110 protein-coding genes, 2 pseudogenes and 1 riboswitch (1 of these 113 cut by a window edge) are annotated in these 114,466 nt (G+C 58.6%); of the genes and pseudogenes, 54 read left to right on the top strand and 58 right to left on the bottom strand.

Translation table 11 applies throughout. The features are described from left to right. On the bottom strand, positions 1-548 hold the 5' portion of the coding sequence (locus tag FJQ55_RS21640) for a zinc-dependent alcohol dehydrogenase family protein (protein ID WP_140832005.1). It extends 478 nt beyond the left edge of the window; 548 of the gene's 1,026 nt are visible here — the first part of the coding sequence; its start codon is at positions 546-548; the stop codon falls past the left edge of the window. Between the two features lie 134 nt (positions 549-682). Between FJQ55_RS21640 and FJQ55_RS21635 the strand changes: the two genes are divergently transcribed. The 4 genes from FJQ55_RS21635 to alaE all read left to right on the top strand — a co-directional run bounded on the left by FJQ55_RS21635 (position 683) and on the right by alaE (position 3,848). Next, positions 683-1,597, top strand: coding sequence for a LysR family transcriptional regulator (locus tag FJQ55_RS21635; protein ID WP_140831914.1), 915 nt, complete (start codon positions 683-685; stop codon positions 1,595-1,597). A gap of 289 nt (positions 1,598-1,886) precedes the next feature. Further along, positions 1,887-2,774, top strand: coding sequence for an alpha/beta fold hydrolase (locus FJQ55_RS21630; protein WP_140831912.1), 888 nt, complete (start codon positions 1,887-1,889; stop codon positions 2,772-2,774). A gap of 24 nt (positions 2,775-2,798) precedes the next feature. Continuing rightward, on the top strand, positions 2,799-3,332 hold the full coding sequence (locus tag FJQ55_RS21625) for a MarR family winged helix-turn-helix transcriptional regulator (protein ID WP_208758253.1): 534 nt from the start codon (positions 2,799-2,801) through the stop codon (positions 3,330-3,332). A gap of 63 nt (positions 3,333-3,395) precedes the next feature. Beyond that, positions 3,396-3,848 (top strand): L-alanine exporter AlaE, encoded by a 453-nt coding sequence (gene alaE / locus FJQ55_RS21620; protein ID WP_140831909.1) that lies wholly within the window; start codon positions 3,396-3,398, stop codon positions 3,846-3,848. A 169-nt stretch (positions 3,849-4,017) separates the two neighbouring features. Here the strand turns inward: alaE and FJQ55_RS21615 are convergent, their stop codons facing one another. The 11 genes from FJQ55_RS21615 to FJQ55_RS21565 are packed head-to-tail and all read right to left on the bottom strand — an operon-like array spanning position 4,018 to position 14,768. Continuing rightward, complete coding sequence (locus FJQ55_RS21615) at positions 4,018-5,187, bottom strand: thiolase (RefSeq protein WP_140831906.1); 1,170 nt, start codon at positions 5,185-5,187, stop codon at positions 4,018-4,020. Further along, on the bottom strand, positions 5,184-5,546 hold the full coding sequence (locus FJQ55_RS21610; protein ID WP_140831904.1) for a Zn-ribbon domain-containing OB-fold protein: 363 nt from the start codon (positions 5,544-5,546) through the stop codon (positions 5,184-5,186). Before FJQ55_RS21610 ends, FJQ55_RS21615 begins: the two co-directional genes overlap by 4 nt. A 5-nt stretch (positions 5,547-5,551) precedes the next feature. Then, positions 5,552-6,358, bottom strand: a complete 807-nt coding sequence (locus FJQ55_RS21605; protein WP_140831902.1) for an enoyl-CoA hydratase/isomerase family protein — start codon at positions 6,356-6,358, stop codon at positions 5,552-5,554. 4 nt (positions 6,359-6,362) lie between these two features. Beyond that, positions 6,363-7,148, bottom strand: coding sequence for an SDR family oxidoreductase (locus FJQ55_RS21600; protein ID WP_140831899.1), 786 nt, complete (start codon positions 7,146-7,148; stop codon positions 6,363-6,365). Positions 7,149-7,152: 4 nt separating this feature from the next. Further along, the gene (locus FJQ55_RS21595) at positions 7,153-9,099 is read right to left on the bottom strand and encodes an AMP-binding protein (protein ID WP_140831897.1); all 1,947 of its coding nucleotides are present in this window, start codon (positions 9,097-9,099) and stop codon (positions 7,153-7,155) included. A 1-nt stretch (position 9,100) separates the two neighbouring features. Next, a complete protein-coding gene (locus FJQ55_RS21590) occupies positions 9,101-9,823 on the bottom strand; it encodes an ABC transporter ATP-binding protein (RefSeq protein WP_140831894.1) in 723 nt (240 codons plus the stop codon). Then, positions 9,813-10,550 (bottom strand): ABC transporter ATP-binding protein, encoded by a 738-nt coding sequence (locus FJQ55_RS21585; RefSeq protein ID WP_140831892.1) that lies wholly within the window; start codon positions 10,548-10,550, stop codon positions 9,813-9,815. Before FJQ55_RS21585 ends, FJQ55_RS21590 begins: the two co-directional genes overlap by 11 nt. Then, entirely contained in the window at positions 10,540-11,487 is a 948-nt protein-coding gene (locus FJQ55_RS21580) for a branched-chain amino acid ABC transporter permease (RefSeq protein ID WP_140831889.1), read from the bottom strand. The genes FJQ55_RS21585 and FJQ55_RS21580 overlap by 11 nt, the downstream gene beginning before the upstream one ends. Further along, on the bottom strand, positions 11,480-12,355 hold the full coding sequence (locus FJQ55_RS21575) for a branched-chain amino acid ABC transporter permease (protein ID WP_140831887.1): 876 nt from the start codon (positions 12,353-12,355) through the stop codon (positions 11,480-11,482). The genes FJQ55_RS21580 and FJQ55_RS21575 overlap by 8 nt, the downstream gene beginning before the upstream one ends. Before the next feature lie 33 nt (positions 12,356-12,388). After that, complete coding sequence (locus FJQ55_RS21570; protein ID WP_208758252.1) at positions 12,389-13,564, bottom strand: ABC transporter substrate-binding protein; 1,176 nt, start codon at positions 13,562-13,564, stop codon at positions 12,389-12,391. 52 nt (positions 13,565-13,616) lie between these two features. After that, on the bottom strand, positions 13,617-14,768 hold the full coding sequence (locus FJQ55_RS21565) for a CaiB/BaiF CoA transferase family protein (protein ID WP_161597023.1): 1,152 nt from the start codon (positions 14,766-14,768) through the stop codon (positions 13,617-13,619). Positions 14,769-14,934: 166 nt separating this feature from the next. Here FJQ55_RS21565 and FJQ55_RS21560 point away from each other — a divergent pair, with 166 nt between their 5' ends. The 5 genes from FJQ55_RS21560 to FJQ55_RS21540 all read left to right on the top strand — a co-directional run bounded on the left by FJQ55_RS21560 (position 14,935) and on the right by FJQ55_RS21540 (position 18,734). Further along, positions 14,935-15,351 (top strand): hypothetical protein, encoded by a 417-nt coding sequence (locus FJQ55_RS21560; protein ID WP_140831882.1) that lies wholly within the window; start codon positions 14,935-14,937, stop codon positions 15,349-15,351. A gap of 4 nt (positions 15,352-15,355) precedes the next feature. After that, entirely contained in the window at positions 15,356-15,739 is a 384-nt protein-coding gene (locus FJQ55_RS21555; protein WP_140831880.1) for a MaoC family dehydratase, read from the top strand. Positions 15,740-15,766: 27 nt separating this feature from the next. Continuing rightward, positions 15,767-16,921, top strand: coding sequence for an acyl-CoA dehydrogenase family protein (locus tag FJQ55_RS21550; protein ID WP_140831878.1), 1,155 nt, complete (start codon positions 15,767-15,769; stop codon positions 16,919-16,921). A gap of 16 nt (positions 16,922-16,937) precedes the next feature. Next, positions 16,938-17,858 (top strand): SDR family oxidoreductase, encoded by a 921-nt coding sequence (locus FJQ55_RS21545; protein WP_246085237.1) that lies wholly within the window; start codon positions 16,938-16,940, stop codon positions 17,856-17,858. A 93-nt stretch (positions 17,859-17,951) separates the two neighbouring features. Then, positions 17,952-18,734 (top strand): IclR family transcriptional regulator, encoded by a 783-nt coding sequence (locus tag FJQ55_RS21540; RefSeq protein WP_140831876.1) that lies wholly within the window; start codon positions 17,952-17,954, stop codon positions 18,732-18,734. A gap of 84 nt (positions 18,735-18,818) precedes the next feature. Here FJQ55_RS21540 and FJQ55_RS21535 read toward each other — a convergent pair whose 3' ends face one another. Further along, positions 18,819-19,763, bottom strand: a complete 945-nt coding sequence (locus tag FJQ55_RS21535) for a LysR family transcriptional regulator (RefSeq protein ID WP_140831874.1) — start codon at positions 19,761-19,763, stop codon at positions 18,819-18,821. 122 nt (positions 19,764-19,885) lie between these two features. Here FJQ55_RS21535 and FJQ55_RS21530 point away from each other — a divergent pair, with 122 nt between their 5' ends. The 8 genes from FJQ55_RS21530 (at position 19,886) to pyc (ending at position 30,754) form a co-directional block, all read left to right on the top strand. Beyond that, complete coding sequence (locus FJQ55_RS21530; protein ID WP_140831872.1) at positions 19,886-21,049, top strand: acyl-CoA dehydrogenase family protein; 1,164 nt, start codon at positions 19,886-19,888, stop codon at positions 21,047-21,049. 2 nt (positions 21,050-21,051) lie between these two features. Further along, the gene (locus FJQ55_RS21525) at positions 21,052-22,152 is read left to right on the top strand and encodes a CaiB/BaiF CoA transferase family protein (RefSeq protein ID WP_140831996.1); all 1,101 of its coding nucleotides are present in this window, start codon (positions 21,052-21,054) and stop codon (positions 22,150-22,152) included. Between the two features lie 2 nt (positions 22,153-22,154). Further along, complete coding sequence (locus tag FJQ55_RS21520; RefSeq protein WP_140831869.1) at positions 22,155-22,991, top strand: HTD2 family dehydratase; 837 nt, start codon at positions 22,155-22,157, stop codon at positions 22,989-22,991. Then, positions 22,985-23,782: an HpcH/HpaI aldolase/citrate lyase family protein gene (locus FJQ55_RS21515; protein ID WP_140831867.1), complete on the top strand. Its 798-nt coding sequence runs from the start codon at positions 22,985-22,987 to the stop codon at positions 23,780-23,782. The genes FJQ55_RS21520 and FJQ55_RS21515 overlap by 7 nt, the downstream gene beginning before the upstream one ends. Positions 23,783-23,847: 65 nt before the next feature. Continuing rightward, on the top strand, positions 23,848-24,597 hold the full coding sequence (locus FJQ55_RS21510; RefSeq protein WP_140831865.1) for an electron transfer flavoprotein subunit beta/FixA family protein: 750 nt from the start codon (positions 23,848-23,850) through the stop codon (positions 24,595-24,597). A gap of 26 nt (positions 24,598-24,623) precedes the next feature. Then, entirely contained in the window at positions 24,624-25,553 is a 930-nt protein-coding gene (locus FJQ55_RS21505; RefSeq protein WP_140831862.1) for an electron transfer flavoprotein subunit alpha/FixB family protein, read from the top strand. 3 nt (positions 25,554-25,556) lie between these two features. After that, positions 25,557-27,221 (top strand): electron transfer flavoprotein-ubiquinone oxidoreductase, encoded by a 1,665-nt coding sequence (locus FJQ55_RS21500; RefSeq protein ID WP_140831860.1) that lies wholly within the window; start codon positions 25,557-25,559, stop codon positions 27,219-27,221. 26 nt (positions 27,222-27,247) lie between these two features. After that, on the top strand, positions 27,248-30,754 hold the full coding sequence (gene pyc / locus FJQ55_RS21495) for a pyruvate carboxylase (protein WP_140831858.1): 3,507 nt from the start codon (positions 27,248-27,250) through the stop codon (positions 30,752-30,754). Positions 30,755-31,215: 461 nt separating this feature from the next. Here the strand turns inward: pyc and trbI are convergent, their stop codons facing one another. From trbI to traI, 12 genes are read right to left on the bottom strand one after another with little or no spacing between them, the layout of a single operon-like run. Beyond that, positions 31,216-32,517, bottom strand: a complete 1,302-nt coding sequence (gene trbI, locus FJQ55_RS21490) for an IncP-type conjugal transfer protein TrbI (protein ID WP_140831856.1) — start codon at positions 32,515-32,517, stop codon at positions 31,216-31,218. 11 nt (positions 32,518-32,528) lie between these two features. Next, complete coding sequence (gene trbH / locus FJQ55_RS21485) at positions 32,529-33,008, bottom strand: conjugal transfer protein TrbH (RefSeq protein WP_140831854.1); 480 nt, start codon at positions 33,006-33,008, stop codon at positions 32,529-32,531. Continuing rightward, positions 33,008-33,862 carry a P-type conjugative transfer protein TrbG gene (gene trbG / locus FJQ55_RS21480; RefSeq protein ID WP_140831852.1) on the bottom strand — a complete coding sequence of 285 codons (855 nt, stop codon included), beginning with the start codon at positions 33,860-33,862 and terminating at the stop codon, positions 33,008-33,010. The genes trbH and trbG overlap by 1 nt, the downstream gene beginning before the upstream one ends. A gap of 17 nt (positions 33,863-33,879) precedes the next feature. Next, complete coding sequence (locus tag FJQ55_RS21475) at positions 33,880-34,542, bottom strand: conjugal transfer protein TrbF (protein WP_140831850.1); 663 nt, start codon at positions 34,540-34,542, stop codon at positions 33,880-33,882. A gap of 15 nt (positions 34,543-34,557) precedes the next feature. Then, the gene (gene trbL, locus FJQ55_RS21470) at positions 34,558-35,748 is read right to left on the bottom strand and encodes a P-type conjugative transfer protein TrbL (protein WP_140831847.1); all 1,191 of its coding nucleotides are present in this window, start codon (positions 35,746-35,748) and stop codon (positions 34,558-34,560) included. After that, entirely contained in the window at positions 35,742-35,975 is a 234-nt protein-coding gene (gene trbK, locus FJQ55_RS21465; protein ID WP_140831844.1) for an entry exclusion protein TrbK, read from the bottom strand. The genes trbL and trbK overlap by 7 nt, the downstream gene beginning before the upstream one ends. Beyond that, the gene (gene trbJ / locus FJQ55_RS21460; protein WP_425467573.1) at positions 35,972-36,721 is read right to left on the bottom strand and encodes a P-type conjugative transfer protein TrbJ; all 750 of its coding nucleotides are present in this window, start codon (positions 36,719-36,721) and stop codon (positions 35,972-35,974) included. The genes trbK and trbJ overlap by 4 nt, the downstream gene beginning before the upstream one ends. A 31-nt stretch (positions 36,722-36,752) precedes the next feature. Continuing rightward, a complete protein-coding gene (locus FJQ55_RS21455) occupies positions 36,753-39,215 on the bottom strand; it encodes a conjugal transfer protein TrbE (RefSeq protein ID WP_140831839.1) in 2,463 nt (820 codons plus the stop codon). A gap of 12 nt (positions 39,216-39,227) precedes the next feature. Further along, positions 39,228-39,527, bottom strand: coding sequence for a conjugal transfer protein TrbD (locus tag FJQ55_RS21450; RefSeq protein ID WP_140831836.1), 300 nt, complete (start codon positions 39,525-39,527; stop codon positions 39,228-39,230). After that, positions 39,520-39,936 carry a conjugal transfer pilin TrbC gene (gene trbC / locus FJQ55_RS21445; RefSeq protein ID WP_140831834.1) on the bottom strand — a complete coding sequence of 139 codons (417 nt, stop codon included), beginning with the start codon at positions 39,934-39,936 and terminating at the stop codon, positions 39,520-39,522. The genes FJQ55_RS21450 and trbC overlap by 8 nt, the downstream gene beginning before the upstream one ends. Then, positions 39,926-40,897, bottom strand: coding sequence for a P-type conjugative transfer ATPase TrbB (gene trbB, locus FJQ55_RS21440; RefSeq protein WP_140831832.1), 972 nt, complete (start codon positions 40,895-40,897; stop codon positions 39,926-39,928). Before trbB ends, trbC begins: the two co-directional genes overlap by 11 nt. Further along, complete coding sequence (gene traI / locus FJQ55_RS21435; protein ID WP_140831829.1) at positions 40,894-41,532, bottom strand: acyl-homoserine-lactone synthase; 639 nt, start codon at positions 41,530-41,532, stop codon at positions 40,894-40,896. The genes trbB and traI overlap by 4 nt, the downstream gene beginning before the upstream one ends. Positions 41,533-41,885: 353 nt before the next feature. Between traI and repA the strand changes: the two genes are divergently transcribed. From repA to FJQ55_RS21405, 6 genes are all read left to right on the top strand, one after another. Next, a complete protein-coding gene (gene repA / locus FJQ55_RS21430) occupies positions 41,886-43,082 on the top strand; it encodes a plasmid partitioning protein RepA (RefSeq protein WP_140831827.1) in 1,197 nt (398 codons plus the stop codon). 123 nt (positions 43,083-43,205) lie between these two features. Further along, positions 43,206-44,165: a plasmid partitioning protein RepB gene (gene repB / locus FJQ55_RS21425; protein ID WP_140831824.1), complete on the top strand. Its 960-nt coding sequence runs from the start codon at positions 43,206-43,208 to the stop codon at positions 44,163-44,165. A 174-nt stretch (positions 44,166-44,339) separates the two neighbouring features. Next, entirely contained in the window at positions 44,340-45,557 is a 1,218-nt protein-coding gene (gene repC / locus FJQ55_RS21420) for a plasmid replication protein RepC (RefSeq protein WP_140831822.1), read from the top strand. A 171-nt stretch (positions 45,558-45,728) separates the two neighbouring features. Continuing rightward, positions 45,729-46,637: a restriction endonuclease gene (locus tag FJQ55_RS21415; protein ID WP_140831819.1), complete on the top strand. Its 909-nt coding sequence runs from the start codon at positions 45,729-45,731 to the stop codon at positions 46,635-46,637. After that, a complete protein-coding gene (locus FJQ55_RS21410) occupies positions 46,637-47,170 on the top strand; it encodes a restriction endonuclease (protein WP_140831817.1) in 534 nt (177 codons plus the stop codon). Before FJQ55_RS21415 ends, FJQ55_RS21410 begins: the two co-directional genes overlap by 1 nt. Positions 47,171-47,518: 348 nt before the next feature. Further along, positions 47,519-49,360 (top strand): endonuclease NucS domain-containing protein, encoded by a 1,842-nt coding sequence (locus FJQ55_RS21405; protein WP_140831814.1) that lies wholly within the window; start codon positions 47,519-47,521, stop codon positions 49,358-49,360. 179 nt (positions 49,361-49,539) lie between these two features. On the opposite strand, the gene FJQ55_RS21400 is transcribed toward FJQ55_RS21405, so the two are convergent. Further along, positions 49,540-50,673 (bottom strand): site-specific integrase, encoded by a 1,134-nt coding sequence (locus FJQ55_RS21400; RefSeq protein WP_140831812.1) that lies wholly within the window; start codon positions 50,671-50,673, stop codon positions 49,540-49,542. A gap of 124 nt (positions 50,674-50,797) precedes the next feature. On the opposite strand from FJQ55_RS21400, the gene FJQ55_RS21395 reads away from it, so the two are divergent. From FJQ55_RS21395 to FJQ55_RS21350, 10 genes and pseudogenes are all read left to right on the top strand, one after another. Then, positions 50,798-51,751: a DUF1403 family protein gene (locus FJQ55_RS21395; RefSeq protein WP_246085236.1), complete on the top strand. Its 954-nt coding sequence runs from the start codon at positions 50,798-50,800 to the stop codon at positions 51,749-51,751. Positions 51,752-51,753: 2 nt separating this feature from the next. Further along, on the top strand, positions 51,754-52,440 hold the full coding sequence (gene scpB, locus FJQ55_RS21390) for an SMC-Scp complex subunit ScpB (protein ID WP_140831807.1): 687 nt from the start codon (positions 51,754-51,756) through the stop codon (positions 52,438-52,440). 31 nt (positions 52,441-52,471) lie between these two features. Continuing rightward, a pseudogene (locus tag FJQ55_RS23765) lies at positions 52,472-52,585 on the top strand (cytochrome b); the annotation flags it as partial. A gap of 72 nt (positions 52,586-52,657) precedes the next feature. After that, positions 52,658-52,737, top strand: a riboswitch (Fluoride riboswitch). Between the two features lie 95 nt (positions 52,738-52,832). Next, positions 52,833-54,650, top strand: coding sequence for a voltage-gated chloride channel family protein (locus tag FJQ55_RS21385; protein ID WP_075627910.1), 1,818 nt, complete (start codon positions 52,833-52,835; stop codon positions 54,648-54,650). 10 nt (positions 54,651-54,660) lie between these two features. Further along, complete coding sequence (gene crcB, locus FJQ55_RS21380) at positions 54,661-55,050, top strand: fluoride efflux transporter CrcB (protein ID WP_075627911.1); 390 nt, start codon at positions 54,661-54,663, stop codon at positions 55,048-55,050. After that, on the top strand, positions 55,047-55,484 hold the full coding sequence (locus tag FJQ55_RS21375; protein WP_075627912.1) for an EamA family transporter: 438 nt from the start codon (positions 55,047-55,049) through the stop codon (positions 55,482-55,484). Before crcB ends, FJQ55_RS21375 begins: the two co-directional genes overlap by 4 nt. A 217-nt stretch (positions 55,485-55,701) precedes the next feature. Next, complete coding sequence (locus FJQ55_RS21365) at positions 55,702-56,508, top strand: universal stress protein (RefSeq protein WP_075627914.1); 807 nt, start codon at positions 55,702-55,704, stop codon at positions 56,506-56,508. Positions 56,509-56,684: 176 nt separating this feature from the next. Next, positions 56,685-57,107, top strand: a complete 423-nt coding sequence (locus FJQ55_RS21360) for a nuclear transport factor 2-like protein (protein WP_140831805.1) — start codon at positions 56,685-56,687, stop codon at positions 57,105-57,107. Positions 57,108-57,164: 57 nt separating this feature from the next. Further along, entirely contained in the window at positions 57,165-57,671 is a 507-nt protein-coding gene (locus FJQ55_RS21355; protein WP_075627972.1) for a sigma-70 family RNA polymerase sigma factor, read from the top strand. After that, entirely contained in the window at positions 57,668-58,447 is a 780-nt protein-coding gene (locus tag FJQ55_RS21350) for an anti-sigma factor family protein (RefSeq protein WP_075627916.1), read from the top strand. The genes FJQ55_RS21355 and FJQ55_RS21350 overlap by 4 nt, the downstream gene beginning before the upstream one ends. A 99-nt stretch (positions 58,448-58,546) precedes the next feature. Here FJQ55_RS21350 and FJQ55_RS21345 read toward each other — a convergent pair whose 3' ends face one another. From FJQ55_RS21345 to FJQ55_RS21320, 6 genes are all read right to left on the bottom strand, one after another. Further along, positions 58,547-59,923, bottom strand: a complete 1,377-nt coding sequence (locus tag FJQ55_RS21345) for a YncE family protein (RefSeq protein ID WP_075627917.1) — start codon at positions 59,921-59,923, stop codon at positions 58,547-58,549. Continuing rightward, positions 59,920-60,321, bottom strand: coding sequence for a DUF305 domain-containing protein (locus FJQ55_RS21340; protein WP_075632868.1), 402 nt, complete (start codon positions 60,319-60,321; stop codon positions 59,920-59,922). Before FJQ55_RS21340 ends, FJQ55_RS21345 begins: the two co-directional genes overlap by 4 nt. Positions 60,322-60,741: 420 nt before the next feature. Continuing rightward, the gene (locus FJQ55_RS21335; protein ID WP_075632869.1) at positions 60,742-61,362 is read right to left on the bottom strand and encodes a DsbA family protein; all 621 of its coding nucleotides are present in this window, start codon (positions 61,360-61,362) and stop codon (positions 60,742-60,744) included. A gap of 65 nt (positions 61,363-61,427) precedes the next feature. Next, positions 61,428-62,570: a TDT family transporter gene (locus FJQ55_RS21330; RefSeq protein ID WP_078057769.1), complete on the bottom strand. Its 1,143-nt coding sequence runs from the start codon at positions 62,568-62,570 to the stop codon at positions 61,428-61,430. Positions 62,571-62,633: 63 nt separating this feature from the next. Then, positions 62,634-63,260, bottom strand: a complete 627-nt coding sequence (locus tag FJQ55_RS21325; protein WP_075627920.1) for a uracil-DNA glycosylase family protein — start codon at positions 63,258-63,260, stop codon at positions 62,634-62,636. 5 nt (positions 63,261-63,265) lie between these two features. Beyond that, entirely contained in the window at positions 63,266-64,144 is an 879-nt protein-coding gene (locus FJQ55_RS21320; protein ID WP_140831803.1) for a LysR family transcriptional regulator, read from the bottom strand. 126 nt (positions 64,145-64,270) lie between these two features. On the opposite strand from FJQ55_RS21320, the gene FJQ55_RS21315 reads away from it, so the two are divergent. Together FJQ55_RS21315 and FJQ55_RS21310 are read left to right on the top strand one after the other, a co-directional pair. Next, positions 64,271-65,032: a substrate-binding domain-containing protein gene (locus tag FJQ55_RS21315; RefSeq protein WP_140831800.1), complete on the top strand. Its 762-nt coding sequence runs from the start codon at positions 64,271-64,273 to the stop codon at positions 65,030-65,032. A gap of 30 nt (positions 65,033-65,062) precedes the next feature. Then, entirely contained in the window at positions 65,063-66,034 is a 972-nt protein-coding gene (locus tag FJQ55_RS21310) for a malate dehydrogenase (protein WP_075627923.1), read from the top strand. Between the two features lie 114 nt (positions 66,035-66,148). Here FJQ55_RS21310 and FJQ55_RS23755 read toward each other — a convergent pair whose 3' ends face one another. The 4 genes and pseudogenes from FJQ55_RS23755 to FJQ55_RS21295 form a co-directional block, all read right to left on the bottom strand. Continuing rightward, positions 66,149-66,430, bottom strand: coding sequence for a hypothetical protein (locus FJQ55_RS23755; RefSeq protein WP_236769788.1), 282 nt, complete (start codon positions 66,428-66,430; stop codon positions 66,149-66,151). A gap of 171 nt (positions 66,431-66,601) precedes the next feature. Beyond that, positions 66,602-66,985: pseudogene (locus FJQ55_RS24025) on the bottom strand (TniQ family protein); the annotation flags it as partial. A 20-nt stretch (positions 66,986-67,005) separates the two neighbouring features. After that, positions 67,006-67,884 carry a TniB family NTP-binding protein gene (locus FJQ55_RS21300; protein WP_140831798.1) on the bottom strand — a complete coding sequence of 293 codons (879 nt, stop codon included), beginning with the start codon at positions 67,882-67,884 and terminating at the stop codon, positions 67,006-67,008. Between the two features lie 6 nt (positions 67,885-67,890). Continuing rightward, positions 67,891-69,555, bottom strand: coding sequence for a Mu transposase C-terminal domain-containing protein (locus FJQ55_RS21295; protein ID WP_078057771.1), 1,665 nt, complete (start codon positions 69,553-69,555; stop codon positions 67,891-67,893). A 69-nt stretch (positions 69,556-69,624) separates the two neighbouring features. On the opposite strand from FJQ55_RS21295, the gene FJQ55_RS21290 reads away from it, so the two are divergent. Beyond that, positions 69,625-70,710: an RHE_PE00001 family protein gene (locus FJQ55_RS21290; protein ID WP_425467570.1), complete on the top strand. Its 1,086-nt coding sequence runs from the start codon at positions 69,625-69,627 to the stop codon at positions 70,708-70,710. 77 nt (positions 70,711-70,787) lie between these two features. Here the strand turns inward: FJQ55_RS21290 and FJQ55_RS21285 are convergent, their stop codons facing one another. The 9 genes from FJQ55_RS21285 to FJQ55_RS21245 form a co-directional block, all read right to left on the bottom strand. Then, complete coding sequence (locus tag FJQ55_RS21285; RefSeq protein ID WP_140831792.1) at positions 70,788-71,309, bottom strand: ubiquitination-like system serine protease family protein; 522 nt, start codon at positions 71,307-71,309, stop codon at positions 70,788-70,790. After that, positions 71,306-72,652: a HesA/MoeB/ThiF family protein gene (locus FJQ55_RS21280; RefSeq protein ID WP_140831790.1), complete on the bottom strand. Its 1,347-nt coding sequence runs from the start codon at positions 72,650-72,652 to the stop codon at positions 71,306-71,308. Before FJQ55_RS21280 ends, FJQ55_RS21285 begins: the two co-directional genes overlap by 4 nt. After that, positions 72,649-73,032: an E2/UBC family protein gene (locus FJQ55_RS21275; protein ID WP_077981958.1), complete on the bottom strand. Its 384-nt coding sequence runs from the start codon at positions 73,030-73,032 to the stop codon at positions 72,649-72,651. The genes FJQ55_RS21280 and FJQ55_RS21275 overlap by 4 nt, the downstream gene beginning before the upstream one ends. Next, positions 73,032-73,775 (bottom strand): multiubiquitin domain-containing protein, encoded by a 744-nt coding sequence (locus tag FJQ55_RS21270; protein WP_140831788.1) that lies wholly within the window; start codon positions 73,773-73,775, stop codon positions 73,032-73,034. Before FJQ55_RS21270 ends, FJQ55_RS21275 begins: the two co-directional genes overlap by 1 nt. Positions 73,776-73,873: 98 nt before the next feature. Beyond that, positions 73,874-77,221, bottom strand: a complete 3,348-nt coding sequence (locus FJQ55_RS21265) for a UvrD-helicase domain-containing protein (protein ID WP_140831787.1) — start codon at positions 77,219-77,221, stop codon at positions 73,874-73,876. Between the two features lie 4 nt (positions 77,222-77,225). Continuing rightward, a complete protein-coding gene (locus tag FJQ55_RS21260; RefSeq protein ID WP_140831785.1) occupies positions 77,226-77,792 on the bottom strand; it encodes a hypothetical protein in 567 nt (188 codons plus the stop codon). 2 nt (positions 77,793-77,794) lie between these two features. Then, positions 77,795-78,553, bottom strand: coding sequence for a sigma-70 RNA polymerase sigma factor region 4 domain-containing protein (locus tag FJQ55_RS21255; protein WP_140831784.1), 759 nt, complete (start codon positions 78,551-78,553; stop codon positions 77,795-77,797). Between the two features lie 668 nt (positions 78,554-79,221). Continuing rightward, the gene (locus FJQ55_RS21250; protein WP_140831783.1) at positions 79,222-80,244 is read right to left on the bottom strand and encodes a dCTP deaminase/dUTPase family protein; all 1,023 of its coding nucleotides are present in this window, start codon (positions 80,242-80,244) and stop codon (positions 79,222-79,224) included. Continuing rightward, positions 80,244-81,284 (bottom strand): adenylosuccinate synthetase, encoded by a 1,041-nt coding sequence (locus FJQ55_RS21245; RefSeq protein ID WP_140831781.1) that lies wholly within the window; start codon positions 81,282-81,284, stop codon positions 80,244-80,246. The genes FJQ55_RS21250 and FJQ55_RS21245 overlap by 1 nt, the downstream gene beginning before the upstream one ends. A 96-nt stretch (positions 81,285-81,380) precedes the next feature. Between FJQ55_RS21245 and FJQ55_RS21240 the strand changes: the two genes are divergently transcribed. Beyond that, a complete protein-coding gene (locus FJQ55_RS21240) occupies positions 81,381-81,989 on the top strand; it encodes a hypothetical protein (RefSeq protein ID WP_246085235.1) in 609 nt (202 codons plus the stop codon). A 392-nt stretch (positions 81,990-82,381) separates the two neighbouring features. Here FJQ55_RS21240 and FJQ55_RS21235 read toward each other — a convergent pair whose 3' ends face one another. Continuing rightward, a complete protein-coding gene (locus FJQ55_RS21235; RefSeq protein ID WP_140831779.1) occupies positions 82,382-84,166 on the bottom strand; it encodes a UvrD-helicase domain-containing protein in 1,785 nt (594 codons plus the stop codon). Beyond that, positions 84,163-86,439, bottom strand: coding sequence for an ATP-dependent nuclease (locus tag FJQ55_RS21230; RefSeq protein WP_140831777.1), 2,277 nt, complete (start codon positions 86,437-86,439; stop codon positions 84,163-84,165). Before FJQ55_RS21230 ends, FJQ55_RS21235 begins: the two co-directional genes overlap by 4 nt. A 387-nt stretch (positions 86,440-86,826) precedes the next feature. Here FJQ55_RS21230 and FJQ55_RS21225 point away from each other — a divergent pair, with 387 nt between their 5' ends. The 3 genes from FJQ55_RS21225 to FJQ55_RS23750 all read left to right on the top strand — a co-directional run bounded on the left by FJQ55_RS21225 (position 86,827) and on the right by FJQ55_RS23750 (position 90,094). Beyond that, the gene (locus FJQ55_RS21225; protein ID WP_140831774.1) at positions 86,827-87,960 is read left to right on the top strand and encodes an HNH endonuclease; all 1,134 of its coding nucleotides are present in this window, start codon (positions 86,827-86,829) and stop codon (positions 87,958-87,960) included. Then, positions 87,950-89,287 carry a hypothetical protein gene (locus tag FJQ55_RS21220; RefSeq protein WP_140831772.1) on the top strand — a complete coding sequence of 446 codons (1,338 nt, stop codon included), beginning with the start codon at positions 87,950-87,952 and terminating at the stop codon, positions 89,285-89,287. Before FJQ55_RS21225 ends, FJQ55_RS21220 begins: the two co-directional genes overlap by 11 nt. A 282-nt stretch (positions 89,288-89,569) precedes the next feature. Next, on the top strand, positions 89,570-90,094 hold the full coding sequence (locus FJQ55_RS23750) for a hypothetical protein (RefSeq protein WP_246085234.1): 525 nt from the start codon (positions 89,570-89,572) through the stop codon (positions 90,092-90,094). Positions 90,095-90,913: 819 nt separating this feature from the next. Here the strand turns inward: FJQ55_RS23750 and FJQ55_RS21210 are convergent. Beyond that, positions 90,914-91,705: an alpha/beta fold hydrolase gene (locus FJQ55_RS21210; protein WP_161597022.1), complete on the bottom strand. Its 792-nt coding sequence runs from the start codon at positions 91,703-91,705 to the stop codon at positions 90,914-90,916. A 99-nt stretch (positions 91,706-91,804) separates the two neighbouring features. Here FJQ55_RS21210 and FJQ55_RS21205 point away from each other — a divergent pair, with 99 nt between their 5' ends. Continuing rightward, a complete protein-coding gene (locus FJQ55_RS21205) occupies positions 91,805-92,698 on the top strand; it encodes a LysR family transcriptional regulator (protein ID WP_140831767.1) in 894 nt (297 codons plus the stop codon). Between the two features lie 90 nt (positions 92,699-92,788). Here FJQ55_RS21205 and FJQ55_RS21200 read toward each other — a convergent pair whose 3' ends face one another. Then, complete coding sequence (locus FJQ55_RS21200; RefSeq protein WP_281285519.1) at positions 92,789-93,391, bottom strand: TetR/AcrR family transcriptional regulator; 603 nt, start codon at positions 93,389-93,391, stop codon at positions 92,789-92,791. Positions 93,392-93,482: 91 nt separating this feature from the next. On the opposite strand from FJQ55_RS21200, the gene sdhC reads away from it, so the two are divergent. The 4 genes from sdhC to FJQ55_RS21180 all read left to right on the top strand — a co-directional run bounded on the left by sdhC (position 93,483) and on the right by FJQ55_RS21180 (position 96,587). Continuing rightward, positions 93,483-93,872, top strand: coding sequence for a succinate dehydrogenase, cytochrome b556 subunit (gene sdhC / locus FJQ55_RS21195; protein WP_140831762.1), 390 nt, complete (start codon positions 93,483-93,485; stop codon positions 93,870-93,872). A gap of 690 nt (positions 93,873-94,562) precedes the next feature. Next, entirely contained in the window at positions 94,563-95,204 is a 642-nt protein-coding gene (locus FJQ55_RS21190; protein WP_140831760.1) for a DUF2239 family protein, read from the top strand. 22 nt (positions 95,205-95,226) lie between these two features. Continuing rightward, a complete protein-coding gene (locus tag FJQ55_RS21185) occupies positions 95,227-95,682 on the top strand; it encodes a DUF1330 domain-containing protein (RefSeq protein ID WP_140831757.1) in 456 nt (151 codons plus the stop codon). Next, complete coding sequence (locus FJQ55_RS21180) at positions 95,679-96,587, top strand: alpha/beta fold hydrolase (RefSeq protein ID WP_140831755.1); 909 nt, start codon at positions 95,679-95,681, stop codon at positions 96,585-96,587. The genes FJQ55_RS21185 and FJQ55_RS21180 overlap by 4 nt, the downstream gene beginning before the upstream one ends. Positions 96,588-96,650: 63 nt before the next feature. Here FJQ55_RS21180 and FJQ55_RS21175 read toward each other — a convergent pair whose 3' ends face one another. Beyond that, positions 96,651-97,112, bottom strand: a complete 462-nt coding sequence (locus tag FJQ55_RS21175) for a cupin domain-containing protein (protein WP_140831752.1) — start codon at positions 97,110-97,112, stop codon at positions 96,651-96,653. A gap of 95 nt (positions 97,113-97,207) precedes the next feature. On the opposite strand from FJQ55_RS21175, the gene FJQ55_RS21170 reads away from it, so the two are divergent. Genes FJQ55_RS21170 through FJQ55_RS21160 form a run of 3 tightly spaced genes read left to right on the top strand, consistent with a single transcriptional unit; the run spans position 97,208 to position 99,032 of the window. Next, positions 97,208-98,074, top strand: a complete 867-nt coding sequence (locus FJQ55_RS21170; RefSeq protein ID WP_208758250.1) for a LysR family transcriptional regulator — start codon at positions 97,208-97,210, stop codon at positions 98,072-98,074. Next, the gene (locus tag FJQ55_RS21165; protein WP_208758249.1) at positions 98,056-98,496 is read left to right on the top strand and encodes a type 2 periplasmic-binding domain-containing protein; all 441 of its coding nucleotides are present in this window, start codon (positions 98,056-98,058) and stop codon (positions 98,494-98,496) included. The genes FJQ55_RS21170 and FJQ55_RS21165 overlap by 19 nt, the downstream gene beginning before the upstream one ends. A gap of 2 nt (positions 98,497-98,498) precedes the next feature. After that, the gene (locus FJQ55_RS21160; protein WP_208758248.1) at positions 98,499-99,032 is read left to right on the top strand and encodes a GNAT family N-acetyltransferase; all 534 of its coding nucleotides are present in this window, start codon (positions 98,499-98,501) and stop codon (positions 99,030-99,032) included. Here FJQ55_RS21160 and FJQ55_RS24020 read toward each other — a convergent pair. The 4 genes from FJQ55_RS24020 to FJQ55_RS21140 all read right to left on the bottom strand — a co-directional run bounded on the left by FJQ55_RS24020 (position 98,923) and on the right by FJQ55_RS21140 (position 101,386). Next, on the bottom strand, positions 98,923-99,444 hold the full coding sequence (locus FJQ55_RS24020; RefSeq protein WP_425467572.1) for a winged helix-turn-helix transcriptional regulator: 522 nt from the start codon (positions 99,442-99,444) through the stop codon (positions 98,923-98,925). The genes FJQ55_RS21160 and FJQ55_RS24020 overlap by 110 nt on opposite strands. A gap of 155 nt (positions 99,445-99,599) precedes the next feature. Then, positions 99,600-100,463 (bottom strand): MBL fold metallo-hydrolase, encoded by an 864-nt coding sequence (locus FJQ55_RS21150; protein WP_140831743.1) that lies wholly within the window; start codon positions 100,461-100,463, stop codon positions 99,600-99,602. Positions 100,464-100,483: 20 nt separating this feature from the next. Further along, positions 100,484-100,810: a hypothetical protein gene (locus FJQ55_RS21145; RefSeq protein WP_140831740.1), complete on the bottom strand. Its 327-nt coding sequence runs from the start codon at positions 100,808-100,810 to the stop codon at positions 100,484-100,486. Positions 100,811-100,816: 6 nt separating this feature from the next. Further along, positions 100,817-101,386, bottom strand: a complete 570-nt coding sequence (locus FJQ55_RS21140) for a sugar ABC transporter (RefSeq protein ID WP_246085231.1) — start codon at positions 101,384-101,386, stop codon at positions 100,817-100,819. A gap of 127 nt (positions 101,387-101,513) precedes the next feature. Here FJQ55_RS21140 and FJQ55_RS21135 point away from each other — a divergent pair, with 127 nt between their 5' ends. The 3 genes from FJQ55_RS21135 (at position 101,514) to FJQ55_RS21125 (ending at position 104,452) form a co-directional block, all read left to right on the top strand. Further along, entirely contained in the window at positions 101,514-102,440 is a 927-nt protein-coding gene (locus FJQ55_RS21135) for a LysR substrate-binding domain-containing protein (protein WP_140831987.1), read from the top strand. A 137-nt stretch (positions 102,441-102,577) separates the two neighbouring features. Further along, a complete protein-coding gene (locus FJQ55_RS21130) occupies positions 102,578-103,318 on the top strand; it encodes a hypothetical protein (protein WP_140831738.1) in 741 nt (246 codons plus the stop codon). 225 nt (positions 103,319-103,543) lie between these two features. Next, positions 103,544-104,452 (top strand): 3'-5' exonuclease, encoded by a 909-nt coding sequence (locus FJQ55_RS21125; protein WP_246085229.1) that lies wholly within the window; start codon positions 103,544-103,546, stop codon positions 104,450-104,452. A gap of 270 nt (positions 104,453-104,722) precedes the next feature. Here FJQ55_RS21125 and dinB read toward each other — a convergent pair whose 3' ends face one another. The 3 genes from dinB to ligD form a co-directional block, all read right to left on the bottom strand. Next, the gene (dinB, locus tag FJQ55_RS21115) at positions 104,723-105,823 is read right to left on the bottom strand and encodes a DNA polymerase IV (protein ID WP_167507777.1); all 1,101 of its coding nucleotides are present in this window, start codon (positions 105,821-105,823) and stop codon (positions 104,723-104,725) included. A gap of 118 nt (positions 105,824-105,941) precedes the next feature. After that, on the bottom strand, positions 105,942-106,715 hold the full coding sequence (locus tag FJQ55_RS21110) for an SOS response-associated peptidase family protein (protein WP_140831736.1): 774 nt from the start codon (positions 106,713-106,715) through the stop codon (positions 105,942-105,944). A gap of 60 nt (positions 106,716-106,775) precedes the next feature. Then, a complete protein-coding gene (gene ligD / locus FJQ55_RS21105) occupies positions 106,776-107,843 on the bottom strand; it encodes a non-homologous end-joining DNA ligase (RefSeq protein ID WP_140831734.1) in 1,068 nt (355 codons plus the stop codon). A 282-nt stretch (positions 107,844-108,125) separates the two neighbouring features. Between ligD and FJQ55_RS21100 the strand changes: the two genes are divergently transcribed. From FJQ55_RS21100 to FJQ55_RS21090, 3 genes are read left to right on the top strand one after another with little or no spacing between them, the layout of a single operon-like run. Further along, on the top strand, positions 108,126-108,878 hold the full coding sequence (locus FJQ55_RS21100; RefSeq protein ID WP_140831733.1) for an ImuA family protein: 753 nt from the start codon (positions 108,126-108,128) through the stop codon (positions 108,876-108,878). Beyond that, positions 108,799-110,310, top strand: coding sequence for a Y-family DNA polymerase (locus FJQ55_RS21095; protein WP_167507776.1), 1,512 nt, complete (start codon positions 108,799-108,801; stop codon positions 110,308-110,310). Before FJQ55_RS21100 ends, FJQ55_RS21095 begins: the two co-directional genes overlap by 80 nt. Then, positions 110,307-113,564 (top strand): error-prone DNA polymerase, encoded by a 3,258-nt coding sequence (locus FJQ55_RS21090; protein ID WP_140831731.1) that lies wholly within the window; start codon positions 110,307-110,309, stop codon positions 113,562-113,564. The genes FJQ55_RS21095 and FJQ55_RS21090 overlap by 4 nt, the downstream gene beginning before the upstream one ends. 40 nt (positions 113,565-113,604) lie before the next feature. Here FJQ55_RS21090 and FJQ55_RS21085 read toward each other — a convergent pair. Next, on the bottom strand, positions 113,605-114,466 hold an 862-nt coding region (locus FJQ55_RS21085), incomplete at its 5' end, for a DUF3800 domain-containing protein (protein ID WP_208758246.1).

Here is a 114,466-nt window from a genome sequence, read left to right as displayed (position 1 = left end):
TTAGCGATCTGGAGGCCAAAGAGGGCAACGCCACCCGTGCTGGGAATCAAAACTATGTCACCAGCCTGAACACCTGCGCGTTCCACTAATGCGAACCAGGCAGTTACGCCAGCGCATGGCAGGGTAGCTGCATGCACCATATCGAGCGTCGTGGGTGCGGTAACAAACCACTCCTCCGACATGGCGATGTATTCTGCGAGAACGCCCGGATAGTAGCCGCCGAGAGTACGATAGGCCGGGGTTCGCGCATTCCCCTGGCGCAACCCATCGATCCAGTCCGGCGTGAAGGTCGAGATGACGCGGTCACCTTCCGCAAAGCGAGTCACGCCCTCACCTACTCCCACCACTTTACCGGCAAGGTCCGACCCAGGTGTGAACGGGAACTTGAGCGGCAATCCCCTGCCCGTTTCGATCACCATCTTATCACGGTAGTTCAAGGCTACGGCCCCTACCCTGACCAGCACTTCCTTCGGCCCCGGTTCTGGGACCGGGACCGATTTCAACTCGAGCCTGTCTCGCCCGATTTCGTCAATCTCCCAACGAAGCATTTGTTTATCCACCAGACGACTCCTTGTTTGCGCAGTTCGCGGCCCACATCTCGAAACACCCGGAAGCATTACATGATCGATTATTGATGATAATCCGCTATAATCTGTATAGGTAGTTGTGCTGGAGAGCATCAATGAAGGGTGGGGATTTTATTGAGCTGACGGCGTTTCTCTGTGTGACGGAGGAGCGAAGTTTTCGACGGGCAGCCACTCGGATGGGGATGTCGCCTTCGGCGCTAAGCCACACAATTCGTGCGCTTGAACAGCGGTTGGGTGCCCGCCTGTTGAATCGGACAACCCGAAGTGTGGCGCCTACCGAAGCAGGACTGAAATTGTATAGCCGCGTGCGCCCCGCCATAGATGAGATCAATGACGCTTCAAAGGACGTCGGTACTGCTCAAACAGAACCCCGCGGGCTGGTGAGGATCAACTTGCCCCGGATAGCAGCCCGGCTGCTGCTTACGCCAATGCTTCCGGATTTTGCTGTGAGATATCCCGATGTCCGCTTGGAACTGGTTATCGATGACGGCATTACGGATATCGTCCGGGAAGGTTTTGATGTCGGCATAAGGTCGGGCGAGCTTGTACAACAGGACATGATCGCGCTCCGGCTCACACCCGACCTCAGAATGATCGTTGTCGGATCGCCAGCATATTTCGCAAAAAGAACAGTACCGCGGCATCCCCGTGAACTGCGTGAGCATCGATGCCTTGCCTATCGGTGGGACAAAAGTGGCGCGTTGCAGCGATGGGAGTTCCAGGGTCCTGACGGCGTAATTGTCATCAACGTCGACAATGTGATCACAGCAAATGAGACGGATTTTCTCTTGGATGCGGCCAGGTCTGGATTCGGTCTCGCGAATATCGGTGAGAATCTCGCTGCGCCATATATCAACTCCGGAGAGCTCGTTCAGGTTCTTGTTGACTGGACAAAACCGCTTGCGGGACTTCATCTTTACTACGTCAACAAGCCGCACATGCCTGCAGCGCTCAGGGCTTTCATCGACGCGATAAAATCCGCAAGCAACGCTCATATGCATGTTGAATGACATCCCAGCCGTCCGGTCGCCAACGGCTGTCATGAATCCCTCCATCGGCTGTTTCTATTCTTCGCGAAGGATGTGAAGGTTCTAGTCAATGGCATCGATGATATTCACGGCTGAAATGGGATCGGCTGTCTTGACCGACTGGAGAAGCAACTGCGGCGCCACTGCAGATTCTGCGGAAAGTATCCCATGCGCTCCATTTTGCCTGATCTGCTTATTGACAACCATGTTGTCTATCGCGATAGTTAACCAGGTTGTCCATCTCACCTCCCCCGAACAATGGAGCTCCCTTATGTTTGCTGCATCCAAAAACTCCGCATCATTAGAGACATCGGCGACGATCGAAGAAGTCGAACACAAATACGTCCAATTAAACGGCAAGACCCTTCATTACGTGATCGCCGGCGATAAGGGGTCTCCCATCATACTCGTTCACGGGTTTCCCGAATCCTGGTGGGCATTCCATAAGTTAATTCCTCTTTTGGCGCACGAGCATCGAGTTATCGCTGTCGACCTGCGTGGTTTTGGCGATTCCGATGTTGCTGATGATGACTTCACAAGTCGCGACGCGGCCGACGACCTGTGCCATCTCATCAAACATCTCGATCTCGGCCCGGTTCATTTACTGGCCCAGGACGTGAGTGGTCAGGTAGGTTATCGAGTCGCTGCTGAACACGGCGAACTTATTCGCACGCTGATCGCGATCGAGACCGGCCTGCCAGGTTTTGGAGCAGAGATGTTGGCGAATGTGCTCGTAGGGGGTGCTTGGTACATCGGCGCGATTGCCGCTGACGGCGTGGCAAACTCCATACTTTCCGGGCGAGAGCGCGAGCTGATCACTGGTCTCGTCTATCCTTCCTACAATCTCGGCGAGGCGCTGTCCCAAGCCGATGGAGAGGAGTTCGTCCGCGCCTACGCCAGACCGCATGGACTGAATGGTTCTGTGGGTCTCTATCGCTCTCTCCTCAGGGACGGTGAAGCCATGAAAGAGCTCGCCGTGACGCAACTTAAGATGCCAGTTCTCGCTGTCGGTAGCTTTGGCGGCCCGTTCACCGAGACTACCATGCGGCAAGTGGCAGAGGATGTGACGTCGGTGCATATTGATGGGGCCGGTCATTATCTGGCACAGGAAGCGCCGGACCGGCTGGCCGAGGCAGTCCTGCGGTTTTGCGCCACTTAAGGGTTGGTCTGCGTCTTTGTTGGCTTGCTGAAACTCGCCAGCAGAGTAAAAGCCAGTCAACCGATTTTTATGGGAACCGCGATGTCTAATCTAGGGGTCGATCTGGCTCTTTTGCTGCTTGGCGGGTTCCGCAAGCTTGTCGACGAGGCGATGAAAGAACTCGCCCATCGAGGCCACCCGGACTTCAGACCTGTCTATGAGTACGCGCTTCTGGCCATAGACGCAGGAGCGTCGAATGCCACCGATCTGGGGCGGCGCCTCTCGGTTTCGAAGCAGGCGGCTGCGAAAACCATCGCGGTGCTTCAGCGGCGCGGATACATTTCGGTCGAGCCTGATCGCGGTGATGCTCGCCGCAAGAAATTGCGCATCACGGAACTAGGTTACGAAGTCATGCAAATGGGCGCGGAGGTCTTCCAAGATCTTCGCAATCAATGGGCACATGAGATCGGGATTGGCAAGCTCGAAGCGCTTGAGGCAGAGCTAAGGTTGCTTGTCGGTGCTCCGTCTGTGCGTATCGACACGCCGGGCTGGATGCTTCAGGAGGATCAAAGCGGGTAATCTTTGCTCACGCCTCCAGCCGAAACAGAAAGATTCAGATGAAAGTTGAGGAGGATCACAGTTGTGCCCGGAGTATTGAAACGGCATCGAGCTTACATCGCAGACACGACCGCCTTGGTCGTGTTCTTCACCGCAACCGGCGTGATTAATGAACGTTTCATTGCCGGGATGGCTTGGAACGAGGTCGCTCAAGCGCGATTCATAGGGGCTTTGCTTATGCTCCCGGTGGGGAGACCCTATGGCCTATGGCGTGACTGGATGATGGCTCATGCAAGCGAAACGAGAGTGTCACAACTGTTTTGGGACAGCCTAGCGCTTCTAAGCTTCCAAGTGCCAATATACGCGGGCATTATCGCCTTCAGTGGTGCATCAGGAGGTGGCCTCGTTCGGGGGATCATCGGGGCCGCGCTCATGATGATTTTGCTCGGCAGACCCTATGGAGCTTTCCTGAACGTTGTTCGTCACGCGTTTGGCCTTCCGCCAGGGAACTTGAAACCGATGTCGCTCAACACGTGAACTTCCCCGTGGACGCCGTGGTTTCGCTAGAGGAACCGGAAGTCGGTCAGGACCCGGTCCAGCCGGACGAGAATGACCAGAAACGAATCCATAGGTGAGCGGTGCCGACGTTCGCGCTTCGCAACACGATCTGCGCCATCCGAGGCTAGAGCTGCTTTGAAATCGGCCGTTACAGCGTCGCGGACGTCCCGAGTATCGCCGTCGACTGACTTGAGATCGTCCCGCCGTTGCCATGCACCAAAGCCAGGTCGGCTCCCTTGACCTGACGGTCACCACACTCGCCGCGCAACTGGCGGACTGCTTCGACCGTTATGAAGGCGCCGTACATGCCGGGATGAATGCACGACAATCCACCGCCGTTCGTATTAACGGGAAGCCGACCGCCTGGAGCGATTCCCCCGTCGGCGACGAAGCGGCCTCCCTCGCCTTTTGAGCAAAACCCGAGATCCTCAAGGAACAGAATCGTGTTAATCGAGAACGCATCGTAGAGTTCGGCGACGTCGATATCCTTGGGCAGGAAGCCGGCCATCTTGAAGGCTTCGCGACCCGACTCCACCGCAGCCGTCTCGGTCAGACTCGGCAGGGAAGATCCCTGCCGCCCATGGACGCGCGTGGCATTTCCGAGCACATGGATTGGCGGATGCGGCAGATCCTTCGCCCGATCGGCGCGCACCATGACATAGGCAGCCGCACCGTCGCTTACCATGCAGCAGTCAAGCGCGCTCAGCGGGTCCGAGATCATCCTTGCGGCAAGAACTTCCTCCCGCGTCAGAGGATCGCGGCGCAAAGCCTCAGGGTTGAGCCGGGCCCAGGCACGGGCGGCGACGACGACATCAGCAAGGTTTTCGCGCGTCGTACCATATTCGTGCATGTGCCGCGCCGCCGCCATCGCGTAGGTACTGAGCGGATTGAGCGGCTCGTAGGGATACTCATAGGGCTGTGGGTCGAAGTCGCGCCGCACGCCGGCGATGACCTTGCGGCTGATCGATGATGTTCTCTGCGTACTGCCGTAACAGACCAGAACGGCATTGCACTGGCCGGAATTTAGAGCGTGAATCGCGGGCATCATATGCGCCACGAAGCTCGACCCGCCGAGCATGGTAGAGTCTATGAAAGACGGCTTAATTCCGAGATATTCGATCACCGGCATCGCCCACATCGGCGCGAGAACGCTTGCCGTGGTCAGTCCGTCGATGTCGCGCATCGCCAAACCGGCATCGGCAATGGCGGTTTGCGCCGCCTGTGCGAGGATCTCCATCTCTGTGAACCCCTCGGCTGCGCCAAGCCCCGCTTGGCCGACACCGACAATGGCAACCTTTCCACGCAGATCCCAACTCATTGCTGATCCTCCGGACGATAGAGAACGGTGTCGCCCGCCGGGCCTACGCCGGAAAAACGCACAGGCATGCCGATGCGAACCTCCCCCGGATCGCATCCCACAATCTGCGTCATCAGACGCACCCCTTCGCTCAGATCGACCAGCGCGACGTTATAATCCCCACCGGCCTCGGGTTTCCGGCGAACGGTCGTTGCGGAATAGACGACGCCCGATCCCTCCGGTGCAAACCATCCAAGCGGGCCACCGCAATTGGGGCAGTGCGTGCGCGGATAGAAGACCGCGGCGGTGCAATCGTCGCAGCGCTGGATACGGAACTGACCTTTGCCTAACAGGTCGAAATACTCGGCTTGGGGGCCCATCGTGGTTACATTCCTGATTTTTTAGAAAATGAAGGGGCTCGGCGCTCCCGAAGCGACTGCAGGCCTTCGCCCAGATCTTCACCAGCAAATCCGAGCATCTCGAGCGCCAGCGAGGCATCGAAGCTGGGGCCTGCGAGCCGTAGCCAGTTGTTGAGCGAATGTTTCGTCCATTGCAGGGCCGAGGGCGATCCCGCAGCGAGCCGCCCGGCAATCTGCAGCGTTTCGGCTTCGAGCGCATCATCCTCCACACATAGAGCGACGAGCCCCATGCGTTCGGCCGCCTCGCCCGTCACAGGCTCGTTCAAAAGCAGGTGGTACTTGGCCTTAGCCATGCCGCACAGCAGCGGCCAGATGATCGCGGCATGATCACCTGCGGCCACGCCAAGCCGCACATGGCCATCTACCAGCTTTGCCGATTTCGCCGCCACCGGGATGTCGGAAAGCAATGCTGCTGCAAGCCCCGCACCGACTGCGGAACCCTTAATCGCGGACACAATTGGCTTGGGGCAATCAATGATGCCAAAGACAAGATCGCGGGCTTCGCGGAACATTCGCGCCCGCGCCTCGGGACGGGCGGCCAGATCCTCGACCACTGCGAAATCGCCGCCGGCGGAGAACGCACGGCCTTCGGCGGCGAGGAGCACGGCGCGCGTGTCGTCGTCGCGCGCGATGACCCGCCATATATCGGCGAGTTGCCGGTGCCCTTCCTCGTCGAGTGCATTCAGCCGGTCGGGGCGGTTCAGCAGAACCCGCAACACCCCCTCCTCCGGCCGGTCCACGACGACGCTGTCGAAACTTTTATAGTTCTTCATCGCATCATCCTCCGATCGAACGGCGGGAGGTAATGCCGCCATCCACCGTTATGATCGTGCCCGAGGTATAGCCCGAGCGTTCAGAGGCGAGGAATGCGAAGAGGTCAGCGATCTCCCGCACCTTGGCAACCCGCCCCAACGGGTAGTTCGCCATCAATTCCTCATAGCGGCATTCGTCGCCGAGCTGCTCTTGAGCGCGCAGCTTGAGCACCTTGATGATGCGGTCCGTCGCGACGGGCCCGGGATTGACGCCGATAACCCGGATGTTGTCGTCGAGGCTCGGCCCGCCGATAGCCCTGGTGAACGCCATGAGCGCGGCATTGCCGGTGCTGCCGGCAATGTAGCGCGCATCGAAGTTCTCCCCGCCATTGCCGATGTTGTTGAGGATCACACCGTGCCCCCGCGCCTTCATCCGGGCATAGAATATCCGGGTCATGTCGATGTAGCCCATGACCTTCACGTCCCAGCCCCGGCGCCACGCCTCGGCATCGACCTGCCAGATATTCCCGGCAGGGATGGCACCGGCGTTGTTGACGAGCACGTCTACGTCGCCCGCTTCCGCCGCGATCTGTGCCACGGAACCGGGTTGCGTTAGATCCGCCCCCTGAACCCTGACATCCACCCCGTAGCGTTCGTTAAGGCGGCTTGCCAGCGCGTGCATTCTTTCGACCTGGCGCGCGACAAGGTGAAGATCGCAGCCCTCCTCGGCAAAGACCTCCGCCAAACCTTCACCGATGCCCTGCGATGCCCCCGTGATCAGAACCCGCTTTCCCTTCAACATCAGATCCATGAGTTCATACTCCTACAGTTTCGTTCTGCTGTTCGAGGACCGCGCGGATTGCCTCTATCGCCTCCGGATTGACCAGCGACGAAACGTCCCCCACGGGCTGACCGGAGTAGATCGATCTGACGACGCGGCGCATGATCTTGGAACTGCGCGTTTTAGGAAGATCGGTGACGAGATAGACCGCTTTGGGAGAGAACGGCCTTCCAAGCCTTTCGCGAATACGGCTTCCGACCTCTGCAACTAGCCCTTCACCGCTGTTATCAGACGCGGTCAAAAAAACTGCAATTGACTGTCCTTTCACAGGATCATCGACCCCTATCACAGCAACCTCTTTGACGCCGTCGATCTCGACGACAATTTCCTCGACTTCTGCGGGGCCCACGCGTTTGCCGGCGACCTTCAACGTATCGTCGGAACGGCCAACCAGAACGTAGTTGCCGTCTGCGTCGTGGATCGCCAGATCGCCCTGTACCCAGACGCCCGGAAGGGTCTTCCAATAGGTCTCAAGGTAGCGTTCGTCGTCACCCCAGAAGCTTTGCGTCATGCCGATGAACGGTTCCCGGACCACCAGTTCGCCGACCTCTCCGGTGATGGAATGGCCTTCGGCATTGACGACATCCACAGCAACGCCGGGGGATCGTGCATTGAAGCTGCCCGAAATGATTGGGCGCGTCACGACGCTCGACAGAAGCGCACCGGACGCCTCCGACCCCCCCGTGTAGTTGATTACCGGGCTGTTGCCTGATCCCATCTTGGTCTGGAACCACGTGAAATGCTCAGACGCGATGCTCTCGCCGGCGGTGATCAAGAGTTCGACGGTCGACATGTCTGCTGCGGTGCTGATCGCCTCGTTTGCCGCAAGCCCGCGAATCAGGGTCGGCGCAGATCCGAAATGGGTGATACGATGGGTTTCGATCAAGCGGCCAAGGCGGCCCCAATCGGGATAATCCGGCGCACCATCGTAACAGACGAGATGCGCGCCGCGACTAAGCGCCGAGGTGAGCACGAGAGCACCGGCAATCCACCCCATATCGGCCGGCCAGCAATAGGTCGAAGCAGGCGAGACATTGAAATGCACGGCGGAATCATGCGCGACCTTAATTGGAAAACTGCCGTGGGTGTGGACCGTGCCTTTGGGTTTGCCGGTGGTACCGGAAGTGTAGATCAGCATGAACGGATCTGAGGTTTCCATCACCTCGGGCTCGTCCATGACGCCGTTCCGGACGAGATCATCCCAATCGCCAGCGCCGGGCCAGAGTTCGCTTGGTCCGGAAGGGGACAGTTTCTGTATGATCTTTACATTGGCCGGCATCGCTGCGCGCACAGTTTCGACGGTTTGCCTGGTAGAGACGAACTTGCCGCGCCGCTCAAAGCCCGTGGTCACAACGAGAACGGAAGCATCACAGGACTGTAGTCGAGCAAGTATGGCATCACTGCCAAAACCGCTGAACAGCGGCACCGCAACCGCGCCAATATAGCTGATTGCCAGAAACGTCACCGTTGCGGGGACGCCGTTCTCCATTAGCAGTCCGATACGGTCTCCACGCCCGACACCCTGAGCCTTTAGCCCGGCGGCAACGCGCTTGACGCTCGCGCGCAGCCCGCCATAGGTCAATGTCTCCGTCTCCCCGTTCTCCGAGACACCCGTGACGGCGGGTCTGTCCGGCCCGTCGTCGGCGTGGTCGAGCAGGGTGTCGGTCCAGTTCAGGCGGCCGCCTGGAAACCAGACGGGGAACTCCCGCCCACGCGAGAAATCCGCATAAGCTGAGTAAGGATGACGCCAGCGGATGACGCAAAACGAGTTGACCGCGTCCCAGTAACGCTGTGGGTCCGCAAGCGAGAGAGCATAAAGCTCATCATAATCAGCGCATCCAAGCGAACGAGCAAGCTTCGAGACCTGCGCGTTCTCGACAATGTCGTCTCCAGGTGTCCAGATCGATAATACCTTTGTCACATCACACTCCCAGATAGGCTTGTCTCACCTGCGGATTCTCCAGTAATGCCTCGGCCCGATCTGCTGTCACCACGCGGCCATTCTCCAGAACGTAACCGAAGTCCGCGATGGAAAGGGCAACCTCGGCATTCTGCTCGATGAGGAGAATATCGACGCCAAGCGCTGAAATCTCACGGATCAGCGTGGCAACCCTGTTCACCACGACCGGGGCCAAACCGATCGTCGGTTCGTCAAGCAGCAAGAGCTTGGGCGCGCCCATCAGCGCCCGGGCGATCGCCACCATCTGCTGCTGGCCGCCGCTGAACGATTTCGTCTGTGTCGACAGACGGCTCCGCAATTCCGGAAACAGCACCAGAACACGATCAAAATCTTCGGCGACCTTCTGACGGTCGCGTCTTGCGTAGGCACCAAGCTCGAGGTTCTCGCGCAGTGTCATGTCGCCGAACAGCCGGCGTCCTTCCGGCACGATGCCGAGGCCGTCGCGCACCATCTGGTCTGGTCGGTGCCGGGTGCAGTCGGCGCCGTTGAACAGGACGGTGCCTGCCGTCGCGCGTACCAGTCCGCAGATCGCCTTGATTAGCGTCGATTTGCCTGCGCCGTTGGCACCGATCAAGGTGACGACGCTGTTGCGCTTTACCATTATCGACACATCGTGCAGGACCGGCACCGATCCATAGCCCGCACTCAAGCCTGAAACTTCAAGGGTTGCATGATCAAACGGCATGGGCAGCCCCCAGATACGCTTCGATGACGGCTTTGCTGCTTTGTATTTCCACAGGCGTTCCAGCGGCCAGAAATTCACCGTGATGCAAAACATGGATGCGATCGCAGATCGTCATGACGGCCTTCATGTTGTGTTCTACCAGCAGGATCGCTCGATCCTTCGACTTTCTGTACCCGTCGAGAACGCGAAGGACGGTGGCAACTTCCGTCTCGTTGAGACCGGTAAGCGGCTCGTCGAGACAAAGTAGTTTCGGCGCGGCGGCAATCGCGATTGCGATGCTGACCAGTCGCTGAAGCCCATGCGACAGGTTTCCCGCGAGCTCGTCGACTACGTCCGTAAGTCCCAGCAAGGCGGCCGTTTCCCGAACCTTCTCGGCGCGCCGGCTCGGTGCGATTCGTGCCAGCGTGCCCAGACGGATGTTATCGCCGACGCTCATGCTCCGCACGTAGCTGCCATGCTGGAAAGTCCGGACAAGCCCCGCCTTGCTTGCCGCGCCGACCCTGCCGCCCGGTAACTCCTGCCCGGCGAAAGTCACCTTGCCGACCGTCGGGGACATAAAGCCGCTGATGACGTTGAATGTCGTGCTTTTTCCGGCGCCGTTCGGTCCGATCAAACCAAAAATTTCGCCGGGCCGGACTTCGAGATTGAGGGCGTTCACGGCCATCAACCCGCCGAAGCGGCGGCTAACGCCCTCGACCTTAAGAAGGGGTTCAGTTTCAGTATGCATCTGCGCTCACCTTCCCGATCAGGGCGGCGCCGTTCAGCCGCAGTTTGCCGAGCAGGCCCAGGACACCTTTTGGCATCAGGAGCACCGCGATTATAATGGCGCCGCCATAGAGGAAATGCTCATCACCCCCAAATCCGATTGCATAACTTGACAGTGCGACAAGCAGGACGGCCCCCACAATGGGTCCCAGGAAATTGTCCTCACCACCAATCTTGACATAGGCGAGTGCGAAAGCCGCTAGCAGATAGCTGAAGTCGCCAGGGCTGATGACCTGGTTGACGAAGGCGTGAAGCCCGCCCGCAAGGCCAGCGGCAAAACAGGCACCGGATATCGCGATGACCTTGCAAATATAGGTTCTGATGCCGACGCTGCGGGCAACATCCTCGTTCTCCCGGATGGCGAAAAGTATTCGCCCGAAATTCGATCTCTCGACAAGATAGAATGCGAGCAGGAGCAGGAGCACAGTGCTCACGACGATAAAGGGCATCCAATCTTCGAATACGCGCGGCGGATAGATACCCACCATGCCGGACGTCCCACCGACAGCATCGATCTTGGAATAAGCCACGCGCATCGCTTCAGAGAAGGCAAAACCGATGAGCAGGAAATACGGCCCCTTAGCGCGTAGGGTGATCGCGCCGAAAACTGCGCTTGCCAGCGCCGTGATTACTCCAGCGACTAGAACCGCGAAGGCGAAGGGCAAGCCCAGCGCCGTGCTCAGATAGCCGGCGGAATAGGCCCCCAAACCGGTGAAGGCAGCCAGCGCGAAGTTCAACTCCCCCATGAGCATGACAAAGCGCAGGCTTGTGGCCAGAAGGGCGCTGATCGCCATCAGGTTCAGGATGCTTCTCAGGTAGATATCCTGAATCAGCAATGAGAGCAGAAGAGCCGTTCCGCCAAGGACGACCCATAGACCGAGAGGGAAACGCCTATCCACGACCGAGCACTCCTTTGGGACAGAAAAGCAGAACGATGATCACCAGCCCGAAGATAGCCAGAGTCGCATAGGAGGAATCCAAGTAGTAGCTGCCGAAGGTTTCGATCGAAGCGACAAAAATACTCCCCAGGATCGCGCCCGGCACGCTTCCTAGTCCGCCGATGATGACAGCGATGAACCCCTTGATTAGATAATCGGTACCGATGACGGGCGAGACAATGGTGACCGGCGCCAGAAGCGCGCCGGCGATGGCGGCGAGCAGCGAGGCAATCATGAAGCCAAAAAAGGCGATGCGCGCATAGGGCACGCCTACCATCATCGCCGCTTCATGGTCATAGGAAACGGCGCGCAGAGCCTTGCCCAACCTGCTGTGACCGAGTGTGAGGTAGAGCGACACTGCCATGAGCACCGCGACAGCGCACAGAAACAGCCGCTGGACCGTGACCTGTGCCCCGCCGATCGACACCCTGCCCGGAAAGATTTCGGGCACACCACGGACGGCCCCACCGAAAACATGCAGCAGGACCCCGTCGAGCAGCAAGACGAGGCCGATGGAAAGAATGAACGATCCTACGAGGTCGCGCTGAAAATAGCGAAAACCAAAGATGTAGAGGAGTGCGCCAACGCTCAAGGCTGCGGTGATAGCGACCAGGGAAGCCAGAACATAGGCGGCCGGGGCGGATAGACCGCCCGTGGCCAATGCTGGGAGCAGATAGGCAACGACCAGGGCCGCGACCGAAAAGATGTGGCCGTGCACGAAATTCACGATCCTCATCACCCCGAAGATCAGCGTCAATCCGAGGGAAAAAAGGACGTAAACAGCGCCGATCTGCAGGGCCGTAGCGCTAAGCTGAATGAAGGTTTGCATGAGAGTATCTCTACGATCCGGGCACTGCCCCTTTTATGGCGTCAACCGGGCAACTTCGACGAGCTTGCCGCCGATCACCTTGGTCACGATGATTGGCAGGCGCATCTGCTGATTGCGGCCGTAAAGCTCCTTTCCGTAGAAGCCTACTTCCTCGCCATAGAAGCTCTTGAAGGAGACCTGTGGAAGCACATCTGCCACGGTCTTGGGATCCACGCTGTCAGCCTTCTCCATCGCAGCCTTCAAAGCGTAGACGGAGTCGTAGAAGCCGATTTGGACCGCATTGAGCGACTCGCCGAGTTGGGCCTTTGCCTGTTCGTTCACCGCTTTCTGATGATCAGTCGCATTGTCGCCGTCGAAGGTCACACCTGCGCCCATATAGACACCTTCCGCCGCATCGCCGCCGGTGGCTTTCAGGCCGTCGGCTCCAGTGCCGACCTCGACCACCTTCACCCCTTTCCAGCCGAGCACATCAAGCTCCTTGAAGATCGCACCCGCATCCGCGGGCGGCGTCGCGCCCAGATCGATAATCGCCGGCTTGAGCGACTCAAGCCGTGCTGCGATAGGCTGAAATTCTGTTGTGCCGCGTTCATAGAAATCGCTCGCCGCAATTTCGACACCGTTCCTTCCCCAGACATCTCCCGCCAGCGCCTCGGTCTCCTTCCCGGTGGCATCATTCGGGTTCAGCATTGCGACGGACTTTGCCTCCGGGTACTGCTTTGCAATGTAGGCGATCAGAAGCGGTAGGATCTCGCCTGGCGTATTCATCTGCGTGAAGGTCATAGGGTGATCCACGCCCTTGATGCTTGCGCCCCACGCGACGGTAAACACCAGAGCGTCCTGCCGCTCTGCAAGCGCCTGCAAGGCCTGGACCGGTGCGGTCCCGACACTTCCGCCAATAAACTTGACGCCCTCGCGGTTCAGCAGCGCCTGGGCAACCTTAGTACCTTCAGCCGCATTGTATTTATTGTCGTACGACAGGCACTCGAAATTGTAGATCTCGCCGCCGACGGATACGCCGCCGCCTTCCCTGATCTCCCGGGCTGCGGTGTTGCAGAGGAATTCCGCCCCCTTGCCCCAGACTGCAGCCGCGCCGGAGAGCGGAACCGATAGGCCCAGCTTGATGACCTCCTCGGCCTGCGCGGCACCTGCGATCAGGCCGGCAAGCGCCAGCACGGCAGCTCCACTCTTCGATTGTCCCTTCATCATCATGTTGGTTCCTCCCTTAGATTGATATTTCAGCACGAATCCGTCGTCCTGCTTGTCAAGCAAGCATCCCGAGCTCGCGCATGATCTCGGTGTTGTGAGCGCCCAGACGGGGCGCCGGGTAGAGAGCCGCAGGCCCGGCGATCTGTGCCATGGGCGCCGCGATGGGCACGGCCTCTCCGCCGGGATATGAAAAGTAACCGCCGCCAAGCGTTTGCGACGCCTGCAATGCCTGCGCCGGCGTCAAGATCGGGACGCACGGAATGCGCGCCTGAGAGAGGCGGCGCAGGACGTCCTCGGATGTCTGCCTGCGGCACCAATCTGCGACCACCGCGCTCAGCGCCGCCCCGTTTTCACCGCGCGCGATGTCCGAGGCGTAATCGTCATGAACGACGAGATCCGGCCGTCCGATCTGCTCTGCGAAACGCGCGAACATGGCGTCGCCAATCACCTGAATCATGACCCAGCCGTCCTTCGTCTCGAAAGCGTCCGAAGGACCGGAGATTGGAGAGCGGTTGCCTGTGGCGACGCGGTGGCGCGCGCCAGTCGCCGCTTCGATCAGAATCGGGTTCATGATTGCGAGCGCATTCTGCATAAGAGAGGTTTCGACATGCTGTCCGTGGCCGCTCCTCATCCGGGCGATAACGGCCGCAAGCGTAGCATAGGCGGCAGTGATACCGGTGCTGTAGTCGACGTAGGAAACCGCCGCGCGCATGGGCATGCTGCCGTTTCCAGCAATATGCATCGCGCCGCTCAGCGCCTGACCCGTACCATCGAACCCTGTCAGATTCCGATTCTCCCCCGATGTAGAATAGGCGGAGATGGTCGTCAGGATTATGTCCGGCTTGAGCGCACATAATGCCGCGTAGTTCAATCCGACCTTCTCAAGCTGCTTCGGTGGCATATTGACCACGACGATATCCGATGTGGGAACCAGAGCCTTGAGCACCGGAGAGTCGGCAAGGCACCGGAAATCGAGCGCAAGCGAGCGCTTTCCTCGATTCATTTGGGTGTAGAGCGCGCCGTCCTGGTTAGCACCCAGAGGCATGACATCGCGGTCGGAGGCGCCCGTTGCGGGCTCCACCCGGATCACATCGGCACCGATATCCGCGAGAAGCGCCGCGCAGAGAGGGGCTGCGATATAGCGTCCAAAATCAAGAACACGCAGTCCTTCCAGTGCCGGCCCAATTGAATCGGTCTTTCCTCCCACAGCCATCTCCTCCTTCAGCCAACCTCGGTTTGGTTTGCCTTCTTTTGGGCTTTCAAACTGCGACGCGGCGTGCTAGCAATTCTCCATAGTGAATATCATTCACACATTCATTGAAGCGACACAAGCCAAAAATTGGCCTGCGGCTTCAGAAGCGTGGGAGAGAAAAATGGAACTCCGTTCTGACGTTCCGAAAATTTGGAACTATGCCGCGTTCGAAGAAGGCCAAGACCTCGGCACGTCGATGCTGAGTATCGACGATGCGAAACTGCGCCTTTGGGCCGCGATTTTTGATCGCCCCTACTGTGCAGCTAAGCGTCAGCCGTCAAATAGCTTGCTCATCAGTGTGATGATGGAGGCCTATTTGTTCGTGGCGCAGCCGCGGCCACCGGGGAACATCCATGCGGGCCAGAAACTGCATCTCTCAGGCCGTGCACCCCGAATGGACGAGGCGCTTATTGTCACTACCCGCGTGACGAAGAAGGAAGAGCGCAAAGGCCGAAAGTGGCTGACCTTCGAAAGCCGAATTGTATCAGGCGGTGACGCGCTGCTTACCGGCGAAATTCTCACGATCTGGGCGGAGTAAAACCATGGAGCAGACGAGGAGTGCCGCTCGGCCCATACGGCTTGCCGAGGCCCGAATCCAAACCAGTGCGATGAAGACCGCGCGATATGCCGAGCTGACGGCCGACTTCAACCCCATTCATGTGGACCCGGGCTTCGCAACGAATACCGTCTTCGGGGGCCCGATCAATCATGGGACGCTAGGCCTGTCATTGTTAGCCCAGGCCATCGAAACGACTTTTGGCTGCGTGCCGCACGAATTGGACGTCCGCTTTTCGCGGCCGGCACCCGTCGGAAGCGTGTTGGTGACAGGCGGCGAGGTGAACTCAGCCGACGGCAGCTACCATGTCCATGTGACGACCGAGGACGGCGTACGAGTGATCGAAGGCACGCTTCGGCTCAACGACTAATCAGCGACGAACAGGAACGAGACACCGATGAACGAGATAGACAACGAAACCTTTTCGCAACTTAAGGACGCGATCGAGCGCTTCGTTAGGGAGCGGCTGGTGCCCAACGAGATGCGCGTCGAAGAAACCGACGATATCCCCGAGGAGATTGTCAAAGAGATGAAGGAACTCGGCCTTTTCGGCCTAACGATTTCGCCCGATTATGGCGGCATCGGCCTGAACTGCCGGCAGGAATCCGAGATCGCGATGATACTTGGTCAAACGGCGCCCGCCTTTCGGTCGCTGTTCGGGACAAACATCGGCATCGGTGCGCGCGGCCTAATTCTCGCCGGCACCGAAAAGCAGAAGGAAACATATCTGCCGAAGCTTGCATCTGGGGAGATGATTGCCTCGTTTGCGCTCACCGAGCCGGACTCCGGCTCCGACCCCTCAAGCCTCACCACCAAAGCGATCCGCGACGGTGACGATTACCTGATCTCGGGCACCAAGCGCTACATCACGAATGCCGCGCGGGCGGGACTGTTCACCGTCATGGCCCGCACCGATTTCGAAGCGGCGGGCGCCGGCGCGATTTCGGCCTTCCTCGTTCCCGCGGATGCTCCGGGCATCACGCTTGGGGCAAAGGACAGGAAGATGGGCCAGCGCGGGACGACGACGTGTGATGTGATCTTCGACAATGTGCGGGTCCCTTCCGAAGCCATTATCGGGCTGGAGCCTGGACAGGGCTTCAAGCTGGCGATGCGCGTCCTGGACCGCGGCCGCATCCATATAGGGGCTTTGGCTACGGGGATGTGCAAGCGCCTGATCCAGGAAATGCTGGCCTTTGCCCAAGACCGCCGCCAGTTCGGTCAGCCAATCGGGGAATTCCAGCTTATCCAGGCCATGATCGCCGACAGCTATACGGACTTTACAGCGGCGCAGTCACTCGTGCGCGCGACGGCTGCCGAATATGACGCCGCAGGCTCCGCCCGCATAAACGCATCGGCGACGAAATATTTCGCGACGGAGGCAGTCGGCAGGATCGCCGACCGTGCCGTTCAGGTTCATGGCGGCGCCGGGTACATGACAGAATATGCAGTCGAACGGTTCTATCGCGATGTGCGGCTGTTCCGGATCTACGAGGGGACGAGCCAAATCCAGCAGTTGTTGATCGCCCGCCAGCTCATCAAGAACGGCCTGTGATTGCGGAGGACAAGCCATGACGGAAACATCTATGCTCAAGGGTAAATCCATCGTCGTGACCGGCGCCGGCGGCGGCATCGGCCGGGCAATCGCTCTGGTCGCGGCAGCCGAAGGTGCATGCGTCGTTGTCAACGACATCGGCGCCGCGCTCGACGGCAGCGGGAGCGATGAGGGTCCGGCGCATCGGGTCGCCGCGGAGATCCATCAGGCCGGCGGTCAGGCCGTGGCGGACACATCGAGCGTCAGCGAGGCCGACGGCGCGGAAGCCATGGTTGCGGCCGCGATCAAGGCGTTTGGCCGCATCGACGGCGTGGTCAACAATGCCGGTGTTCTGCGAGACGGCTTCTTTCACAAAATGCCCGCAGAGCATCTCGATCAGGTGCTGAAGGTGCATCTTTACGGCAGTTTCAACGTAAGCCGCGCAGCCGCGCCCCATTTCAAGGAGCAGGGCAGCGGAGCGTTCGTGCATATGACATCCACCTCCGGCCTGATCGGCAATCTCGCTCAGGCAAACTATTCGGCAGCGAAGCTGGGCGTCGTAGGGCTGTCTAAGTCCATTGCGCTCGACATGCAGAAATTCGGCGTGCGCTCCAATTGCATCGCGCCCTTCGCCTGGAGCCGGATGATCAGCTCCATCAAGGCCGAGACCGACGATCAGAAGGAACGTGTTGCCAGGCTCAAGCAGATGACGCCGGACAAGGTCGCGACGATGGTCGCCTATCTTCTGTCCGACGCAGCACGGGAGGTGAACGGGCAGATCTTCAGCGTGCGCAACAACGAAATCTTCCTGTTCAGCCAGCCGCGACCCATCCGCTCGGTCCATCGGGGAGAGGGATGGACCGTCTCCGACATTGCCGAGCATGCAATCCCGGCGTTAAAGGCCGACTTCTATCCACTCGAAGTCTCGGCCGACATCTTTTCTTGGGATCCTGTCTGAACCGGCCACGCCGAACATTTCTTTCGGCGCGCCCGATCTGGCGCTGCGTGTCATTTACAGATATTGGTTTGAAAAAGGATCAGATCGACGCATATGCCGAAAGAAGAAGCGGTCAAAGGAAAGTCAGTTGGCGCAGTCCATAACGGCCTTCGAATTCTCCGTTACGTATCTGAGCAGGGCACGCCCACGGGCGTGAACCAGATCGCACGGGCAACGGGAGTTAGCGTTAGCACCAGCTTCAACATTCTTGGCACGCTGCTCCAGGAAGGCCTTGTCACATTCGACGATGCCACGAAAACCTACTCACCGGGTATTGGTCTTCTCGGCTTGGCGGTTCCGCTGCTGTCGGCAAATCCGGTGGATATTGTGAGGCCGGAGATCGAAGAACTCTCGCGCAGACATAACAGCCTGATCTGCCTTTGGAACTTTACCGCCGACGAACGCATCGTGCTCAGCAACAGGGCGTCGTCATCGAAGACAGTACGGGTCGACATGAATTTGGGTGCACGTCTCCCAGCCTATGTCGGAGCCGTGGGACGCTGCTATGCGGCGCTCCAGAACATACCGGATGACGCGCTGCGTCGGACATTCGAAACATTGACCTGGCAAACGTCCCCGGGTTTTGAAGAATATCGATCGGATGTCGCCGCCGCCCGCAAGAACGGCTTCGCCTTCGATTTCGGAAACCTCTTCAACGGTCTTGAGGTCGCAGCGGCGGTCGTTACCGATTCTCATGCCCGCGCGCGCTACGGACTTAGCGGTATTTCGATTGCAGGTCAGCAATCACGCGCCCAAATCCAGAACCTTGCGGATGATCTCAAGCGCTCCGCGGATTGGATCGGCTCCAATTTCTTCGGGGCGCCGTCGCATCGCTGACGGCAATTGCGTCTGACGCGCACCTTTCGGCAAGGGCTGGCGCAGTCATGTTGCCCACAAGGGCACAGGATGCAGCGGTCCTGTTTATCCATCCGCCCAAAGCGCCTGGCCCTCCTGCCGTGCGCCAGCCCATATGCCCGATCCGACGAGATCGTCGATGATCTTTCGGGTGAGCTGGATGATCGCGGCGGCCGCATGACTGGATGGTCTGCTGGTATCCCAGACCAGAAACACGTTTCGGCGCAATTCGTCCTTATGGAACTTCAGTACTCGAAGGTGACCATCACCAGCGTTTGCGGCGACGGCATGGAGCGGAAGTATCGAGTAGCCATATCCTTGCTGTACGAGCGTTTTGATGTTTGAGTAGGAGTCCAGTTCGACCGTGGCATTTAGGGTGATCCTGTGCTGCTTGGCCCAAACGTCAAGCAGGGTTCGGAGACCATGCGCCGGGCTCGGCAAAATGAGCGGCACCGTGGTCAGATGCTCAGGCTGAAAGGGTTCCTCCATGACAGCACCCTTCGGCGCGATCAGAACAAGTTCCTCGCTCAGTAGAAGATCCGAGCGGAAACGCTGGTCTTCGGCGGGCAGGTAGAGGATCGCGATATCGGTCTGTCCCTCCCGCAGCCAGTCGAGAACGAAGCCGCTCATTGCTTCGCCGATCGTCAGACGGATACCGGGATAACTCTCCTTCCCCGCAAGAACGAGAGGCACGGAAAGAATGCCGCCGATCGTGCCCGGCAGTCCGAGGCGCACATCGCCGGTGGGCGAAGAACCTAGGTTGCGTATATCGTCTTCCAGCCGCGTCATCTCGTCCAGAAGCATTCGCGAACGCCGTGCCATAAGCTCTCCGGCCTCAGTCAGGGAAACACCCCGCGCCTCGCGCGCAAGCAGCTTGACGCCGAGACGTTCCTCCATGTTGCGCACATGCAATGACAGCGCCGGCTGCGCGATGCCGAGCTGCTGGGAGGCTGCCGAGATAGACCCGAATTCCGCTATCGTCCGGAAATACCGCAATTGTCTCAAATCCATGGAACTCTCCGGTCACGCGCTGAACCCATACAAACATGTTATATCTAAAATCATAAACATATATTTGTGCGATGCCATAGAAAAACGTATCGTCGTGCGAACTTCGATGCGGAGGTATGCAGGTGACGACGACGAATAACGAAGACTATCCAGAGATTCGGGCCGGCGTCCGCGCGCTGTGCGCACAATTTTCCGACGAATATCACAGAAGAATTGACGAGAAGCGAGCCTATCCCGAGGCTTTCGTTGATGCCCTGACGCGCGAAGGATGGATGTCCGCGTTGATCCCCGAACAATATGGCGGCTCAGGGCTCGGCTTGACGGAGGCCTCCGTGATTATGGAGGAGATTAATCGATCCGGCGGCAATTCCGGAGCCTGCCATGGCCAGATGTACAATATGAACACGCTGATCCGCCACGGGTCGGAGGAGCAGCGACAAAAGTACCTGCCCAAGATTGCCACAGGAGAACTGAGGTTGCAGTCGATGGGCGTGACAGAACCGACCACCGGCACCGACACGACCAAGATCAAGACCACGGCCGTCAAGAAGGGCGACCGCTACGTCATCAACGGGCAAAAGGTGTGGATCAGCCGTGTCCAGCATTCGGACCTGATGATCCTTCTAGCCCGCACGACGCCGCTGTCGGACGTCGTGAAAAGATCTCACGGTTTGTCAATCTTCCTGGTCGACATCAGGGACGCGGTGAAGTGCGGCATGACCGTCAAGCCCATCCCAAACATGGTGAACCACGAGACGAACGAGCTCTTCTTCGACAATCTCGAGATTCCGGAAGAGAACCTGATTGGCGAAGAGGGGAGCGGGTTCAAGTATATTCTGACTGGCCTAAACGCAGAACGCGTCCTGATCGCTGCCGAATGCATCGGCGACGGTTATTGGTTTACCGAGCGTGTCAGCAAATACGTCTCTGAACGCGAGGTGTTCGGACGACCGATCGGTCAGAATCAGGGTGTACAATTCCCCATTGCCGAAGCCTTCATCGAAGTGGAGGCGGCGAACCTCATGCGATTTGATGCGTGCCGACGTTACGATGCCGGTCTGGATTGCGGCGCTCAAGCCAACATGGCGAAATATCTCGCTGCGAAGGCGTCGTGGGAAGCGGCCAATGCCTGTCTACAGTTTCATGGAGGCTTTGGCTTCGCCAACGAATACGACGTCGAGCGCAAGTTCCGCGAGACCCGGTTGTATCAGGTAGCACCAATCTCGACAAACCTCATCCTGTCCTACGTCGCCGAACATGTTCTGCATCTGCCGAGGTCATTTTGATGATGCGCCCGCTTGAAGGGATAAAGGTCATCGCGATCGAGCAGGCCGTGGCTGCGCCATTCGTGACCGTCCGACTTGCCGATGCCGGCGCCGACGTCACCAAGGTCGAACGTCCCGAAGGCGACTTTGCCCGGGGCTATGATGAGGTTGCGAAGGGGCAGTCAAGCTATTTCGTGTGGCTCAACCGCGGCAAGACGTCGATAACGCTGGACCTTGCCTCCCCGGAAGGCCAGAGCGAATTGACCCGCTTGCTCGGCGATGCCGATGTGCTGGTTCAGAACCTTAAATACGGGGCGCTTGCCCGGCTCGGCTTTTCCTTCGAGCGGTTGGAGACGGAGTTTCCCCACCTGATCGTCTGCTCGATTACTGGCTACGGCGAAACTGGCCCAATGGTGGATCGTAAAGCGTACGACCTCCTGATCCAGGCGGAATCGGGCTTGTGTTCCATCACCGGCGGCCCATCCGAACCGGCGCGGGTTGGCCTATCGGTCGTGGACATCGCGACCGGCGCGACCGCATATTCGGCAGTCTTGGAGGCAATCCTCCTGCGTGCGGTGACCGGCAGGGGCTCGGCAATTTCGATCTCCATGTTCGATGTGATCGCCGATTGGCTCACCGTGCCGCTTCTCAACCACGAAGGAGGAAGGACCCCTCATCGGGTCGGAATGGCGCATCCCTCCATCGCGCCTTATGGTGTGTTTACCGCCGGCGATGGCCGCCAGATCCTGATCGCGATCCAGAGCGACCGGGAATGGGCGAAATTCTGCGACATCTTCTTGAACCGCCCCGAACTGAAGGACGACCCCCGGTTCTCGATCAATGCTGCGCGCGTCAGAAACCGCACAGAGACCGACGCAGCTGTCGCCGCTGGTTTTGCAACCAGATCCGAAAAGGAGGCGTTCTCCACCCTGGAACGGGCCGATATAGCCTTTGCCTCAGTCAACGACATGGCCGGTCTTTCGGCTCATCCCCATCTTCGCCGGATTACCGTTGATACGCCGAACGGTCCGGTTTCCTATCCCGCACCCGCCCCGGTTTGGCGCGGCAGGACGCAGAATTATGGGCCGGTGCCGATGCTGCAACCTTTGTCCGGGAAGGATTGATCATGCAACTCGACCTCGACCACCTTAGGGGCTGGATCGGCCGCGAAGACCAGAACAGCGAGATGCTGACACAGGCGTCGGTCGACCGCTTCGAAGCGACTTTCGATCGAACCTCCCGTTACGGGACGGCTGCCTTGCCGTTGCTCTTTCACTTTTGCCTGTCGCAGCCGATGGTGCCGACGGCGGAACTTGGAGCGGACGGGCATCCCGCCCGCGGTGGCTTTCTTCCGCCCGTTCCTTTGCCGCGCCGCATGTGGGCAGGCGGAGCGATCGATTTCCATTCGCCATTGCGGATCGGCGAGATTGTCACGCGGCGTTCCGTCGTCGAGGATGTGGCGGTCAAGCGGGGCCGCACCGGAACGCTTTGCTTCGTCACGGTCCGCCATGCCATCGAGAGCGATGGGCGGCTGGTGCTGACAGAACGCCAAGATATCGTATACCGCGATGCGGTGTCGCCCCCCACGCCAGACAGAAAGGCAGTGGAGAAAGCTCCGGTGGGCGAAAGCTCGGTGCAGGTCGACGTAACTGCTGCTTTTCTGTTCCGCTATTCCGCGCTGACCTTCAACAGCCATCGTATTCACTACGACGCCCCTTATTCGCATGAGGAAGAACATTATCCCGGTCTCGTTGTCCACGGACCGCTACAGGCGACCATGCTGTGCCAACACGCAGCCGACTGGTGTGGTGCCGCCCCGAAGCGTTTCAGGTTCCGCAGTCTCGCACCCGTTTTCGGACCCGGCATGTTCACCGTGAACGCCTCCTCCGACGGTAACACGATGAAGCTGTGGACGGCGCGAAACGATGGCTCGGTCGGGATGGAGGCGACCGCAGAATGGTAGCGCTCGACGACATGTGCACACTCCTGTTCGTTCCGGCCAACCGAGCCGAACGCTTTGCCAAGGCGGCTGCGTCTCGCCCGGATGCCGTCATCCTTGATCTGGAGGACGCGGTAGCGAGCGGAGACAAGGACACCGCCCGGAGAATGCTGGAATGCGGCTTCACGGATCTGCCAGTTTTGGTGCGCATCAACCCCCTTGGGACGCCATGGCATGATGCTGATTTGCGGGCGGTCATCGCGCTGCGTCCCGCCGCCGTCATGCTTCCGAAAGCTGACAATCCGAGACAGATCGCAGGCGTTACCAAAGCACTCGGCGACATTCCGCTTCTGGCCCTCATCGAGAGCGCTCGTGGCATGGCGGAGGCCCGCGCGATCGCGTCTCTTCCCAGCGTCCGGCGTCTTGTCTTCGGCTCTGTGGATTACTGCGCCGATCTCGGAATGTTGCATGAGCAGTCTCTGCTCCTTCCGGCGCGCAATGAGTTGGTGCTCGCGTCCCGCCTGACGAGCATCGCTGCCCCTATCGATGGCGTGACGACAAGGCTCGATGACCCAGAACTGCTGCTCGGCGACGCAGCCCACGCCCGTGCCGTCGGTATGACCGGAAAGCTCTGCATTCACCCCAAGCAGGTCGAAAGCGTCAGAGCGGCTTTCACCCCTGGCGAGAAAGAAATTGCTTGGGCGAACAGGGTTCTTGCGGCGAGGGACGGCGCCGTCGCGATTGATGGGGAGATGGTGGACGCACCTGTACGAGCCAAAGCGCGCCGCATCCTTGCTGCGGCAAGACCGCAATAGCACTCGCCCAGTTCCCCGATATCATGGATCAGTTCCTCCGGGGCGATCAGAGGAGACCCACGCAGATGAAGATCCTAGTCCCCGTCAAACGCGTTGTCGACTACAACGTCAAGATCCGCGTCAAGCCGGATGGGACGGGTGTGGAGCTCGCCAACGTCAAGATGTCGATGAACCCCTTCGATGAAATCGCAGTCGAGGAAGCCCTGAGGCTGAAGGAGGCCGGCAAGGCCGAGGAAGTGGTGGTCGTCTCCATCGGCCCCGCCAAGGCCGAAGAGACGCTGCGGACGGGCCTTGCAATGGGTGCGGACCGGGCAATCCTGGTAGAGACCGATGAGACAGTCGAGCCGCTTGCTGTTGCCAAGATCCTCAGGGGTGTCGCCGAAGCGGAAGCGCCGGGCCTCGTTATCATGGGCAAGCAGGCGATCGACGACGACAGCAACCAGACCGGCCAGATGCTCGCCGCGCTTCTGAAGTGGGGCCAGGCGACCTTCGCCTCCAAGGTCGAGCTCGGCGACGGCGCCGCCAAGGTGACCCGCGAAGTCGACGGCGGGCTGCAGACGGTGGAAGTGAAGCTTCCGGCCATCGTTACCACCGACCTTCGCCTCAACGAGCCGCGCTATGCCTCGCTGCCCAACATCATGAAGGCGAAGAAGAAGCCGCTCGACAAGAAGACACCGGCCGACTTCGGCGTCGACACGGCGCAGCGCCTGAAGGTGCTGAAGACCGAGGAGCCGAGCGGACGCAAAGCCGGCATCAAGGTCGCAAGCGTGGCCGAGCTCGTCGAGAAGCTCAAGACCGAAGCCGGCGTGCTTTAAACCGGAAGAACAGGGAGACAAGAAACATGGCCATTCTTCTTCTGGCAGAACACGACAACAGCAGCGTATCCGACCAGACCGCCAAGGCGCTGACGGCAGCCAAGGCAATCGGCGGCGACATCCACGTCCTCGTTGCCGGCTCGGGCGCACAGGGTGCGGCCGACGCGGCTGCCAAGCTCGACGGCGTATCCAAGGTCCTGCTGGCCGACAGCGGCGACCTTGCGAATAGCCTTGCAGAACCGCTTGCAGATCTGATCGTCTCGCTGGCCGGCGGCTACGACACGATCATTGCACCGGCAACGGCCTCGGCAAAGAACGTCATGCCGCGCGTGGCGGCACTTCTCGACGTGATGCAGGTCTCCGAGATCATCCAAGTCATCTCGCCCGATACCTTCAAGCGGCCGATCTATGCCGGCAATGCGATCCAGACTGTGCAGTCGACGGACGGCAAGAAAGTGATCACCGTACGTACCGCAGCCTTCCAGGCGACCGGTGAAGGTGACTCAGCCTCCGTAGAGCAAGCATCGGCACCGGCCAATCCCGGCCTGTCGAGCTTTGTCTCGGATGCGATTGCTTCGTCGGAGCGTCCGGAGCTCACCTCTGCCAAGATCATCGTGTCGGGCGGCCGTGCTCTCGGTTCCGCGGAAAAATTCCAGGAGGTTATCCTGCCGCTCGCCGACAAGCTGGGGGCTGCCGTCGGCGCATCGCGCGCCGCAGTTGACGCCGGATACGCGCCGAACGACTGGCAGGTGGGGCAGACCGGCAAGGTCGTCGCACCCGACCTTTATATCGCCGCTGGCATTTCCGGTGCCATTCAGCATCTCGCCGGCATGAAGGACTCCAAGGTGATCGTCGCGATCAACAAGGATGAGGAGGCGCCGATCTTCCAGGTGGCCGATTACGGCCTCGTCGGTGACCTCTTCGACGTCCTGCCGGAGTTCGAGAAGGTTGTATAGCCCGTGAGCGAACAGATGGAACTCCCCGAACGCGAGAGCATGGAATTCGACGTTGTGATCGTCGGTGCCGGGCCGGCCGGATTGTCGGCCGCAATCCGCCTGAAGCAGGTCAATCCGGAGCTTTCAGTAGTCGTGCTCGAAAAGGGTGCGGAAGTCGGTGCCCATGTGCTATCTGGCGCTGTCGTCGATCCGATCGGCATCGACCGCCTGTTGCCGGACTGGCGCAAGGAGGAGGGGCACCCCTTCACCACGCCGGTGGCGGACGACCAGTTCCTGTTCTTGGGCCCCGCCGGTTCGGTGCGCCTGCCGAACGCATTGATGCCGCCGCTGATGAACAATCACGGCAACTACATCATCTCGCTCGGGCTCGTGTGTCGCTGGCTGGCGGAAAAGGCAGAAGGACTCGGCGTCGAGATCTATCCGGGCTTCGCCGCTTCCGAAGTGCTCTATAACGATGCGGGTGCCGTGATCGGTGTCGCGACCGGCGACATGGGCATCGAGAAGAACGGCGAGCCGGGGCCGAACTACACGCGTGGCATGGAACTGCTCGGCAAGTATGTTCTGATCTCGGAAGGCGTGCGCGGGTCGCTCGCCAAGCAGCTGATCGCCAAGTTCGATCTTCAGAAGGACCGCGAGCCGCAGAAATACGGCATCGGTCTGAAGGAACTCTGGGAGGTGAAGCCGGAGAATCATAGGCCTGGCCTCGTGCAACACTCCTTCGGCTGGCCGCTCGGCATGAGCACCGGTGGCGGTTCCTTCCTCTACCACCTGCATGACAACCTGGTGGCGGTCGGCTTCGTCGTTCACCTGAACTACAAGAACCCCTATCTCTACCCCTTCGAGGAGTTCCAGCGCTTCAAGACGCACGAGGCGATCCGCGGCACCTTCGAGGGTGCCAAGCGCATCTCCTACGGAGCCCGCGCCATCACCGAAGGTGGCTACCAATCCGTGCCGAAGCTCTCCTTCCCGGGTGGCGCGCTGATCGGCTGTTCGGCCGGCTTTGTCAACGTGCCGCGCATCAAGGGCAGCCACAACGCCGTGCTCTCGGGCATGATGGCGGCCGAAAGGATCGCCGAAGCGCTTGCCGCTGGTCGTGCCAACGACGAGGTGGTCGATATCGAGACCGACTGGCGCGCAAGCGACATTGGCAAGGACCTGAAGCGCGTGCGCAACGTCAAGCCGCTGTGGTCGAAGTTCGGCACCGCGATCGGCGTGGCGCTCGGCGGCCTCGATATGTGGACCAACCAGCTGTTCGGATTCTCCGTCTTCGGCACGCTGAAGCACGGCAAGACCGATGCCGAGGCGCTGGAGCCGGCGGCCAAGCACAAGCCTATCGCCTATCCGCGACCGGACGGCGTGCTGACCTTCGATCGCCTGTCGTCCGTCTTCCTCTCCAACACCAACCACGAGGAAGACCAGTCGGTTCACCTGCAGGTAAAGGACATGGAGCTGCAGAAGCGCTCCGAACTCGGGGTCTACGCCGGTCCTTCAACCCGCTACTGTCCGGCCGGCGTCTACGAGTGGGTCGAGAAGGATGGCGAGGAGGTCTATGTGATCAACGCGCAGAACTGCGTCCACTGCAAGACCTGCGACATCAAGGATCCGAACCAGAACATCAATTGGGTTCCACCGCAGGGCGGCGAGGGTCCGGTCTACTCAAATTCGTAAATAACTGCTCTTTCGAGGATAACCCTGTGGCTATCACTAAGATTCTCTGCGCCAATCGGTCCGAAATCGCCATCCGCGTGTTCCGTGCTGCGAACGAACTGGGCATCAAGACGGTTGCGATCTGGGCGGAAGAGGACAAGCTGTCTCTGCACCGCCTCAAGGCGGACGAGAGTTATCAGGTCGGGCGGGGCCCGCATCTGGAGCGAGATCTCGGACCGATCGAAAGCTATCTTTCGATCCCGGAAGTCATCCGGGTCGCCAAGCTTTCCGGTGCCGATGCAATTCATCCCGGATACGGGCTGCTCTCCGAAAGCCCCGAGTTTGTCGAGGCCTGTAACAATGCAGGCATCATCTTCATCGGTCCGACGCCAGACACGATGCGCAAGCTCGGCAACAAGGTGGCTGCGCGTAACCTGGCCGTATCGGTCGGCGTGCCGGTGGTTCCGGCGACCGAGCCCTTGCCGGACGATATGGCTCAAGTTGCCCGAATGGCAGCCGACGTCGGCTATCCGGTGATGCTGAAAGCATCCTGGGGTGGCGGCGGTCGCGGCATGCGCGTCATCCGCTCCGAGGCCGATCTTGCCAAGGAGGTCACCGAAGCCAAGCGCGAGGCCATGGCGGCCTTCGGCAAGGACGAGGTCTATCTCGAAAAGCTCGTCGAGCGGGCGCGCCACGTCGAAAGCCAGGTGCTGGGCGATACACATGGAAATGTCGTGCATCTCTTCGAGCGCGACTGCTCCATCCAGCGGCGTAACCAGAAGGTCGTCGAGCGGGCGCCGGCGCCCTATCTTTCGGAAGCGCAACGTCAGGAACTGGCGGGTTATTCGCTGAAGATTGCGGCGGCAACCAACTATATCGGTGCCGGCACCGTCGAATATCTGATGGATGCCGATACCGGCAAATTCTACTTCATCGAGGTCAATCCGCGCATCCAGGTCGAACACACGGTGACCGAAGTCGTCACCGGCATCGATATCGTCAAGGCGCAGATCCACATCCTCGAAGGCGAGGCGATCGGCACGCCCGAATCGGGCGTTCCGGCCCAGGAGAACATCCGTCTCAACGGTCACGCGCTGCAGTGCCGCATCACGACGGAAGATCCGGAACAGAACTTCATTCCCGATTACGGCCGCATCACCGCCTACCGTTCGGCGGCCGGCTTCGGAATCCGCCTCGACGGTGGCACGGCCTATACCGGCGCGATCATTACCCGCTATTACGATCCGCTGCTGGTCAAGGTGACGGCTTCGGGCGGCACGCCACAGGAGGCGATCAGCCGCATGGACCGGGCGCTGCGCGAATTCCGTATCCGAGGCGTTGCGACCAACCTGACCTTCCTCGAAGCGATCATCGGCCATCCGAGCTTCCGCGACAATTCCTACACGACGCGCTTCATCGACACGACGCCGGAACTCTTCCAGCAGGTGAAGCGGCAGGACCGCGCCACCAAGCTTCTGACCTACCTCGCCGATGTGACGGTCAACGGCCATCCGGAGGTCAAGGGCCGTCCAAAACCGTCGGAGAAGGCGCCGAAGCCGGTCGTGCCTTATATCAACGGCGATGTGCCTGCCGGGACCAAGCAGAAGCTCGATGAACTCGGGCCGAAGGGTTTTGCGGCCTGGATGCGGGCGCAGCCGCAGGTGCTGCTGACCGATACCACCATGCGCGACGGCCACCAGTCGCTGCTCGCCACCCGCATGCGCACCTTCGATATCGCCCGCATCGCGCCGGTCTATGCGCGGGCGCTGCCGAATCTCTTTTCGCTGGAATGCTGGGGCGGCGCCACCTTCGACGTCTCCATGCGCTTTTTGACCGAAGACCCGTGGGAACGTCTGGCGCTGATCCGCGAGGGCGCGCCGAACTTCCTGCTGCAGATGCTGCTGCGCGGCGCCAACGGCGTCGGCTACACCAACTACCCCGACAATGTGGTGAAGTATTTCGTCCGGCAGGCAGCGAAAGGTGGCATCGACCTGTTCCGCGTGTTCGACTGCCTGAACTGGGTCGACAACATGCGTGTCTCCATGGATGCAGTCCAGGAGGAGAACAAGCTCTGCGAGGCAACGATCTGCTATACGGGCGACCTGCTGAACAGCGCGCGGCCGAAATACGACCTGAAGTACTACACGGCCCTTGCCGCCGAGTTGGAAAAGGCCGGTGCGCATATCATTGCGGTCAAGGATATGGCCGGTCTGCTGAAGCCGGCGGCGGCGCGCGTTCTGTTCAAGGCGCTGCGCGAGGCGACCGACCTGCCGATCCATTTCCACACGCACGACACCTCAGGCATTGCCGCGGCCACCGTGCTGGCGGCAGTCGATGCCGGCGTCGATGCGGTTGATGCCGCCATGGATGCGTTTTCCGGCAACACCTCGCAGCCCTGCCTGGGTTCTATCGTTGAGGCACTGTCCGGCACGGAACGCGATCCGGGCCTCGATCCCGCCTGGATCCGCCGCATCTCCTTCTATTGGGAAGCGGTGCGCCACCAGTACGCGGCCTTCGAAAGCGATCTCAAAGGACCGGCTTCGGAAGTCTATCTGCATGAAATGCCGGGCGGCCAGTTCACCAACCTCAAGGAACAGGCCCGTTCGCTGGGGCTCGAAACCCGCTGGCACGAGGTGGCGCAGACCTATGCGGACGTCAACCAGATGTTCGGCGACATCGTGAAGGTCACGCCGTCGTCCAAGGTTGTTGGCGACATGGCGCTGATGATGGTGGCCCAGGACCTGACGGTGACGGATGTCGAAAACCCGGACAAGGATATCGCCTTCCCGGATTCCGTCGTCTCGATGCTGAAGGGCGATCTCGGCCAGCCTCCGGGCGGCTGGCCGGAAGCGCTGCAGAAGAAGGCACTGAAGGGCGAGAAGCCCTACACCGATCGCCCGGGTGCCTTGCTGCCGGAAGCTGACCTCGACGCGGAACGTCAAGCGATCGAGACGAAACTCGAGCGATCGGTCAGCGATTTCGAGTTCGCGTCGTACCTGATGTACCCGAAGGTCTTCACCGATTTTGCGCAGGCGATCGAAACCTATGGTCCCGTCTCTGTGCTCCCCACCCATGCATACTTCTACGGCCTCGCCGATGGCGAAGAGCTGTTCGCCGATATCGAGCAGGGGAAGACGCTGGTCATCGTCAATCAGGCCACCAGCGGTACCGATCAGAAGGGCATGGTCACCGTATTCTTCGAGCTCAATGGCCAGCCGCGCCGCATCAAGGTGCCGGATCGCGCGCATGGAGCTGGGGGTGCTGCGGTGCGTCGCAAGGCGGATCTTGGTAACGTCAACCATCTCGGTGCGCCGATGCCGGGTGTCATTTCCACCGTTGCCGTTGCTGCAGGACAACCGGTCAAGGCAGGCGATGTCCTGCTGTCGATCGAGGCGATGAAGATGGAGACAGCACTTCACGCAGAGCGTGACGGAACGGTGACGGAGGTCCTTGTTGCCGCTGGCGATCAGATCGACGCGAAGGATCTGTTGATTGTATTGGAACTTGAGCAAAGGGTAATCGTAAAGATAAATGAAGGTCTACGTAGTACCTGAGCAGGATCAGGGCGGAAAGTGAATGGTGTTACGGAGCCCTCCCATGCCGGATTGGCCGCCCGAAATCGTTGGGTAAAGGCGGTCCAAGAACCGTGCCAGTAACACTCTGCCCCAGCTGGCGAGACCGCCTCGGGTTAGGAAGTCAGTAATTCCACGCCACCATGTGAAAAATCTCGGGTCCGGAGGGCGTAGATCAGTCGCGGCAAATCCCGGCAACGGCTGGTACGTTAGCGAGGGGCTTGCGAGCAACGCATGCAGAGAGCAAAACGACGGGTAATCGCAGGCGCTCACACCATCGTAAGGAGGCTAGACCTCGACTGCGCCCCCAACTCGGGATAGAGCACGGTTCCGTCTTTTGCAGCCTGCTCACAATTAGAATTTCGCCGAACGCGACGGTGATTGTTTTCAGTAATGCGTGGAAGCAAATTCTTTATCGGGGGTAAGCTTTCGGGTCGGTCGCGTCACTGATAGCTTCCAGGAAACAAGATGTCCTGATCGACCAGAACATTAAATCTGTAGCCCGGACGGATCTGTAACGTCGGCTGCACATCCATACTTCGCTCTATCGTCCGGTCGGCCACTCGCCCAAAGGTCTCGGCAAAATTCCGCCTAGCAGCATCGGATGCCGTATCCTGAGTCGCGAGCGTGGAGCTTTGCGGCACGGCCATATCAATGCCCGTTCCTATCAGGGCGATCATGACCGCTGAGCCGAAGGTCTTGAGATAGTGGTTGTTCACCTTGTCATTGAAGCCGCCATAGCCTTCCGCATCCGTGCCGGCCATCCCGCCGATCTGCAGCGTCGATCCGTTCGGGAAGATGATATCGGACCAGACCACGAGCACGCGACTCTGGCCGAACGAAACCTTGCTGTCATAGCGACCGAATAGTTTCGTGCCCTGCGGGATTAGCAGGCGATGGCCGGTGGCGCTGTCATAGACATTCTGGCTGACCTGCGCGGTGATCCGTCCCGGAAGGTCGGAATTGATGCCAGTGATCAATGTCGCCGGAATGACCGACCCGCGCTTCAACTCGAACGCCGACTGCTGTGGCACGACGCGGTTCGGCAGATATCCGAGATCCTTGAGATCGGCATTGAAGAAGTCCTCCTTGGAACTCTGTCCGTTCGGATCGACATTCTGGCCGCCCAGGCCGGCTCGTAGAGCCGCGGCATAAAGATCGGACGGATTTCCATTCGCTGAGGCTGTCGTCGTCGCATTCCTGGTCGCGGCGGTGTCGTCTGCCTGTGCCCGGGCTTCCAGCTTGCCGCGATCGATGGCAAGTGGCGCGTCATAGGCGGAGTCCCGCGCCTGCATCCGGGCCATGCGCTGGCGCTGCTGCTCGCGAAGGACCTGTTCCTGTTGCTCACGAGCCAGACGCGCGCGCCACACCTCTTCCGGCTCCAATTCGGATCCGCGCTGCTGCTCGGCCTGTGGCGTAAAGGGATTGGCCGCCTTCTCCTCGGCCTGTTTCGTCTCAACTGGCGTCGGCTGAAACGTTTCCTGCTGCTGTGGCTCGCCAATGATGCCGTCGGTGACGCCCCGCTTGATCTGGTCGGCATAGGTCGAGGCCGGATTGCCCGAGCTGGTGTCCGGGCCGCTATCCTTGCCGAAGTAGAGCCCGCGCGAAGCGAGCCCAAAGAAAATGATGCCGAGGAAGGCGACCAGCAGCACGATCACAAGGATGACCGGCAGGCGGTTCACCCGCTTGAGGCCGGATGGAGCCTGACTGTTCGCAGCACCACCGAGCTTGAGAGACTGCACCATGTTATCCTCCCTTACCCGCGCCGCATCAGCGACAGGGCGCTTGTGGGTGTCGCACCTGAAGTCGTCACGGTATAGGCCCGGCCGAGTTCGACACTGCTGGTCGAGAGCCGTGCGAGCACCTGACCGTCATAGGGCATGATGACATAGGCGAGCGGAATGACGGCAGCGCCGCCATCCGTCTTCTGGTCAGTGACAACCGCATAACCCCATCCCTTCAACGCCGCCTCCAGTGCCTGTCCGAATGGGGAACCGTCTTGTTTGAGCGCCACGGTCGCCTTCCCCTGTCCGATCTGTTCGGCAAGACGGCTGACCAAGTCGCCGGCGATGGCGCCCGCCGTTGGTCCCGAGATTTCTGGAGGTGCGGCACTCGATCCGAGACCACCGTTGTCCATCGACTGGCAACCGGAAAGGAGGATGGCAAGGGCACCGGTTGTGGCGAGGCACCGGATTGGGCCGAAACGATCACGGGTATGGCGAAGGAGGCCTGGCATCACAGCCCTCCCCTGCTGATTGTCACCTTCTGTTGTTTCCAGCCAACGCCGGAGACAAGGACAGCACGATCGATATTATAATCGACCACCATCATATTGTTCTTCATACGATAGTTGACGATGCGGTTCTGGCCGCCGGAGACGACGAAGAGAACCGGCGCATCCTGTCCCGAGATCGATCGCGGAAACTGGATGTAGGTCTTTTGCCCATCCGAGTAGACCCGCGTCGGCCGCCAGCCGGCGCTACCCGAGACGGAATAGGCAAAACTCAATTGCTCGGCCGGAACGCCGGCGCCGGGAATGGTGCTGGCTTCCAGCCGGGCGTTGACGTCGGCGAGTTTGGCGGAGACGTCCTCTGGATATTCAAAGCCGACACGCGGCATATACTGGGTTGGATGAGACTTGAGTTGGATATGATAGGTCCGACGCGACGTGGTCACGACCATGGATGTGATGAGACCCGGCTCCGACGGCTTGACGATCAGATGGATCGCTTGCCCGCCAACAGCACCGGAGGTCGCAGGCTCAACCTTCCAGCGTACCGTGTCGCCAACCAGCACGTCACGAACGACCTCGCCGCCCTGAAGCTCGATGTCGCAGACCTGCAACGGCGAGCAGACGACGGATGGCTGCACCTCGCCATAGAGGAAGATCACCTTGCCGTCTGCGCCTTTCGTCACGAGGCCGCGCGATCCGCGCCATTGTGTCGAGATGCCCATCCCCTTTGCCTCGTTCGCGGTAACGCCATCGGCGGCACGTGCGTGTGAGTTGGGGAAAGCCACCATCGAGATAATCATCAGCACCGCTGCGCTCGCAGCCAGGGTGGCCCATGTTCTGGAATGTCTAATGTTCATGTTGGGAGCCATGCCTTTCAAAGCTGCGCGGTCCAGTCGAAGTCTCTAAGATAGAGACCGATGGGATTGAGACGGATGACGCCCTCGTCCTGCGGCGGCGTCAGTGTCACGGTGGCTATCCCACGGAAGCGGCGCGTGGCGGTCTCCTTGCCGCGGCGATCCCGCTCGAACTCGGTCCAGTCGATCTGGTAGCTTTGGTTCGAGAGTGCGACGATGTTGTTGACCTCGATCGCAACCGTTGCGGTCTTCGCCTTTTCGAACGGCGAATTCGAACGGAACCAGGCATTGACCTTTTCAGTGGCGGGATCGGAGGTGCGCAGAAGCCCGTAGGTCCGGTCTATATATTGCTTCTGCACGACCGCATCCGGCGTGACGGATCGGAAGTTCGACACGAAGCTGCCGAGTGTCGCGCGTACCACCCGTGGATCGGCATATTCGATCTGCTGCGGGAAGCCGGCGTCGATAGCCGTGCCGAGCTTGTCGACTTCGACGATGTAAGGGATCAGCTTGACCTGCGTGCTCTGGTAGAGTGCGTAACCAAAACCGATCACGGCCATAGTCATTCCGGCAATGCCGACGACGCGCCAGGCAGCGGCCGCTTTGACGTAGGAGCCATAACGCTCGTTCCACTCGTTGCGCGCGGCGATGTAGGGATTATCTGGGATATTCTGTCCGGCCATTCTGTCAGCGTCCCGTCATTTGCTGTCTTTGATCGGCGGTGGTGGAGGCGGTGTGCCGGGCCGGCCGGATGGTTGATCGAGTTTGGCGTTGGCAAGGCCAAGCATCGATCCCGCGTAGGCTCCCGGCGAACCGATCGCCTTTTCCTTTGCAGCCGAGCCCACGGCGCCGGCCGCTCCGCCAATCCCGGCCTGCATTCCGCGAAGCGCAGCACTGCCGAGAGATGCTCCCCCTGCCCGTGCCGTCGTCGCTGCCTCAAATCCTCTGCCCGCCGCCGCCGTGGCCAAAAAGCCGGCGCCCGCCGCAAAAGACGCGGCCTGCCCACCGTGACGGATCGCTTCCATGCCGCCGCCGACGGACGCGCCCTGGACCACACCCTGCAGGATTGGCGGGACATACATGGCGATGACGAAGACGACGACGGAGATACCGGCAATCGCCAGCGTGGTGATGAACTGTTCGGAAGTGGCCGTCGGCGCCTCGGCTAGGCCAAGGAGGATATCCGAGCCGATCTTGGCGATCATGACAAGCGCCATCAGCTTCATGCCGACGGAGAAGGCATAGACCAAGTATCTGATCGCAAAATTCTTTGTATGAGAGGAACCGCCGAGCCCGAGCATGATCATGCCGGCAAGCAGGCCGACATACATCTCGACCATGACGGCGACGAAGATCGCCGCCACCAGCGAGAAGGACACGACGACGACGACCATCGCGAAGACGGCAGCGATCGCGAGCGCATTGTCCTCAAACAGCCCGAACTTCGCCTGTTCCGACATCTTGGTCGCGACACGAATGCCGGCATCGAAGATGTTGGCGGGAGATGCCGATCCACCACCGGCGCCGATCTGGTAGAGGCTGTCGACCACGGCCTTGGCGAACTCCGGCCCCCTGTCGAGGATGAAGGCGAACAGGCCGATAAACATGATGCGCTTGACGAGTTCAGCAAACCAGCTGTCGAGCGAGGCGGCGTTGATTGCCAGCCATACGGCCGCAATCCCGACCTCGATGCCGGCCAGGATCCAGAAGAGTGAGCGGGCCGCATTCATCACAGTCGACTCCCAGCCCTTGGCGGCGGTGACGACGGAGTTTTCGAGTGTGGTGAGAACCTGGCCCTGTTGTGCCAGCGCCGGCGTGGTTGCAACCAAGATGAGCGTGATCGCGATGAACATCCGGTCGAGCGTGCGGGAGGAAGAAGCAGCTACCATCGGGGCTTCATCTCCTGACCGCCGCGGATGTCACGGTCGGAGTTCCCGCCAAAGAACTCTTCGCGATGTCGACGCTGTTCTTCAGCAGAGGACGAACTCGTTGCGGCCGTGCCGGAAGCTGAGACGGGCGCGGCCGGCGACTGGACGACGAGCCATGTAACAGCGCTCGCACCGGCCGCGGAAAAGAGCGCGACGAGGGCGATGATGAGGATCATACGGGGGCTCACCAGCGCGGCTCCATCGTCTGGCCGCCCCTAATGTCACGTTCGGTTCCGCTGAAGAACTGTTCGCGCCTTGCTTGCGCCAGATCCTTTTGCGCCTGTTCGGACTGGTACCAGGTGCCCATCATCGTCATCTGCTGTGAGACCAGACCGCGCAGTTTCTGCATCTGCGCGACCTGCTGCACAGCAATCTCGTGCCCGACCTGGAGCGCCTTCATCTGGCCATCGGCGGATTCCGACATCGACTTGAGCTGCGACATCGTGCTCTCTTCGCTGGAGAATTGGTCGGCCGTCAGATTGGCGGCCTTCAGCGTGCCGGCGATCGTGTCGCGATTGGTGTCGGACCAGCTCTGATAGGTCGTGGAGAAGCTCGCGCTGTCCGGCAGATTGCTCTTCATGTCGGCGAAGCTCTGAAAACGCTGCTTGAGGACATCGTCGACATTGCCCATGGAGAAGGCGACGCCCTTGCCCTGGTTGACGACGGTCTGGAGGTTCTTCAGGTCATTCTCGACCTGGCCCCAGACATGCTCCGGCAGCTGCGCCGTATTTTGCAGCATGTTCCTGTAAATGTTGAGCTGGTTCTGGATCTGCTCAGCCAGTTGCGAGATCTGGGTGATCTGGTTGTTCACCTGCTCAGCGGACTTGCCGACAAGGCTGATCAGCTCCGTATTGTTGGCCAGCTGCGTCCATTCGGTCGCCTGCCCCGTGACGCCGCCGGCTTGTGCAGGGAGCGAGAGAGCAGACGAGAGCATGAGGGCCGCAAAAAGCACGGCGTGCAATGTTCTACTGGGTTGGGAAGAGCGTGTCGGCATGGGCGATCCCCCTTTGCTGGAGCCAATGGAGAGGCCAGGAGGCCTCGTGTTCAAGATGAAGGGAGCGGATGCGCTTCAGGTCTTCCTTTCCGGATGCCCCGACAAAGGAGAGCGCCACCGGCCCGAGCGCCATGTCGAAGAGGCGGCGGCCCTCTGGCGACACGACGTAATAATCCCGCTTCGGGATTGCGGTCGCGACGATTTCCATCTGCCGTTCATTGAAGCCAATGCGCTCGTAGAACTCGCGCGTGCCTGGCTCCCGCGCGGCGCCATTCGGCAGGCAGATCTTGGTCGGGCAGCTCTCTTTCAACACATCGATGATACCGGAGCGCTCGGCGTCCGAGATCGACTGGGTGGCGAGCACCACGGCGCAATTGGCCTTGCGCAGCACCTTCAGCCATTCCCGGATCTTGTCCCGGAACACCGGGTGGCCGAGCATCAGCCAGGCCTCGTCGAGGATGATGAGGCTGGGCGCACCGCTGAGGCGTTTTTCGATGCGTCGGAAGAGATAGGTTAGAACAGGCACGAGATTGCGCTCGCCCATGTTCATCAGTTCCTCAATCTCGAAGCACTGGAAAGCGCCGAGCGCCAGACCGTCCTCCTCGGCATCGAGAAGCTGGCCCATCGGGCCGTCGACGGTGTAGTGATGCAGCGCGTCCTTGATCTCTCGCATCTGGACGCCCGAGACGAAGTCCGACAGTGACCGCCCGCGCGACTCGGCCATCAGCGCGACCTGTCGAGAGATAGCGTTGCGGTAGTCCGGTGTGATCGTCACACCCTGCAGGGCAACAAGCATCTCGATCCATTCGGACGCCCAAGCGCGGTCGCCATCGGTCGAGAGTTCTGCCAACGGGCAGAAGGAGAGCGCCCTTCCCTCCCCTATCTCCGGCGCGTCGCCACCGATCTGGTAATGATCGCCGCCGATGCCCAGTGTCAGCGGCAGCATCGAGCCCCCCTTGTCGAAGGCAAAGACCTGCGCATCCGCGTAGCGTCGGAACTGCGCTGCGATCAGTGACAGCAGCGTCGATTTACCCGAGCCGGTCGGACCGAAGATCAGCGTGTGGCCAACGTCGTCGACATGCAGATTCAGCCGGAACGGCGTCGACCCACTTGCGACCTGCATCAGCGGGGGCGACCCAGGCGGATAGAATGGGCAAGGAGCTATCGGGCTTCCCGACCAGACCGAATTGAGCGGGATGAGATCGGCGAGATTGCGTGTGTTGATCAACGGCTCGCGGATATTGGCATAGGAGACGCCTGGCAGGCTGCCGAGAAATGCATCGGTCGCGTTGATCGTCTCGATGCGAGCACCAAAACCTTCGGCCTGGATCAAGCGCCGGACGGCCTCACACTTCTCCTGCAGGCTATGCTGGTCCTCATCCAAGAGGACAATAACCGGCGTATAGTAGCCATAGGCCACCAGCTGCGATGAGGCCTCGGCGATCGCGTCCTCGGTTTCCGCCACCATCAGCATGGCATCCTGGTCGAGCGATCGGGATTGGGTTTGGAAGAGCTGATCGAAGAATGGCCGCACCTTTTGTTGCCATTTCTTGCGCGTGCGCTCGAGCCTCGCGCGGGCCTCCTCGGCGTCGAGGAAGACGAACCGGGACGACCAGCGATAAGTGAGCGGCATCAGATCCAGGCTGTTGAGGATTCCCGGCCAGCTTTCGGCGGGCAGGCCATCGATCGCCACCACGCCGAGAAACCGGTTCTCGACGAGTGGTGTCAGACCGTGCTGCAATTCCGCCGTCGCCAGCCAGTCGAGATACATGGGGATTTCTGGCAGACGCACCGGATGATTTTCCCCGGTGATGCAGAAGCGAATGAACTGGAAGAGCTCGTCGTAGCGGGCGACACGATGACCGCCGTGCTCCGGCGTTTCGCGTGTCATCATCCGCCGGATCGACACGACATTAGCGAGATACTGTTCGAGCTCACGGATCGAGGTCAGAAAGGTTTCGAGCGCTTTGTCCGCATAGGTCGCGGATCGGCTGCCAAGGTCGGAATAGACATAGCGCGTCAATCCGGACCGCCTCGGCTCGGGTGGGCGCCAGGTCAGGATCAGGGCGTGGCGGCTTTCGTAGTGCCCCCTCTCCTTCTGGAAGTGCGCCCGCCGCTCCGCATCGATGGCGCGGGTGACCGGATCGGGGAAATGACTGGCTTCCTCGATTGGATAATCGCCGGTCGGCACTCTGACAGCCTCGACCTGGATCATCCAGCCTGACCCGAGGCGCGACAGGATGGCATTGATCTGTCGCGACACCTCGTTTCGCTCAGCATCGGTCGAGCTTTCGCTATCGGGTCCGGCAAAGTACCAGCCGGCCATCAGCGAACCGTCCTTCAGGAGAACGACGCCGTTTTCGACGAGCCCGGCATAGGGAACGAGATCGGCAAAGGACGGTCCGGAATGGCGGAAGGATCTGAGGGCAACCAATTTTGTACTCCCTCAGTACCGGCGCCACGGCGACGATGTCGCGCGGTAGAAGGTCTTGTAGGAGATATGCCGGATATAGACCCTTCGCATGAGCGGATCGGCCTTGGCCATCATGCGAAGGAAAGCTAACGCGACTAGCCAGACCGCGATGCCGAACAGTGCTGCATACCAGGTCAGGACGACGAAGATCAGGATGACGGTGGCGAGCGCCGTCACAAGGACAAGCTCGCGATCGGCGCCCATCAGCAAGTTGGGACGCGACAGTGCCCGATGCACTCGCGATCGGATGAGATTGGAACCGGCGTCAGCCACGGGCACCCTCCCCTAGTGCTGACGGCGTCGTCACAGGCGCAAAGACAGTAGGAGTAGGAGCAGCACCGGCCTCGGCATGGCGTTCGCCGATCGAGGCGCCGGTTGCACCGAACAAAGCAACGATCTGTGTCGCGCCGAGAAGTACGCCGCCGACCAGAGCGACATAGCAAAGCCTACGGGCAAAATCGTTCAGCTCGCCGCCAAAGATGAGCATGGCGCCGGCGATCGCGACCGCGGCAAGCGCAATGAACCCGGCGACGGGTCCGGTGATCGACTGCTGGATCTGCTGCAGTGGCGATTCCCACGGAAGGCCGCCGCCGCCTGACGAAGCCAATGCAGGCTCCGACAGGCTGAAGGAGACGGCGGCAAGCAGAATTGCTGCGAGAATGGAACAGGTCTTACGCGACATGGCTGTCCTCGTCGATCTGGGCATAGTGTTCGGTCTGGTAGTGATTGTTGCGGTATCCCTCGATGTGGATCACCTCGCGCACCTGCCTCCCCCTCCCCGTCCGCTCGATGGAGACGACGAGATCGACCGCCTCGCCGATCACCTCATGCATTGGTTGCTGGCTGGCCTCGGCGGTCAGTTGCTCAAGCCGGCGCAGCGCCGACATGGCAGTGTTGGAATGGATCGTGGTGACCCCGCCAGGATGGCCGGTGTTCCAGGCTTTCAGGAGCGTGAGAGCTGCACCATCGCGGACCTCACCGACGATGATACGGTCCGGGCGCAGTCTCATGGTGCTCTTCAGCAATCGCGCCATATCGACCGTGTCGCTGGTGTGCAGGCAGACCGCGTTTTCGGCGGCGCACTGGATTTCCGCGGTGTCTTCGAGGATCACCATGCGATCGTCGGGAGCCGTGGCAACCACTTCAGCAATGATGGCATTCGCAAGCGTGGTCTTTCCCGAACCCGTACCCCCGGAAATGACGATGTTCATGCGAGAATCGATCGCGCTGCGTATCACGGAGGCCTGCGCGTCCGTCATGATCTTGGTCTTTACGTACTCCTCCAAAGGAATGAGGCGTGACGCCCGACGGCGGATTGTGAAAGCCGGACCGGAAACCACGGGCGGCAGCAATCCTTCGAAACGATGCCCGCCGATCGGAAGCTCTCCGGAAATGATCGGTCGATCCGTGTCTGCTTCGGACTGCAGGGCGTGGGCAACGCTGCCGATCACGACTTCCGCAGCCGCTGGCGTCATGACCCCGGCTTCGGCTACACCGTGACCGAGGCGTTCAATGAACAGTCGGCCGTCAGGGTTGAGCATGATCTCGACGACTGTTGCATCGTCAAGCGCAACGCAGAGCTGGTCGCCAAGTGCGTCCTGGAGTTTGCGGACAAGTCTTGTATGGGAGCGAAGCTGGGTCACGCTGCGCTCCTCTCCGAATGATCATCAGTACGAGAGAGAGCGGACCAATAGTTCGATGGGCGAACCTGTTCGAAGCTCTCCTGATCCGCTGGAAGTGTGCCGGCAATGGCGACAGTGTTGCCAATTGCCACCGGTTCACCCAACCGCGCGATTGGCCAGCCTGCCCTGTTCAGGATGCGCTCGAAGCGAAGATCAGTGGCGGTAACGATCCTGTCGTAACCATTCGCCATGGACCATTCGATGATCCCAGCAAACATGGTGAGTGTTGCCAGGTGGAATTGCCCCCCTCCCCTGCCTGCGGGCAAAGTCGTATCAACGCAGAAGCGCGAACTCTCGATCATCGCGGTGTCGGCGTTGAGCGAACCATCCCTCAAGAGCTGCGGAAATGTCAACTCCAGCATGGTTGGGCCAACCGCAGGAAGAAGGCGTGCGCATCCCACCAACTTGTTGCCCCCGGAGACGGCAAGGATGTAAGTGGGGTTCAGATCGTCGTACTGATCTCGCTCCCCACCATCGGTGATGGTGACGTCCCATTCGAGACGTCCGCGAAAGACATCCGCGCGCAGACGATGCATCTGTGCCAGTTCATCGGCATGATCGGCGTGTTGATCAGGTGGGACGGTCACGATCCGCATTTTTTTCTCCGCTTGTTTCGAACATGCGGAGAAAGATCACCTAAAAGACGATGTGGCCATCTGCAGATCTGCAGCCGGTGATTCTCGTGAGTCGCAATGGCGAAAGCGGATTCGGCGTCGGAAATCTCTTGGCTCGTTCTGCAGATCTGCAGGTAGCTGTTGAAAGCGCCGCGTTCTACTTTTGCTTTAAGTCGCGGATTCGGCTTCCTGAATCCGGTTGCAGCGCAGTTTCCGGAAAATGCGTTAACCCCTCGTTAACCTTAAAGATCTTGCAAAGATCGTCGAAATGAGGTGTCTTTAGACACGGCAGATTGCTGTGTTTACGAAAATTACCGTGTGTACGAGAGGAAGTCGTGGAGAATCCCGCCAAGCTACAGAAGGCTATCCATAAACTGATAGCGGCACACGCGCGAGATCTCTCTGGCGCGCTCCACGAACATCGTGTGAAGCTTTATCCGCCTGAAGCGCGCAAGACGCTTCGCTCTTTTTCGTCCATCGAGGCTGCGAAGCTCATTGGTATAAATGATGGTTATCTCCGCCATCTCTCTCTGGAAGGAAAAGGCCCGCAGCCGGAAGTGGCTGCCAACAACAGGCGTTCATACTCCGTCGAGACCATCCAGGCCCTCCGCGAGTATCTTGACGAGAATGGCAAAGGTGATCGTCGATATTCCCCTCGACGTACAGGTCGCGAACATCTGCAGGTCATAACGGCTGTAAATTTCAAGGGCGGATCTGGCAAAACCACGACGGCTGCTCACCTCGCGCAGTTTCTTGCCCTTAACGGTTACAGGGTACTCGCGATCGATCTCGATCCGCAGGCCAGCATGTCGGCACTCCACGGCTTTCAGCCCGAGTTCGACGTCAAAGATAACGAGACCCTCTACGGTGCGGTACGCTACGACGAAGAACGCCGCCCCCTGAAGGACGTGATCAAGAAGACGTACTTCACCAACCTCGACTTGGTGCCGGGAAACCTTGAGCTCATGGAGTTCGAACACGATACGGCGAAGGTCCTTGGCTCGAACGATCGTAAGAACATCTTTTTCACGAGGATGGACGACGCAATCTCGTCGGTCGCTGATGACTATGATGTCGTAGTTGTCGACTGCCCTCCCCAACTCGGGTTCCTCACGATCTCAGCTCTCTGCGCTGCAACGGCAGTTCTGGTTACAGTTCACCCGCAGATGCTCGACGTGATGTCCATGTGTCAGTTCCTGCTTATGACGTCGGAGCTTTTGAGCGTGGTGGCCGACGCCGGTGGCAGCATGAACTATGATTGGATGCGATACCTCGTGACTCGCTATGAGCCTGGCGATGGACCACAAAACCAGATGGTGTCGTTCATGCGGACCATGTTCGGTGAGCACGTCCTCAACCACCCCATGCTAAAAAGCACGGCCATATCGGACGCCGGTATAACCAAACAGACCTTGTACGAGGTCAGCCGCGACCAGTTCACAAGGGCGACCTACGACCGTGCGATGGAATCGCTCGATAACGTGAACCGTGAAATCGAGCAGCTCATTCAATCGGCATGGGGGCGCAAGTGACCGATCGCTATCACACTTTCCGAGAGGCATCGGCGCCAAAGTTGCCAGCCGGAAACTTTGGTGGAATTGGCCCTCAATCGCCGGCCTACGTCGAGCTTTACGTGATTCAGAAAGGAGGCGCGGATGGCTAGAAAGCATCTACTCTCCGACCTTAAGATTACTAGTCAAACGGCTGCCGAGGTAGCTGAAACTCCAGACCAAGAATCAGCCCCTCCGCAATACGCGCCTAGGGGAGCTATTGGTGCGGTCTCGCGTTCTATTGAGCTGCTCAAGTCACAGTCACTGAGTGAACTTGATCCGGATCTAATCGATGCACCGCCGGTGCGCGACAGGCTTCCCGAAGACGAGACTGACTTCGAGGAGTTCGCGCGCAATATCCGCGAGAACGGGCAACAGGTACCAATTTTGGTGCGGCCGCATCCGACGGCAGAAGGACGATATCAGGTCGCCTACGGGCGTCGTCGTCTACGCGCTGTCAAAGCAGCGGGGATGATGGTCAAGGCCTCCGTTCGCCCCCTCACCGATGAGGAGCTTGTCCGAGCCCAGGGTCAGGAGAATACTGGACGACGCGATCTTTCGTTCATCGAGCGAGCCCTTTACGCGGCCGAGCTTGAGGCAAACGGCTTTGACCGTCCAGTGATAATGGCGGCGCTCGGTGTCGACAAAAGTAATCTCTCGCGGCTCATTCAGGCTGCGACACAACTGCCGAAGGACGTCATCCAATCGATTGGGGCGGCTCCGAAAACGGGACGTGACCGCTGGTACGAACTCGCGGCTCGGTTCGTCAATGAAGATACTGTCGGGTTGGCGCGAGCGCTTTTGGTGGATCCTGGAACTCAAGCACTATCGTCGGACGAGCGTTTCTCGCGGGTCTTCGACGCCGTTGCACCTAAAAAGGCCAAGAAGGACAAGCCGCGGCCGCAGGTCTGGCAAGCTGACGACGGCGTCAAGGCACTAAAGTACCATCAGGACAAGCGGTCGGTCACACTGACGATCGACAAGAAGGCAGCGCCGGATTTTGGCGAATACCTTCTGTCGGCCCTCCCCGAAATATACGCGTCGTTCAAGAAGGCGAAGCGGTAGATGAGGCCAACCAACGAAAGGTACCGATAGCGCAAAGAAAAAGCCCTCCGAAACGGTGTTCCAGAAGGCCTCTCTCAGTTTGGTCGCTTAGAGAATCGCACTTCCCGGAATCACAGTCAAGAGTCAACGCCATTCAGGCGTAGCCTTTTCTTTGCCTTGTGAAAGGTGAAGGACATGGACACGGGAAGTTTAACGACGCCCTTTGGGCGGCGGCCGATGACGCTTACCCTGGTGAAGCGTCAGTTTGAGACGAAGAAGGCTGATACACCGACGGCCGTCGACAAGTGGCGCGTCTTCCGCGACATCGGTGACGCTCGTACCCGCCTTGGCCTCCAGGATCGGGCACTGGCGGTATTGAACGCGCTTCTGTCATTTTTTCCTGCCACGGAGCTCGGAAGTGACAAGAACCTAATCGTGTTCCCATCCAATGCTCAGCTGTCTGCGCGCGCAAACGGCATTGCCGGGACGACGCTTCGTAAATGCCTTGGGACCCTAGTCGAAGCCGGTATCATCATTCGTAAGGATAGTCCCAATGGCAAGCGATACGCTCGCAAGTCAGGCGAGGGTGACATCGAGGACGCCTATGGCTTCAGCCTTGCCCCCCTTCTCGCTCGCGCCGCCGAGTTCGCGGCCCTCGCGCAGGAGGTTGCCGCTGAGCAGCGACGGTTCCGCATCATGAAGGACCGCCTTACGATCGTACGTAGAGACGTGAGGAAGCTAATCACTGTCGGCATGGAGGAGAACCTGCCAGGTGATTGGGCGGCAGCTGAGGCGTGCTTCATTGACATAGTGGGACGTTTTGTGCGCCGTCCGACATTGGACGACATCTCGACTAGCCTCGATGAGATGAACCTTCTTCATGAGGAAGTCTCCAGAATGTTGGAAACACAAGAAGAAATCAAAAAAAGCGATGGCAATGACATCGCGTTTGGATGCCACATACAGGATTCAAATACCGAATCCTGCAATGAACTTGAACCTAGCTTCGAAAAGAAGCAGGGCGAAAAGTCCGTGACGAACAAAACGACGACGCGGAAAGACGAACCGGAGGTATTCCCGTTGTCGATGGTCCTGCGGGCCTGCCCCGAGATAACTGCCTACGGGCCTGGCGGCTCGGTCAGTAGCTGGCGAGAGATGATGGCAGCCGCGGTTACCATCCGACAAATGTTGGGCGTCAGCCCGTCTGCCTACGAGGAAGCCTGTGAGGTCTTGGGCCAAGCTGGGGCAGCGATCGCGATCGCGTGCATCCTTGAACGGACGGGACATATCAATTCAGCCGGCGGCTACCTCCGCGATTTGACTTCGAGAGCGCGGCGAGGGGAGTTTTCGCTCGGACCGATGCTCTTTGCACAGCTGAGAGCAAACGACGTCGGTGCGCAAAAAGCAGGTTAAAGCAGCCGGAGCCTTCATAAAGCTCTGCAATCATTATCAATTCTTCGTCTTTTTGGGGAAGTTTCCGGCTGACAACTCCTCGAATTCGGATGGCGTGTGAGCTGTACGCTTTAACCAAGTATGGTACCTATTCTGAACAATAACGACTACTAGCACCGTGGCGGGCATCTGATGGCACGAATGGAGACTTGTTTTATCGCCGCTCCTTTGGGAGCTAAAACGGAGGTCATCCGCGACGTCCTCAGACAGCGCGGTTTGTCGGTCCTCACATACGACGATCTGCTTCCAGGCTCCCACATCCAAAGAAGCATTGTTGAAATGATTCAGAAAGCGGACCTCTTTATTTGCGTGGTTCCTGGCTCATCCAGTGCCTCGTCCGACCTCAGAAACAATGTATTTTTCGAACTTGGAATTGCGATGGGAGTAGGGAGGCAGGTGCTCGTTTTTGCTCCTTCCTCGGGAGAACCTTTGCCCTCAGACTTACATGGGCTGTTAACTGTCCGCGCTAGCCTACAAAACCGCGACGCGATTGATTTTGCGATTAGCCAAGTTCTTGCCGCTCCTCCACGTTCAGGTACGGAACACTTACCAACGTCGAAACCGAAGGAGGAGCATGGCTTAGGCGACGAAGCCGATAGTCTTTGGGCAGACTACCTCGATGTCAGGGACCGTCGAGATGGAGTTGGGTTCGAGAAACTGGTCGCCAGAGTTATTCGGAAATCCGGGATCGATGTCCTATCTGAGACGACTTCCAGTGATCGGGGAGTTGACCTAGCAATTTGGTCGGATTCATTTCACGGAGCAATGGGAAATCCCTTGCTTATTCAACTGAAACTAAAGCTCGACAACAGGGCTCAGTTTAAGCGCGTGAGTGATCAACTTGCTTCTGCGGCACGCAATGCGAATTCGACTTGGAGTTTATTGATTTACGGAGATGGGCCGGCTGCCGCAAGCCATTGGGCGGCGAACCCAACCGTTCTCGTGATATCAATGAAAGACTTACTGGGCGAAATGCGAGGGGTTCCATTCACTGATGTGGTTCGCGGTCTCCGAAATCGGCGCGTCCACGGACAGATCTGATGGCCGCGATCGATCCGCAAGCAGTACAAGGATATCTGGACGCAGGCGAGAATGCGGCGACGACCACCGAGCAGGGTCGTGCGCTGGAAGATTTGGTTTGCTACCTTTTTGGCCTTGTTCCCGGTGTTTCGATTACCCGCCGTAACGTGATGAACGTCTTCGATACAGAGGAAATCGACGTAGCGTTTTGGAATGAGAAGAGCCCGCTGGGGTTACCGTTCTTACCGGACATCATCCTCGTCGAGTGTAAAAATTGGTCCTCACGGGTCGGGAGTGGGGAAGTGAATTGGTTCGACACCAAGCTGCGCAATCGTGGCATGGAGTTCGGCATCCTTATTGCTACCCGCGGCATCACGGGCCACGGAGGAGACCTTACAGCCGCGCACAAGATCGTCGCAGATGCGCTTAGGGAAAAGAGGCGGCTGATTGTGATATCAGCGCCAGAAATCCTAGCACTCACCGACACCGATGAGATCGTTGTTCTGATCAAGCGAAAGTTATGTGATCTGGCGGTAATGGGCGCGTTGGTTTGAACTCTTTTCGAGGGTTACGGGAGGGGGTCATTTTCGTCTCGCTGACTTATCTTAGACCAGGCGGCTACTGTGGTACCAAGTGGCCTGGGGCCAGCCAAAGTTAATGGCGAATGAAGCGAGTGCTATCCACCCGCAGCGGGATGCAGAATCCGACGATTAAATTCGAACCTACCGCTAATGAATTGAAATAGGAAAATGGCAAAGTTTCCGGCTGGCAACTTGTGGAGGATTCGAACAAATCAATGAGTGGGGCGCTCTAGTCGGTCAACCTTCAACAATGATGTTCGCTGTTCTGTAACGGTTGTGCCGGTAGTAATAGGCAAACTAACGTGGTTTCAGGAGGCGAGTATGCTCGGGCTAAATGAGGACCAAATTCGAGACTACCTGATGGAGAATTTGGATCTGATAGAACCGGGCTTGAAATCTCTTGGAAAAGAACACCACCTCAAGAACCCAAACGGGTCAGACGGATTTCTCGATATCTTCGCGGTTGGACCGCGGGGTGAGTATGTGATCATTGAGATCAAAAGGACACGAAATGCTTCGCGTGATGCGGTGCACGAACTCATCAAATATGCGGCCCTGCTCCGACACAAGTTTCTGCTGAAGGAAAGAGAGTACCGTTTTATTCTTCTATCAGCGGATTGGGAGGATCTGCGAGTTCCATTTTCTGAGTGGATACAGAATTGCTCCTATGACGTCTCGGCTGGTCGTATTGTACTGGGGAGCGAGAATCTCGTACGCGTTGAAAAAGTCGAAGCGGTTCCGCGTATTTCGAATCGCCGGTTTTGTCGAAGGCATTACCTATGGCAATTTAGGTTTCGATCTGACATTGATCGAGCCATTCCACTTGTCGCAAGCCACATGAGCGCTAGCGGCATTGATGATTTCATCTTGATCTGCTCCAAAGAACAGGCAGATGAAATGCACTACCTGTATTTTGCACAGCAGCAAAAATCGAAACAGTTTTATTTGAGGCATCTCGAGAAACGGGTCTCGCGAGAGACATTTCGCGAAGTCAAGGATCACGTCGAAAGCTATGCCCTCGAGTTCGACCAAGAAGCGGCTGCGGCTGATCAGATGTATGAACCTGGTTTCGATGTAGTTCATGCGGGATTAAGATCAGTCGCTTCGACGATCTCGTACCCGGAAAGAGCAGGCGAATGGTTTACAGAGGCCCGTGTCCAGAATGCTGAAATCAAGCGGTATGGTAGGTTCGTCGACTTATTATTGGATGACGCACACCTAATCAAAGAACTCGTCGTGACGGATTCATACAATGAACTCGACATTGTTGCTACGACCGAATCGAACGCACAAATGGGGGAACTAGCCGCAGCGGCAAAGCGTGCGCTTCAATTCAACAACGAATGGCATGCAACTCTGCGTGAACTCTTCGAGTATGCTAGCTCACGCGGTCCGGCGGTAATAAGGCTTCAGATCTACAGTAATGACGATATTCTCCGAGTTCTGGCGGCGGAGCACTACGAGGCGAGCCTATACACCCCTGCACTGCGATGCGAGATCGATTTCCTGACCTATCGCGAGAAGTTTGTGGGCTTTCTCGAATGGGACGGAGCACAGGTAGATGTTCGATCCGTCGTACGTCGTCACTTTGGTAATGAGGCGCGAAACTATACGTCGGAGAAATATCGGGGCTCGCATCGACTACGAAACATGGATGTCATGTCGGATCTCGGCCTGCGCTATTCGATCGGAAAGACATCCGAAAGGAGCTTTCATCGTGTTCGCCTACAAGGGCAAGAAATGGTCGTGCAATCAGCGAAAGAAGGGCTTCCGGACTTCGTGATATATGCCAGTGACGCCGTGGCCGAATTAGCCCGGTTTTTTGGTGAAACGGACACAGGATTCGAAAAGGCCATCGCGGGCTTCCATCATAAGAAGATTATTCAGGCCGAGACGTATCTGGATCAACTAATATCGATCACGCATGCGACCCTCACGAATGAGTTTTGGTTGGACTCCCTACCCAACGGTTGTGACCACTGTGGCCGCCAATTTGCACACCTACGCTACATGGCCGACGCTTCGTTCCGAGGAGGGCTTTCTGGAAACTGGTGCGCGGCTTGCTTGATCGACAAAACCCGCTCAAACGGCAGATATACCGGTGAGATTTATGTCGCAACCAGCAAGGGTTGGCAGTTGGTAGAGAATGCTCAAAGTGTTTAGCTAGGGCGCGGGCAGGATCAGCGACTGGCAGCCTGAGAGCGCAGAGTCTAGGTTAAAAGCTCGATTGCAATCAGCGGTCCCATGATATACTCGGACTTCCGATACCAAGCCGAGGGCTGTGACGGGGTTCTCACTGCAAGAACACCGCATTCCTTCGGGTCAGAGTAGGGGAGGGCCACCTAAAGCCCCGATGCCTTGGTGAGATTCACGCGGAAGCGATCCCGCCGGCGTTGATATCTGCGGGTCATTTCCGCGGAAGCATGGCCGAGCTGTTTTTGCACATAACGCTCATCGACCTCGGCCGAGGAGGCGAGACCCGCGCGAAGGGAGTGGCCGGAGAACTTGAAAGCGCGTTCAATTTCGCTGAGATCGCCACGAACGCCTGCGGCCATTGCGGTGCGTTTCACCAGCCGGGCCACTTCCTTGTCGTTCAGCCGCTCCGATACGACAGCCTTCCCTTGCCCCGTCACACGGCGGAACAGGGGGCCATGAGCCAGCTTGGCGAACTTGATCCAGGTCTCGATTGCCGCGACCGGGCAGGTCGCATCGGCCGAGCCGCGACCGACTTCGACCTCTCGCCATCCGGTTTTACCGCGCAGCGTAATCAGCATGCCCTTATCGAGGATTTCGATCCAACCACGACCGTCCTCAGTCTGGTCTGCCTTCAGGTCGAGGCCAACGATCTCGGAGCGGCGAAGACCTCCAGCAAAGCCGATGAGCAACATGGCCCGATCCCGCAGGCCGCGCAGTGTACCGCGATCGAGCGTCTCGACCATGGCGATGATATCTTCCGCCATGATCGCTTCCTTCTGGACCGGCGGCCGCGCATGGCTGTTGCGGATACCGGCCATCACGGTGGCGATGTGCCGGTCTTTTCGGTCAAGCACGAGTCCGCGCTGGGCATAGTTCCACGACAGCGACGAAAGACGCCTTTCGATGGTTGAGACTGAATTCGCCTTCATCCCCCGCTCGGCCGCACCCGACGCGCAGGCCGTGATATAAAGCCCTACGGTCTGCGGATGCGGGGGAAGGGGGGTGAGGCCGGACCGGCGGCACCAGGCGGAAAAGTGCTTCCAGTCGGAAGTATAGGCTTTACGGGTGTTGGCGGAACTCGCCGCCTCGAGATAGGTCCGAGCCCGGTCGGCGAGGCTTGCAAGATGGGCTGGTGGATGATCGTCGCCGGCGAGAGAGGGGAGTGGCCTATCGCCCGACACCTGCGGCACGGAAACATCATGCTCTGCCGCCGTGCTGAGAGACGGCGCTGCGGTTTCCTCGACGTGATTTTCGCTGTTTTGCTCGATGATCTGGGCCATTTCTCTATAATGAGCAAAACGTCCGATAATGCAACATTATCGGACGTTTTATCTTCGCGACAGGCTGTGCGGTTTATTAGGAAAAAACTAGCAAAAACCGCACATCTGATTTATGCTGCTGCGCATGGATTCGATCACATCTGCGTCCTCTGCCACCTCCACATGGCCCGGCCACCTCCCAAGCTGGGCGCTGGCGCGTGGCCGTGACATTGACGAGCGGGATGCTGCTTTCGCCGCAGGTATCGCGCTGAAATCACTCGACGATTTGATCCGTTCGAATACACCATGGATAGGCTGCTGGCGTGATCGTCTTGCTCTCAAGTCAGCCGCCGTCGCGGCCAGGATGCTCGGTCGCAACGAGGAAGAGCCCGCGCTGCGGGACGCCGTTTTGTTGACGCCCGCGGACGGTGATCCCGGTCCTGCCGGGAAGCTGTTTTTGGCCACACGAATGCTATCCCGCCGGATCGGCATGCCGGGCACATCGTTTATAAAGGAATTGGCCACGCTTCTATCGATCCGGTGGGACGACAATCTTGCCTCGGTCCCTGATCTCGTTGATTCTGCCATCCAGTCCGGGCGTTCGGCACCTTTCGCGGTGGCGGACCTTATAATGGCGATTTCTACGGCTCGCCCGGACGCAGAAGTGTTAGCACTTGGTCTGGGCGAGATGGTGCTGGCTCAGAAGCTGAACTGGTCTCAACCAGTTCCCCTGGTGCTACCCGAGCGCTTTGGCCCAGCTTTCCGCACCATCGGTGGCCGGGGTCGCGTCAAGCCGGGTGAGTCAACCTATTCGAAAGCGATCTGCATGGCGATTGTCGATGGCGCCGAACTGGCACTTCGTTCCGCTGCGGAGATCGATCGCCGCGCTAGCCGTTTGTTGGCCATCGCAGCCAAAGTCAGGACCAGAGGAGCTGAACCGGTCATCCGTCGGCTGTTGAACGAAGACGCTGTATCCGCTTCGGCAGCCGGGGCCAGCCTGTCACGATGGGCGGCAAGCCGGCTGTTCGAGCGGCTCGAAGGCTTTGAGGCGATACGCGAGCTCTCGGGCCGGTCCTCCTTCCGAATATTTGGATTGTGACAATGGCAGGAGCGCGCGCAGCCAAACCCCGCCGTAAAGCCGAGGAACGCAAGCAGGAGATCCTGTATGATCGCGAGCTCCTGGACTTGCCGTCGGAAATGCGCTGGCGGGAATGGATGATGCGGGTCGAGGCGGTCATCTTTGCGTCCTCCGAGCCGGTCAGCCGCGAGACTCTGGCGCGGGTGGTCGGCAAAGACTGCAGCATCGACCTGCTGATCGACGACCTGGTCGGAGAGCTGCGAGATCGCCCTTATGAACTGGTCTCGGTCGCAGGCGGGTGGCAACACCGGAGCCGACCAAGGTTTGCCGAGACGATCCGTGCTTCGTCCGCGCCTCCGCGAGGCGGTGTGGCAGCGTTGTCTGAATTTGAGGCGATGGTGCTGATGGCTGTCGGATATTACCAGCCAATCACGCGCGGTGAGTTGTCAAAGATATTTGGCAAGGACGTCAGCCGCGATACGATCGGCGGTTTGCGTGGAGCAGGTTTTATCGGCTCCGGCCCACGGAGCCCCACTCCGGGCGCCCCATATACCTATGTCACGACGCCATATTTCCTCTCGGCCTTTGGCATGGAGACATTGCGGGACCTGCCAAATATCGAGGCGCTGGAAGACGCTGGTCTCTTAAGTAAGCAGGGTGGCTCGGTGGATACTGACCCGGCCATCGGGGACGACATGTTGGAAGATTGACAGCTTTCGGCTTGGTACCGCATTGCGCACTTCACAGGTATTGAAGGCGATCCTGCGGGCGACGATCGCTGCGCACGCCGTTGGTGCTTTGGCACAGCATTTTTATTTCCGGACAGATGTCCTGCGTCGCATGACAAGCGGCTAGCATCTGATCCGCGCCTTTCCGGCTGCCGCTGCAGCTTCGGCCATGTTGACGCGGCACCAGACTTCATCTACTCAAGTTTCCGGTAATGGATTCTGCCTGGCCATGGTGGCCGAACCGCTTCGCAGGATGAAGCTGATGACTCCTACTCAACTTGCCGCAGCCGGCAGAGGGGTAGAGTTGTGTCAGATTACCAACTATCGAATTCGATCGTCGTTGTGGCGTGCGCTTTTTCTGGAGCGCTCGCGTGATGATCCGTCAGTTTTCCAGCCTGCGCCTTCAGCAAATCCAGAGCATCGGCAAATGGGTTGCGGTCACCGTCCCGATGGCGATGATTGTCGGGTCCCTTGTCGCCTTTTTCCTCTGGAGCCTCGATCGCGCCACGGAACTGCGCTTCGCCTATCCCTGGCTGATCTTTCTGATGCCGATCGCCGGTTTTGCCATGGTCTGGGCCTACGGGCGCTTCGGCGGGACGGCTGAGGCCGGCAACAATCTTATCGTCGACCAGATCCATGAGCCAGGTGGCGGCGTGCCGCTACGCATGGCGCCCTTCGTCCTCGTCTCGACTGTACTCACCCATCTTGTCGGAGGGTCGGCCGGACGCGAAGGAACGGCGGTTCAGCTGGGCGGTAGTATCGCCAGCGCCTTAGCCAAACTGTTCAAGCTATCAACCGCCGACATCCGCATCCTGCTGATGGCAGGTATCGCGGCAGGGTTTGGGGCAGTCTTCGGAACGCCGATCGCCGGCGCGATCTTTGCGCTGGAGGTGCTGACCATCGGGCGCATGCAATATGAGGCCCTTCTGCCTGCTCTGATGGCGGCCATCTTGGCCGACTGGACCTGTCATGCCTGGGGAATCGGTCATATCCAGTATCATATCGCCTATCTGTCCAATTTCGATATCGGCGGCGCCTTCAATCTCGACGGTTGGCTACTGGCGAAAGTCTCTCTGGCAGGGGTGATATTCGGGTTGGTCGCCCATCTCTTTGCCGAGGCCAGCCACGATCTGTCGGCCCTCTTGAAAAAGGTGATCAGGTACGCGCCGCTAAGGCCCGTCCTCGCAGGGCTGGTCCTGATCGGCCTGACCTATCTTCTTGGAACTCGAGCCTATCTCGGCTTGGGGGTCTGGTCGCCTGATCCGGCGGACCCGACCATTCTCGGCTTCTTCCGCCCTGATCACGTCGATTACTGGAGCTGGTTGTGGAAGGCACTGTTCACGATCATCACACTCTCGGCCGGCTTCAAGGGTGGTGAGGTGACGCCGCTGTTTTTCATCGGTGCAGGGCTTGGCAGTGCGCTCGGCGGGCTTCTCGGCGCCCCGGTCGATTTGATGGCGGGACTTGGCTTCGTCGCCGTCTTTGCTGGCGCAACGAACACGCCACTTGCCTGCATGGTCATGGGGATTGAACTCTTCGGGGCCACCCATGGCGTCTATATCGCCACCGCCTGCTTTCTCGCTTACCTCTTCAGCGGCCATTCGAGCATCTATTTGTCTCAGCGTATCGGCGTCGTCAAATCGGCTGGTTCGGACCTGCCGACCGGTGTTCCGGTGCGCGCGATCCGCACGAAGGGCGGCAGAACGCCCGCGCCTGTGGCAACGCATGCAAATTCCCTCTCCATTCACTCCAATCTGACCGAAAGGCCTATCGTCATGACCCACACCGTCTCCTCACGCGAATTCGGCATGGTGCGCATCTATCTTCGCCCTGGGGAGAAAGTGAAGGCGGCTAAGCGCTGGTTCGGCAGCAAGCCGCTCTATCGTGAACTTGTGATCCAGGCGAAAGCGGCAGGGATCATCAATGCGGTCGCTCATCACACGACGTTCGGATACAGCAACCACGGCAAGATGCAGTCAGAAGGTGTGGAGATCCAGAACCCCAATCTCACCATGTGCGTCGAACTGATCGCGCCGAAGCAGGATCTCGAGACCTTCTGCCGGACGCACGGTGAGTTGCTATGCCGCAAGGTGGTCATCTACAAGCATATCGAGCAGTGGGAAGTCCTGGGTGAAGAGATTGCGGCGCAAGACGCGCTGTCGGGTCGCTTGTCGTCATCCAGCACGTTCTGAGGAAGCGATCATGGGATTTGTCATCGTATTTCTGGATGCAGGCGTCGGTGGTGCCGTCCGCCATGGTGTGAACCTTATAGTGGCCCATCTGCTCGGACTTGGTTTTCCATGGGCAACCTTATCGATCAATATCATCGGGTCATTGCTGATGGGTATCCTGACGGAGATTTTTGTCATGCGAACCGGGCTGCCGCAGGAACTGCGGTTGTTTCTGACAACCGGCATTCTTGGCGGTTTTACGACCTTCTCGACGTTTTCGCTGGATGCTGTAGGGCTTTGGGAAAGGGGAGAGACTAGCGCCGCCATCCTCTACGCCAGCGCTTCTGTCATCCTGGCATTCATTGCAGTGTTCGCTGGCATGGCGCTGGTGCGTGGTATGGTTGGAGGTCAAACGGCATGAAAAGTATTCTTCTTGGCTGGCCCTTCTGGGCGCTATTGTCGGCTGGCTTTGCGGCAATGACGGCTATCTTCGCAAAAGTCGGGGTCGAAAACGTCAATTCCGATTTCGCGACTTTCATTCGCACGATCGTCATTCTGGCCGCCGCCGGGATGATGGTCTATGTCACCGGAAACTGGCAATCGCCGGGTACGGTGTCCGGCCGTAGCTGGAGTTTCCTTGTTCTATCGGGCCTGGCAACCGGCGCGTCGTGGATCTGCTATTTCCGGGCGTTGAAACTCGGTGATGCCGCACGCGTTGCGCCGATCGACAAGCTCAGTGTCGTCTTTGTCGCAATCTTTGCCGTACTCTTTCTGGGGGAGCGTCTGTCGCTCCCCAATTGGCTTGGCGTCTGCCTGATTGCCTGCGGCGCTGTCCTCGTCGCTTACCGCGCCTAGAGCAGACCAGATGTCGAACCCACTCCGTCTCCCCATCTGGCAGGTCTGGTACGCGTGGCACGCAGTTCTACCAGAGGATGATCGTATATTCTGGCTGGAAGTCGTGTGGAGGCGATGGGAGCCGACGGATGGGCGATGGCGGTATCGCTCATTTCGAACACGAGACGAACGGGACGCAGAAGCTGCGTCGCAGGAAATCTGAATCAGGAGGAACACCATGCACGTTGTTGCGCTCATCCCACATCCTAAAACAGCCCTTTCCAGCCTGCTGATCGCCGACGCTGCATCAGCGGTCGAACCGGGATCAACAATCACGGCGCTCCATGTTTGCGTCGATCCCGCCAAGATCGGAGGCAGTGTAGAGGAAGTCGACATGCAGGAAATGCGGATCCGCGATGAGGGCACGGCCTCTCAGCGACGGAACGAGGTCAGAAAGATCTTCGAGGAGTGGTCGGCAGGGCGTGAACCGTCGCCGGCTGGCGCCAAGGTCGAGTGGGTGGAAGCTGATGGTGGAGAAGAAGACGGTGTCCGCAATCATCTCGGATCGGCCGATCTGGTGACCATCGCCCGCCCGCAATCGATGGACGGCGGCGACGCCCTGCATGCGGCGCTCTTCGATCATCATAGGCTGGTGGTTTTTACGCCGGATACTAACGGAACTGCGGTTTCTTTCGGCCGCTCGATTGCCATTTTCTGGAGGGACGATGACGAAATACGTTCTTGCCTTCAAAAGGCCAGAGCTTGGCTCCGCGCTGCTGATACATTGGTAATTCTCGCAGCACACGAGAACGAAGTCCCAGAGGCGGTTGGGTTCATTCAGTCACTGCATGTCAGCGGGACAGGGCGGCTGCAGACCTCCGTGGCGAAAAACGCCGACGAATTTCTGGAAAAGGCCAATAGGGGCGGTGCCGATACACTTTTGATGGGCGCCTACCGTCATGGCGCATTTCTTGAGGCCGTCTTTGGCGGGGCCACGAAGACAGTGATGGACCACACAAGTTTGCCCGCTTTTCTTAGCCATTAGGCCCAAATACGACGCATCTTCATGTGGAACTTCGCCCAAGGAAGCCGTTCTACAAGCAAAAAAGAGTTCCATATCCTTGAGCGCAGTGAAAGAGTGAAAAATTATTTTGCTGCCGGGTGGAATAACGCGTGATTGCCAGCGTCTCTCTGCTGTCATTTCAACAAGGAGATCACACTATGCGCAAAACAGTTCTGATGGCTCTGCCGCTCGCTTTTCTCATGTCTACCGGTGCAGCCCTTGCTGGCCCTGCCATGGACATGGCCAAGACCCGTATCGAAGCGATTGCCAAGGGCGATGTCGCGACAATCACCAAAGACTACGGCAAGGATCCTTCCCTTGCCTGGATTGGTGGTCCGCTCGACGGCACTTATGCGTCGGAAAAGGCGATTGCGGAAGTCTGGGCCAAATTCTCGACGGCACAGGGCGAACAGACCGCCACAGTCGGTGAACTCTGGGAGGCAGCCAATCCCAAGGGCGCGACCGTTGCCGCGAATGTTGTCTTTGCCGGCAAGAACAAGGTTCCCGTTCTTTACATCATGACCTATCGTGACGGAAAACTTGTCGACGAAATCTGGCAGGTCAACCCGCCTGCAAAGTAAGGCGACGGGTGGCCATGCCGGCTTCGCCGGTGTGGCCACCGATCCGAAGGGCTGATGATGTCGACAATGGCGATGCGACTGGAGGCTGAAATACCGGCATTGCGACGCTATGCCTTCGCGCTTCTGCGTGATCACAACCGCGCCGACGATCTCGTGCAGGATTGCCTTGAGCGTGCGATATCGCGCTGGTATCTGCGCCGGACTGATGGTGACCTGCGGGCATGGCTGTTTACCATCATGCGAAACCTGCACATCTCGGCTGGACGCCAATCCCAGCGCCGGGGTCCACACCACGACCTCGATACCGTTATGCTCCCCGGATCGCCAGCCGATCAGGATCATGGCATTGCCGTGCGCGATATACTCGAAGCGCTCGATAGGCTTTCCGACGATCAAAAATCGCTTCTGCTTCTGGTTGGCGTCGAGGATCTGTCCTATGAGCAGGCTGCTGCCGTCATTGGTGTGCCGGTAGGAACCGTGATGTCGCGGCTGTCGCGCGCCAGGCAGAAATTCCGATCTATCCTAGACAACAAGACGCCCGTGACCTTGCGAAGGGTAAAATGATGAACACCGGTTCGCCGATCGGCGAAGATGATCTTCAGGCTTACATTGACGGAAAGCTGCCGCCTGACCGTCAGGCGCTTGTCGACGCCTATCTTGCTGGTCATCCTGAAGTGAGCGCAAGGGTCACGCAACAGCTTGCGGACCGGGAAGCTTTGCGTGTGCGGCTGTCTGAAAAATTCGCAGAGCCCATTCCAGCGCGGCTGCGCATCGCCAACCTTCAGTCCAACGCAGCTTTGCGAAGACAAGGCTGGTATCGCTCCGCCATGACCGCTTGCATCTTCCTGGGAATAGGCCTGGCCGGTGGCTGGTGGCTAAAGCCTGAAGGCGTGCAAATCAACGCAGCGCGATTGTCCGAGGCGGGTTTTGCCGCGAATGCATCTGACGCCTATCGGACCTTCGTGGTCGAAGTAGCCCATCCGGTCGAAGTTGGAGCGGATGACGAGGCACATCTGGTCACATGGCTGTCGAAGCGATCCGGCCGGGCACTGACGCCACCGAACCTTTCGGCATTCGGGTATAAGCTGCTCGGCGGACGCGTCCTTCCGGGCGGTGGCGCTGCGGCTGCACAACTCATGTACGAGGATGACAAAGGCGAGAGGCTGGCCGTTTATCTACGCGCCGGCCAATCAGCGCAGACAGCGTTCACGTTTGAAGAGAAAAACGGCGTGTCCAGTTTTGTCTGGGTGGATCAGGGGTTCGATTTCGCGGTATCCGCCTCGGTCGATCGGGCAAAGCTCCTTCCGATCGCAACTGCGATCTATCAAGGAATGATTTGAATCCGGTCAATCTCAGTGCGGTGTCAAAAATGACTGCGGCATTGTAAGAACGCCGCAGTCAACTTGTTTTGGGGTTGCCCGTAACAGGTAGCCAAACTGTTAGTTGCTCTGCAAGACCGCATTTGCTAGCGGTTCTGTTCCCTCAACGAGGATAACCTTAGGTGTCTTGGAGGCTTCGCCCGGTTTAACGATGGAGCGGGTCGGACTGGTGGCAGATGCCATCGCGGCACCTTTGGCATCTGTCTTGAACGCCACGATCGGTTCCGGCTGACCTTCGAACAACAGCGCATAAGCCGTGTCCGGCTTCAATTTCGAAACGCTGAGATCTACGATATCGATCAGGCCAAGATTGCGCGAGACGACCATTCCGCCGCCTTGCGCATCTGCGGCAGGCTTCAGCATAAGTGTGATGTTCTCCGGCATGTCCTTGCGTGGTTCAAGGTTTTGGCGGCCATCGCCTGTCGGGACCGCATCCGGAACGTAGATCAGCGCTTGTGGGGCCTGGCCTGAGGGGATATGGGCGATCTTCTCATTCTTCTGAGTGTCGATCACGTCCACCGCGTCGCCATTTTCGAGGCCAACAAAGACGCGGCTGCCGTCGCCCGAACCCCAGACACCGTGCGGCAAGGCACCGACGGGAATGGTGGCTATCAGCTTGGCCTCGTCGTTCAGCGTGTAGACTTTTACGACGTTCTCGCCGCCGATGGTCACATAAGCCAATGTTCCGGCGGATGTTTTGGCGAACGCCAGATGGTTGGTGATCGGACCGCTATCGATCACGCCCTTGACTTTCAATGTCTTGGTATCAATCCGCGTCACCTTGCCGACATCCTTGTGGGTTAGCCAGGCTTCCTTTCCATCTGGTGTCACCTGAATGAACGGTGAGAATGGGGAGACCACCGGAATGGATGCGAGCAGCTTTTTCGACGCGACATCGAACACCTGAACGACCGGATTGAAGCTGTTGGCCACAAAGGCGCGCTTGCCGTCTGGCGTAAAGATCGTCATGCCGGGACCGCTCTCGGTCTTGATGCGATCGGTCTCCTTGAATGTCTTCGCATCAATGACCGAAAGGTAATCCTCGCCACGCACGGTTGCCCAGACGTGTTTGCCATCCGGCGTGAAGAAGGCCTCGTGCGGGTTGCGGCCGATATAGGCGACACCTTTGATCTTGTTTGTCGCGGTATCGATGAAGGTCACGGAATTGGTCACCGTCGAGACGGCGACGATGGTACGGTGATCCGGCGAGAAGCCAAGGCCGTGGACGTTGACCTCACCCTTGTAAAGCGGGCTCAAGACATTCGGGCGTGGGTCGCCGAGCTTGATCAGGCCGAGAAGCGTGTTGGTCGATGGATCGATGACAGATACGGTGTTGCTGTTCTGGTCAGCAGCATAGACCCGGTCCTTGGATTCGGGCAGGGCAAAGGCTGGCGTGCTCGCCATCAGGGCGATCAGCAGGGCTGCGGAACGTGTCATTTCGAAGTCTCCGGGTTGGCGGCGACGGAGCCGCGCTGTTGTGTGAGCATCGAATTCATCAACTGAATTTCGTAAGCCTGCTCTGTAATGATCGACTGGGCGAGGTTTCGGATCTGCGGATCTTTGGTGGTGAGCAACACAGCCTTGGCCATGTCGATGGCGCCCTGGTGATGCGGGATCATTTGCGCCAGAAAATCGTGGTCTGGATTGCCTGTTTCGGGGACCGCCATCATGCCGGCATGCATTTTGTCCATGGCGACCTTCATGCTTTTGGAGAACGCAGTGGAAGTGCCGCTATCTTCCATGCTCATCGCCGGATGGTGGTCGTGGGACTGCTCAGCAGATGCACTTCCCACAAAGACGAAACTGGCAACAAGTATGAAACTGTAGACGCGCATGGCAAAATCCTTTTGGCTTGAGTGGATAAGAACGCTGTGGGTCGCCGTTTATTCCATTGCTCATCCGTATTTGTTCTCACGTCGGCGTGAGCGGTTGGCACGCGCGGTACTTGCCGGTCTGCGCTAAGAATTATGGAAGGCGTATCTTGACACGAAGCGTGCCGAAATACTGCTTGCTCATATGCCGCCAAGAGGATCACGCGCGGCGGATCCAATCTGCCTGTGAACGATGTCTGAGGGCGATACCCGCAGCGGATTACGGTATGGAGAATGAACAGTCGGTTGGAACAGGGCGAAAAAGCACACATTCTAAGCCGTTCGACGACGGCGCCCAGTCGTCCGTCTTTTCAGAGGAAAACCAGCCTGGTCGATCGTAGGAAAACTTCCCACAGGGAATTCCGCCACTCTCAGATTTTGGTTTCACTCCAGGCTGGCGGTGGCTTTCATGACTGCTTTGGCGACCTCGTTGAAACTCATTTCAATCCGAACCTGGTGGCCGTTGACGAAAAACGATGGCGTGCCGGCGACTCCGAATTTTTTGTTCGCTTCGGTTGTCGCAGCATTGAGCTTGTCGAGATAGGCCTGATCGGCGACAGCGCGATCGAAACCCGCGCGGTCGATGCCCATGCTAGCGGCGATCTCGCGCAATGCATCCTCGGCATTGGCGGCGCCGGCAATCTCATCGAATTTCGTCATGAAGGACGATACCGTCTCGTCGAATTTGTCTCGGCCCCGCGCATTCGCCAGCATGAAGATAACGGCATCCACCGAGTTTCGCACGAAGGGCCGGTAAGCGATCTTCAACTTACCCGATGCGACATATGTATCATGCAGTTTCGGCAGGTCTCGTTCATGGAAGTCGATGCAGTGGCTGCAGGTTGGGGAGGAATAGACGACAAGCGTCACTGGAGCGGTCTTCTCGCCAACGAAGCTGTCTTGGAATACGGCCGGGTTCATCAAATCCTGCACGGGTTCGGCCTTGGCCGATGTCACGCATCCCAAAGCAATGCCGACGATCACGGCCATCATACGAAACGTCATGTCTTCTCCTGTTCGGTTACGAGAAAAAACACTCCGGCATGAGCAATGCCGGAGTGTTTCGATCATCAGTCGGCCTTGAGGCAGGGCGAGACGAAGAGCGAGCGGTCAAGAGTGCCCTTGATCGTCTTGGCCGCGACCAGCAGCCACATGCAGACAAGTGCAGTAACAAGAACCGCGCCAAAGATCGCGATAGACGACATCGGCACCATCGTTGAGAGACGAAGTGTGGCGACGGCAAACACGCCAAGCGGGAAGGTATAGCCCCACCAGCCGATATTGAATGGCAGGCCCTCGCGAAGGTAGCGCAGGGTGATCAGGACAGCAGTCGCCAGCCACCAGATGCCGTAGCCCCACAGGAGGATCGCGCCGAGGAAGCTGGCACCACCGAAGGCCGGAGCAACGCTCGCCAATCCATTCGCCGACAACACGGCGGGTCCGGTCTGGCTCATGACGAGAAGACCAAGGGCACCGGTTCCGATCGGGCCGAGAGCCAGCCAGCTCGAGGCGGCCATGTTGACATGCGGAAGCTTGTGGACCGCCATGCGCAGGAAAAGGATCACGAGCACGCTCATGGCCAGCGGAACCGAGCAGGCCCATAGGACCAGGCTGGTCATCAGCACCGTCAACTGCGTTTGAGCGTCGGCGATGTGGGGCAAAAGCAGGCCACCGCTGACGGCCGCCACCTCGCTCGCCACGATCGGCAGCAGCCAGACCGCTGTCATTTGGTCAATCGAGTGGGATTGGCGCGTAAACATCATGAACGGGATTGCAAGACCGCAGGCCAGCGACAGTGTGACGTCGATCCACCAGAGCGTCGTTGCGATTGCCACCGCCGTGTCGCCGATATGCGGGATGCCGTAGATCAGGAAGCCATTTATAATCGTGGCCAGTCCCATCGGGATGCAGCCAAAAAACATCGACACGACAGAATGCGAGAAGACGCGGCTTGCCTCATGAAAATAGAGCAGCCAGCGTGCCGTGTAGAGCGTTGTGCAGGTGGCAAATAGCAGGATATTGAAGAGCCAAAGCGCCTGACCCATCGCGAAAAGCCACGGATGCCCAGGAAACTGTGCGAGAGCGACCGAAAGGATGCCGGTGCCCATCGTGGTCGCGAACCAATTTGGCGTAAAATTTCGTATGACGTAGCCCTGCATAGGAACGTCCGGGGCTGGCGTGACCGGCCTCTTGAAGGCAACAACCTTGTGCATCGAATTTCTCCTGATCGTTGAGGAGAAAATACGAGGGTACATCGATCAGTTCCAACGCATAGTTCAGGATATTTCGATCGCCGTTTTCGATTGATCGAGTTTTGCGGCGGCAGCTTCGAAAGCCGCGTGAAGGCGGTCGCGCAGCGTCGGCGAGGTATTGATCAGCGTCGGGCTCGGATGGGGGCAGAGTATCACCTCGATGCCGGCATCCACCAGTACCCCTTCAGCACCGCTCGCCACCGCGCCCGCCAGGATGGCGACACGTAGGTTCGGCAGCAGCGGCAGAAGGCCTGCAAGTCCCATGATGCCCTCGCGCCGCTCGCTGGCCACGATCGAGCCTCGGGTTGCGCGGACCCACGGGACTGTATTCCACAGAACGATGTCTCGGCGCGATATCCCTGCGCCAGTCAGCGCCGTGCGCAGGTTCTTCGCCGTGCCGGTCGGGTTATCGATCGAAACGAAACGCCGGCCGCGTTCGACCGGACTTGGTCCAGGCGTCTCCAAAAGGATCAGCAGTCTTGCGCTGATACCGCCATCGTATGGATCGAAGTTCGGCATATCCCGGTCGGAGTTGAGCTGAAGGTGCTCCCGGAAGGCGTTCAATGGCTGCATATGCGCGCTGTCAAGCGCGGCCAACCGCTTCTCGCGTCGATGCTCGTGCCAGAGCGTATCAGGTCCGCGATAGGTCATCGTGTCTATTCCGACAACAGGGCTTCGAACGCATCGGCCGCCTTGGAGCGATACCGCTCCTTATGCCGGAGCAGGAAGAATGGCCGCGGAAGCGGAGAAGCATTGGCCTCGACCAGCAGGCCGCTGTTGAGTTCGGTCTGGGCAGCACTTCGCGATGTCAGTGTTGCCCCCATGCCGGCCTCGACTGCGCCGAGCACGGCCTCGTTTCCGGGCAGGACAATTGCAACGTTCAACGCCTGCAGCTTCAATTTCTCTTTCGTCATCATCGTCTCGAAGGCGAGCCGTGTTCCCGATCCGGGCTCGCGAAGAACCCATGTCGCGTCTTCAAAATCGGCCTTTCCGAGCTTTTTGCCTTTGGCCCATGGATGAGTTGGCGACACGACGAGGATCATCTCATCCGTGGCGATCATGCGCGACGACAAGGCCGGTCTGTCGACCGCGCCCTCTACAACGCCGAGCTCAACCCGCCCTGCCTCAACCGCGTCGCCTACCGCCTCGGTATTGCCGATCCTGACGTCGAGACCGAGACCAGGATAGCGTGCGTGGAAAGTCGCAAGCCTGGAAGGCAGCCAATAGGCGCCAACAGTCTGGCTCGCCATAACAGACAATTCCCCGCGCAAAAGTCCGGCAAGGTCGCTTAGCGCAGACTCGGCGGCTTTCGCTTCAGCCAAGACCTGAAGTGCATGCTCGAGAAAGATCGTTCCGGTTTGGTTTAGGACGATAGAACGACCGATCCGGTCGAACAAAGCCACGCCGTGCCGTTCCTCAAGCGCGATGACCGCAGCACTGACGGCCGACTGCGTCATGTTCATCGCTTTGGCAGCCTTGGTGATGTGCTGTTGGCGGGCGACTTCGGCGAAGATGCGCAACTGGTCGAGGGTCATGAAGATAGCAACCTTGAATCTGCTCCGAGTTATAATCGATTTTTCCGAATGTTCGTAGCAAAATTATGCGATGGAACTGATGCAGAATGGCGCTAGTTTTCTCCTACCAGACACGGAGGAAATACCATGCTGAAATCCATCATCACCGGCGCGGCGATTCTTGTCGCCACGACAGCACCAACGCTTGCCGCCGATATCCACGTCTATGGTCCCGGTGGACCACTCCCTGCCATGAAGGAGGCGGCAGCCGCCTTCGAGAAAAGCTCCGACAACAAGGTTATCGTTACCGCCGGCCCGACGCCGCAATGGATCGGCAAGGCTAAAGACAATGCCGACCTGATCTTCAGCGGCTCCGAGACGATGATGTCGGATTTCGTGAAGGCGATGGACGGCCAGATCAAGGACGCCGATGTCGTGCCGCTCTACCTGCGCCCATCCGCTATCCTGGTGCGTCCGGGGAACCCGGAGAAGATCACCGGCCTCGCCGATCTGTTCAAGCCCGGCCACAAAGTGCTTGTCGTCAATGGTGCCGGGCAGAACGGTCTTTGGGAAGACATGGCCGGACGAACCGGCGACATTGAAAAGGTGAAAGCTCTTCGCGCCAATATCAAGACGTTTGCCGCCAACAGTGCCGAAGCCAAAAAAGCCTGGACCGAGGACAAGTCTTACGACGCGTGGATCATTTGGAACATCTGGCAGGTCGCCAATCCAAAACTCGCAGATGTCGTCGAGGTCGAACCGGACTATCGCATCTATCGAGACACCGGGATCGTGCTGACTGAGCGCGGAGGCAAGAATGCCGACGCCAAAGCGTTTTCGCAATTCCTTCAGGGCCCTGAGGCCAAGGCGATCTTTGCCAAGGCCGGCTGGACCACGCCCTCGAAATAACCCTATACCGTCTCAGGAAAGATAACGACCATGCAATCCACTCCCAAAAAGATCGCTGTGACCGGTGCTGCCGGCCAGATCTGCTATTCCCTGCTGTTTCGGCTGGCGAATGGTGACCTTTATGGCAAGTCGCAGCCGATCGAACTTCGACTTCTCGATCTGCCTCAAGCCCAGGACGCCGTACGCGGCGTCGTCATGGAACTGGAAGACTGCGCCTTTCCGCTGCTGCACAACATCGTCATGACGGATGATCCCCGCCAGGCGTTCGAAGGTGTCGATGCGGCGTTCCTCGTCGGCTCCAGACCGCGATCAAAGGGTATGGAACGGCGGGACCTGCTTGCTGCGAATGCAGAGATCTTCAAGGTGCAGGGCAGGGCGATCAACGAAGTCGCCGGACGCCGGGCCAAAATTTTGGTGGTTGGCAACCCTGCCAACACCAACGCTTCCATCCTGATCGCCAATGCTCCGGACTTTAACCCAAGGCAGGTCAGCTCGATGATCCGGCTTGATCACAACAGGGCGTTGACCCAACTGGCGCGCAAGGCCGCCTGTGGCGTCGGCGACATCGACAAGCTCGTTGTGTGGGGCAATCACTCGCCGACCATGTTTGCCGACTGGACCTATGCAACGGCTGCCGGAAGGCCCTTATCCGAGACCATCGCCGACGACCATTGGTACAAGGAGGTGCTGATCCCTGAGATCGCAAGGCGTGGCACCGCCATCATAGAGGCGCGCGGCGCGTCGTCCGCGGCATCCGCCGCCAATGCAGCGATCGATCAGATGCGTGATTGGATGCATGGCACGGATGGGCGCTGGACATCGATGGCTGTTATATCGCAGGGACAGTATGGCATACCGGAGGGTCTGGTGTGTGGCGTACCTGTGATGTGCGAGGACGGTGATTATAGCGTCGTTGAAGGTCTCGATCTGGACGGGTTTCAGAAGAGTAAGCTGGACAAAACGATAGAAGAGCTTGTCGGAGAGCGCGACGCCTTATCCTGATATGGTGGGATGGGGAGGCTGGCACAGAACCTGTGCGGAGATTGCACGCCTGTTCTCCGCAAAATTTCTGAGAATAGGCGCCAGCCTCCGAAGAGGCGAATGCCGCCACGACGATCAGCGAGCTGCAGCTTGACGGGCTGGTTCAATTTTATCTTTCATAATCCGCTTCGACCGCCGAATGGGAAGGACGAAGCCCTCATCCAGATAGGCGTCGTCGGGGATGAAGCGCTCGAACAAGCGTATCCGGCTGGAAACCGACATAGTCGGTAGAACTGCGATCAAATCTTGTCGCCAAGGCCATTTCGGCGGATTGTTCGTCGCCAGGATGTTCGCCACTGTACCGATAGAACGATTGATTATCTGTTCAAAGTATTGCGCTTCAATGGTCACCGGCACCTTGGATGCCCGCCGCAGGTCATAAGCGCAAGAGGTGCAGACATGCTGGCCGACAAGCCGTGGCTGAGCGAAGGCAGTAATTCCGCGGTGGCACGATGGGCAACGGTCGCGTAATCCGCACCTGTGGATAAAGCAGGAGATTCTAGTCGAGTGTCGCCATCCCCTCCGAAAATATGGGGGCTGATCAGAATCGAGGCACGCAGGACAGAATTGCAGCCACGTCGAAGCAGCACGACGGGCTTTGATGACCAGTGGTAGCGGCATGTGTCTGTAATCACATGGCTGCAAGGCCATTGACGACAATCGGTCTCTCGGAATTCCAGATCCCTCCGAGAGCTGGTCCAAGACATCGTCCTGAAGTTTTAAATCGAACCTGGCAGACCACATTCTGTGGCGCAGTCCAAGAACGCGCGCAAAATCTCGCGGTGCTACGCCATTGGCAGAAGCGATCCGATGTAACCAGCTCGACAGGAGTTCGTCGGCGTGTGGTTCTACTTTAACCGGCCACCGTTCATACACAACGTCCCGGTAGCGCTCCTGCGGAATGACCACCATCAGTGACGGCCCAAGCAGGCTCAAAGAAGCGCCTCACGAATGGGCCCATGCCGTCTTTTGGACAGCGGAATGTACCGCAGGTTATCGATGGAGGATCTGGTGATACGTTCGTCTCCCTCCTGGATTGCTGCAATCGCGGCCTTGGTCAGGATCGCGACGATCTCTCCGATCAGCCCCTCGGAAAGACCAAGAATGTGTCGGGCCTTTCGCTCCGCCGACAGATCCGAGCTGCGTGCGAGGGGCAAGGCGGCCTCGAGACTGTCCAACAATGACAGGTAGGCCTCATCGTACGACCAGCGCGGAATCGGAAAGAGTTCGAACCGACTCGCCATCTCGCTGGTTGCACATATGTAGTCGTAAACCGTGACCTCTCCGACCAGAACCGGCGAGATATCGTATTGCCGACCAATGCGACGCAGAAATGCGAAGACTGCTTCAACGTCACGCGGCCGGCCCCTAAGCGCGTTGTGGAATTCGTCAAAGATTAGGACCTTCGGCCTGAGCGCCGCAAGGAGATGGTCGAGCTGCTCCGCTTTGCGTCCGACAGTCCACACATCGCCGCCCGGCGCGTTGAGCGCGTGGAGAATGCTGGCGTAAAAATGGCCAAGTCCTGCACCTTCCCGGGTCTGGACGATCCAGACCTTCTGGTCTGCGGAGGCCTTCAGGCAATCCACGGCAAATCGTTCGACGATCATCGTCTTGCCATTGGCGTAAGGCCCGACAATCATCAGCCCTTGCGTGCGCAGTGAAGGAGGGCGTGACAACAAATCCGATAGCCGCTGATGGCTTTCGATCGCAGCTTGATGCCCGATCCACCTCGGAGCTCGGATATACGCGATCCGCTCCTCAATGGTGCGGTCGAGAAAGGGGCGAACATGTTCGAAGAGGTGATCTTCCATAGCCGACTACCAGTCTTCGACCTGTAGTCGGGCCTTTGGCCGCTCTTGCTGGATCGTTTGTATCGGAACTGATTCCGATGTTTCAGCCATTCGTTTTTCCGCGGGCGCGGCATAAATGCCCCGCGCCGCATTGCGCAGCCGGCGCTTTGAAAGCCCGGCGGTGTTTGCAATCGTGGTCATTTCCCGGCGCAGCGAGACGATCTCGACGCTGGATCGGCCGCTCAAGTCGCGCCTCCGTGCCCTTTCGGCCCGATGCTCCCACAGTGTGATACTGGCGACCACGCCATCTCGCCGCTCCACTGCCCGAAACACTTGTGTTTCGGGGTCGCGAACAAAGATCTGGCTTATATTGCGGGGATCGTATCGCACTTCGAGCTTACTGAGCCGATCTCGTTCCGGCACCAGCCTGCCAATCCAACTCGAATAGTAGTGCAGCGCGAACAGACTGATCCCTTGAGGCGACAATTGCCTTTGACCGGCCGGCAAGAAGGAGAGCAGCACATGGTGCTGGTCGTCGATGATATGAGGGTGGCCTGACGCACGCTGCTCCCACTCCTTGACGGGAATGTTCAGCGTTTTCGGATTTTGATGGCGATTATGATCCAGGATCGCCAGGACCACGCACCGCTCCAATTCGGAAAATGAGAGGCGGGCACGGTGTTCGGCAGGATATTCGTCACGAGCTGCCACGGAACGTTTCGTGGTGCCCGGTAATGTTGCCAACACACCGTTCAGCTTTCCTAGAAGCCGTTCCACGACGCCGCCGTGGTGAACCCGAGCGCGATCCCGATATCGAATGCGGATCCCGTATTCGTCGCAGCCTCGCTGAAAAGCATGCCCCTTGAACTCCATCGCCGAGTCGGCCACAAGCAGCCGGGGCCTTCCATACATTGGCCAGTCATGGCGAATATCGCGCGATGCGAGCCAGCCATCCTTGGGGCAAATCGCCTGCGCAAGGCAAAGCGCCACCGACAGCACCGAGGGTTTTTCCAGCGATAGGCAAAAGCCCAGGATGGCACGGGTGGCAACGTCGGTCACCAGTGTCAGATACGCCCGCCCGACGAAAACCCCGGCCCCATCGATGACCTCGACGAAATTTACATCCGTCGGCGTGTGGTCGATCTGGCAGACATCTAATGGGTTTGTTGCATGGATGTATCCAGGCCGTGGCTTCAGCCGCAACAAATGTTTCGGATTGGCCGAGCGCTTCCTCGCGATCGTTTCGGCTGAAAACAATTCAGGGATCCTGCGCGCGACAGTGACATACGATGGCTGGGACAGGCCTGCCTCCTCGCAGCGCGCGCGGATTTCGGCGACGACCGGAGCCAATGGCGGCGCTTCGAGGGTGAGCCACTGCTCCTGCAAAGTTCTCGCAACGATAGCTTCGACGTCCGCCGAGATCCGCTTTCGCCGGGGGCCGGATGTGCGCGGCAGGAGCGCGGTCACCGTTCTGTCGGTTCGATATCGGGCCAAGAGATTGTATATTTGTCGGGACGACAGCCTCAATTCCGCAGCAGCGCGGTCAATGGCCGATTTGCGCGAACCGTATCCTTCCAGGATGCGATCCAGTTGGTCCGCGAGCCTGCGCGCAGCCGCCCAATCGGCTTCAGTAGATTCACGGGCAGGTGTCGATCGGCAATATTGAAATGGATTTGGCACATCTGGCCTCATCGAAATCGTTAGCGATAATCGTTCCTACCAATAACGCCTAACTCTAACAGCCTAATGACGATTTCCAGTTTGAAACCTCAAAGTAAAAGCCACACCGGGACCGCTCTCACGCGTCTGGACGAGCGCATCGCCCGTTCGCCGGTCGGCGCGGGCTTCCTTGAGCGGCAAAATTTCGCCGACGCCTGTGCCTCACTGTGGATCGACGGCGAACTCGTCCATCTCGAAGACCTCGTGCTGCACGACGCCACCAAAGACATCCGCACCCCGACCCACGAACTAACCATCGCCCGCGATGTCATGCGAACCCGCAAGCGCATCGCCGCCCATCCGCCCGGTTGGGCGCTGTCTGCCGACGGCGTCCGTAGCCTGAGGCAGACTTCGGAAATCGGATCGGTTGGCGCGGACGAGGCGGCGGCGCATCGCGCCCGGCCCACCGATATGATCGATCCGGAAGGAGAGGGGGAGAGTGCCGACGCCGGCGACACTCTTCCCTGCGTCGACTATGCGGCCATTGATGCGATCCTTGCTCGTTCGGAAGCAGCGATTGCACAAGCCAGGAGGCCCGGCCGGGCTCTGGCCGATCCGCTGGTTTACGATCTCGACTGGGACGAGGATGCCCGCCTCGACGAATGGCGCGGCGTGCTGCGGCAGACTGAGGATCTGCCGGCGGTGCTGCGAGCGATCGTCGCCCTCGACGCCTGGAATGAGATTGCTGTGCTGCAGCATGCGCCCTGGCTCGGCCGGCTGTTTACCGCCTCCATCCTGCGCCAGGTCGGCATCACCACGGGCGCGCATCTCGCCGCCATCAATCTCGGTCTCAAAACCATTGCCGTCGATCGGCGTCGCCATCACGATCGGGAAACCCGGCTGCTGGCCATTGCCCAGGGATTTTTGGCGGTCGCCGAGATCGGGCTGAAGGAGCACGACCGCCTGGCTTTGGCGCGGCAGATGATGGAACGCAAATTGGCGGGGAGACGAACGTCTTCAAAACTGCCGGAGCTGGTTGAGCTCGTCATGGCGAAGCCGCTGATCTCGGCCGGCATGGTGGCAAACACGCTCGACGTCACGCCGCAGGCGGCGCGACGCATCGTTCAGGAGCTCGGCCTGCGCGAGATGACGGGGAGGGGGAGGTTTCGGGCGTGGGGGATATTATAAACCGAAACAGATCGCGAAACGGATGGCGCTTACTTTCTTCCAACCGCCTTCCCAAGTTAGAGTAGTAGGAAACCTCATTATGCTCGCACGAAGACCCATCCTCCTTTGGTCTTCCATGAGCGTGCAAGACCCTGACCTACAAGCCTACCTGCTGCGCGATTGACGTCCCATACGAGTTCATCAATAGCCTCCGCAAGTTCTACGGCGCTACGCGGTTGGATTTCATGCAACGCGCTCATAACAGCATCCTCGATTTCGGGATTGTAGACCGGTTCACTGTTTCCTTCTTCAAACCGATCACACCACAGAATGTGCCCGCGCCAAACGATAAAGTGGCTTTCGCATCCTCCTTCACGCCAAACTGACGGAAAAAGCGTAAGTCCTTCGCCGCGCATGTCAAAGCGCCATGCCTTGTCGGCGCGATTGTCGAGATTGATTACCAGAGTCTCGCCGCACCCGTCAGGGCACGCCATCACGATCGATCGGGGCCGCACGCGAAATACCATGGATGTGTCACCTGGAGCGAGAAGTGCTGCTTCAGCCTGATCTCTGTACTCTGCATTGCCGACCATCCTAACCATTCGTGCTGGGTCTGTCATTTGTCGCTCCCATCTTGGCGTTTTGGCCGGACCGGCAAATGCCAGGTTGGGCCCTTGGCAAGCGCGCCCATAGGTGAGCAAACCACACAGTTCGGCTGCACGGCGACTGCCATCTCCTTTACTCGGCCCCGATTTCCATCATAAACCTGATATCGAGGCTTGATCGGAACCGGTGTGACAGCTCCAAGCAACATGGTGATTGCAAGTGAGCTTACGGTCGAGTTGATGGACAGCACCGCGGGTTGGGGTTCGTGGATGCCTTGGACATATGGGTCCGCCGCGCGTTGTTCTGGTGACAGCATTTCGCGCCGGATTGCCTCGCTGTCGAGCGCGCCTGAGCAAGTCAGGCAGGGAAGGCCAGGGGCGAGCATCTGCACGCGTCCAGTGATGTGGCTGACGGCTCCGTTCGACGCAGTGATGCTCACCCCCATATCGATAACCGGCACCAGATACTGATAGGCGGCTTGATTGACGACCGCCCGGCTTGCGTGAGAGTCGGTGCACAAAAGGACGAAATCGAAGGTACTGATGAGCTTCGCTACCTCCTCATCGACTATGTCAGCCTGAAGCGGGGTCACCGTGGCATCAAGGTTAATCGCGCGGATCATCCTGGCCGCGACCTCGACCTTCGGCTGGCCAACGTCCGAGGGAACGGAGCCGACGAGACGGTTCAGGTTGGTCTCCTCGACCAGGTCGGGATCGATCACCGTGACCTGAGTCGCCCCGAGATGGGCGAGTTGCTGGCACTCGAGCGATCCGGTCCCACCCGCTCCGACCACTCCGAAGTGGAGGCGGCGCAGCAGCCGTTGCCCTGGGGCTCCGAATGCCCTGACCTGCCGATCGTCGCGTTCCTGATCGGAGACGTCCTGCATGGGCGAATGGAGCAAGAGCCTATCCCCCACTTCCCATACGTCGATCTCATCTTCCTTTCCGAGGGGGCGGGCGCGGCATCCATGTGGCCCGATCACCAACGAGACATGTGGCATTGGTGCCGCTCGCCGAACAAAATACGAATTCAGTTCGGTCTCGCCCGCATCGTCGATGGGCGAGAAATGCGGATGGTCAGAGCTGGCGGGATGCGTATGGATCGAGATAACGGCCATGCCGGTGACCCGGCTGCGATTTGCAACGTCGATGAGGAAAGACGATTTCAGGACAGCAGATACGCAGGTGCGGTGCTCATATGCGTCTTCCGGCACGATGCTGGCGTCGGCGACAACCCACGTGTCGCTACGTGCATCATGATGGGCATATGCGATTGCGCAGCTTTCCAGACCATTGGCGTTGAGCAACGTCGACGCCAGGTTGGAATAGAGAGGCGAAGGAAAGCGAACACGGCTCATTGGACCTGCCTCATACGATCAATAATTACGTTCATCCAAGTCGACAGCGTGTCGCGATTAGGGTTCCACGGTCCTGTGAGATGCCACGAGAACCACAGTGCTGGCTCGACGGTCTCCGGTACGGGAGTTGGCGCGGAGTTCTGCGGCGGGCCTCCATGCGCGAGAAGAAGATCAGAATCCGCCCAGAAGCAGTCGAGCTGCGCAAAGGGATATCCGGGCGGGACGATGAAGCGGATGGTGGTCGACGACTTCGACCACCCCTCCGGCAGGCGGACGCCAGGCACCGTGACGAGCGTGGTGCCGCTCGGCAGCTGCCGGGTCTGAACGTCGCCGAACCGCTCCCGCAGCTGGTCCAGCTGCATGTCGAGAACGCCGGGCATCAGCCGAAGTTCGCCTTAGGGACTGACGAGAAGCGGCGGACACCATGCTTCGGGACGAGGCTAACTACCTCGTCATCGGCAATGATGCGGTCCGGATCGTCGCCCTCACCCTCCAAAGAAAGGTCATGCTGCGGATCCCAGTCGGGCACCATCGACTTGATCTGCGCGCCGGTAAGCTTCTTCTTATCGGTCTCATAGAGCTTGCCGTTGACGAAGAAAGTGTAGGTGACCTTGTTGGGCGCCGTGATGAATTTCTCAACTCCGTCTGCGGCGAGATCCACGTCGGTGCCCCGTTCGATCAGCTTGTCCTTGCCGCCACGCACTTCCAGGAAGACCGCTTCATCGTCGTTGATGCCGGCGAGCGCACGGAGCACCGCTTCAGGGATGAGAGAACGGCCCCAGACGATGCGCGCCTCGTTGAGCTTGACGCGGTAGAGCGGATCGGTGCTGAAAGCGATGAAGCGGAAGGCGGCCCGATCGCGCAGATCGACCTCCTCATCCGCCCGGACGTCTTCGAAGTCGCCTTCGGTGGTTATCACAAACAGTGAGTGACCATCGATGTCGTTGATGCCGGCCTTCTTGAGGATCTGGCGACCGAGGGGAACCGGATCATCGAGGATAAGCGGGTGGAAATCGACGCTGTCGACGGCGAGCGAAACGCGGTAGCGACCGGGGCGCAGGGGGCGATCTTCCTGCACGGCGAGTGCGACATCGTCGATGTCGGGGTTTTCGATAAGAGACATAGTTCGTTGTTTCCTGTGGACCTTGGCCTGATTGCGTCGGTCTCACAGGGTCAATCGAAGGGCCCTACGAAAAGAGGAACCCCTGTCGTAAACTTTTTTTAAGAACTTGCCTGAGGGGCTGGACAGATGAAGAAGTGCCTGCAGCGGGGGCACAGAAAGTCACTTCTCTTGGCCGGGAAAAGACCGTCTTCGATGGACCGGATCGCGTCTTGCGCCGTCGCAATACGGTTCGCACGCTTGGCCGCTGTCTGTTCGATCTGTCCTGCGTTGCCGTCCATCACGTGGAAGGTCTCGAAGGAGAAGCTGTGGCCGAAATTGACGCGCGCCGCTTCGAGCAGGAGCGTGTGTGCGATCTTATCTTGCTCCGTCATGGAACGCTTACCTGACCGGACTGTCAGGAACTCGCGCGAGCCCGCGTCTCCCTTTACGAAATCCGGAGCGATGGCTATCTGACGGTTGGCCAACTCGAGCCCAAACGGCGTCGCCTTCGAGACGGAGGCAAGAACCGGAAGAAGATTGCCCATCATCCTGTCGACAAGGGCTCGATACTGTTTCTCGAAAGGATGACCGACAAGTTTCGTCGAATTCCAAGCGGTCTCGAAGACCCCGCGCATAGCGTTGATCGTCAATGGAATTTCGGCGGAGCGGGCCGCTGCGACGACCGCGAGAATACATCCATGAGCCTGCAAATAGGCGGACCTCTCGGCCGAGCCGCCGAGCTTGGCGACCTTGTCATAAAAGAATCGCCTTCCGCACTGGTCGAAAGACTCGATGTCTGCGGCACTCAATCCCTCGGGAAAGCCGAAATCGTTGATCGGTTCCTGCGTCGGAGCCGGGAAGAGACGGGCTACCGGCGCGACCTGCCTTCCGCTCTGGATCGATAGTCCCTCTACAAATATCGAGGCATTTGAAGTTTTGCCTCCCGACCTAGCTGGGCGATAGAGCTTGAGATGTGACTTCGCGCGCGACATCGCCACGAAAAACAAGCACTCCTCCTCGGCATCGTGAGCGTTCGTTTCAGGGTTCTCCGTTACCATACCGACAGGTGGCGGACATGCGTCGGCACGGTTGGGTGCGGGGACAGACCCTCGTTTAAGCCGGGGCAGGTGCACGGCCTCGAATTCCAGACCTTTGCTGGCGTGGATCGTCATCAACTGGACGCCATCCACGTCATTCATTTCGTCCGGCAGACGCCGCAGTTCCCGATCGTCCGACAGCAGCACGAGATGCCTGACACGTTCGAGGCCGCGGACGATTGGCAGCTTACCGCCTACAAGCGGCATGGTCCTGAGGGCCTCGATCAGCTGGCGGACCGCGACGCGGCGAAGATCGTCAGACGGATTTTGGCCCGCTAGCACCGTTCTGACGTAGTCGCTTCGATCAAACAGGTATTCCATCAAGGCAAGCCAAGGCGTCGTGCCGTGTCCGAACCCGTCCAGGTGGCTTGCCAGGAGAGCAAGGCGGCGGATGGTGTCGGGGGTTACACAAGCAAGCGTTGATATCTGGTCCAAGAGCGCCTTAACCGAAACCTGACGAGACTTGGCTTCCTCGATTACGCGCGACAGCTCAAGCGGCGCGATGCCGTACTCGGGGAAGGTACCCACCCTGAACAACGTAGAGCCATCCTGGACGATCAGCGACAGCAGTGACAGCATGTCTCGCACTTCGGGTCGCTCGAAAAGCGGACCCAAGTATAGCACGGGCACGCCTCGAGCCTCGAGTTCCGCTGCCATCTCGGCCAGTATGCCGTTGGTACGCGCAATTATTGCCTGACTTCTCAGGGAAACGCCCGCCTTTTCAAGTTCGCGTATATTTCCGGCGAGCACATCGATCTCGTCCTGGGGGTCGGTTCCGACGAAAACTTCCGGCGTTCCGCCTAACTCGGTTCTCTTGGCGCTTATGTCGAGCGGGAGGGAGTAGGAAGACACGATCATCCTATTTCCGAAAGCTTTAAACTGGGAGAGGATCGGATTGGTGGATCGGTAGTTTACCTTCAACTGCCCCAGTTCGCCGCTGGGATAGTCCCTGCGGAAGCGCGCCATGTTACGGCTCGACGCCCCACGAAACCTGTAGATCGACTGCCTGGCGTCTCCGACGACCCAGAGGCGGTTTCCGTCACCGACGATGCCCTTCACCATCATGGCACTTGCGCGGTTGATATCCTGGTATTCGTCGACATGAATCCACTTGTACCTGTCCGCAAGCTCACGACGGAAATCATCGTCGGTCCTCATCCTGACGGCGGGAAGTCGGATGAGATCACCGTAGTCAACCGCCCGCATCGAATCGAGTATCGCCTGGTAGTGCTTGTAAACAAGGGCGACTTCGCAACACTTGGCAGCCGCCTTGACGGCATCGGCATCGGCGCGGTCCGCCTCGCGCATCATGTTTTCGGCCAGGACTTCGTATTCGTCCGGCCCAATCAGTTCATCCTTCGCCCTTGAAATCGAGCGCAGGATGTCTCTCAGCGCCGATGCAGGGTCGAACAGGTTCTGCATGTGGACGATCGGCAGGGCCGGAAGTGTCTCTTCCAGCAGGTTAATCGCCTCGCTCGTGTCGACCAGTTTAGGATCGGGCGGAAGGTTGAATCGGATGTGGTGTTTGCGCAGGAGTTCAAGCCCGAATGAATGAAATGTTCCACTCCAGATATTGACCGCGCTTGCCCCGACCGCATGCTCGACCCGCTCGGCAAGCTCCTCCGCCGCTTTGTTGGAAAATGTCAGCGCCAGTATGTCATCGGCCTTAGCGTGTTCGTGTGCAAGCAGCCATACGATGCGCTCGACCATGGTTTTGGTTTTCCCGGTTCCGGGTCCGGCCTCGAGGAGGAAAGGCGATCCAAGGTGATGGGCTGCCTCCTCCTGGGAGGGGTCAAGCGGTTCCGGAGGTCGTGGCGCTTTCGGTGGTTTCTCGGCGGCCTCCGGCAGCAGCAGGGAATCGGCCAGCTGTTGATAGACCGTTTCCAGTCTTATCCCGAGGCTCGTGGCGATATCCCTGGCGCGTTTCCCCTCGTGAAAAAGCCGTCTCGCGAGCGCACGGGGTAGAAGGAACTCGCGGGCGAAGGCGTTTGCCTGGGCTTCGCGCCGTTCCTTTTTGCTATAGGCTTCGACACGTTGCAAAGGGTCGCCGGCGCCTGGCGCGCTGTAGCTGCGCTCAATTTTGATCTCGGCCTCGAGATGTATAACGAAATGCGCGATCTCGTGGGCGATGACCTCGGCCTCGAAACTTTGGTCGAGATCGTTTGCCACATATATCGCCAGATAGCGACGCTTCAGGACGCCGATACCGCCCATGAGGTTCGTGTCATTTGGTCCTACCTTCTCAACCGCCAAACTTTGATCGTCAAGCGCGAGCCGTATGACCTCGCCTGCAGCGAGCTGTTTGAGCCCCGGGTCGACCTTGCGTCTTAATTGGTTCGCGGCGCGTCGGACGGAATTGATATTCTCCATGACGTCATTCCGAAACGTTCCGCCAATGGTGTTTAGCGGTTTCTGACAGCGACGACGATTCGATAGCCTCCAAGAAGCTGATCTTGTCCCGCTTGACCGGGGCGTGGTCCGAACGGAAATCCGAAGCGAGCGTCGTTTGGTCTTGGTCGAGGAACTGCAGTATTTCCCTGACGGTAGACTTGGCCTCCTTAGCAAGCTGGCGAACCAACAGGAGAGGTATCGTTGATGCTCGGATTGCCCGCTCCTCTAATGCGGTCATCAGCGAAAGAGAGAGTCCGCAACGGCTCACAATTCCCTTGAGGTCCGCGGGAGACAGATGCTCAAATGGATTCTCAATTCGGCCCGCGCCCGTTAGCGTCCACAAATGAGATATGTCGGGCACGTAACCACTGTCGTGGCGCGGGCCATCACGGCCGTCGTCCGCCGTAAGCCAGTCTTCGTAGAACTGCAGTATGTCGTCCCGGTGCTTCGGATGGAGCTCGATCATGGCCACGACGTCGTCGTCAACCAAATCCTCCTTGTCCATCAGTGCGATCAGGATGTCTTCCAGTTGTTGGGATTCGTCACTCATATCTATTCCTCGTCTCCCGAGGCTCTTTTCCGGGCGTTTGCCAGGAGCTCACCTATCCTACGGGAGCTCACGTTGAGTTTCTTGGCGGCGGTCATCTCGTTCGGATCGTTCGATTTCTGCTGAAGGCCTTCCACGTAGACCGCATTCACAGCGGCTTGCTCCCGCTCGGTCAACCGTGCCATCACGGCAGCCACTCGCGCTGCGGCTTCGGCACGCGGCATGGAATGCCCGGCGTTTCTGTATCCAGCGTTATCGATCCAATCCCGCGCTGACCGCTCTCCCACTTCGAAGTCCGTTTCGTTACGTTCAACACTTTCCCGGCGCTTCAGCTTTCTGATCTCATCGACGCTCTTCCGGAACACAGACGTTCCGAAAAAGGCCTCAAGAACATCGGCATTATTGGTACCAGAAAAGACAAGCTCATGGAGCCAATCGCATACTTCCTGCGCTACGTCGCTAGCCTGTTGCTTCGACAAACCCGAGGCCCGTCTGAACGCGAGGCCCTTCGCTCGGCTCACAAGCTCGTTCCAAAGTTCGAAATACCAAGATTCTTCGCGGTTAGGTCGCAAGTTCCGCATTATGTGGACCAGAGCGGCGCTCGAAATATTCGCCTTCGCTTTGGCAAGCCCTCCGCGAGGTTTTTGTAGTAGCTCCCTGAGCTCGTCGACCAACTCGGTTGGCCTGTACAGCAGTGTTCCATCGTCTTGCGCCAAGGTTAATGGTTGTAGATCAGGATCGTCTTGGTAGCCGTCGCTTGTCATTCAACATTCACTCATCGTTCGGCGCAGAGAAAAGCGGAACCCCATCCGATTAAAATAAAGCGAATCGGATGCTGGATTTTCCGAGAGTAATCTGATTCCTCTCGCTCGGCGATTGTGTCGAACTGGATTTCTCAGGTGGCTCTTTGTGGATCTACGGTGTACCGACGCGAAGAATCTTAGGGCATAGACTTGTGATAGCACCCGTTTACTGTGCCAACAGAAACTGCTGGCCAGCGCTATCGCCGCGTTGAAATTAATCTTTGCAACGTTTAAGAGCTCTCACGCACTTTTATGCGAAAAGTTTGCAAGTATGCGGAGCCATCGTGCCCCCGTATCTTGACGAGGGATTTGCATGCTGGACCACCATAGCCTCGCCGAACTCGTCGATTCACTGGAGCGGCTCCTCGTCGTAACGTTTGCTGGCCTATGCCTATGGTTTGGCTGGAGACTTGTGTGCCCTACACGCTCCATGACCGGTCTTTCCTCTCCACGCATCACTTGGCAGTCGATGCTCGGACGTGCTGCGCTCGGCCTTTTCGCAGTTTATTTCATTGGATTCGGAAGCTTTCTGCTCGTCACTGTTTTCGCTTCTCAACAAATGAGAAGCGCTCGGAATGATGCCGCGCAAGTCTCGGTACCGAAGGCCCCATAAGCCGTTCCACAAACTGCTATCTTCTCGGCGCTGGCTGAGGAACGTTCTCCAGCTGTGCTATGCGTTTTTGCGCGTCAGCTAGATTGTTGCGCAGTTCTATGATTGCATCATCAGCACTTTCGGCTCGCTCCCGCATCTCCGTTTGAGCAGACTGCACAAACTGCTGCGCCGCGCTATAAAGTGACCAGCCTGAATAGAGAAGACTCACTGCAGCGGCGACACCTGCTACAGAGTAGATCCGAAGAAGGCGCTTTGCGTCGTCGGCGTACTTCCTTAGCTTGGCGATCTCATCTCCAATTGCGTTTTGGGGGGGGCCGCCCCCAGTCGCTTCATCGAGGTAGTGATCAATGCTCTTCCGTCGATTTTTCGATCCTGGAAAAGGAGGTTGGTTGTCGATCTTCGGAGGCAACCAAGCGGGTGGCGCCTGCAGCGGATCGTTCAGCCAACTGAGCTTCGTAAACTCAAAATACACTAGACCCTCACCCGCGCGGATGAAGTATTCGCGGGTCGTGAAGTTGTGTATCGGGATTGAGAGCCTGCCCGAAAAACCGGGATCTACCAAGGGCCCTGTACCGACAAGGAGGCCGCGATAGACATCGCGAATCATCAAATTAAACCGGGCGCCGATGTAAGCCGGCATATGAAACTCTGGTTCGAGGGTAACGAAACAAACAGAGTTCGGCGCAATTCGAACATGGTCTCGAACTTCTTCAACCTCCTTGTCTCGATCATTTGGATCATTCGACAGCACAAAGCGTTCAATATTGCCCTGCTCATCTCTATATCTACATGGGCCCTTCGCGGCAACCAGATAGGTCGCCGGCTTTTCTAAGCGTGTAGCATCGAACGGCTGGATCATACCCGCGACGATGCCGTAAGTCGCCAAGTGCCCGGCATTGAGCAAGGCCGGAGGAATATCTGGATAAGGATCGAACGTCTTCAGCGACTCAACTCGCTCCGGTAGTTCAGCACCTCCGCCCGCGACCAACAACTCGAGTGCGCGAACCTCTCGATGAAATTCTTTAAGAGAAACTTCCATTAGGCGCTTCGCTTAAGTCGAACGTGGTCACTTCTTTTGGTCACATCAGGCCCGTATCCCAGGTAATCAATCGATTGACCAATGCGTCGCTCAATATCCTCGACGAAACGTGTCGAGCGTTCACTCGTACCAGCGCTGCGCCATCTTGGATCAACATAGTCCATATGGTTCATAAAAATGCGATGCGGTCGGTTGCTGATAATCGCGTCCTTGACAACTTGCTCATCAAATCGGGCTATCCGTCTCACTCGATGCGTTGCCGAGGTCAACTCGCGATAATCCGGATCAAGCTCCGCCTCCTTTGCAAGAATTGGCCAATCAATCTCGTTGGGTAGAGGGCCGGAGTTACCTCCGACGCGAATAGGAAAACTCCGCAGTGTCATCACTACGTCATCCACGTCGTGTGGCGCTAAGCCTGCCTCGGAAACGAATGCGGCCGCGCTCGTATCCCGGCTGGTTGCGAACGGGAAGTCACGTGTCCGCCACAAGGAAAGCCCGAACCCTTGCGTTCCCTCCAAAACCACCCGTTCTCCCGCTGCTAAAAGATTACGGAGGGAAGCCGCAGTGTTTTCCTCGATGTATGCCTGTAGTTCCGGCTCATGCCTTGCCAATCGATGAAATTTGGCACGCGACAGGCGCTCACGTAAGGAGGCGCCTGTGCCAGAAGCTGTAGAGCCAATGGTCTCAACCAGCGCCTCGTCGCGCTCGACCTGTTTGTGTTGTTCTGTGACAAGTGAGGCGTTGGCATCAATCCGCAACCTACGCGGTGAGACACCCAGAAGTTGGATCTCCTTCAGCAAGAGCGCTGTGTCGATGAGACTTCCGGCCGGTAGAAAGATCATAGCTTCAGTCGAGATCGCCGCAGCGGGTAGTTGGCGAAGCGTAACCAAATGACCCGCGCAGTCCATTGCTGTATGGCCGGAATTGGGGCCACCGACGCGAACAACTGCCGCAGCGGATTGGCTGCGAACAATGAATTGGGCAACTTTGCCTTTCCCCTCGGAACCAAATTGGCCGCCTACAACAACTGACACAGGCATGCTAATGACCTCTCCTGATTTGTTCGAACACTACAACACTTGCCTTAGCTTCGAAAGGCGAAGCTCGTGCAATGCGGTAGCGGAGGAATTCAAAAAGTGAATGACGATACGACGACCTCGGTCACAATTCGGCGGGAGGCAGGTCCGACCATGCTGCTCGGATCCGGCAGCTATTTCGATTACGCACATCCCGAAGCGGATGGCCTGACAATCGAGGACTACGCGTACGGCCTAGCATTCACCGGCCGCTTTTCGGGCCAGTGTGTGAACAAACGCACAGGGCAGCGAGTGTTCTATTCTGTGGCTCAGCACTGTGAAATCTTGAGTAGGCTGGTCCCGGCCGATCTGGCTTACGCGGCTTTGATGCACGAAAGTGGAGAAGTCGTTTGCGGAGACTTGACCTCGCCCCTTAAGTCGATGCTACCGTGTTACAAAATAATCGAAAAGTCCTGTGCCGCTGCAATCGAACGACGCTTTCGTGTGGCGGCCGAAGACATCGATGCGATCAAACCATACGATGTTCGGCTTTGGGCGAGTGAGCGAGAGCAACTATTGAATTGGGATGGACGGCCTTGGGGGGATTCCGACAGAACGGTGCCCTTTGACTTCCTCATTGAACCAAAGGATCCGTATATCGCTGCGAAGGATTTTCTGAACCGCTTCTGGGAGCTGGCACCTTCTGAGTTTGAAATGGCTGCTTCTTGACAGCCTACAATCTGCTCTGTGTAAACGCTGCGGGTGTAGCATTGTGTTGGCTGCTTTTCTGCGAGATGCTGAAGGCCAAATTGTTGACGATACGATAGATTTTAGCCGTTCGAGCAAGTGGGTCGCAGGTTCATATCCCTTCAAGGCGAAGTGGGTTGGCCGAACGGCGGCACGGCGCGAGATGCCTTCCCGGGCGACGGCAGCTTTGCGCCTTCGTTTCGGACATCGAGTTCGCGTTGCGACTGCACAAAAGCAGTCGTTGCCAACAATCACTCAAAAAGGCTGATATGCAGCGGGCCATTGACCTCCTGCGATAGGTCGCGTGCGTGGCTTGCGCGAAGGGGTGACATCATCGATGACCTCGCATTTCCCCGTCGTACCAACCTACCCCATCAGAGCGTGCTACCGAGATCCTGGATCGGATGACCATGAAACCAGTTCGTTAGCGTCGTCATGGCGCTCGGCGTTAGGCGCTGGGTGAACAGCAGGGCAAGCCGACGCTTGGGCCTTGATACCGCGACGTAGAAGAGGTTCCGGTAGCGCTCGTAGCGATCACGCTCCTGTGCAATGCGGTGCGGATCACCCACCATCTCTAGGAAGGCGTTAAAGTCGTAATCCGACCAGCCCCGGCCGAACACGACCAGCACGTTCTCAAACTGGTCTCCCTTGACGCCGTGCTTGGTCTCGAAGGGCGAGTGCCCGTCGAGATATTCGCAGAGTGCGATGATCTCCCTATACCGGACTGCGTGGAGCTTATCGAGTTCTTGAAGGCGATCGCTCAAAGGCTCCTGACCCTGCTTTGCCATCGCCAGGTCGTTTTCTATCCGGCTCACTGCCTCGCCGAGAAGCGGCAGGCCAGAGTTTTGAAGGTGAACGATAACGTCGCCGACTGTCCCTGCCTCTCGAAGCTCGCAAAGGCGGCTCATCACCGTTGACCAGCGCGCTTTGTCAGCCGGACCTTTCATCACGGGGCGCTGGGTGTCGATATAATGAAACATCGCCCCGAAGCGCTTTCCGAGGAACGCCTTCGCCGCCGGCTCAAGGTGTTCGTGGAAGTACTTGATCACGTCGTTGCCCTTGCGAGCGAAGGAATCGTTGAAACGGAACACGTCGCGCATCGATGCGTAGCCTAACTCGTTTGCGAGCGCCCGGTGCGTGAGCATCAGGACCTTGGTGTCTGATTTAAAATCCCACCCCTCCGCGATCAGCGCCTCTTTCGTCGCTTGGAATGCGGCAGCCGCCTTTGGCTCCGGCAAGTCGCCGCCCCAATGGGCGCCTGTCCGTCGCGTCCCGATCCAAGCATTGGTGTGAAACAGCCTGACTACTGCTGTCGAGTCTGGATCGCGAGGCGCTTGCTTCAGATCCGGCCTGATCTTGTTCAAACAGTCGACGATCGGCTTTGCACTGCGGAAGTTCGCCTTTTTGTCTACACGCTTCAGCGACGCGTGTTGGATTGAACCGCAGCCATCGCCGTAAATCTTCTGCCAGTGATCGCCAAAGAACCCGAACTGCGGTGCGCCTGGCTTCCCGAGGAAGTGCTTTTTGAAAGCCGCAACTACCTCCTCATTCGTGTCCTGATATTCGTCAACGAGGATGATCGGGAAACGGCTCGTCAGTGCGTTCCGAAACTTCGTCGAGTTCATCAGCTCGATGAAGAGCGGGAATATATCATCGTGGTGCAGTTTGGCCGTGCGACCCTCGATGGACCGCCGGCCGAGAGCATATCCAACCGCATTAATCCCCGACGTAGGCGGCGCGTCAGGATTCGATGGCGCGGTGTCGTCGGCAGCATTCGCGAGCTCATCCGTGCGCCCCTGCCAGCCTGCTAGGGTCGGCACCAGTTCAATGAGCCGCTTCTGAAATCCACTAATGAGAAACCAAGCAAAGGCGTGGGTTGTCTCGCAGTAGATCGCAGGATGACCATCAGTCTGGGCAATGATCATGTCCCGCGCGACGTTCGTGTATGTGATGCAGGCTACCTGCTGATGACGCCTGATTAACTCCCGTGCGCGGTCGGCGAGAATATGACGCAGGGCCGCAATCAACGAGTAGGTTTTGCCTGCGCCTGCGCCGGCTTCGAAAACGAAGCTGGAGCCGTCTTTCAGGTGCGATTGCAGCTTGCTCCACGCTTCCGCAGCGGCGGCCTCGGCAGGATTGAGTTGCAGCTCCTCGCTCATGCACCTGCTCCACTGCCGCCTTCGTTGGCGGCCGCAGCTTCGACATGCGCCATCGCAGCCGTCACGACGCCAGGATCTACCTCCGCAACCGTATTGACCGCGAGCCAGCGCAGCCCGTCAGCGATATATTTCGGCGTCGTCCAGCTCGTTACATCGATGGCATACCTGAGCGCGAACTTGGACTTCTTATGCTTCTTCGCCTCAGTTTCCGCTGCCGTGGCCATCACGTCAGGCGTGCCGGTCGCCAGATTGAAGAGCGTCGGATTGGCGAGGATGAAGGCGTCTTCGAACGTTCGACCGCAGGGACCGCCTTCGACTTCCGGCACTTGGTAGGCCAACCGAACCGCTCCACGAATCTTGTCAGCATCCGTTGCTACGCGAACGACTGCAAGGTCCAGAGGAGCCTTCTTCGCCTTGGGGGTGCTGTCCGGGGCGCTCGTCGGCGCTGTTCCAGTTTGCTGCTCCGACACGGCTGCCGTCTCGTCCACCCCCTCGGCCGGCACGAGGACCAACACGTCGCCAGCTCCTTCCTCCTCCTCGCCCACATCGTCATCGTCGCCACCCGAACCGAACCAGTGCTTGATGCAGCTGTTGCTCGTGGTCTTACCGACGTGGACGGGGCAGGCCTCCCACTTGCCGCTTGGCTTTTTTTCTACGGCATCGATGTCAGTCACGATCAGGCTTCGCAGCCCGATGAACTCGAGCAGCGGCTTGAAAAGATGCGCGTACGCGCCGCCGACTTCCATGATCGTAATGTATTGGCTGGTTAGCTTCAACTCCTCGTCCGCAGCGTCCAGCGCGCGGATGATCCGGGGCAGCATGAGCCGCTCTGTCGTACCTTCGATCAGGATCGCCTTATCCGCAAAGAACAGATCGCAGCGCGTCAGCGTAAGGTATTGGTGCAGGAATTTCTGGGCTGGCTCCCCCAGATCTTTTATGCCGGTGCTAAGATCGCGCACATCCGTGCACCTCACGCCAATGGGCTGCCCCTTCGATGTCACGGCGAAGTAGCGGATCGTATCGAAGCTCGCCTCATTCGCGATGTGTGGCGAGTGAGTTGAGACGATGAACTGTACCGGCCATGGCTTTGGTTCTTCGTCCGCCTCGCCCTTGCAGAGTTTGGCTACAATCGCGGGCAATTGCCGAATAAAAACCTCCTGCATTTGCGGGTGCAGATGCGCCTCGGGTTCTTCGATGACGATGAGCTGCAGGCCGGGCGCCTGCGGCTCGGCGCGGTACTTCCGATAGAAGCCGACGATGCGGAGAAGGATGTAGAGGAGATTGCGGAAGCCTAGGCCATTGTATGCCTCGGGGAGCTGCACGCCGGAATAGCCTTCGTACTGAACCCGGGTGAAGTTCGAGAGCAGCTTGCCGACATCAAGCTTCGTTTCAGGCAGGAGCGGAGCGCTGTCGAGCCCCGGATAACCGAAGTCAGCAATGGTTGGCATCAGCTTCCTGAGCTGCTTCTTGAAATCGCTATCAATGTCGCTCTGGATCTGGTCGACCGCCTTTTTCAGGCTTTCGGCGATGTCGCGCTGCTCTCCGTCAGCAGTCGCAATCGAAGCGCTCGCGAAGAGGCCTTCCAAGACCTTTGCGAGGACATCCGTCTCGCGCCCTCCTGTGCCATCAACTGCCCGCTGAGCATTAATGAAACCAAGTGATAGCAGGCCGTTCACAGCCTTCGGCGAGACTTCTCGCGTGTTTGCAGCGTCGTTGGGGTCTTCGGCCCACATTTGAGTGACGAACAGCTCCGGCACTCGCTCGGCGAGCGTTCGAAACCACACTAGGCGATCCGCCTCCGACACACTCTCGTCCGCACCTTCGAGCGTCAGCCCCTCATGGCCTTCGAAGAGCGCTTTGATCGACCCGTCCCCTAGCGCGCGGCGACACACCACAACCGCTTCCGTGCAGGCATCGTCGGTGTCTATCACAAATTCTTCTAAAGCCCCAAACGCGGGCATGCCTGGATCATAGAAGACGTGAATCCGCAGCTCGAGGTACGGGATGAGCGCGCGGATCTCTGGTTCGGGCGCACCCTTGTTGTATGCGCGAAGTGCCGCGCAGAACTGGTCGTAACAAGCACTGGAAAAGTCTTCTATTTCAAATCCCGACTTGTCTTCTAGGAACTTTCGGATGACGTCAGAGAGCGAGGTCTTCCCGCAATTATTGCGGCCGACGATGACTGTAGTAGTAGGCTCCAATTGCAGCGTCACTTTGTGAAGCAAACGGAAATTGGTGACCTGTATTTTCGAAATCCGCACACCCACCCCCATTCGAGCCCGCCGAGTCCCGGCATGGGGATAGCATAACACTTGCCTTCCCGCTTCGGTAGCAATGTCACTCAATCGCCACCATTCAAAACCATGACTTTCCACATGCTGATCAAAGTCTCTTGAAGACAGGGTAAAGCGGGAATTCTCGACACGCCAAGGACCGGTTAAAGAGGTAGCCGTAGGAGCCTCAGTATAGCGACCCGCAGGGAGAGGCAGGACCGACTGCCTCCGGCCGGGCGTTCCGGATACAAGGCGCCGAGTGTTCCTAGGTGTGTTGTACCAGTCATGATTTGTGCAACGTACTTCTTGCTACTCACTGTGTGTTTGCGGCTCGGCGATCAACGTGGAATAGTGTTCTGGCGATGATACACGGGGGAGCTAGATCAGATGTCGAACTGTTGGATTTGCTCAGCAACGATTGATGCTGCTAACGATACCAGGGAGCACCTGATCCCGAATTCCATAGGTGGTCGCAAAAAAGTCAGCGGCTTTATTTGCGTGAGCTGCAATTCCGATGCCGGACAGACATGGGACGCGGAACTCGCAAGGCAACTCCAACCGCTCTCAACGCTTTTTAACGTCCAGCGGGAGAGGGGAACTGTTCCGCCGCTTCGTGTTGAGACGACAGCAGGCGAAAAACTAACGATCCGGCCTGGCGAACCCTTATTGCATACACACCCCGAGTTTAAAGAGACCCCGCTCCCATCAGGGCAAAGGCTATTAGAGATAAGAGCTCGCTCTATAGATGAGGCCAAGGGAATGATTAAAGGCCTGAAGAAAAATTACCCGCAAATTGATGAAGACGATTTGATATCTCAGTTGAAGGTGGTCGAAACTTATCCCGAAGGCGTATTTCATCATAAGATTCAGTTTGGTGGTGCGGTTTCAGGACGTTCGATTGTGAAGAGCTGTGCAGCGTTAGCTGCGTCTTTGGAGATTCCCCCTGACAACTGTCAATTCGCCATCGACTATCTCCGCGATCCGAACGGAGAGCCTTGCTTTGGATACTACAATGAAACTGAACTCGTAACTGGTCGAGTCGCAGGAGTTCCAATGAATTGCCTTGCCGTCAAAGCTGATCCCGCTGACGGCTTAGTCCTTGCCTATGTCGAATATTTTGGTGCTCAGAGGGTCGTTGCTTGCCTAGGGGATGGCTATTCAGGAGAACCTAAAAGTTCAGTCTACTGTTTCGATCCGAGAAGCGGCCAAGAGTTGCCGGTTTCAGTATCTCTCACCTTTTCCAAGGCGGATATTGACCAAATCTACGACTATCAGAAGATTTCTCCTGAAGGCATGAAGACGGCGTTTGACGCTGTCGTTGGCCCTGCCGTGGCTGAGTCTCATAAGCGTGAACAGGACAGAGTGCTGGAACGTGCCGTCGAAAAGGCGTTCGCTAGCTGTGGCGCTGAGGAAGGCGAGATTCTTACCCAAGAACATCTTCGAAAGATTGCAGGCACCGTTTTTGAAGAAATGGCGCCTCATTTGATGCATCGCCTCCGTAGAATAGACGGTGCTAAATGACGAGCCGGTCCACCAGGCGCCGATCATCCGCAAGTTATGGCGTGCTGATGTACGTCAGCGTGGCAAACTTCGTCCACAAAGCGATCGTTGGTGCTCACTAAAAATGGACACCAGAATTGCCCTCGGCTTGTCGGAGCATCTGTTCGCTGAAGCACTTGCCCTAAAGGCCTCGACGGTCGGTATCCGTCCGGTCGATGCTGTAGAGGAATTGCTGACGCAAACCCTCGTCCAAAACATCTGTGACGCCGAGCCTGTGAGGCTTCACAAGCCGCCATCGGTGAAGCTTCACTCTATGTATTACAAAAACCGCTGCGCCTCGCTGGCTGAACTGGCGCGAGGCGGCTATGAGACTTGGTATGTGGAATTGAAGTTTGCCACCGCCGCAGAGGCTGCGGTCGAAAGTGTCGAGGTCGAAGGGATGGGGCTGGAACTTCGGCCCATCAACTATGGCCCTGCGGGCCTGATAACACACAGGCTCTGGTCAAAAAAACTGAAGACCCAGACCAACCACATCCTGCGGCTCAATCATCTGCTTGTGCCTCCTAACATATTTGCGAGGACCATAGGGGCGGTGGAAAAAATGCCGCCGCTGGAACAACCTTTTATAGCAAATCCCCGACCAGGGCCGCGCCCTGCTGGGTTTGAAATGGATATAGAAGGCTTTGAGCTCGTGTCCTTTGACCATGTCGTGAAAGGGAAGCGGCACTTCTGCGCATGCGCGCGCCCCTCCCACGAAAAGATAAAAAACAATGGCACCAGCGGAGGTACATTATGGAACCTCATGGCTCGCCTGCTGGCGAAAGCTGAGTATCAGGATGGGGTTTGTCACCTCTGCGTTGCCAATAGGGCAGGGCCTGAGGCAGCGGCTGACCTTTACGGAGATTCCGTTCAGGAGTTCGTTGCCGCCTACATTACCCAGATGAGGTTGGCACATGGAATGGACAAGGCTACGGCCCGTTCGGAAGTGCAGCAGACTCTTGGCCTTAGCCGGTGGGTGAGGGAGGCGGAAATGCACGGTCTTGTCAAGAAGCTGTTTCCTGAGCAGGTCATTTTTCGTGAGGCATCACCGCCATGGCTGAAACGCCAACGGCTCGATGTCTACATTCCAGCCCTCAACCTTGCCATGGAGCATCAGGGCGAGCAGCACTACAAAGCTGTCAAAGCATTTGGCGGTGACGCAGCTCTACAACGCAACTTTGAGCGTGACGCACTCAAAAAGCAGTTGTGTGCGGAGAACGGCGTGCACTTGGTCGAAATAAGATTTGACGATCCCCTGACCTTGCCGATGCTGCGTCAAAGGCTGCAGCGGTTTTTGGGGAAGGCTTAGAACACTGCTTATTTCGGTTCCAGCGTTTACACCACTACCCTTAGTGCAGTGTCTCAGCGTTTAGGTCGTAAAAGCGCCCCAGACTCGGCAGATGAACCACGATATCCAGCAGAAGGTTGTCGCGCGCTCATATCCGTCGCCGATAACCTGGACCTTTTGGCGATGCGCAACGTGACGGTGCACGGCACACAATAGCAGCCAACATCACAAGGCATCTAAGTCAGCGGTACATCGCACTGCCTACGCCTCACTCGGCCATCGTCCCGGCAAGCAGTGTATGGTGTGGCCTTCAAGAAGCAAAACCTGATTAGTGCGCAAAATGTGCCGGATCTCGGGCTTTACTTTTCACGGCGAAGCATTGACGATTTCGAGGCATGTTTGAAAGGATATTGCATGGATTCTGTCGACACCCGGCCGCTCGTCGTCTCTCACACGCCGGGTGCACTACAGCGAAACTGGAAGGTTCCCGCCTTTTTCCCCGTGTGCCCGCCGACATCGATTGCGGCGCCGATCAGAACCTATTTTGAAGCGCTCTATATCGGAGACGTCGCGGTGGACGGCCCGTACGGCGAAACGATGATAGACGATGTCACCTTGCACCCTGACGGCAATAGCATCTTGATCCTCGGCGACTTTGGCGAAGGTTCGATCAAACGCTGGTCGCTAGTGAGTATCACGTTTGAAGATGGGTACTTCGTTCACGAGAGTAAAGGGACGTTCTTCGAGCGCGATGGAGCTGAAAAGCAATTCACCTTGGCGCAGGGATTGCCTTGGGAAGGTGAAGATTCCATCGACGACTATTGCTAGCTGTGACACCCTAACTCTCGGGTAGGATGCGGCTCAACGTATCTCGTCCGCCATCCGCAGAGTGGCGAGGCCAAGTCTTCGGTCAGCGTTTCTGATCGCGCTCCTGACTAGCCAAAGCTTGGAAGCCTCACCCTGCTTTCGGGAATGCAGGTGGAAGCTTTCGTACGGACCGGTGAACGGAAAGCGATGTTCCGTCTGCTTAGCAGTTGCGGATCAGCTAGCTCTAGCGATCACGGAGGACAGAGCCGGGAGTCGAAAATCGCGGAGCTTCAGACGCTTAAGTTTTTTGCTGGCCTGCCACTGGTTCGAATCCTTTCAAGGGGAAGACGCCTAAATGGTATTTCCTTGAGCCATATGCGGCTCGTGTGTAACGACCGCCTTGCGCCTTCGTTTCTGCCGTTGAGGCCATCCTGGCCATCGCCTGAAAGCGGTCGTGGCTTCCGAGGGGTTACGTCGCCAGTGCGCCGATATTGTTGAAAAGCTCCTGAGGGCAGCTTTTCGTGCACTTCAGATGAAATGGATTTACTTAAGAATGGCTCTGTGAGCAGTATGTCGTAAATCCATTTCCGTAACTTGAGGTAGCCAGAAAACTCATTCCGCATAGTCACAGAGATGAGTGGCTTGTCGGCGGACTTTTTCAACAGTATCCGCCAAAAGGAGACATGAGTTGCTCTGAGTTGGAAGGCTGAAATTGTGCCGATAGCTGCGATCCGCATGTGCAAGAGCGGCTATCGACCTGATAGTCGCCCCTGCATCTCGGCACTACCTACCGTAGGAGCCCTGAGCTTCACAAGGCCTTCGGACCAACCAACGCGGTTGTCAGGCAGCCGTGGCCAACCTTGCAAGTTCGCGCTCGCAAGCAACAATTATCGCCCTGGGGTTTTCCAAAGGCGAGAGATGACCCGTGTCGGCTAACACTTCGATGTGCGCCTCCGGCAAAATGCTGGAGTAGATGCTGCGCAAAGCTTCTACTCGCTCAACCTTGTCTTCGTCACCCACCAGGATTTGGACCGGTGCAATTATGGTGGACACGTCCGCCTTCAGCGCATCGACCATCCCGCTTTCAGTCCATTCGCGTTTTGCGCCGTCAGCACCTGCAAGCGTATCCTCAAACACTATTGCGCGGTCTTCGGAAGAGAGCGATTTATTAGCAAGAATCCTGAGGGCTTGGGCGACCCCCTCTGGAGACTGGTAAGATGTGAGCATCTGCTCGCGGATATCTCGTGGCACGGGCATGCCGGTTGGCGGAGATGGGGCAACGAGTATGAGAGCTTCGGGGTCCAGACCCTGCTTTGAAGCCAAGATCTGCGCGATCTTGCCTCCCATGGAATGGCCGACAAGGACCACCCGCTTCAGCCCAAGGGCCGAGATAACCTCGGACACGTCTTCGGCCATGGTATCAAGATCATAGCGTTCATCTTGCGCCACGGATCTGCCCCATCCGCGGAGGTCGATCCGAATGCATCGGGCCTTGTCGCGAAGACCATTGACAACGTGGTGCCAGGTGCGGGCGCTGCCACCCCAATAATGAAGAAATACGAAAACGATATCTCCATGTCCTTCGTCAATGACGTGGATCCTCGCGTTGCTGGTGGTAATGAACCTGGACATGCTTACCTCCGTTTCAAAGTTGACGCTCACGTTGTACGGCATGAACGCTAATGTGATAATCATGTTAAGAATTGAAACATTCCTGCACCGGAGTGGATAATGGCATTGGACAAGCTGACCAGTATGACGATTTTCCGTGAGGCGGCTGAGCAGGGAAGCCTCGCTGCGGCTGCCCGTAGGCAGGGGATGTCAGCCGAAATGGCAAGCCGGCACCTTAAATCACTTGAAGATCGCCTTGGTGTGCGACTGCTGAACCGCTCAACTCGAAAGCTTGCCCTTACTCCGGCTGGGCAAGCTTATCTGAGCCGATGCGCAACAATTTTAGACGAGATTGCTAGCACCGAGGCCGAAGCTGCGACATTGCAGATCAAGCCAACGGGACTGCTACGTCTCACCGCCCCGCTCGCATTCGCCAATGCTGTTCTCTTACCCGCGCTTGATCGCTACTTGGACACGTATCCCGGTGTGTCGCTTTCACTCGACCTGACGGAACGCGTCGCAGATGTAATTGGAGAAGGCATTGATGTGGCCCTTCGCCTCGGAACGCTCCCAGATAGTGCTCTAACGGCACGGCGGCTGGCAGAGTTTGCACTTTTGCTTGTTGCGTCACCCGAGTATCTCGCCAGCATACCAGGGCTTTCGAAGCCAGAGGACCTAGAAGGTCACGACGTTCTGATCTACACGCAAACGGCCCGTCCGAACCAGATAACATTAGCAAACGCTGACGGCCAACAAGTTAGCATTCGCCTCAGCGGCAGGGTGAGCGCTTCGGATATCGCCTTTCTACTCGACCTTGCGCGGCGAGGCCGCGGGCCTCTACTGGCGCCTTCCTTTATGGTAGAGGATGACCTTCGCGAAGGACGATTGCAGCGGATTTTGCCGATCTGGTCTGCGCGATCGCTGCCGTTGAACGCAATCCTTCCAAGCCGTTCCCTCGTTCCCTCAACCACCCGCAGCTTCGTCGACTTCATGTCCGAATGGTTTCGGACTTGATAGCGCACACGCAATCTTGTTCTACAGCACCTACGGAATTCAAATGCGCAGGCTTTCACCACGGGAAGCCAACGGGGCTGAACTAACCGGTCAGGCGTCCTTCAAAAATGCTGCCAGAACCAATTCAACCAATCTGCCTGCCTTGTGTCCGCTCGCACCGCTGACAACAGGATTGTAGGACAGCGCAACAATAATCGCCACGAGTTCCTCGGCTGTGCAGGGTAGCCGCTGGTCGGGAAAAAACGGTCGCATTGCTTCACCAACGCTACGCCAGTTCCTGTTGAAGAGAGCCGCATATCGCTCATCCAGAGCGCCGCTGCGCTGTGCCTGCTGCATCGCCTCCAGCATCATGAAAGACAAGCTCTGGGTCTGACTGCGCTCTTGCGCCCATTCCGACAGGAACTTCACCATGGCCGACGGAGATGACGCCGCCTCGATGCGCTCGATCAGGATCGGCGTGACTTTATCGGCCTGCGAGGAGATGATTTCCAGAAGCACATCTTCCTTTGACTTGAAATGCGCATAGAAAGCGCCACGCGTGTAGCCTGCCTCCTCGGAAATTTCCTCAATTGTCGCTCCGGAATATCCTTCCCGCAGAAAGACGCTTTGGGCACAGTCGAGCAGTTTTTGCCGCGTCAGCGCTCGGCTCTCTACCCGCGTCAGGCGTGGTTTTGTGATCTTAGCCTGCTTCATAAAGAGTGGCATAGCATTGCCGTTTTCAGATACATAGTGTATTTGAATTCAAAACGTATTTGAATTCTCCAGAGTCGAGTTAGAAAATCTCATGTCAGCCCGTCGCCCCAGACCCGTTTCACCACATCTAACAGTATGGCGTTGGCAGATTTGGGCCATTGCCTCCATCACCCATCGAATAACGGGAGTGGGTCTCTACTTCGCGGGCACGGTGATGTTGACGTGGTACCTGACATCGCTTGCGACGGGACCCGAAGCATACGAAACCTTCTGCGGGTTCGCGGGAAGCTGGGTGGGACAGTTCATCTTGATCGGCCTGACATGGACACTGTTCCAGCACATGGCCTCTGGCATGCGCCACCTCTTCATGGATACGGCAAAGGGATTTGAGCGATCCGCCTCCCGTCGCTCAGCCTCCCTCACTTTTCTTGTCTCCGCGTCCTTCACCGTCGCATTGTGGCTCTATATCTGGCTCACCTAGCTTGCATTCAATCACATAGGACCGGCTAAGAGCGCCTGAAGACGCATTGAAGTTAGTTGTCTTTGCGCCTTCTCGACACTCAGCGGCGGAGGTTTTGCGCCACTCCCAATCAATTGAAATGGGTGCATTGAGAAAAGTAGACTTCAAAGTGAGCGATGTCTGCTGTCAGACTTTTTCAACGAAGGCTCTACGTGCGGAACGAAGGCAACAGTCTGTCGGATCCCAGCCCACAATGACCGGTTTGGGCTGAACTCGGACCGTATCGCCTCATGCCTGGATGTCCGCTATCGCCAGTCGGCTCCGCAATAGCGGACAGTCCCCTCACGGCCCCTTTGCGGACATTACCAATGAACCAGGTGCTTGATCTGCCCCGTCTATCTGCCGGCACGCATTCGGAATGAAAGTATACCGGTGTTCGACTCCTTTTAAGAGCAAACCAACCGCTCGCCCGTCCAGGGTTATTCCTTCGAGGACCCATTTTGTGAGCGACGTCATTGTATGCCTTAGAAATTTACGAGTGCTGCCTCTGATATGAACTGCGCGCAAGTTTCTCCGGAGGCTGACACTAATGGCCTCGTCGGAGCCGCCATTCGCCGCGCGGGCGCAACAGCGGCATATTTTTACCCGGATATAATTGACGTGTCAATTTTGTCCGGGTATTAATCGCTTCTCTATCAAAGGGAGTGCGCAATGTTCGATCCCGCTACAAAGACCTGTACGGCGTTTGCCGGGGAAAGATTCCTGCTGAGCGCGCCGTTATCCGAGGTTGCTTTGGCGGTAAAGCGCTCTCCAGATGAGGTTGGCGCAGTCCTCGTCTTCGATGACACGACGGGACGTCCCATCGACCTTGATTTGCGCGGAAGCGATGAAGAAGTTCTTGAAAGGTTATCGCAACCTCCGAAGGCGTACCCAGGACGCTACCGCCCCAAAACCGAGGTCGCGCCGGGCCCGACGGAGTCGGAGGAAATTCGGAGCCTCGCGCCGCGTGGCCGACCGAAGCTCGGTGTCGTCGCCCGAGAGGTGACCTTGCTGCCCCGGCAGTGGGACTGGCTGACGAACCAGCCCGGCGGCGCGTCTGCGACACTGAGGCGTCTCGTTGACGAAGCGCGTAAAACAGCGAGCCCCCGCCAGCAGAGGCAGGCGGCGCAAGAGGCTGCGTATCAATTCATGCAGGCGATCGCGGGAGATCTGCCCGGATACGAAGAAGCGACCCGGGCCCTCTTCGCCGACGATCGGACATCATTGGAACAACAGATCGCTACTTGGCCTGAAGACATCCGCACCTATGCGCTGCGTCTCGCCTTCGGCGCTGGGGAGAACCAAAGCGCTTAACCCGCCATTCAACGGAACACCGATGACCAGAGCCGACTCCATTTCCTACCTCGAACCGACACAGGAGGCTGGCCGCAGGTTCGTACAGCGCAACCTTGCCGGTCCCGTCGTGATGCTCAACCTGCTGCGCTTCAGGGGTGTCGCCGATTATTCGGGCCACCCTGAGCTGGCACCTGCCAGGCCGATCAGCGGTGCTGAGGCCTTCAATCTCTATGTTGAGCACACACTGCCCTTCTTACGAGAAACCGGCGGCGATCTCCTCTTTCTCGGCCATGGCGGTCCCTTCCTGATCGGCCCGGCCGATGAACATTGGGATCTGACGATGATGATCAGGCAGGCCAGTGCTGCGTCCTTCCTCTCCTTCGCCAGCCATAAGGGCTATCTCGCTGGACTTGGTCACCGCACAGCGGCGGTGATGGATTCTCGACTTCTGCCATTGTCCGAAATGGCGCTACCCGTCGCAGGAGCGAGGCCATGAATATTGCAAAGGCCAATGGCATCGAGCTCGCGTGGGACAGTTTCGGCCATGCCGATGCGGAATCGGTACTGCTGATTTCGGGGCTTGGAACGCAGATGATCCGCTGGTCCGAGCCTTTCTGTACGGGGCTGGCTGCACGAGGCTATCGCGTGATCCGTTTCGACAACCGCGATGCGGGCCACTCGACGCATTTCAGCGCTTCGCCCGCGCCGGATTTCGGCGCGCTCGCAACTGCCCTGATGGCCGGGCGCAGACCTGATGTGCCGTATACGCTTGACGACATGGCAGCGGATGCGATCGGCCTGCTTGATGCGCTCGGGATTGCCAAGGCCCATGTCGTCGGCCGCTCAATGGGGGGAATGATCGCGCAGGTTCTCGCGAGCGAACATGCGGATCGGGTCCTTTCGCTGACGTCGATCATGTCGAGCACCGGCAATCCGGTCCTGCCGCAGGCGGCACCCGATGTCATGGCGATGATGATGCGACCTGCGCCTGATCCTATGATCGATCCGGAAGGCTTTCTCGCGGTGCGCCTCGCGTTCGCGCGCAGAATCGCCGGGACGGGTTATCCCTTCGATGAAGAGGCCCATCGCGCCACTCTCCTTGATGAAGTAAGGCGTAGCTACGATCCGGGAGGCACTGCGCGGCAGATCGCTGCCATGGCGGTCGCTGGAGACCGGCGCGCACGCCTTGCAAACATCACGGTCCCGACACTTGTCATCCACGGCGTCGATGATCCATTGATCCTGCCCGCCTGCGGTCAGGACACGGCGCGCTCCATACCGAACGCGGTCTACCTGCCCATCGAGGGCATGGGTCATGATTTGCCACGAGACGTTGAAGAACGGACCATCGACGCGATCTGCAACGTGATGGCAGGCCAATCGTCAGCTGAAGGAACCTGACCATGGAGCAGGGCCAAAGGGTGACGCCGGTCGCCGCCCTTCCATTCCCTGTGCCAGTAGACTTTACGAGGACACAACCGGGCCAACAATGGCCTGGCCAAATGTTTCGCAGACGGACTGGACGTCGTTGAGGTCATGCGGAACCGGCAGAGCATCCATGGCCTGGAAAAAGCGGTCATGGCGTGCGGGTGTCGATACCAACATCACGCGCGCCACACCTCCCATCGCGGAAAAGCCATGGGTGACGCCCTTCGCAACGAAGAGCCGATCTCCCGCCTTTACCTCAATCTTCTGCACGCCGATCAGGAACAGCAACCGCCCTTCGCTGATGCAGAAGACCTTATCCTCCTCAAACGAAATGTGCGCCGGTGCGCCCTGATCCGGTTGGACCGTCATCGCCATGACGGTCATGGGAGCAGCTTCACCACCGAGCAGGATTTCGGCATCGATACCCGAGAAGCGTGCGGTTGCGTGAGAGGAGAGTACGCCGCTTGCAGGCGAAGCGGGATGAGGGGTGATGTCCATGATGTGGTCTCCTTATGATCCGGACCCACGGTATCCCATCAGAGCAAGCACGATTATCTGGCAAGTTCTGCCATCATCATCTAGTATTCTGGACAATGATGAAGCTTGATCCGATCCAGACCTTTGTCGAAGTGGTTCGTGCGGGCGGGTTTACCGCAGCGGCCCGGCGCACGGGCACGCCGCGTTCGACGGTGAGCCTTCAGGTCAGGGTGCTCGAAGAAACGTTAGGGGTTCGGTTGCTCAAGCGCTCGACCCGTTCCTTTGCCCTGACGGACGAGGGACAGCGCCTCTATGACAAGGCGTCGGATCCGGTAGATGTTCTCGTCCGGGCGCTTGATGACCTGCAAGCGGGAGATGGCGTATTGGGCGGTCTGATCAGGCTGACCGTCCCGGCGGATTTCCCCACCGCGTTGCTGGCGAGCGCAATCACCAGCTTCACGCAGGCTCACACCGCAGTCCGCTTCCAGATCATGTCGACAAATGCCGTGATGGATCTTGTCGAGGACAACATCGACATTGGGGTCAGAGTCGGCGTGAATCCTACCCAGACTGCAATCGAACGACGGTTGCTCGACATCGAATGGGCTTTCTATGCGAGCACATCGTGGCTGGAGCGAAAGGGGCGGCCGGAAAATATCAGCGAGGTGGAGGATTTCATCTCCCCGCAACCAGTCTTGCGCGGATATCTGGAAAAGCATGTGCTTGGTGGTGTTTCCCTGCCTGCCGGTGCGATCGAGGTCGATAGCCATGCCTTGGCCCGGGATCTGATGTTGAACGGCTTTGGTGTCGCTCTATTGCCGCAGGGCTTGTGCCAGGATGCCGTTATGAGCGGCAACGCCGAACCGCTCCTCCCGCACGCCGGACTCCGTCCGACGCGGCTCAATCTAACGTTCCCAAATCGAGCGGACATGGTGCCAAGGGTGCGCGCCTTCGCTGATCACATATGCGCTCACTTTCGCTGAACAGAAGTCGTCATCGCGACCGACATTCATTGCAATTCAGGAGCACATTATTGGGGCAACGCACCGCCTTTGCCGACGATGCCCGACTGACGTCGGTGCCGGTCGACATCGTCATGACCATGAGCAACTGGCGGCCTTTGTACGCTATACTGCTCGACGGCGGGGCAATTGGTGTCTTCCAGGGACCCGTTTGCTCCGATGACCTCGCCGCCGAGCGCCTCAGGCGCATTCTGCCGGACTTCGAGTTGACCGGCTTTGACCTTCATAGTCTTTATTCGGCGACCCGACCGATCCCATCTCGAATCCGGACGCTTGCGACCCTGTTCGAGCGTGAGCTGCCAAGCCTGATCGAGTCTAGCCGTCTTGCACCGCATACGCATTCGGAAAGGAATTCAGAATGGTATTCCCAGAAGCAGCACTGACTTTGATCGGCGACACGTCAAAGCCGCATCGCCTGACACTGCGCCCACGCCGTCCGTCCGACGCTGACGCCTTGTTTTTGACGATGGCCGATCCAGAGATGATGCGGTGGTGGTCTCGCGCACCCTTTGAGCGTGTCAAGGATCTGAGGGAGTATTTCGCCAACGACGATCAATCGAACTGGCGCTCATGGGCGATTGTACGGGCAGATGAAGAGCTTGCCGTTGGCTTTGTGGCGGCAGGAAAGAAACGCGAAGGTGTTTCCGAGATCGGCTATCTGCTTGCGCGCGAAGCACAGGGGCATGGGTATGCGCGCGAAGCTGTCGCCATGCTGATCGACCAATTATTCGCCGAGGGACAACGGCGCATTTTCGCCGATACCGATCCGGACAACCAGCCGTCGATCGCGCTGTTGACGAGGCTCGGCTTCACGCTGGAGGGGCGCCTGCGGGCCGAATGGCAGACGCATATCGGCGTTCGGGATTCTCTGATTTACGGGCTTCTGGTGGAGGAATGGTCATCCCGGACTGCTGGATAGTCCGCGCCCTACTTTGGCCGGAACGGACTGCAGAGGTCTCTGCGCTTTCGGATCCCCGTGAGAGCCGCCAGGTCATTAATGCGTCTGCGCTGCGGCCTGGCCGCACGCCGAGATGATCCCTCTCGACTGGCTCGCTCGTTTCCCGATTGACGGTAATCAATTTGACGCCTTGGCCCGTTCGCCTGTCGATGAAGTCGAGGGGCGGTCCTTCGAGGTTGGACAGGTTCCACTGGTCGCCGATCTGCACCATTGCCTGCATGAGGAGGCCGAGATGGCGACATCTTCCGGTCGGCTGATATTCGAACCGATCGGGCCGTGTCTGATACTGCCGTCGCTCGACGAACCCGTTTTCCTCCAGCAGTTTCAGCCGGTCCGACAGGGTGGCGTTGGTGACACCGCTCGATTGGCGCAGGTCGTCAAAACGGCGAATGCCGAAGCAGAGCGCTGAAGGACTTCGTGTATGAATCAAATCAGGGATCGTCGTGCTGGTTTCTGGGCGATCTGGAGGACTTAGGCAAAAAGTTGGTCTCACGTTCCCAAATACCCAAAGAGCGTGAACACCTTCTGTCACGCATGGGGAGAATACCGTGCTCGTTCCTCATAGGCGATGTGGTAATTTCCCCCCGTTCGCTCGATGCGCGCGAAACCGAGCTCACCAAGATGCATCCCGGCGATCAGAAGCCGTTCCGAACTGACCATATCCAGCAATCTCGATCGCGTCTCTGCGGCGAGATGTGTATCCTGATCGAACGCGATCGACACATCCGGCCGTGAGATCTGGATCTGGGGGAAATGGACTATGTCGCCCCAGACCAACAGGTTCTGGCCACCGGACTCAAGGCGGTAGCCGGTATGTCCTGCCGTATGACCAGGGAGCGGAACTGCCGTCATGCCGGGAAGCACGTCTACGGTCTCGAACATGCGCAACCTGCCACGATAAGCGGCAAACGCCTGACGGGCGAAGATGAAGTTGCCATGGGCACGCTCGGGCGCGCGGCTCAGATTACCGTCATCCTGCCAGAACGCGACTTCCTGTTGAGACACGATGAGCTCGGCATTCGGGAATGCGGCTGCGCCGGAGGAGTCGATCAGGCCGCCGACATGGTCGGGATGGGCGTGCGTCAACAGGATGGCGTCAACGGCGGCAGGCTGGATGCCCACCTGGGCGAGGTTGTCCTTCAGCCGGCCGCCCCATTGTTTGAAACCGCCCGCGCCGGCATCGATCAGGACTGTGCGACCACCTCCGCGCACCAGATAGCAGTTAATGTGGATAGCAGTGTGATCACGTATCCCCGCATTCTCCTGCATTTGAGAGGCATCGTCAGCATCGATATTCGAGAGGAGGCCGAAACTGGCGTGGAGATAGCCGTCACTGATGGCTGTGAGGGTCAGGTCGCCAACCGTCTGGCTGGGAAAATCGGTCATCGTCATGGTTCTTCTCTGGCGTGAGTTCAGTTGCGTGCGTGGATGCTGGACGCTTCGTAGCCGAAGCAGCGAATGCGCGCGGTCAAATCGGTGCTGCTCTGAATGACGTCGTCCAATTCCATCATGAACTGGTTCATCACGGCCGCTGTCCGGAAAGGTTCGAGGCGATACTGGATCTCGACAAAGGCCGGATGCCCCCGGCCATGCCGAACGGTGACAAAAATGACATGCACATTCTCCAAGGCCGCCCGAAGGATGCCGGTGCAGAGCGCTGTGCATCGCTCCGTGAGCGCCACAAGCGTCTCCTCCGGCGGTATCCTGTCTTGCGAGATGTAGAGGGTGACATTGGGCATCGGCGTTCACCGCGCGCTGGCGGAGGCGACGTCATCGCCGTTCGTCAATTGCGGCGTCATCGGCGCATAGACGTGAACATCGTCCGGCAGATGTCCGATATCTCCGATCACGTCGCGACCTGCTTTCGCGAGCCAGCGATGTTCCGGGAACTTCTCCATGGCGACCGCGCGCATCGCAGACGGCTTCAGGCCCAATTCGCGCAGCGGCTGAGGCCCTGTTGTGCTCAGCACCAGATATTCGGTTTCGCCGACGGCCGGGGCGCGCTCGACGCCCTCGTACAGGTTTCGGTGCCAATCGGTGATGTGTTGCTGCCAACGGGCGAAGTTGCCGCCGCCCTTCTGGCGATATTCCTCGCCGGTCAGAATATCGAGGCCCTCGATCGAATGGAGAGCGAGGTAGACGGGACAGCCGCCGCTCAACGCCTTGAAACGCTGTGAGGTGTGAAAGCCGCTCACAGAAATCAGGGCCGGCAGCTTGTCCAGGCTGTAAAACGCGTTCCACTCCGCCTCGCTGTGCGGGTCAGCAAAGCTGCATTCAACTGTATAGATCATCTTATCGCCTCCGGCCGGCCGCACAGCGCCTCCGTTAGTCATTGATATTTTATCATTGTAAGAGGCGAGAAATCCATTGAATATCGATATTGCGTCACCCTTCAATGATCTAATGTCAAGCTGGAGTCGATCAAACCTGCGGAGACCGCGGATGCGCCGTAAAATTCCCAGCAATACCGCTCTCATGGCGTTCGAGGCATCGGCGCGTCATGGCAGCTTCGCGCGCGCAGCGGACGAGCTGGCACTGACCGAAGGAGCGATCAGTCGCCAGATCGGCCGGCTAGAGGCTTTTCTCGGCGTGACGCTGTTCGAGCGCGTCGGCAATCGCGTCAGGCTTCTGCCAAGCGGGGAGCGGTATGCCGCCCAGGTTCGCGAGTCTCTTGATCGGCTGGAGCGTGACAGCCAGTATCTGATGGGACAGCCCAGCGATGGCGCCAGCATCGATATCGCGACGATCCCGACTTTCGCCACGCGATGGCTCATTCCCCGCCTTGGACGATTTCAGGAGCGCCACCCTAACATCATCGTGCATCTTGCCGAACGAATGGAACCATTCGTGCTCGCCGGAAGCGGTTTCGACGCCGCCATCCATTACGAGCATCCCGCATGGACCGGAATGAGGACGCACCGGTTGCTGCACGAGACGCTGATGCCTGTCTGTCATCCGGCACTTCTCGACAAAGGCGCAGACGTGGTGTCGCTCGACCATCTGCCACGTCTGCATCGTCGCCAGAACTCGGATGCGTGGCAACGTTATGCGCAGGAGACAGGGATCACGCTCACCAATCCTGCGATCGGTCCATACTACGACCTCCATATTATGCTGATCGAGGCCGCACTGGCGGGACTTGGCGTTGCGCTGGTGCCGCGGCTATATGTCGAGACGGAGTTGGCGGAAGGGCGTCTAATCGCTCCTTGGCCCGAAAGCCAAGCCATTTCCAAGACGTTCAGCCTGATCCTCCCGGAGCCCATCCGGTTGAGTGACGCTCCAATACAGGCTTTTGCAGACTGGCTGCTTTCCGAAACTCATCGATTTGATTCCTTCGCGCGCCATGACACAAGGCGTTCAATCACTTAGCGGAGCGAAAGCATGGTCGCTGGTCCGATTTGCATCAAGAGCCCAGATCCGCACCGACGGAGAAGATATTTCACGATGACGGCGTCGATGAATTTGGTCATCATGCAAGCATGTTCAGACAGTCGACACTTTCGCCGTTGATCTTCATTTCATCCGATCTTTCGGAACAGGAGCTGGCGGACAGCCCGCTCGCCATTAACGGCATGAAACTCCTTCGCTACGCGGAGCAGTCCGGCGGAATCCCTTTGACCCAGTCTTTGGGAGCATTCCATCGCAAATGCGTTGAATGGGCGGCACAGGAATTCTACTGGCCTGGTTTCGAACCCGAAGTACTCTATTCGGTAAACAAGGTTCTCAACGAACCGGACTTCCCGCCATTATCTATCCTGCATCATGGGTTGCAGGACTTGCGTCTCATCCGCCATTACAAGGGCAAAGCTGTTCTGACGAAAGCCGGCAGGTCTATTCTCGGCGATCATGGTGCGCTTCAGGCATTTCTCATTGAATGGATCTTGGCCGCCCCACTGCAGGAAAGTCTGTCGCCGGCGGGCGCGGCCTTGTTCTGGGATTTGCGGCATATGCTCGGCGTCGTTTCAAACCGAATGGGCGAATGGGTGACGCTCGGTACATTTACCGAATGGGCCCTGCCGGTCGAGCTCTTTCCGGGCAGGGGACCACTCGGACCGCGACACGAGGCAAGCTTCTTCATTGCGTATAATTTCATACGGCCTTTGACTTGGCTTGGCCTGTTGCAAAATTCTCCTCAGAATACGCCCGGCTTGGCAGTGACCGACAGGCAGTTCCGCAAGTCGGAGATTTTCGACAAGGTCATCAAGATTACGCTCCCGAACGACATCCGGGCAATCGGCGTGCATTGATGCCCGATAGCGGTGTTCGAGCGGATGGATCGACGATGCCACTATCGGTCAATCGCCGTCGAAGACTGTGGACCGTGCCTAGACCTGACATCCCCGGTTCATGACCGCAGGAGAGCAACGTGCTAATCCTGTTCCATGACGCAGAATGATCGTGCAGCGCACCTTGCCCAGTTCGATATGTTTTCGGACGGACCGCCGGCGGCTCCGGCCAAGTCTCCGGTGAAAATGTCGGCCGCGCGCACGGCAAATGTCGCCTTGTCCGAGCAGGAGATGGTCGATCATCTGGCGGCAACTGGTCGCTACCGGATCTTGCGAAAGCTCGAGTCCCGTCCCGTTGTCCGTAGCCTACGCCCGGAATTCCCGCACAAAGGAATTATTCTCGATACCGAAACCACTGGTCTTAATCATCGCAAGGAGGAGATCATCGAGATCGGCTTGATCGCCTTCACCTTTGACGACCAAGGTTCGATCGGAGACGTGACGGGAATTTATGGCGGTCTGCAGCAGCCCGGCAAACCAATCCCCCCTGAAATCGTCAAGCTGACCGGGATCACCGATGACATGGTCGCCGGCCAGAAGATCGACATCGAGGCCGTCGAGACCCTTGTCGCGCCAGCAGACCTGATCATCGCCCACAATGCCGGCTTCGACAGACCCTTCTGCGAAGCATTTTCCCGTGTGTTCTGCAACAAGGCTTGGGCGTGTTCGAATGCAGAGATCGATTGGTCGGCCAGAGGATTCGAAGGAACAAAGCTCGGCTACCTCGTTGGTCAGGGCGGCTATTTCCATGACGGCCATCGTGCCGTGGACGACTGTTTTGCCTTGCTTGAAGTCCTGGATCGCAACGTTGACGGGCATTACCCGTCCCCGTTTGCTGAACTCTACAGGGCAAGCCAGCGATCGCGGGTGCGCATTTTTGCCGAGAACAGCCCTTACGACCTCAAAGATCACCTGAAAGCGCGGGGCTATCGTTGGTCGGATGGCAGCGAGGGGCGCCCGAAATCCTGGTGGATTGAAGTGGATGAGGCCGCTTTGGCTGATGAAATCGACTACCTCCGACGAGAGATCTACCGCCACCCGGAAGCGGACCCGCCCACCAAGTACCTGACCGCCTTTGACCGCTTTCGCGCCTAATGGCGAAAAATTGGGCGAGCTTTCTACCAGGGGTGCATTCAGGGCATAGCTGAACTGCGGTGAAGCCCCTAACGCGGCTGGCAGAATACTTGTATAAGAAATCCCAACGAAGCGATGCACCTCCTCCCGCAAAGCTTCGTCACTCAGGTAACCCACTCCTCCTCCCAAGGGTTGCCTGACGGAACAGCGGCCCTCCTCCTCCCAGCCGTTGTTCAACTCTTTCGAAAGCCTGCTGCACCTCCTCCCGCGGCAGGCTTTTTTGGTTTCTGCTTACATCCCGAAATCCAGCTGCGACTGATCCTGATCGTTATCTCCGTGACGATCCTGGGTGAGCGACGATAGCGTTACGCCCAGCAGGCGCACCGGCCGCTTGAATGGATAAACCGTCGCCAGCAGCCCGGTTGCTACCTCGAAAATCTGATTGCCGTTGGCAAAGGGCAGGCCGATGGTCCTGCTGCGCGTCGCCTGCGTGAAGTCGGAGTATTTGATTTTGACGGTGACGGTCTTGCCGCTCAACGCCTTGGCTTCGCAATAACTCCAGACCTTGTCCGCCAGAGGCCTCAGCTCGCTCGTCGCGAGATCAAGATCGTTGATATCCTCGTTGAACGTATCCTCGGCGCCGACCGACTTCCGCACTCGGTCCGGCTTGACCTGCCGCTCATCGAGGCCTCGGGCAATGCCATAGAAGTATGGACCCGATTTCCCGAAATGCTCGATGAGAAACTGCAAGGACTTTGCCTTCAGATCTGCGCCGGTCTCAATGCCAAGCCGGTGCATCTTCTCGGCCGTGGCCGGGCCGACGCCATGGAATTTCTTGACCGCCAGCTGCTCGACGAACGCTGGCCCGTTCTTCGGCGTGATGACCGCCTGGCCGTTGGGCTTGTTGAGGTCGGACGCCATTTTGGCCAGAAACTTGTTGTAGGAGATACCGGCAGAGGCATTTAGGCCGGTAACTGACTTGATCCTTTCACGTATTTCCAGCGCGATCTCGGTGGCGACCGGCATGCCTTTGAGACTTTCGGTGACGTCGAGATATGCCTCGTCGAGCGACAAGGGTTCTATCAACGGCGTATATTCGGCAAAGATCTCCCGGATCTGCTGCGAGACAGCCCGGTAGACTTCGAGGCGCGGCTTTACGGAAATCAGATCCGGGCACTTGCGAGCGGCCGTGACCGACGGCATGGCGGAATGAACCCCGAACTTGCGAGCCTCATAGCTGGCGGCCGCCACCACACCTCGGGCGGCAGCACCGCCGACGGCCAGCGGTTTACCGCGCAGCTCCGGATTATCGCGCTGCTCGACCGAGGCGTAGAAGGCATCCATGTCCACATGGATGATTTTGCGGATGGTCTCGGAAAAGGTATTTATCATCGTCCTTCTGGCAGCAAAGCGAAAGGTTGGTTCTCAGAACGGAAGGTGAACATATCGCCATTCTCACCGATCGCAAACCATTCCGTTAGGGTCCAAAACTCGCCGACGCCTGGTCCGCCTACAGAAGGGTAGGCTGCTCAACGAGTTCGCCAGACTTCGATACGATCGATGACCCATAAGGCTCACGCGCCAGAATGATCAAAGCATCGTTCGGTAGCGGTCGGGCGAGGTGCTTCGCTTCTTCCCATGGCGCCCACATCCAGACGTCGGTTTCTTCCTTCGTCTGCAGCAGGACAGGCATGGCCTTCTCATGGATCGGCCTAACGAGATCGTTGGGATCCGTGGTCAGAAAGCCATAGAGGTTGTCCGTCGTGAGGCCGTCCCGGACTTTTCGGACGCTTTTCCACTGCGGCACATGGATGCCGGCGAAGAACATCAGTGATTTCGCCTCGTCGCGGGCAAACCAGGCATTCGGAACCTTGCCGCCGGGTTCCTGGCTTGAAGGATCCGGCTCGGCAAAACTCGTCACGGGAACCAGGCATCGATGCTCGACGCCGAACCAGCGCGTCCAGTGGGGCAGGTTGAGTTTGCGGACATTGGTTACGCCCCGGTCTGGTTCCATGCGGATGAGCTCATCCATATCGACGGTCTGACCTTTGGCCTTCAGTTTCTCTGCCCGACCTTCCGCAGCCTTCTTCTGTACGAAGAACGGTGAGGGCAGGCCCCAGCGCGCGTGCACGAGTTGCTTCTTTCCGTCGGCCGTGTTGCGGACGATGGGCCCCATCTGGTCGGGGTTCATCTGGTAGGCCGGCATCAGGTTGATCAGGCTCTCGGCATCCTGGGCCCATTTCGCGACCCAGTCCTTGTCTTCCATGCGATAAAGGTTACACATGGCAGCAATCCCCTCCGTTGCGACCGGATGCAGTTTCTCCCGACGTGTTCCGTCCGCTTGCTAGTCGAGCTTGTAAACGTCCGCGTTGTCCTGCCGTTCCCGCAAGCCTTTGTAGGAAGCATGCCGCAGTTTGCCATCCCCGGTCCAGGCCCGAAACTCGATCTCGGCGATCAGCGTCGGCTCCACCCAGACAATGTCGGCTTTCCCGGGATAGGGCACCGGCGGCTGTTTGCGCTTCCAGCGCAGCCTATCCAGCATCTTGCGCAGTCTGGTCATCTCGGCTTGCCTAAAGCCCGTGCCGATGTTCCCGACATGGACGAGATCGTGGCCGCCGTAGGCAGCAAGCACCAGTGAGCCAAACCCACCCGGCGATGCCGTCGATGGCTCATAGCCGACGATCATGAAGGCTTCGCTCTGCACGCATTTGACCTTCACCCAGTCGCCGGTGCGGCCGGAGCGATAGGGCTGATCGAGATGCTTGCCGACGATGCCTTCGAGGCCGAGGCGGCAGACATTCTCGAGCAGGACAGTGGGATCCACATCGAGCGTCTCTGAAAGACGAATGGCGCCGTCATGTCCGTTCAGCGTGTCCTCAAGAAGATGCCGGCGGGAGCGGTATTCGACCCCGCGCAGATCATGCCCATCAAGGTACATGAGATCGAAGGCATAGAGGATAGCGTCCGAGGCCCGATTGCCAGCCGTCTTGCCGGAAGCGCCAAGCGATTGCTGCAGCAGCCCGAAATCTGGCCGGCCTTCTGCGTCAAGGACAACAGCTTCGCCATCGATGATCATGGTCGCCGGCCCGAGTGCACGGCCAGCCTCTGCGATTTCAGGAAAGCGATGCGTCCAGTCATGGCCACCGCGTGTGAGGATGCGCACGCCTTGCGGCTCGATATGGACCGCCAGGCGATACCCGTCCCATTTCAGCTCCCAGCTCCACTGGTCGCCTTTTGGCGGATGCGCCTTCAGCTCAGCCAGCGCCGGCTCGACCCGATCGGGCATCGGATCGAAAAGCAGCTGTGGCTGCGCCGGATTGCGTTTCCTGCGCGGCTTCGAACGGATCGGGGCTTCGCTGTCACGAAGAAGCGGCTTCGATCTGGGTGGCGTTGACCTGGGAGGCTTTGTCATGCCTGAAGTGCAGCACAAAAAGCTTAAGAACATTAAGACGACTTGACGTCTGTCCGCGCTATCCACCGACAAGGCCTGATCGCCCGTAAACTGCGCTAAAAATTCTTTTCGGCCTTACGCGATTGATTCCGCTCGGAATCTTCAAGATCGCTAATGCTAGGCGAATATTCCTAGGCTCAATGCGTCTTGACTCTTCATGCGCATAAGAACAGATAGTGAACATATTGCCCGCCCGACATGATGTCGATCCCGCCAACGCGACCTTGAAGGGAGCCGTGAACGATGACTGCTGCCCGCCAGAAGGTAATCTGTGATTTGCGCGAGCGCATCGCGTCGCTGGAGGGTGCACAGGCCAGACGTGCCGGCTGTCTTCCATTCGGGCTGGCTGAGCTCGATGCGGTCCTGCCGGGCGGCGGGCTTGCCTTCGGGGCGCTGCATGAGTTCGCGGGCGGAGGTTCGGGTACCGTCGATGGCGCGGCCGCCGCGCTCTTCGTTGCCGGAATAGCCGCGCGAACCAAAGGGCCCGTCATCTGGTGTCTGACGAGACCGGATCTGTTTTTTCCGGCGCTTGCCCAGGTCGGTCTTCACCCCGATCGCGTGATTTTCGTCGAGTCCGACCGGGAAGAAGATGTGCTGGCCAATATGGAGGAGGGCCTGTCGTTTGGCGGTCTCGGGGCGGTCGTCGGCGAACTTGTCCGCCTGCCGATGGTCAGTTCCCGACGCCTGCAGCTGGCGGCCGAGCGAACCGGGACCATGGCGCTTGCTGTCCGCCGATGGCGAAGGCAGACGGAGGCGAATGATTTTGGCCAGCCGACGGCGTCAACCACCAGATGGCGGGTGAGTGTGATGCCGTCCGAGGAGCTGCCAGTTCCGGGGGTGGGCAGGCCTCAATGGTTTCTGGAATTGATGCGCGTGAAAGCGGGTGAGTGTGCTGAGTTTCTCGTGAGAGCGTGTGATGACAAGGGTCGTATCCATTTATCTTCCGGATCTGCCGACCGATCGAATACGGCGCGCAGATCCCTCCATTCCGCCTGAGCAGGCCATCGCTGTGATCGCCAAGTCCGGGTCGAAGCGATGGGTCTCTGCCGCCGATGCGGCCGCTCGCAAAGCGGGCGTGAGAGCAGGGATGCCGGCCGCGAAAGCACAGGCCATCTTCCGCGACTTAATGATGGTCGAGGCCGACCCCGCGCTCGACGCCGCGGCACTGGAGCGGATCACCCTCTGGGCACTGACCGTGTATTCGCCGATCGTGGCCGTCGACGGGATCGACGGCATCGTGATGGATACTGAAGGTGCGGATCACCTGCAGGGTGGCGAGCTCGCCATGGTGACAAAGATCGCCAACCAGTTTCTGGGCAGGAAGCTGACTGCCCGTGTGGCGGTCGCCGACAGCTGGGGTGCCGCCCATGCCTGCGCCCGCGCCATCAATCGCGAGACAGTTGTCGTTCCACCCGGCGACACGGTCCGTGCCGTTGAGAAGCTGCCAATCTCGCTCCTGCGTCTGCCGACAAAGATCGTTAGCGATCTCCGCATCCTCGGCTTCCAGACGATCGGGGAGCTTGCCAACACCCCGCGAGCGCCGCTGACCCTCCGCTTCGGTCCAGAGGTCGGCCGCCGTCTCGACCAGATGCTCTGCCGTATCGCCGAGCCTATCGAGCCGATCCGGACGCCTGAGCTGGTCGAAGTCTCGAAAGCCTTCGCTGAACCGATTGGCGCTCCCGAAACGATCAACAAATATGTCGGCCGCCTCGTCGTCCAGCTGGTCGATGAGCTTCAGAAGCGCGGCCTTGGGGTGCGCCGTGCCGACCTGATCGTCGAGAAGGTCGACGGTACCAGGCAGGCCATTCGCGCAGGCACCGCCAAACCCGCCCGCGATGTCGCCTGGCTGACGAAACTGTTTAGGGACCGGACCGAAAAGATCGAGCCGGGTTTCGGGATCGAGAAGCTCATCCTTGTAGCCGTTCTGGCCGAGCCATTGGAAGAGGCGCAGAAAGTCTCTGCTTTGGTCGAGGATGACATCACCGATGTGACGCCCCTCATCGATATCTATGGAAATCGGGGCCAGCGGGTGTATCGCGTCGCACCGGTCGCCTCCGATGTGCCGGAACGCTCCGTGAAGCGGATCAGTCCCGTTGCTGAACCGATCGCTATTGCCTGGGTCAGCCATTGGCGCCGGCCGGTCCGGCTGTTGCCGCGGCCCGAGCTGATCGAGGCGATCGCGCTGATGCCGGACCGCCCACCAGTTTCCATCGTCTGGCGCGGCAAGCGCCGTAAGGTCAAACGCGCCGATGGCCCGGAACGCATCTTCGGGGAGTGGTGGCAGCGCGACGCGGAGATGGAAGCTGTCCGCGATTACTTTGTTATTGAGGACGAATCCGGTGAACGCCTGTGGGTGTTTCGCTCAGGCGATGGTGTTGATCCTGAGACCGGATCCCATCGCTGGTTCTGCCACGGGATTTTCGCATGAGCTATGCCGAGCTTCAGGTCACGACCCACTTTTCCTTCTTGCGCGGCGCCTCCTCTGCCCAGGAATTGTTCGAGACGGCGAAACAGCTCGGTATCGATGCACTCGGCGTCGTCGATTGCAATTCGCTGGCCGGGATCGTCCGGGCGCTGGAAGCATCCCGCGCAACCGGTCTGCGCCTGGTCGTCGGCTGCCGGCTCGATCTCGCGGAAGGAATGTCCGTGCTGGTCTATCCGATGGATCGAGCCGCCTATTCGCGTCTGACGCGGTTGATCACGCTTGGCAAATCGCGTGGCGGCAAGAACAACTGCATCCTGCACTGGGACGATATCGTCGCTTACTCCGAGAGCATGATCGGCATTCTGGTGCCTGATCTGCCGGATGCTAACTGTGCCGCACAGCTGCGCAAGATGGCTGAGTTGTTTGGCGATCGCGCCTACGTTTCGCTCTGTCTGCGTCGGCGACCGAACGACCAGTTGCGGCTGCATGAGATTTCCAACATGGCGGCACGGTTCGAAGTCAAAACCGTCGTCACCAATGACGTGCTGTTTCATGAGCCGGGCCGCCGGCAATTGCAGGACATCGTCACCTGTATCCGGCACAACACCACGATCGACGATGTCGGCTTCGAGCGCGAACGTCACGCCGACCGCTACCTCAAGCCACCGGAGGAAATGGAACGCCTGTTTCCGCGCTACGCGCAAGCACTGGCGCGAACCCTGGAAATCGTGCGTCGCTGCAAATTCTCGCTTGAGGAGCTGACCTACCAATACCCGGAGGAAGCCATCGTGCCGGGCAAGGATGCCCAGGCCTCGCTGGAGCATTATGTCTGGGAATGTGCACCCGACCGGTATCCGGAAGGCCTGCCACCGGATGTTTTGAAGACCGTCCGGCACGAGCTCGATCTCATCCGCACGATGAAATACGCGCCTTACTTCCTGACGGTGTTTTCGATCGTACGTTTTGCCAGAAGCCAGGGCATTCTCTGCCAGGGCAGGGGGTCCGCCGCCAATAGCGCTGTCTGCTATATTCTCGGCATCACATCGATCGACCCCTCAACCAATGACCTTCTCTTCGAGCGTTTCGTCAGCCAGGAACGCGACGAGCCGCCGGATATTGATGTCGACTTCGAGCATGAACGGCGCGAGGAGGTCATCCAGTGGATCTACAAGACCTACACCAAGGACAAGGCGGCCCTCTGCGCAACCGTCACCCGTTACCGGGCCAAGGGCGCAATCCGCGATGTCGGCAAGGCACTCGGCTTACCTGAAGATGTCATCAAGGCACTATCGTCAGGCATGTGGTCCTGGTCGGAAGAGGTTCCCGACCGAAACATCAGGGAACTCAATCTCAACCCCGACGACCGGCGCTTAACGCTCACCCTGAAACTCGCGCAGCAGCTGATGGGTGCGCCTCGGCATCTGGGGCAGCACCCCGGCGGTTTTGTCCTCACCCATGACCGGCTGGACGACCTCGTGCCGATCGAGCCGGCGACGATGAAAGATCGGCAGATCATCGAATGGGACAAGGACGATGTCGAGGCTCTGAAATTCATGAAGGTGGATGTCTTGGCGCTCGGGATGCTCACCTGCATGGCCAAGGCCTTTGATCTCATTCGAGAGTACAAGGGGGAAGATATTGATCTCTCGAAGATCAGCCAAGAGGATGCCGCGACCTATGCGATGATCCGCAAGGCTGACACGCTCGGCACCTTTCAGATCGAAAGCCGTGCGCAGATGGCGATGCTGCCACGGTTAAAGCCGCGCACCTTCTATGATCTCGTCGTGCAGGTGGCGATCGTGCGGCCGGGCCCAATCCAGGGTGACATGGTGCATCCCTATCTCCGCCGTCGCGAAGGCAAGGAGCCGGTCGAGTATCCGACACCCGAGTTGGAGGCGGTGCTCGGCAAGACGCTGGGCGTGCCACTGTTTCAGGAGAGCGCCATGCGCGTTGCGATGGTCTGCGCCGGCTTTACCGGCGGCGAGGCGGACCAGCTGCGCAAGTCGATGGCAACCTTCAAGTTCACTGGCGGCGTCTCGCGGTTTAAGGACAAGCTGGTGTCCGGCATGGTAAAGAACGGATATTCGCCCGAGTTTGCCGAAAAGACCTTTTCGCAGCTGGAAGGTTTCGGCTCCTACGGCTTTCCGGAAAGTCATGCGGCCTCATTTGCGTTGATTGCCTACGCGTCGAACTACATCAAGTGCCATTATCCGGATGTGTTTTGCGCAGCCCTTCTCAACAGCCAGCCAATGGGTTTTTATGCTCCGGCCCAGATCGTCGGGGACGCGATCAAGCATGGCGTCGAGGTGCGGCCGGTCTGCGTCAACCGCTCGCGATGGGACTGCACGCTGGAAAGGATCGGCAGCACTGATCGACATGCTGTTCGGTTGGGTTTCCGGCAGGTTAAAGGGCTGGCTGTCGCGGACGCAGCACGGATCGTTGCAGCGCGCATGGACAATGCGTTCGCCTCAGTCGATGATATGTGGCGCCGGTCGAGTGTTCCGACGGAAGCGCTTGTCCAGCTGGCAGAGGCCGATGCCTTCCTGCCATCGCTCAAACTCGAACGACGCGATGCGCTCTGGGCTATCAAGGCGCTGCGCGACGAGCCCTTGCCCCTGTTTGCAGCCGCGGCTGAGCGCGAGATGGCAGCCATTGCGGAACAGCAGGAGCCGGAGGTCGCGCTTCGGCAAATGACTGACGGACACAACGTTATAGAGGATTACAGTCATGTTGGGCTGACGCTGCGCCAGCATCCCGTTGCCTTCCTCCGCAAGGATCTCTCGGAGCGAAACATCATCACCTGTGCCGAGGCGATGAACGCCCGCGATGGCCGATGGGTTTACACCGCTGGACTCGTGCTGGTGCGGCAGAAGCCGGGATCGGCCAAGGGTGTCATGTTTATCACCATCGAGGACGAGACTGGACCGGCCAACGTCGTTGTCTGGCCCACTCTGTTCGAGAAGCGTAGGCGCATCGTGCTGGGATCGTCGATGATGGCGATCAACGGGCGGATCCAGCGGGAAGGGGAGGTCGTCCATCTCGTCGCCCAGCAACTCTTCGATCTCTCAGGCGATCTGGTTGGCCTTGCCGATCGGGATACGGAGTTCAGGCTGCCGGCCGGGAGAGGCGATGAGTTCGCGCATGGAGGTGGCGGGCCGGAATCGCGCGATCGGCTAAAGCCGGTCGTTCCGCGCGACATGTTCGTGCCCGACCTTCATATCGATACGCTGAAGGTGAAGAGCCGGAATTTTCACTGAAATATCTTCAAACCGGGTGTGTCGAGGGAGCGCATGCACCTCAAAAACCGCTTTGATCCTCAGGCGTAGAGACTTGGGATGCGGCGGCAATAGTTTTCGGGGTTGCCTTCGGAAAAGGGTGAGCTGGAACTGGAAGCGAAGCGAGACGCGCCTCTGTCTCCGGCGAGACGTGACAGCGCAGACCTGAGACTGGCCCGATGCCATACCGGGCAAAGTAAGGCCTTATGAGGTCGTAGCCACGCTGGTCGCCTGACTGGAAGTGACGGAAAATCCAGTAGGCGATCAAATCCGCCATCTGAATCAGGCGCGATGCCCTCGAATCCAGAAAAAGTGGGACTTCAGCAAAGTTGCGAAGTTGGCCATTGGCATGCCCCACGTGCTTAAACACATGAGAGAGGGTTTGGATTTTCTCCTCATAGTTGCTCTTGTCGAGGATGACCAAGCCGCGCTGGGGGTTCTTTTTCTTATAAAGCGTCTTCAGATAGTCATCAAAACACGAAGCCACCTCTTCGAAGCTCCGAGCCAGAATGTCGTTCGGAGAGAAGAGCTTCTTTTCGATGACGCAGGCATAGACCTTCAACTGCAATTGCTTGTCTGCCAGTAGCGACAAGATATCGACGACGGCTTGAACTCTGTCGTTGGGAGGCACACCTTTCCAGGTACCGTTGCCCGAGCGCATTGGGTTTCCATGGAACTCGATTTCTCGAGGATTGGTTGAGCTGAAGCGCGCCGCTACAGGATCTATCTGGGCTTCCAGCCAATGCGTTTGGCGCTCGAATATGCTAAAGCCTGCAAGGACAAAGAAGTCGGAGCTTGGATCATGCGAGTGACCAGACTCGTCGAGATACAGTAGATGCAACGAATCCCCCTGAAACGAAAAAGCGGACCGCATGCGGTCCGCT

Origin of the sequence: Rhizobium glycinendophyticum, from assembly GCF_006443685.1 — a bacterium.
GTDB lineage: Bacteria > Pseudomonadota > Alphaproteobacteria > Rhizobiales > Rhizobiaceae > Allorhizobium > Allorhizobium glycinendophyticum.
This window is presented reverse-complemented; position numbering and strand designations above follow the sequence as displayed.

Excerpts from the sequence above, each read along its gene's own strand:
- FJQ55_RS21110 (WP_140831736.1), bottom strand. The coding sequence starts at position 106,715 with ATGTGTAACCTTTATCGCATGGAAGACAAGGACTGGGTCGCGAAATGG.
- FJQ55_RS21145 (WP_140831740.1), bottom strand. The coding sequence starts at position 100,810 with ATGCCCAATGTCACCCTCTACATCTCGCAAGACAGGATACCGCCGGAG.
- FJQ55_RS21315 (WP_140831800.1), top strand. The coding sequence starts at position 64,271 with ATGCTGAAATCCATCATCACCGGCGCGGCGATTCTTGTCGCCACGACA.
- FJQ55_RS21335 (WP_075632869.1), bottom strand. The coding sequence starts at position 61,362 with ATGACGTTTCGTATGATGGCCGTGATCGTCGGCATTGCTTTGGGATGC.
- FJQ55_RS21340 (WP_075632868.1), bottom strand. The coding sequence starts at position 60,321 with ATGCGCGTCTACAGTTTCATACTTGTTGCCAGTTTCGTCTTTGTGGGA.
- FJQ55_RS21395 (WP_246085236.1), top strand. The coding sequence starts at position 50,798 with ATGGATTCGATCACATCTGCGTCCTCTGCCACCTCCACATGGCCCGGC.
- FJQ55_RS21205 (WP_140831767.1), top strand. The coding sequence starts at position 91,805 with ATGGCATTGGACAAGCTGACCAGTATGACGATTTTCCGTGAGGCGGCT.
- FJQ55_RS21475 (WP_140831850.1), bottom strand. The coding sequence starts at position 34,542 with ATGGCCGGACAGAATATCCCAGATAATCCCTACATCGCCGCGCGCAAC.
- traI (WP_140831829.1), bottom strand. The coding sequence starts at position 41,532 with ATGCGGATCGTGACCGTCCCACCTGATCAACACGCCGATCATGCCGAT.
- FJQ55_RS21375 (WP_075627912.1), top strand. The coding sequence starts at position 55,047 with ATGAAAAGTATTCTTCTTGGCTGGCCCTTCTGGGCGCTATTGTCGGCT.
- FJQ55_RS21125 (WP_246085229.1), top strand. The coding sequence starts at position 103,544 with ATGTCGGCCGCGCGCACGGCAAATGTCGCCTTGTCCGAGCAGGAGATG.
- FJQ55_RS21175 (WP_140831752.1), bottom strand. The coding sequence starts at position 97,112 with ATGGACATCACCCCTCATCCCGCTTCGCCTGCAAGCGGCGTACTCTCC.
- FJQ55_RS21515 (WP_140831867.1), top strand. The coding sequence starts at position 22,985 with ATGGTAGCGCTCGACGACATGTGCACACTCCTGTTCGTTCCGGCCAAC.
- FJQ55_RS21180 (WP_140831755.1), top strand. The coding sequence starts at position 95,679 with ATGAATATTGCAAAGGCCAATGGCATCGAGCTCGCGTGGGACAGTTTC.
- FJQ55_RS21165 (WP_208758249.1), top strand. The coding sequence starts at position 98,056 with ATGCGCTCACTTTCGCTGAACAGAAGTCGTCATCGCGACCGACATTCA.
- FJQ55_RS21505 (WP_140831862.1), top strand. The coding sequence starts at position 24,624 with ATGGCCATTCTTCTTCTGGCAGAACACGACAACAGCAGCGTATCCGAC.
- FJQ55_RS21280 (WP_140831790.1), bottom strand. The coding sequence starts at position 72,652 with ATGAGCCGTGTTCGCTTTCCTTCGCCTCTCTATTCCAACCTGGCGTCG.
- FJQ55_RS21320 (WP_140831803.1), bottom strand. The coding sequence starts at position 64,144 with ATGACCCTCGACCAGTTGCGCATCTTCGCCGAAGTCGCCCGCCAACAG.
- scpB (WP_140831807.1), top strand. The coding sequence starts at position 51,754 with ATGGCAGGAGCGCGCGCAGCCAAACCCCGCCGTAAAGCCGAGGAACGC.
- FJQ55_RS21285 (WP_140831792.1), bottom strand. The coding sequence starts at position 71,309 with ATGACAGACCCAGCACGAATGGTTAGGATGGTCGGCAATGCAGAGTAC.
- repB (WP_140831824.1), top strand. The coding sequence starts at position 43,206 with ATGGCTAGAAAGCATCTACTCTCCGACCTTAAGATTACTAGTCAAACG.
- FJQ55_RS21510 (WP_140831865.1), top strand. The coding sequence starts at position 23,848 with ATGAAGATCCTAGTCCCCGTCAAACGCGTTGTCGACTACAACGTCAAG.
- FJQ55_RS21385 (WP_075627910.1), top strand. The coding sequence starts at position 52,833 with ATGATCCGTCAGTTTTCCAGCCTGCGCCTTCAGCAAATCCAGAGCATC.
- sdhC (WP_140831762.1), top strand. The coding sequence starts at position 93,483 with ATGTCAGCCCGTCGCCCCAGACCCGTTTCACCACATCTAACAGTATGG.
- FJQ55_RS21575 (WP_140831887.1), bottom strand. The coding sequence starts at position 12,355 with ATGCAAACCTTCATTCAGCTTAGCGCTACGGCCCTGCAGATCGGCGCT.
- FJQ55_RS21185 (WP_140831757.1), top strand. The coding sequence starts at position 95,227 with ATGACCAGAGCCGACTCCATTTCCTACCTCGAACCGACACAGGAGGCT.
- FJQ55_RS21210 (WP_161597022.1), bottom strand. The coding sequence starts at position 91,705 with ATGTCCAGGTTCATTACCACCAGCAACGCGAGGATCCACGTCATTGAC.
- FJQ55_RS21600 (WP_140831899.1), bottom strand. The coding sequence starts at position 7,148 with ATGGATCTGATGTTGAAGGGAAAGCGGGTTCTGATCACGGGGGCATCG.
- FJQ55_RS21400 (WP_140831812.1), bottom strand. The coding sequence starts at position 50,673 with ATGGCCCAGATCATCGAGCAAAACAGCGAAAATCACGTCGAGGAAACC.
- FJQ55_RS21545 (WP_246085237.1), top strand. The coding sequence starts at position 16,938 with ATGACGGAAACATCTATGCTCAAGGGTAAATCCATCGTCGTGACCGGC.
- FJQ55_RS21245 (WP_140831781.1), bottom strand. The coding sequence starts at position 81,284 with ATGCCTGTGTCAGTTGTTGTAGGCGGCCAATTTGGTTCCGAGGGGAAA.
- trbL (WP_140831847.1), bottom strand. The coding sequence starts at position 35,748 with ATGGTAGCTGCTTCTTCCTCCCGCACGCTCGACCGGATGTTCATCGCG.
- FJQ55_RS21550 (WP_140831878.1), top strand. The coding sequence starts at position 15,767 with ATGAACGAGATAGACAACGAAACCTTTTCGCAACTTAAGGACGCGATC.
- FJQ55_RS21265 (WP_140831787.1), bottom strand. The coding sequence starts at position 77,221 with ATGGAGAATATCAATTCCGTCCGACGCGCCGCGAACCAATTAAGACGC.
- FJQ55_RS21295 (WP_078057771.1), bottom strand. The coding sequence starts at position 69,555 with ATGAGGCCAGATGTGCCAAATCCATTTCAATATTGCCGATCGACACCT.
- FJQ55_RS21635 (WP_140831914.1), top strand. The coding sequence starts at position 683 with ATGAAGGGTGGGGATTTTATTGAGCTGACGGCGTTTCTCTGTGTGACG.
- FJQ55_RS21250 (WP_140831783.1), bottom strand. The coding sequence starts at position 80,244 with ATGGAAGTTTCTCTTAAAGAATTTCATCGAGAGGTTCGCGCACTCGAG.
- FJQ55_RS21350 (WP_075627916.1), top strand. The coding sequence starts at position 57,668 with ATGATGAACACCGGTTCGCCGATCGGCGAAGATGATCTTCAGGCTTAC.
- crcB (WP_075627911.1), top strand. The coding sequence starts at position 54,661 with ATGGGATTTGTCATCGTATTTCTGGATGCAGGCGTCGGTGGTGCCGTC.
- FJQ55_RS21100 (WP_140831733.1), top strand. The coding sequence starts at position 108,126 with ATGACTGCTGCCCGCCAGAAGGTAATCTGTGATTTGCGCGAGCGCATC.
- FJQ55_RS21090 (WP_140831731.1), top strand. The coding sequence starts at position 110,307 with ATGAGCTATGCCGAGCTTCAGGTCACGACCCACTTTTCCTTCTTGCGC.
- FJQ55_RS21410 (WP_140831817.1), top strand. The coding sequence starts at position 46,637 with ATGGCCGCGATCGATCCGCAAGCAGTACAAGGATATCTGGACGCAGGC.
- FJQ55_RS21095 (WP_167507776.1), top strand. The coding sequence starts at position 108,799 with ATGACAAGGGTCGTATCCATTTATCTTCCGGATCTGCCGACCGATCGA.
- ligD (WP_140831734.1), bottom strand. The coding sequence starts at position 107,843 with ATGACAAAGCCTCCCAGGTCAACGCCACCCAGATCGAAGCCGCTTCTT.
- FJQ55_RS21610 (WP_140831904.1), bottom strand. The coding sequence starts at position 5,546 with ATGGGCCCCCAAGCCGAGTATTTCGACCTGTTAGGCAAAGGTCAGTTC.
- FJQ55_RS21590 (WP_140831894.1), bottom strand. The coding sequence starts at position 9,823 with ATGCCGTTTGATCATGCAACCCTTGAAGTTTCAGGCTTGAGTGCGGGC.
- FJQ55_RS21520 (WP_140831869.1), top strand. The coding sequence starts at position 22,155 with ATGCAACTCGACCTCGACCACCTTAGGGGCTGGATCGGCCGCGAAGAC.
- FJQ55_RS21150 (WP_140831743.1), bottom strand. The coding sequence starts at position 100,463 with ATGACGATGACCGATTTTCCCAGCCAGACGGTTGGCGACCTGACCCTC.
- FJQ55_RS21310 (WP_075627923.1), top strand. The coding sequence starts at position 65,063 with ATGCAATCCACTCCCAAAAAGATCGCTGTGACCGGTGCTGCCGGCCAG.
- FJQ55_RS21615 (WP_140831906.1), bottom strand. The coding sequence starts at position 5,187 with ATGAGTTGGGATCTGCGTGGAAAGGTTGCCATTGTCGGTGTCGGCCAA.
- trbC (WP_140831834.1), bottom strand. The coding sequence starts at position 39,936 with ATGTCGCGTAAGACCTGTTCCATTCTCGCAGCAATTCTGCTTGCCGCC.
- FJQ55_RS21300 (WP_140831798.1), bottom strand. The coding sequence starts at position 67,884 with ATGGAAGATCACCTCTTCGAACATGTTCGCCCCTTTCTCGACCGCACC.
- FJQ55_RS21560 (WP_140831882.1), top strand. The coding sequence starts at position 14,935 with ATGGAACTCCGTTCTGACGTTCCGAAAATTTGGAACTATGCCGCGTTC.
- FJQ55_RS21330 (WP_078057769.1), bottom strand. The coding sequence starts at position 62,570 with ATGCACAAGGTTGTTGCCTTCAAGAGGCCGGTCACGCCAGCCCCGGAC.
- FJQ55_RS21275 (WP_077981958.1), bottom strand. The coding sequence starts at position 73,032 with ATGCCCGGCGTTCTCGACATGCAGCTGGACCAGCTGCGGGAGCGGTTC.
- repC (WP_140831822.1), top strand. The coding sequence starts at position 44,340 with ATGGACACGGGAAGTTTAACGACGCCCTTTGGGCGGCGGCCGATGACG.
- FJQ55_RS21325 (WP_075627920.1), bottom strand. The coding sequence starts at position 63,260 with ATGACCTATCGCGGACCTGATACGCTCTGGCACGAGCATCGACGCGAG.
- FJQ55_RS21555 (WP_140831880.1), top strand. The coding sequence starts at position 15,356 with ATGGAGCAGACGAGGAGTGCCGCTCGGCCCATACGGCTTGCCGAGGCC.
- FJQ55_RS21405 (WP_140831814.1), top strand. The coding sequence starts at position 47,519 with ATGCTCGGGCTAAATGAGGACCAAATTCGAGACTACCTGATGGAGAAT.
- FJQ55_RS21225 (WP_140831774.1), top strand. The coding sequence starts at position 86,827 with ATGTCGAACTGTTGGATTTGCTCAGCAACGATTGATGCTGCTAACGAT.
- FJQ55_RS21365 (WP_075627914.1), top strand. The coding sequence starts at position 55,702 with ATGCACGTTGTTGCGCTCATCCCACATCCTAAAACAGCCCTTTCCAGC.
- FJQ55_RS21535 (WP_140831874.1), bottom strand. The coding sequence starts at position 19,763 with ATGGATTTGAGACAATTGCGGTATTTCCGGACGATAGCGGAATTCGGG.
- FJQ55_RS21345 (WP_075627917.1), bottom strand. The coding sequence starts at position 59,923 with ATGACACGTTCCGCAGCCCTGCTGATCGCCCTGATGGCGAGCACGCCA.
- FJQ55_RS21360 (WP_140831805.1), top strand. The coding sequence starts at position 56,685 with ATGCGCAAAACAGTTCTGATGGCTCTGCCGCTCGCTTTTCTCATGTCT.
- FJQ55_RS21415 (WP_140831819.1), top strand. The coding sequence starts at position 45,729 with ATGGCACGAATGGAGACTTGTTTTATCGCCGCTCCTTTGGGAGCTAAA.
- FJQ55_RS21525 (WP_140831996.1), top strand. The coding sequence starts at position 21,052 with ATGCGCCCGCTTGAAGGGATAAAGGTCATCGCGATCGAGCAGGCCGTG.
- FJQ55_RS21270 (WP_140831788.1), bottom strand. The coding sequence starts at position 73,775 with ATGTCTCTTATCGAAAACCCCGACATCGACGATGTCGCACTCGCCGTG.
- FJQ55_RS21630 (WP_140831912.1), top strand. The coding sequence starts at position 1,887 with ATGTTTGCTGCATCCAAAAACTCCGCATCATTAGAGACATCGGCGACG.
- FJQ55_RS21540 (WP_140831876.1), top strand. The coding sequence starts at position 17,952 with ATGCCGAAAGAAGAAGCGGTCAAAGGAAAGTCAGTTGGCGCAGTCCAT.
- trbJ (WP_425467573.1), bottom strand. The coding sequence starts at position 36,721 with ATGCTCTCGTCTGCTCTCTCGCTCCCTGCACAAGCCGGCGGCGTCACG.
- FJQ55_RS21585 (WP_140831892.1), bottom strand. The coding sequence starts at position 10,550 with ATGCATACTGAAACTGAACCCCTTCTTAAGGTCGAGGGCGTTAGCCGC.
- FJQ55_RS21230 (WP_140831777.1), bottom strand. The coding sequence starts at position 86,439 with ATGGGGGTGGGTGTGCGGATTTCGAAAATACAGGTCACCAATTTCCGT.
- FJQ55_RS21200 (WP_281285519.1), bottom strand. The coding sequence starts at position 93,391 with ATGAAGCAGGCTAAGATCACAAAACCACGCCTGACGCGGGTAGAGAGC.
- FJQ55_RS21170 (WP_208758250.1), top strand. The coding sequence starts at position 97,208 with ATGATGAAGCTTGATCCGATCCAGACCTTTGTCGAAGTGGTTCGTGCG.
- FJQ55_RS21570 (WP_208758252.1), bottom strand. The coding sequence starts at position 13,564 with ATGATGATGAAGGGACAATCGAAGAGTGGAGCTGCCGTGCTGGCGCTT.
- dinB (WP_167507777.1), bottom strand. The coding sequence starts at position 105,823 with ATGATAAATACCTTTTCCGAGACCATCCGCAAAATCATCCATGTGGAC.
- FJQ55_RS21355 (WP_075627972.1), top strand. The coding sequence starts at position 57,165 with ATGTCGACAATGGCGATGCGACTGGAGGCTGAAATACCGGCATTGCGA.
- FJQ55_RS21135 (WP_140831987.1), top strand. The coding sequence starts at position 101,514 with ATGCGCCGTAAAATTCCCAGCAATACCGCTCTCATGGCGTTCGAGGCA.
- trbH (WP_140831854.1), bottom strand. The coding sequence starts at position 33,008 with ATGCCAGGCCTCCTTCGCCATACCCGTGATCGTTTCGGCCCAATCCGG.
- FJQ55_RS21255 (WP_140831784.1), bottom strand. The coding sequence starts at position 78,553 with ATGACAAGCGACGGCTACCAAGACGATCCTGATCTACAACCATTAACC.
- FJQ55_RS21190 (WP_140831760.1), top strand. The coding sequence starts at position 94,563 with ATGTTCGATCCCGCTACAAAGACCTGTACGGCGTTTGCCGGGGAAAGA.
- FJQ55_RS21605 (WP_140831902.1), bottom strand. The coding sequence starts at position 6,358 with ATGAAGAACTATAAAAGTTTCGACAGCGTCGTCGTGGACCGGCCGGAG.
- FJQ55_RS21235 (WP_140831779.1), bottom strand. The coding sequence starts at position 84,166 with ATGAGCGAGGAGCTGCAACTCAATCCTGCCGAGGCCGCCGCTGCGGAA.
- FJQ55_RS21260 (WP_140831785.1), bottom strand. The coding sequence starts at position 77,792 with ATGAGTGACGAATCCCAACAACTGGAAGACATCCTGATCGCACTGATG.
- trbG (WP_140831852.1), bottom strand. The coding sequence starts at position 33,862 with ATGAACATTAGACATTCCAGAACATGGGCCACCCTGGCTGCGAGCGCA.
- trbI (WP_140831856.1), bottom strand. The coding sequence starts at position 32,517 with ATGGTGCAGTCTCTCAAGCTCGGTGGTGCTGCGAACAGTCAGGCTCCA.